This is a genomic window from Streptomyces resistomycificus (assembly GCF_001514265.1).
GTDB classification, from domain to species: Bacteria; Actinomycetota; Actinomycetes; order Streptomycetales; family Streptomycetaceae; genus Streptomyces; species Streptomyces resistomycificus.
The window spans coordinates 57,672-173,014 of sequence record NZ_KQ948998.1; the positions used below are offsets into that span (position 1 = coordinate 57,672).

The window sequence follows — 115,343 nt, forward strand, 5'->3', positions numbered from 1 at the left end:
CTAGGAGATTCTCACTGGGTTAACCATGCGGGCACTCAGCGAGATACTGGGCTGTGGCTCGGCGATGGGCCCCGAGCTGATGGACAGTGCCGGAGCGGTTCCGTGGCTCAGCACAGGAGTGCCCTCTCCCTTCTCACTGAGGATCTCCACGATCTTCGCCCACACCCCGTCCGCCAACCAGGTTCGCTGCCGGAACCGGACTTTCGCGGGGTCGCCGAAACGCTCCGGAAGATCACGCCACAGGATCCCTGTGCGCAGACGATGAAGCATTCCCGTGAGAGCAGCTCGTAGATCGAGCGGCGAACGGAAGTGGTGAGGCCGGTACCTGGTGCGGAGCAGCTCGTCGATACGGGCCCACAGACTGTGTGTGGGGTCGGGAGGAACAGGTGTCCCTGTGCGCTCGTGCCACTGGATGGTCAAGCACTTCGTCCCCTCGCGGTACCGAAACTCCGCGTCCGCGATGTCGACTCGCACGTTGAGGTGCTCGATCAGGCATCGCTGTTCCGACGGCAACAGAGCCTGGCTGTCCGGCACGGCTGCCCCTAGGACACCTGTGAGCCGGGCATCCCTGCGGCCTCGGGCCTCAAGCTCCGCCAGCCAGTCCCGCGCATGGGCGAGGACTCGTTCCAAAGCCCCCTTGTCAGCTTCAAGCTGCCGCAGCGCGGCTGCAACAAAACGACTGCGCTGGGCCGGGCACCGCAATCCGTCCAGTTCCTCCGCGCACTGCGCGACAAGCTGCTTCAGGGACCTCATCCGCTCGGCATGCAGGATCAGCCGCGTCTGCGTCTCGGAGGAGGCAGGCAGCATCGGCCGGGCATGGGGTGGCATGGATGCCAACAGAGCGTTGACGTGTCGTGCCGCCTGTTCCTCGACGTGATCAGCACGCAGAAAGACGCAACCGCAGGGAGCGTTTTCCTGCCATCCGGAACAGCGGTATGTCCGCACCCCGTCTTTGCTGCGGAGGCACCCGACGTAGGGCCGCTTGCACGGACCATAAATTCGCCCGGTGAGCGGATATTCCCCCAAGGGAATCCTGCGCGGCCGGGCCAGCTCTGCCAGCGCTCGCTGAAAGGCACCGATTCGGTCCGCGGTGAGGATCGGAGGCAGAGGGATCACCACGCTCTCGCCGTACAGGGGCCGTCCGGAGCCATCAAGCCTGGTGCGGTGGTCACCCCATTGCTGATCACAGCGGCGAAAGACGGCCTCTCCGAGAAACGCCGCGCTCTTCAGCCGCCGGTGGAGGTTCGCCCTGGCCCACCGCCTCCCACTGCGCGTGAGAATGCCCCGCCTGTTCAGTTCCTCGGCAAGGTCCGTGAGGGTCCGGCCACCTTCGATCACAAGGTCTGCCAGCAGCCTCACTACGGCCGCCTCAGTGGGATCGACCTCAAGAGTCGATCCAAAGGCGCCTTTCCCACTGATCCTGTAACCATAGGGGGCCGGACCGCCCGGCCAACCGCCGCCAAGTGCCTTGAGCTGCCGACCTGACTGAGTCCGGGTGACGATACGGCTGTAGTCCGCCTCTACTGCCTGTGCCAGCCGGTCGATCGTGAGCCACCTGTCGAGTCCCGGTTCCCCCAAGATCTGGTCGCAGCACTCAAGTACGCCCCCGGCATCCTCGATCTGCCAGAGGCAGCGCCAGATGGCTGCTTCGGTCCGCCCCAAACGGTCAAGGCTGGACACGACTACGACGTCGACCCGTCCTGCGGCGATTTCCGCGAGCAGCTCATTCAGTCCCGGCCTCGAAGTCGTCGAGCCTGATTCGCCGAGGTCTTCCCAGGATCCCGCGAGTCGCCATGTCGAACGCTTTTCCACGAACGTTCGTGTGGCATCGGCCTGAGCCGGAATTCCGTACCTTCTCTTCTGCTCCGCTGTCGAGACCCGCATGTACGCGGCGACGGCGAGCTTCGCGGAGCCCCTGCCCTTGTCTTCTGCGCACGGCGCAGTACCTTGCTGCATGTCAGTCCCTTCGAGACTGGCCAGACCCCAGGGTGTTGGCGCACCGCTGGGGTCACCCATGAACAGCAAGAACGTACGAAGTCCACGCCTGCTCCGTACGAATAAACCTCGCCTTTCACCCGTGTGAGCTACACGAGCGAAAGGCGAGGCGTTATCACAGCCGTGATGGAAAATGACCGATTCTCAGCTGATTTTGACTGGATTAACTACATCGGCGACGAGCACCAGCAAGGTAAAGCAGATGAAGATCCCCGCCACCACGTAGGCGACCGGCATCAGCTTCGCCACGTCGAACGGGCCGGGGTCGGGCCGCTTCAGCACCTTCGCCGTGTTGCGGCGCAGGGACTCCCACAGCGCGCCCGCGACATGGCCGCCGTCCAGGGGCAGCAGCGGGAGCATGTTGAAGAGGAAGAGCGAGAGGTTGAAGCCCGCCACCAGCATCAACGCCATGGCCAGCTGCTGGGTCGGCGGGATGTCGAGCGTGAAGATCTCACCGCCCACGCGGGCCGCGCCGACGACGCCCATCGGGGAGTCGGGTTCGCGCGGGCCGTCGCCGAAGGCCGCGTCCCACAGGGCGGGGACCTTGCCGGGGATGGCGGCGAGGGAGTCGACCGCATCGCCCACGCGGTCGCCCATCCAGGTCACCGAGTCGCCGAAGTCCTGCTTGACGATGCCGGTGGCGGCGCTGAAGCCGAGGAAGCCGGCCTTGACGTACTCGCCCTGGACGTAGGCGCCGCTGGAGTCCTTCTTCGCGACCAGGTTGGTGGCGATCTTCGCCTCCAGGGTCAGCTCCTGGCCCTTGCGGTCGACGACGATCGGCACCTCCTTGCCCGCGCTGACCCGGATCAGGTCGGAGAGCTTGTTCCAGTCGTCGGTCCGCACTCCGGCGAAGGCGACGATCTTGTCGCCGGCCTTCATCCCCGCGGCCGCGGCCGGGGAGGCGGGGTCGGACTTCTCACAGGTGTCGCGGTTCTCGCTCTGGGAGATCACGCACGGGGAGACCGAGGAGACGGTGGTGGTCTGCTGCGAGATGCCGAAGCCCATGAGGACGGTGAGGAACAGCGCCACCGCCAGGACCAGGTTCGCGAACGGGCCCGCGAACATCACGATGACCCGTTTCCAGGGCTTGCGGGTGTAGAAGAGGCGGTTCTCGTCGCCGGGGCGGAGTTCCTCGAAGGCGGCCGAGCGGGCGTCCTCGATCATGCCGCGCCAGGGTGAGGTGGAGCGGGCCTCCAGGCGGCCGTCCGGGCCGGGCGGGAACATGCCGATCATGCGGATGTAGCCGCCGAACGGGATGGCCTTGATGCCGTACTCGGTCTCGCCCTTCTTACGGGAGAAGATCGTCGGGCCGAAGCCCACCATGTACTGCGGCACGCGGATGCCGAAGAGCTTGGCGAAGGACAGGTGCCCCAGCTCGTGCCACGCGATCGAGACCAGCAGGCCCAGGGCGAAGAGCACTATGCCGAGGATGAACATCAGGGTCGTCATGCACGGGCCTCCGCCGTCTGTGCCGTCAGTTCCCGGGCCCGGGTCCGCGCCCAGGTCTCCGCTTCGAGGACGTCCGCGACGGTGAGTGAGGTTCCCGCGCGCGGGGTGCCGTGCTCCTGCACCACCCGCGTCACGGTCTCCATGATCCCGTTGAACGGCAGTGCGCCGGCCCGGAAGGCCTCCACGCACTCCTCGTTGGCGGCATTGAACACCGCCGGGGCCGTGCCCGCGAGCCGCCCCACGTGGCAGGCGAGGCCGACCGACGGGAAGGCGTCGTGGTCGAGCGGGAAGAACTCCCAGGTCGACGCCTTGCTCCAGTCGAAGGCGGGCGCCGCGTCGGGGACGCGTTCGGGCCAGCCCAGGCCGATGGCGATCGGCCCGCGCATGTCGGGGGGCGTCGCCTGCGCGATCGTGGATCCGTCCGTGAACTCAACCATCGAGTGGACATACGACTGCGGATGCACGACCACCTCAATGCGGTCGAAGGGAATGTCGTAGAGGAGGTGCGCCTCGATGACCTCCAGGCCCTTGTTGACGAGGGTCGCGGAGTTGATCGTGATGACCGGGCCCATGGCCCAGGTGGGGTGCGCGAGCGCGTCCTCGACGCTGACGTGCGCCAGCTCGGCCTTGGTGCGGCCGCGGAAGGGGCCGCCGGACGCGGTGACGACGAGCTTGCGTACGTCGGCCCGCTTGCCGGAGGCCAGCGCCTGGAACAGCGCGGCGTGCTCGGAGTCGACCGGGATGATCTGCCCGGGCTCGGCGAGCGCCTTGACCAGCGGGCCGCCCACGATGAGCGACTCCTTGTTGGCGAGCGCGAGGGTGCGGCCCGCCTCCAGGGCGGCGAGGGTCGGGGCGAGGCCGATGGAACCGGTGATGCCGTTGAGGACGGTGTGGCAGTCGGAGGCGGCGACCTGGGTGGCCGCGTCGGGGCCGGCCAGGATCTCCGGGAGCGGCTCCGTGGTGCCGTACTGGGCGGCGAGGGCTTCGCGCAGCGCCGGGACGGCGTCCTCGCGGGCGACCGCGACGGTTTTCGCCCGGAGGCGGTGCGCCTGCTCGGCGAGGAGGGCGACCCGTCCGCCGTTGGCGGAGAGGGCGGTGACCCGGAAGCGGTCGGGGTTGCGCAGGACGAGGTCGATGGCCTGGGTACCGATCGAGCCGGTGGAGCCGAGGATCACCACGTCCTTCGGTCCGTCGCCCGCGACCGGGTCGTAGACGAGGTGCGGGTCGGCCAGGGCGCGGGTCGCGGGCCCTGTCGTCCGCCCGGTGGGCGGGTCCTGCGCGAGCCGCGGAGCGGCTGACGTCTCCAGCAGGTGCGTGCTCTCGCTCCCGGCGGGCCGGGCCCTGACCGCACCGGAGGTGCTGGGGTCGGGACCCGGCGCGGCGAGAGTGCGTGCGTGGCGTCGCGGGGCGGACGGGACTGCCGACCCGTGCCCTGAGGGGACTGGACTGTCGCTCATCCCTCCATTGTGGCCGCATCAAGGTGGTGTGAGGACAGCGCGTCCCCCTCATGGGGGGCTCACAGGTCGGCGGACGCGCGGCCCGCCGACCTGTGGCGCCGTCAGCGGATCGGCCGGTGCAGGTTCTCCTTCTCGCTGGGGCCGGGGGTGGCGTCCGCGATCCACGGGCCGTCGCCCGACGGGTCGACGATGCCCTCCTCCAGCCATGCGTACGTGCCCGAGAGCACGCCCTTGACGACCTTGCGGTCGAGGTCGTCGGTGTTGTTCCAGAGCCGGCCGAAGAGTTCCTCGACGCGGATGCGGGACTGGCGGCAGAAGGTGTCGGCCAGTTGGTAGGCCTCGCGGCCGTGGTCCTCGGTGCCGCGCAGCAGCTCGGCGCGTACGCAGGCCGCGCTCATCGCGAACAGTTCGGCGCCGATGTCGACGATCCGGCCCAGGAAGCCCTGCTTGGTCTCCATCCGGCCCTGCCAGCGGGACATGGCGTAGAAGGTGGAGCGGGCCAGTTTGCGGGCGGTGCGTTCGACGTAGCGCAGGTGTCCCGAGAGGTCGACCTCGCGCTTGAACTCGCTGTAGGTGCCGGGGAGCTGGCCCGGGCCCGCGACCAGTTTCGGCAGCCACCTGGCGTAGAAGGCGCCGGCCTGGGCGCCCGCCTTCGCCTTGTCCGAGAGGGACTTCTCGGGGTCGATGAGATCGCCTGCGACCGAGAGGTGGGCGTCGACCGCCTCACGGGCGATCAGCAGGTGCATGATCTCGGTCGAGCCCTCGAAGATGCGGTTGATACGGAGGTCGCGCAGGACCTGTTCGGCGGGGACCGCGCGTTCGCCGCGGGCCTTGAGTGAGGCGGCCGTCTCGAAGCCGCGGCCGCCGCGGATCTGGACCAGCTCGTCGGCCATGAGCCAGGCCATCTCGGAGGCGTAGAGCTTGGCCAGCGCCCCCTCGATGCGGATGTCGTTGCGGTCCTCGTCGGCCATCTGGCTCGACAGGTCCAGGACGGCCTCCAGGGCGAAGGTGGTCGCCGCGATGAAGGAGATCTTCGATCCGACCGCCTCGTGGTGGGCGATCGGCTTGCCCCACTGCTCGCGGGCCGCCGACCACTCCCGGGCGATCTTCAGGCACCACTTGCCGGCGGCCACGCAGGAGGCGGGCAGGGACAGCCGCCCGGTGTTCAGGGTCGTGAGCGCGATCTTCAGGCCGGCGCCCTCGGGGCCGATGCGGTTGGCGGCGGGGACCCGGACCTGGTGGAAGCGGGTGACGCCGTTCTCGATGCCGCGCAGGCCCAGGAAGGCGTTGCGGTTCTCGACCGTGATGCCCGGCGAGTTGGTCTCCACGACGAAGGCGGTGATGCCGCCCTTGTGGCCCTCGCTCTTCGGCACCCGGGCCATCACGACCAGCAGGTCGGCCACGACGCCGTTGGTGGTCCACAGTTTCACCCCGTCGAGGACGTACTCGTCCCCGTCGGGCACCGCGCTGGTGGCCAGCCGGGCCGGGTCCGAGCCGACGTCCGGCTCGGTGAGCAGGAAGGCGCTGATGTCGGTGCGGGCGCAGCGCGGCAGGAAGGTCTCCTTCTGCTCCGCTGTGCCGAACAGCTTCAGGGGCTGCGGTACGCCGATCGACTGGTGCGCCGAGAGCAGCACCCCGATCGCCGGGCTGGCCGAGCCCGCCAGGGACAGCGCCTTGTTGTAGTACACCTGGGTGAGGCCGAGGCCTCCGTACTTGGTGTCGATCTTCATGCCGAAGGCGCCGAGCTCCTTGAGGCCGTCCACGACCTCGTCGGGGATCCTGGCCTCCCGCTCGATCAGGGCGCCGTCCACCTTCGTCTCGACGAAGTCGCGCAGTTTGGCGAGGAACTCCTCGCCGCGCTGGGCGTGCTCGTCGGAGGGGAGGGGGTGGGGGTGGATGAGGTCGAGCCGGAAGCGGCCGAGGAACAGCTCCTTGGCGAAGCTTGGCTTGCGCCAGTCCTGCTCCCGGGCTGCCTCCGCCACCTGACGTGCTTCACGCTCGGTGACGGTGGGTTGGGTGGGTGGTGCGGACATGAGGCTCACCTCGCCGCGAATCGGGATCTTGGGGCCGTTTGGTTACTGACGGGTGCTACCCGATCGTATGTACCCGATCCGGGCCGCACCCACCACCCCTCGTGCGGCCGTTCAGCCGATGCATGGCCTCCGCGCGGCCACGCGTGGTAGTCAGGAACCCTTCGCTCGGGCACCCGGCGCCAAGTCCTTGTCGAAGCGCTTCGACAACCTATGGACACCCACCCCCGGTGGAGCTACTGTCGAACCACCCTCACCCGCCCTAGTTCGCATCGCGCACTGTCGAAGCGCTTCACAAAGCTTGGAGAGCTGGATGGTCACCCTCGCCGAGGTCGCCCAGCACGCCGGAGTCTCGGCGAGCACGGTGAGCTATGTCCTCAGCGGCAAGCGGTCCATCTCCGGGGCCACCCGGCAGCGGGTGGAGCAGAGCATCCGCGAGCTGGGCTACCACCCGAACGCGGGTGCCCGCGCCCTGGCCAGCAGCAAGTCGAACATCATCGCGCTGATGATCCCGCTGCGCACCGACATGTACGTGCCGGTGATGATGGAGATCGCCATCGCGGTGGCCACCACGGCCCGCACCCACGGCTACGACGTGCTGCTGCTCACCGGCGAGGAGGGTCCCGACGCGGTGCGCCGGGTGACCGGCAGCGGACTCGCCGACGCGATGATCGTGATGGACGTCGAACTCGACGACGAACGGCTGCCGTTCCTGCGCGGCACCCACCAGCCGTCGGTCCTGATCGGACTGCCCGCCGACACCTCCGGGCTGACCTGCGTCGACCTCGACTTCAAGGCGACGGGCGCGCTGTGCGTCGAGCACCTGGCGACCCTCGGTCACCGCGACATCGCTGTCATCGGCGAGGCCCCGGCCGTCTACGAGCGTCACACCGGCTTCGCCGAGCGCACCCTCGACGGACTGCGCTCCCGCGCCCAGGAGTTGGGCGTCCGAACGCTGCACCGGCCGTGCGAGGGCGGGTACGACGCGATGGCCGTGACCCTCGCCCGCGTGCTCGACGAGCGACCGGGCACCACCGGGTTCGTCGTACAGAACGAGTCGGCGGTGGAGCCGCTGCTCGCCCTGCTGCGCCAGCAGGGGCGGGCCGTGCCCGAGGACGTGTCGGTGGTCGCGATCTGCCCCGACCAGGTCGCCGTCCAGGCCTCGGTGCGGCTGACGTCGGTCGCCATCCCCGCCCAGGAGATGGGCCGGCACGCCGTGGAGCGTCTGGTGGCCAAGCTCGACGGCCACGGAACCGACGAAGTCGTGCTGATCACGCCCGAGTTGACGGAACGGGCGAGCACCGGGCCCGCGCCGGCCGTCGCTTCCTGACCCGCCTCCCCTCCCCGCACGCCGCCCCCGTCAGGGCACCGCCATGTCTGCACTCCTTCAAGGAGCACCCGTGAACCAGCCTGCCGAAACCCAGCCACAGGTCAGCCTCGCGCAGTCGTCACCCACCGTCGGCACCTTCCGTGAGCGGGACGGCGCGCTGGAGTGGAGCGGCCGCCAGGAGACCGTCCGCATCGAGCCGTGGGGGCCGGACGCGGTCCGGGTCCGTGCCCGGCTGGGCGGGCCGGTCCTGGACGGGCTGCCGGGCGCGCTGCTGGACGAGCCGCCCGCCACCGAGTCCACCGTCAAGATCGAGGACGGGCGGGGTGTGCTGACCGTCGGCTCGCTGACCGTGCAGGTGGACGCCGAGGGCCTGATCCGCTTCCTGCGCACGGAGGACGGCACGGAGGTGCTGGCCGAGGACCGCGCCCACTTCTGGTGGCCGGGCCCGCGCCTCTACACCGCCGTCGGCAACGGCTACCACCGCCTGGAGCAGCGGTTCGCCGCCTACGACGACGAGAAGCTGTACGGCCTCGGTCAGCACCAGCACGGCCGGCTGGACCAGAAGGGCCTGGTCCTGGACCTGGTCCAGCGCAACGCCGAGGTGGGCATCCCGGTCCTCACCTCCAGCCGCGGCTACACCCTGCTGTGGAACAACCCGGCGATCGGCCGGGTGGAGCTGGCAGGCAACGGCACCCGCTGGGTGGCGGACTCGGCCCGGCAGCTCGACTACTGGATCACCGCGGCCGCTCCGGCCGACGCCCAGCGCCACTACAGCGCGGTCACCGGCCGGACGCCGATGCTGCCCGAGTGGGCGGCGGGCTTCTGGCAGTGCAAGCTGCGCTACCGCACCCAGGACGAACTCCTCGGCGTGGCACGGGAGTACAAGCGCCGCGGTCTGCCCGTCACCGCGATCGTGTGCGACTTCTTCCACTGGACGCACCTGGGGGACTGGAAGTTCGACCCGAAGGAGTGGCCCGACCCGGCTGCGATGGTGCGCGAGCTGGACGAGCTCGGCATCAAGCTGGTCGTGTCCGTGTGGCCGTCGGTGTCCCCGCTCTCCGAGAACCACCAGCTGATGGAGCAGCGCGGCCACTTCATCGGCACCCAGTACGGCCCGATGGCCCACGCCGACTGGCCGGACAAGGAGGTCGCCTCCACCGTCCAGGTCGCCTTCTACGACGCCACCAACCCCGAGGCCCGCGAGTTCGTCTGGTCGCGTGTGAAGAAGAACTACCTGGAGCCGTACGGCATCACGGCGTTCTGGCTGGACGCCTGCGAGCCGGAGCTGAAGCCCGGTTTCCAGGAGAACCTGCGCTACTGGACCGGCCCCGGCCTGGAGGTCGGCAACAGCTACCCGGCCGAGAACTCCCGGACCTTCTACGAAGGCCTGCGCGCGTCGGGCGAGGACGAGGTCATCACGCTCAACCGCTCGGCCTGGGCGGGCAGCCAGCGCTACGGCGCCGCCCTGTGGTCCGGTGACATCGGCACCGACTTCCCGACCCTGCGCCGGCAGATCGCGGCCGGCCTCAACACCTCCCTGTCCGGCATCCCGTGGTGGAACACCGACATCGGCGGCTTCCACGGCGGCGACCCGGACGACCCCGCGTACCGCGAGGTGATGGTCCGCTGGTTCCAGTTCGGCGCCCTCTCCCCGGTGATGCGCCTGCACGGCTTCCGCGACCCGGGCATGCCGCTGGGCCCGGACATGACCGGCGGCCCCAACGAGGTGTGGTCGTACGGCGAGGAGGCCGGCGCGATCCTGGAGCGGTACCTGCGGCTGCGCGAGCGGCTGAAGCCGTACGTGCTGAAGGTGATGCGCGAGGCCCACGAGGAGGGCCTGCCGGTCATGCGCCCGCTGTTCCTGGAGTTCCCCGAGGACCAGGCGGCCTGGTCGGTCGACGACGCCTACCTCTTCGGCGGGGACCTGCTGGTCGCCCCGGTGCTCACGGCGGGCGCCACGGCCCGTACGACGTACCTTCCGGCGGGCGCGGCCTGGACGGACGCGTGGACGGGTGAGACGTACGAGGGCGGCACGGCCGTGACGGTCGACGCCCCGCTGGACCGCATCCCGCTGTTCCTGCGGGACGGGGCGAGCCTTCCGATCGCCGAGTAGCGCCCCCCCCGGCCGGGGGGCGGTGGTCTCGTCAACTTCCTTGTTCTGCACACTTGTTGACGAAACCTCCGCCCCCGGCGAAAGGAACCCCGCCTCGTGTCCTCCACTCCCCTCCCGCTGACCCTGGCCAATCTGCTGTTGCGGCCCGCGCTTGGTTCCCGGCGCGACCCGGACCGGGTCTTCGACCGGATCGCCGCCAAGGCCGGGCAGGGGGACGGGGAGGAGTGGTTCGTCGACGGTTTCAGGCCGCTGCTGCGGGAGTGGGCGTCCGACGAGGGCCTGTCGCCGGTCGGCTGGCAGTCCGCGCGGGCCCACGTCCGCAGGCATCTCACCAACCGGGCCCGGATCCGGCGGCTGCTCGCCGAGCACCCGGCGATCGCGCGGGAGCCCGTCGAGAGGCCGGTGTTCGTGGTGGGTCTGCCGCGTACCGCCACCACGCTCACCCACAGCGTGCTGTCCCTCTCCGACGAACACCGCTGCCCCCGGCTGTGGGAGCTGCTCGCGCCCGGCCTCGCCCCCTCGCCCCGGGAGCGGCGGAAGGCGATCACGTCCGCGCGCCGGACGCTGGACGGCACCTATCTGCTCTCCCCGCGCTTCCGTGACATCCACCCCATGACCGCCGAGGGCCCCGAGGAGTGCACCTTCCTCCTGCCGCACGCCCTGGTGCCGCTGTCCCAGGCCCGGCTGCCGGAGTACCACGCCCGGCAGTTCGAGCGGGACTTCGTGCCTGACTACCGGCACCTCAAGGAGTGCTTCCAGGTGCTCCAGTACGGCCGCCCGCGCCGCCGCTGGATCCTGAAGTCCCCCATGCACACCGGGAACCTCGACGCCCTCCTCGAGGTGTTCCCGGACGCCACCCTCGTGTGGACCCACCGTGACCCGGTGACCGCCGTGGCCTCGTTCTGCAGCCTGGTCGAGTGCGGTATGGCCCTCTCGCGCCGCACGGTCGACCTGCACGCCCTGGGCGCCACCTGGCTCGACCTGCTGAGCCGCTCGGTGCGACGCGGGCTCGCGGCCCGGGCGGACGTTCCCCGCGAGGCACTGGTGGACGTGCCGTACTCCTGGCTCGGCTCCGACCCGGCCACCGGTGCCCCGAAGCTCTACGAGGCCGTCGGCGCCCGCTGGACCGACGCCGACGCCGCCCGGCTCCCAGAGGTCGCCACCCGGCTCAAGGGCAGCCGGCCGCACCGCTACGACCTGGCCCGCTACGGCCTGACCCGGGCCGGGGTCGAGTCGGCCTTCGCCGACTACAACACGCTGCGGGCCGAGGTCGACCGCGCCTGACGGCACGGCCGGCCCCGGCCCGGGCGAGGCCGTCAGCTGCTGCTGACGGTCAGGTTGTTGGTGGTGAAGTTCAGGCCGCCGGACGACGAGGTGACCTCGTAGCCGAACTGGACGTCACCGATGGTCTCGTTGCCCATCCAGCCCTTGGTGTCCTTGATCCACCTGAGGATCGGCAGGATGTTGACGGTGCCGGAGCTGGAGTCGGAGGTCCGCAGGAACGAGAAGACCTCGTTGGCTCCGTTGCTGCCCTTGTAGACGGTCCAGGTGTGGCCGCCGAGGGTCACGTTGCCCTGCGAGGTGCCGAGCGGGCCCACGGCCCCGTTGTAGTTGACCCAGAGCATGATCTCGTAGTCGTAGTCGGTGTCCCAGATGTCGTACGACGTGTTGTACGCGCCGGACGAGGGGACCGTGACGTTGTAGCTGCTGGTGAGCGAGCCGAGAGAGGTGATCGTCTTGTTGATCACCTTCTTGGAGTTGGGGTAGGACTTGATGCCGCCGGTGTTGGGGTGGTCGGCCCAGACACCCCAGTTGGTGCCGGAGTTGGCCCAGATGCACTGGCTGCCGGCGCCGGAGCCCCAGATGTTGTTGTAGAGGGTGTAGCCGTTGAGGCTGGTGTTGCCCCACTGGTCGCAGGAGTTCCAGACGGCGGCCTGGGCGGGGGCGGCGGCGAGACCGATGGTGGCGCCGAGTGCGAGGGCGGGGGCGAGCAGGGCCTTGCTGATCCTGCTCAGGGTGCGTGTTGCCATGGTGTCCCTTCCATGGGTGGGGGGAACTGCGGGGTTTCTCGTGGGGATCACCACGTCTCCAGGGTGAGGACGTGGTCTTCTCCGGCGACGAGGTCGAGCGGCTCGGCACCGGAGGAAGTCCTGAGTTCGACGCGGTGGCTACGGGTGGGGCGTATCACCGCGGTCGCGCTGTCCGGGCTCCAGGTGAGGTCGATCTCCGCGCCGAAGCGGGTGCGGACGCCAAGGAGCCGGCCGTGTGGGTAGGCGGTCGGGAGGGCCGGCAGCAGGACCAGGCGGTCCGGCGTCGACTGGACGAGCATCTCGATGAGCACGGCGGGCAGCGTGTGGGCGGCGTCCGCGTTGTAGACGTCACGGTGGGGGTAGTGCGCGCTCATCAGCGACGCGTGGAAGAAGTCGCCCTTGAGGACCTGGCCGAGAGCGTGCGCCACCCGGTCGCCGTCGCGCAGCCGGGCCGCGACGAGGGCGTGGTGGAGGTACCCGTGGGCGGAGTCGTTCTCCGCGCCGCGCAGTTCGAGGGCGCGGTACGCGGCCGCCGCGAGGTCCGGGGTGTCGTACGGGTTGATCTCGTCGAGCGGCCAGACGCCGTAGAGGTGACTGAGGTGACGGTGGTCGTAGGTGTCGTCGAGGCCGGGCCAGGCCCACTCGGCGAGGGCGCCGTCGGCGTTGATCCGGTGGGGCGGGAGCCGGTCGGCGAGGGCGCGCCGGTCCTCGGCCCGCTCCGGGTGGTAGTCGGCCGCGGTGCGCAGGGCGTGGCGGGCCGCCGAGAGGTCCATGGCCGCGTTGATCGCGCCCCAGCTCGCGTTCGCGGGGCGGTTCTCGGGCGAGTACGAGGGGACGACGGTGACGTGGCCGTTCGCGTCCGTACGGGTGAGGAAGTCCTCGTAGAACAGGGCGACCTGGGCGAGCGCGTGAGCGGTGCGGGGGTCGCGTTCGCCGCGGGTCTCGTCGTGGTCGACGAGCGGCTTGAGCAGCCAGTCGGCGCCCGCGGTCCACAGGTGCAGCGGGTACTCGCGGCTGAAGTGGTAGGTCAGTCCGGACTCGCCGTCGCTGTGCGGCGGGGCGACCACGCCCCGGGCGCCGAAGATCGCGCGGGCGTTGTCCGCCCAGTCGTCGAGCTGTCCGTGGATCAGCGCGGCGAGTGCCTCGGTGACCTCGGGGAGCGCCGCGGCCGCGGCGGACGCGGTCTGGAGGTTGAGGTTGGCGTCGTTGGTGAAGGCTCCCGCCCAGGCCGTGTTCCAGTCGCCGGTCCACAGGCCGGTGAGCCGGGGCGGGAGCATGCCGGCGGCGGACAGCAGGTGGTAGCGGCCCGCCGCGAAGAGGCGTTCCAGGCAGGCCGGGCTGTCGGGCCGGGTGAGCAGATCCGAGCCGGGCAGCGCGCGTTCGGCCGCGTCCGCCGCCAGGTCGAGCGTCACGCGCTCGTACGCCGTGCGGTGCTGTGCGATGTGCCGGTCCAGGAGGCGGGCGTAGGGATCCTCGCCGTCCGGGAGCAGGTCGCCCAGGGCGCGGGCCAGGGCGAGCGCGTCCGGCTCGTCGGCGTGCCGTATCACCCGCGTCAGCAGCAGGACGGACTCCGCGCCCGTGACCCGCAGACCCGGGGGCGTGAGCGTCGTCCGACCGCCGTCGACCACGACCAGCGTCACCCCGGTGTACGCGCGGTCGCTGCCGGGGTAGCGGGCGCGCAGGGTGAGCAGGGCGCCCTCGGGGGTGAGGACGCTGCCATGGCCCACGGCGAGGTCGTGGGGCGCGCCCGGGAGGCGGTGGTCGAGGCAGATGTGCAGGTCGGATGCCTCGACCTGCTGGACGACGACGTCGTCGGCACGGGAGACGAAGACCTGGCTGCGCCAGCCCTCGCACCGCGCCGCGACGACACCGGTGGTGAAGTCGACGGTACGGCGGTACCCGCGCGGCTCGTCCGGCGTCATCCGGCGCAGTCGTGTCTGGAAGGCGGGGTGGAAGGGCTGGACCCACTGGAGGTCGCGTCCGTCGGTGAAGGACTCGGCGGCGTCCGGCTGTCCGGCGAGCAACCGGTCCTGCAGGCGCGGCAGTTCGGCGGCGAGCTCGGGCGGGCGGGCCCGTTCGCCGCCGTTGGGGCGGACCAGGGTGTGGTGGTTCACGACGACCCGCTCGTCGTCCGGGTCGCCGAACACCATGGCGCCGTGACGGCCGTTGCCGCTCAGGAAGGCGTCCTCCCAGCGGGCGGCCGGCCGCGGCTCCCATGTGCCGTGGGCAGGACCGGTGGTCATGGCTGGAGCACCGCCACTCCGTAGCGGCCGAGGGTGAGCTCGTCCTGGACGGTCGCGCCGGTCAGCAGGTCCCGGCTGACGCCCGGCACCTCGACCGTCACCGCGTCGCGTCCGTGGTTGAGGACGAACAGCAGCTCGCCCCGGCGGACGGCCTCGACCCGGTCCGGCAGCCCTTCGAGGACCGGGCGCGCCCCGGCGCCGGCGGCGATCCGGGCGAGCAGGTCGCGCATCGCGTCCGGCTCGGGCAGCGTCGAGAGGTACCAGGCGCCGCCCTTGTGGAGCACGGCCGGCAGCCCGTCGAGCTCCCCTCCCTTGTACGCGGCCTCGACCTCGGCGCCCTCGTCCGGGTCGATCTCCTCCGACCACAGGGTGCCGCGGAACCCTCCGCACTCGACTTGCTCGCCCGCGTCCAGCGGCCACCACTCGTGCAGGACGCGGATGCCGAACAGGTCGCGCAGCCGAGCGTCCATGCCGCCGGCCCGTACCCGGTCGTCCTGGTCGGCGACGCCGGTCAGGAAGCCGGACACGAGGGTGCCGCCGCCGCGGACGTACCCGAGGAGGTTGTCGATCGCCGCGTCGGTGAGGGCGTACAGCTGGGGGACGACGACGAGTTTGTAGGCGCTCAGGTCGTGCTCGGGGTGGGCGAAGTCGGTGGTGTGGTGGGCCTCCCACAGGCCGCGGTGCCAGGCACGCAGGACGGCGGGGTAGTCGACCTCGTGGGAGAGCCGGCCGTCCTGGGCTCCGGCCCACCAGGCGTGCCAGTCGTGCAGGATCGCGATGTCGTTGGGCGTGTGGCTGCCGGTCACCTCGGGGCCGATCCGCGCGAGTTCGGCACCGAGCTGCCGCACCTCCTGGTACGTCCGGCCCTCCTCCCCCGCGTGGCTGACCATGCCGGAGTGGAACTTCTCGGCGCCCTGCCGGGACTGCCGCCACTGGAAGTAGCAGACGGCGTCGGCCCCGCGAGCCACGGCCTGGAGGGACCAGAGGCGGTTGAGGCCGCGCGGCTTGGGGTGGTTGACGCCCCGCCAGTTGACCGGGCCCGCCGCCTGTTCCATCAGCATCCAGGGACCGCGTGCCTGGGAGCGGGTCATGTCCTGGACCAGGGCGCCGTTCTGGGCGCCGAGGGGGTCGCGCGGGTCGGGATAGAGGTCGACCGAGACGACGTCCTCCTCCTCGGCCCAGCGCCACGCGTCCTGGCCGGCCCACAGCGGCATGAAGTTGGTGGTCACGGGGATGTGCGGGGTGGCCCGGCGGACGATGTCACGCTCGGCGGCGTAGCACTCCAGGAGCATGTCGGAGGTGAACCGTTTGAAGTCCAGTACCTGGCTCGGGTTCTTCAGGTAGTGGGGTTGGCGGGGGGTGTGGATCTCCGCCCACTCGCCGTAGCCCTGGCTCCAGAAGGCGGTGCCCCAGGCCTCGTTGAGGTCGTCGAGGGTGCCGTACCTGTCCTGGAGCCAGCCGCGGAAGCGGGCGGCGGCCTCGTCGCTCCAGTCGTAGGTGCAGTACTCGTTGTTGATGTGCCACATCGTGAGGGCCGGGTGGGCGCCGTAGCGGGCGGCGAGGTCCTCGGTGATGGCGGCGGCGTGACGGCGGTAGGTGGCGCTGGAGTGCGAGAAGTGCTGCCGGCCGCCCCACCACTCGGTGCGGCCGTCCTCGGTGACGGGCAGGGTGTCGGGGTGCAGGTGCCCCATCCAGGGCGGTGGGGAGGACGTGGGGGTGGCGAGGACGACACCGATGCCGTTCTCGTGCATCAGGTCCATCAGCCGGTCCAGCCAGCCGAAGTCCCGCTCCCCCGGGCGGGGTTCGAGCCTGGCCCAGGAGAAGACGCCGAGGGTGACGGAGTTGACACCGGCGGCCTTCATCAGCCGGACGTCCTCGGGCCAGGTCTCCTCGGGCCACTGCTCGGGGTTGTAGTCCCCGCCGTAGAGGATGCGGCCGTCGGTCGCGGCGCTCAGGTCGGGCATCAGACGGGCTCCCCGTACTGCACGCCACGGCCGTTGGTGGCGATGTAGACCCGGCCGTGGATGCGGGGGTCGCCGGTGATGGCCGCACCGATCCAGCCCCACTGGTGCTGGTCGTCGTTGATCCGCGTCCAGGTCTTCGCCTCGTCGTCGGAGCGGTACACGGCCGTGATGGCCTCGGTGGAGCCGACCATGAAGAGTGCCGGGTAGGAGGCGCCCTCGGCGGCCTTGCCGAAGCCGAGGGTGTACGAGGCCCGGCAGCTGCCGACCTTGGTGAAGGTCGCGCCGCCGTCGGTGGAGCGGTAGAGGCCGTTCCACTTCAGGCTGAGCCACAGGTCGCCGGAGCGGCCGGGGGCCGCTGCGAGCCGGAACTCGGTGTCGCCCGAGTTCAGGCCGGTGGCCCGGGCGGTGAAGGTCAGACCGCCGTCGGTGCTGGCGTGGAGAGTGCCGGTGGCGGTGTCGAAGGCGTAGAAGCGCTTCGGGTCGACCGGGTCCGCGACCGGGGCGGCGCCCTTCGGGCAGGAGGTGACCTCGGTCCAGGTGGCGCCGTTGTCCGCCGAGCGGTGGGCCGGGTACGTGGTGCCGTCCCAGTGCACGAAGGACCACAGCAGCACGCTGCCGTCGGCGTTGGTGGCGATCGGCCCCGGCGCGTCCTTGGCGATGGCGGGCTGCGCCTTGAAGGGCGCCCAGGTCTTACCGCCGTCGTTCGAGTAGGCGCCGTTGCCGTTCTCGCCCCACCCGGCCCGCACGACGTACGAGGGCTTGGCCGCGGCCAGCGAGAGTCCCGTCGACGAGCCGAACACCGGGTTGGACGCCATGCCGCGTGAGGGGGAGGCGGTGAGCCGCTCGTGGTACATCACGCCGATGTCGCCGGAGCCGCTGATCAGGTGTGCCTCGCCGGTCGGGGGCGAGAGCAGCTGGCGGGCGGACGCCTCCTCCAGGCCGCGGATCTGCGGGGCCCAGCGCCTCAGGTCGCGGGTGCCGTAGAGGGTCGCGCCGGTGCCGTAGACGACGTGCCGGGAGTCGTACGGGTCGACGGCGAGGGCCTGGATCCACCAGCCGAACTTGGGCTTGTCGGCGCCGAACGTGAGGAAGGGGGTCTCGGAGACGTCGAGGACCGCCTTGTCCTTCAGGGACTTCCAGGTGCGGCCGCCGTCGGTGGTCCGGTAGAGGGTGTCGACGAGCGACCAGCGGTTGTTGGTGGAGACGACGACGGTTCCGGGACGGCGGGCGTCGACGGCACACCCGCCGTAGCCGAAGGAGTCGGTGCCCCCGTCGTCGGTCGCCCCGCCGGGCTTCACGGGGGTGACCTCGGTCCACTTCCCGTCCGTCGTCCGCAGCTTGTGCACGCTGCCGTCGGACTGGCCGTTGGGGCCGGGCGCGTTGGCGTACGTCACGTACAGCTCGCGCGTGTGCCGGTCGTAGGCGGCCCGGACCGGGACCTTGGCGGCGGTGCCCCCGGGCTGCCCGGGGACGGCCTTCCAGGTGGCGCCGTCGGCGGTTGTGTAGAGGTTCGCGGAGGTGCCGTCGGAGTCGCCCCAGCCGGCGTAGACGCGGCGGCCCGCCGCGACGAGGAGGGTGATGCCCTGGCCGGTGGCGCTGGGCGTGGCCGGGAAGGTCACGGCCTGCCAGGTGGCGCCCCGGTCGGTCGACTTGAGCAGTCCGTCGTGCCGGGTGCCGAGCCACAGGGTGTCGCTGTCCCGCGGGTCGACGAGCAGCCGCTCCCCGCAGCCGCGCCCGTCCTCGTTGGCGCCGAGCTTCACGGTGAGGTCGGTGCGCTTCCAGGTGGCCCCGCGGTCCTCGGACCGCAGCACGGCTCCGTTGCCGGCCCAGGACTGCGCGTACGTGCCGAGGGAGAGGTACAGCCGGTTCGGATGGGCCGGGTCGACGGCCATGGCCTCCACACCGAGCAGGTTCCAGTCGTCCCAGCCGATGTGGTCGGTCAGCGGGACCCACCGGTCGGTCCGGTCGTCCCAGCGGTAGGCACCGCCGATGTCGGTACGGGCGTAGGCGAGGCCGCTGACCGAGGGGTGGAAGAGGACACCGGTGACGAATCCGGTGCCGCCCTGGACGGCGTTGCGCCAGCGGTAGGCGGGGGTGGCGGCGGCTTCGGCACCGTACGCACGTACCTGGCCTGCGGGAAGGGCGGTGAGCGCGGCGGCGGCCGCGGTCCCGGCGAGAACGGCACGTCTGCTCATACGGGACGCGTGCATGACACATACCTCGTTCTGCGAAAGGGGTTCTACGAAAGGGGGTGGGAGACCTGCTCAGGGGCGCGGGCTGTGTCGGCACACGGCTCCGCCACGTCGGCGGGAACAGCCGCGGCGAGGCCGCGGCCTCGAGGCCACGGAAGCCTTCCCGCCTTCTCGCCGCTCGGGCTTCAGCCCTTCACCGCGCCCGTCAGCATGCCCTTCTTGAAGTGCCGCTGGACGAAGGGAGAGGCCACCGCGACGGGGATCAGGGCGAGGACCATGACCGCCATCTGCAGCCCCAGCGCGGAGAGTTGACCGGTGCGTACCGCCTGCTGAAGGCCGGTCGGCGCCTCGGTGTTCTTCTGGACCAGCTGGATGAGCACGTTCTGCAGCGGCATCATCTGCTGGTCGGTGAGATAGATGGAGGCGTTGAACCAGGCGCTCCAGTACCCGACCGCGTAGAACAGGGAGATGACGGCCAGCACCGCCCGGGACAGCGGCATGATGATCGTCAGCAGGATGCGCAGGTCGCCGGCCCCGTCGATGCGTGCGGACTCGGTGAGCTCGGGTGAGATCCCCATGAAGAACGCCCGCAGGACGAGGATGTTGAAGACGCTGACCGCACTCGGCAGGATCAGCGACAGATACGTGTCGGTGAGCCCGAGCGACTGCACCAGCAGATACGTCGGAATGAGCCCGGCGCCGAAGAACATCGTCGCCATCATGGTCATCAGGAAGAACCGGTGCCCCAGACTGCCCGGCCGGGACAGCCCGTAGGCCGCCAGCACCGACACCGCCATGGAGAACAGCGTGCCGACGAGCGTGACCCCGACCGAGACCATGATCGCCCGGCTGACCTGACCGCCGCTGAGCAGCTCCGTGTAGTTGACGAAGGTGATGCCCTGGGGGATCACGACGAGACCGCCGACCCGGTCGATCACCGGCTTCGGGGAGAGGCTGGTGACGATCACGATCCACAGCGGGCCGATGACCCCCAGGCAGCACAGGAGCAGGAAACCGCCCTTCGCGGTGAGTCCGGCCTTGCTGGGCGGCTCCTCCCACACGGGGCGGGCGGGAGCCTTGAGACTGCGGACGAGCTGCGTGTTGAGGCTCACTTCTTGTACACCCCCTGCTCGCCGAGCAGGTGCGCGACCTTGTTCGCACCCAGGACGAGACAGACTCCGATGGCGCCCTTGACGAGGCCGACCGCGGCCGCGTAACTGAAGTCGCCGTTCTGGATACCCATGTTCCATACGTAGGTGTCGAGGACCTCACTGGCCCCCGCACCCACCGCGTAGCGCTGGAGCAGGAACTGCTCGAATCCGACGCTCAGCGCGTCGCCCACCCTGAGGACCAGCAGCAGCGCGATCACCGGGCGCAGCGCGGGCAGCGTCACGTGCCACATGCGCCGCCAGCGCCCCGCGCCGTCCATGGCGGCGGCCTCGTACAGGTCGGTGCTGACCGCGGCGAGCGCTGCGAGGAAGACGATGATCCCCCAGCCGGCGTCCTTCCAGACGGCCTGCGCGGTGACCAGGTACTTGAACAGGTCCGCGTTGGTCATCAGGTCGAAACCGCTCCACCCGTGGTCCTCGAGCGTCTGGGCGATGATGCCCGCGCCGCCGAAGATCTGCTGGAACACGGTGACCACGAGGACCCACGAGAAGAAGTGCGGCAGATACATGATCGCCTGCGCCACGGCCCGCACCCGGGGCCTGATCACGCTGTTGATGACCAGCGCGAGGGCGATGGGGACCGGGAAGAACAGCACCAGCTGGAGCCCGAACAGGAGGATGGTGTTCTTCGCCGCGTCCCAGAACAGGGGGTCGTCGACCATCCGTGAGAACTGCTCCACACCGACCCAGGGACTGTGGAAGATCGCCGTGACGCCGTTGCTGGAGACGTACGGGTCGTAGTCCTGGAAGGCGACGATGTTGCCGAGCAGCGGGACGTAGTTGAAGAGCAGGAGCAGCACGATGACGGGCATCGTCATCAGGATGAGTGCGCGGTCACGGCGCAGCCGGATCCGCCAGGGTACCTTGCTCGCCCTGCTCTCCCTGCGCGGCACCCGCTCCTTCGCCACAACGGTGGCGACCGCGGCCGTCGGTTCCTCGACGGCCGTGGGAGGACGCGTCCCGTCGGGCCTGCTCCCGGCCGTGAGAGACATCAGTTGCCGCTGCCGTTCTTGTCGATGAGTTCCTTGTACCAGTCACGCAGCTTGTCGCCGCCGGAGGACCTCCAGGTGGAGATGGCGGCCTGCACGTCGGACAGCTTCTTGTTGCCGCGTACGTAGTCGATCTCCAGCTGCTCGAACTGGCTGGAGAGGCTCGCGAAGCGGGACGGCTCGACGATGTTCATGCCGTAGGTGGACGTCTTCTTCATGAAGGCGCCCATCCGCTGCTGCCACTCGACCTGCTTGCGGGCGACCTCGGGGAAGTCGGGGTGGGCGTAGTAGGCGGCCGGCGCGGCCAGCATGACCCAGGCGTTGACCACCTCGGAGTTGCCCAGGTCGTTCTTGACGGGGACACCGTCCTTGACCGTGTAGTGGGTGCCCTCGACGCCGTAGTCGACGAGCATCCGCTCCTTGGTGCCGTAGGGCGCGGCCGCGAAGTCGGCGGCCGCCAGCGCGTTCTCGACCGTGGTCTTCGAGGCGCCCTTGCGGATCAGCGACCAGATGCCGGCGGGCTGAGCCGCGTACAGCGTCGGGTCGCCGCCGTCGGGACCGAAGATGTCCATGCCCTCGATCACGAAGTCCGGGTTGGACGCGGCCTGTTCGGAGGTCTTGCCGTACCAGGTGGACATGTCGTTGTTGTAGACGAGGATCTGGCCGGCGGTGAAGCGGTTGCCCGCGTCGCCCGAGCGCGCCTTGTCGTCTGGGTGGACCACGCCCGCGTCGAACAGCTTGCGCGTCCACTCCAGGGCTTCCAGGTACTCGGGCTGCTCGACGCGGTACGTCAGCTTGCCGTCGTCCCCGATGTCCCAGCCGATCGTCCCGGAGCCGCGGACACCGAAGATGCTCCACGCGGTCCAGTTCATGTCGCCGCAGGCCCACACCTTGGCCTTGGCGCTGGTGGCCTCCTTGGCCCAGCTGAGGAACTCCTCGGGCGACTTGGGGACCGAGTAGCCCTCCTTGTCGAAGATGTCCTTGCGGTAGTAGGGCACGATCCAGGACGCGGACGCGGCGGGCATCGGGATACCGCGCAGCGCGCCGCCGAAGATGCCCATGCGCCAGGCGTCGGAGGGGATGGCGGCCAGGTTCGGGTACTTCTTGACCTTGTCGCCCGCCAGGTAGGGGCCGAGGTCCATGAACTTCGCGGTGACGGCGTTGGCGATCTTGCCGACCAGTTCCCAGCCCGGCACGACCACCATGTCGGGTATGGAGCTGGAGGCGAGGACTGCGCCGAGCTTCTCGCCGTAGGTGTTGCCGTCCTGGTTCTGCCAGGTGATCTTGGTGCCCGCCGCGGCGTCCAGCGCCTTGTAGTAGGGGTTGCCGGGCTTCGGCGGGGAGCCCCAGAACGGGGACATGATCTTGAGGGGGGCGCCGGTGCCGAGCTTCTTCGGGACCGAGGTGGCAAGGGTCGCGAGGTCGACCTTGCCGGTGTATCCGGCCGCCGAACCGTTCTTCGACGGCAGGTCCGGCTTGGCGACCGCGCTGGCGACGAACGCCGGGAGCAGCTTGTCCGCGGCCTTGCCCGACGTGGTGCCCTCGCGTGACTTGGTGTCCGAGCCCCCACAGGCGGAGAGCAGCGGCATCCCGCCCGCGACCGCTGCGGTGGCGACCGCAGTGGAGGCAAGGAAGCTTCTCCGGCTAGGCCCGGAGGAGGCGGAAGCGGCGTTCGGCGTCATTGCGTCAACCCTTCATGGCGCACCAGGACACCCGGCGGTGGAGCCGTCGGCTGCGGTGTCTTGAGTGGAACTGGCTGAGCTGAAGCGGAGCTCCGACTGAATGCACCGGGTTTCCCGTAGTCGAAGCGCTTCGATGTTGCTGTGAGGTTAAGTGAACGCCCCAGGGTGCACAAGGGTCGTTCCCAAGATTCCTCCGAGCTGTGGGAAGGGACCATTCCTTATGCACCGCTTGAAGTGATGGCGCTGCTCTCTTGACACCCACCCCCGAGCCGAATGAGCATCGAAGCGCTTCGAAAGCGCTCCGCCGCTCCATCGCAAGGGGATCACCACGTGACCGCACAAACGCCGCCTACGACGCCTTTCCGCGATCCGCGCCTGCCGTTCGCGAAGCGCGTCGACGACCTGCTGGCGCGGCTGACCCTCGACGAGAAGGTCGGATTCCTGCACCAGTTCGCGCCCGCCGTCGAGCGCCTGGGCATCGCCGCCTTCCGCACCGGCCAGGAGGCCCTGCACGGCGTGGCCTGGATGGGCCCGGCCACCGTCTTCCCACAGGCGGTGGGCCTGGGCGCGACCTGGAACACGGATCTCGTACGACGGGTCGGCGACGCGGTGTCCAAGGAGGTCCGGGCGATGCGCGCCCGCGACGACCGCGTGGGCCTCAACATCTGGGCCCCGACCGTCAACCTCCTGCGCCACCCCCTGTGGGGCCGCAACGAGGAGGGCTACTCGGAGGACCCGAAGCTCACCTCGGCCATCGCCACCGCCTACACGCAGGGCCTGCGCGGCGACCACCCGACGTACTGGCGCACGGCGCCGGTCCTCAAGCACTGGCTGGCCCACAACAACGAGACCGACCGGGCCACCGCGTCGAGCTCGGTGCGCCCGCGCGTGCTGCACGAGTACGACCTGCGCGCCTTCCGCGAGACGGTCGAGGCGGGTGCGGTCGCCGGGGTGATGCCCGCGTACAACCTGGTCAACGGCCGTCCGAACCACGTCTCCCCCTATCTGCGCGAGCAGTTGCGTGCCTGGACCGACGAGGAGCTGCTGGTCTGCTCGGACGCGGGCGCGCCCAGCAACCTGGTCGACTCGGAGCACTACTTCGACACCCACGAGGAGGCCACCGCGGCCTCGCTGCTGGCCGGCGTCGACAGCTTCACCGACCACGGCACGGACAGCTCGCAGATCGTCGCCCGCGTCCAGGGGGCGCTGGAGCAGGGGCTGCTGACCGAGGCCGACATCGACACCGCGGTCCGCCGCCAGCTCTCGGTGCGCTTCCGGCTCGGCGAGTTCGACCCGCGCTACGACCCGTACGCGGACACCAGGGACTTCGACACCCCGGCGCACCGCGCGCTCGCGCAGGAGGCCGCCGAGCAGGCGGTGGTCCTGCTCAAGAACGACGGGGTGCTGCCCCTCGCGCCGGACACCCGGATCGCCGTGGTCGGCCTGCTCGCCGACGAGTGCAAGCGCGACTGGTACAGCGGCACGCTCATGCACCGCTCGACCCCGCTGGAGGGCCTGTACGAGCGGTTCGGCGCCGAGCGCGTCGAGTTCGCGGAGGGCGTCGACCGCGTCCTGCTGAAGACCTCCGCCGGTGCGTTCGTGCGCGTGCCCGAGGCCGAGGACGCCCCCGACGAGGTGCGCGGCGCCGAAGGTGCCCTCGACCCGGCCCTGCTCGCCGGCCGCACCGACCTGCCCGCGCTCACCACGGACGCCGCCGGCACCGAGCTCGCGCTCGTCGACTGGGGCGAGGGCGTGCTGACCCTGCGCGCACCCGACGGCCGCTACCTCTCGGTCGCCGAGGACGGGCGGGTGCGCGCCTCGGCCGACCAGCCCGGAGGCTGGGTCGTCCAGGAGACGTTCCGGCTGGAACCGCACGGGAAGGGCCACCTCCTCAGGCACGTCGGTACGGGTCGCCACGTCTCGGTCGCCGCCGACGGAGTAAAGGTTGCCGACGAGAATCCGGAAACGTTCGAGGTCATCGTCGTCGAAAGCGGCGAGGACGCAGTGACCCGGGTCACGTCGGAGGCCGACGTGGTTGTGGTGGTGGCGGGCAACGACCCGCACATCAACGGCCGCGAGACCGAGGACCGCACGACTTTGCGGCTGCCGGTCCAGCAGGAGCGGCTGCTGCGGGCCGCCCGCGCCGCCAACCCGGCCACCGTCCTGGTGCTGACCTCCGCCTACCCCTACGCGGTCGACACGGCCGACCTCCCGGCGGTGCTGTGGACGGCTCACGGCGGCCAGGCGGCGGGCACGGCCCTCGCCCGCGTCCTGGCCGGCGACGTCTCCCCCGCCGGCCGCCTTCCGCAGACCTGGTACGCGGACGACTCCGACCTGCCCGGCCTCCTCGACTACGACGTGATCGGCGGCCGCCAGACGTACCTCTACTTCGAGGGCACGCCCCTGTTCCCGTTCGGCCACGGCCTGTCGTACGCGTCGTTCGCGTACGGCGATCTGGCGTCCCGTGTCGAGGACAGGACCCTGCACGTCTCCTTCACGGTGACGAACACCGGTGACGTGACGGCCGACGAGGTGGCCCAGCTCTACGCCCGCGCCGTTGACCCGGTGATCCCGCGTCCGCGCCGCGAGCTGCTGGCACACCGGAGGGTGACGCTGGCGCCGGGCGAGGGGGCGGAGTTCGCGTTCGAACTGCCCTTGTCGGCCTTCGAGTTCTGGGACGTGGCACAGGGCCGGTGGCGGCTGGAGTCCGGCCCGTACGAGCTGTTGGCGGGCGCCTCCAGCGAGGACGTCCGCCTGCGTACGACCGTACTGCTGGACGGTGAGCCCGCGGCCCCGCGCCCCGTGCTCGAACGCGGCCTGGACGCGGCCGACTTCGACCACCACAGCGGTGTCGAGATCGTCGACCGTACGAAGACGTCGGGCGACGCGGTGACGGCGGCGGACGGCGAGTTCGGCGAACTGGTCTACCGGGACTGCGACTTCGGCGACGGCGTCACGGAGGTGACCGTCTCGGTGGCGGGCGAGGGCGTGGTCGAGCTGTCGCTCGACGGAGGCGCGGTGCTCGCCGCCCTGACGTCGGAGGCGTCCGAGTCCGGGCCCTACGGCTACTCCACGCTCGGCGCCGGGATCGTCGCCGAGGGCGTGCACGACGTGCATCTGAGGCTGCGCGGCCCGCTGCGGCTCGCGCGTGTCGGCTTCTCCGGTTGAGGGGCCGGGGAAGACCGGCGTGAAGAAGGGGCCCGGCACCGGAAGGCATCGGTGCCGGGCCCCTTCGGGGACGGCGTGAGCCGCATGACCGCAACTCTAGCTGAAAATGGTTCCCATTAGCTAGAGGGTGGCGTCGACTAGAGGGCGAGCCCCGTCAGCACCAGGACCCGCTCGTAGGTGTAGTCGTCCATCGCGTACCGCACACCCTCGCGGCCGACGCCGGACTGCTTGGCACCGCCGTAGGGCATCTGGTCGGCGCGGTAGGACGGCACGTCTCCGACGACGACACCGCCGACCTCCAGGGCGCGGTGGGCACGGAAGGCGACCTGCAGGTCGTGCGTGAACACGCCCGCCTGGAGGCCGTACTTGGAGTCGTTGACGGCTGCGAAGGCGGCCGCCTCCCCGTCCACCTTCTGCACGGTGAGGACGGGCCCGAAGACCTCCTCGCAGGAGATCGTCGTGTCGGCCGGTACGTCGGTCAGGACGGTCGGCGCGTAGGCGGCGCCGTCGCGCTTGCCGCCGGTCAGCAGCTGCGCCCCGGCCTCGACGGCCTCCTGCACCCACGCCTCGACGCGCTTGGCGGCGTCCTCGCTGACCAGCGGTCCGACGTCGGTCGCGTCGTCGGCCGGGTCACCGGTGACCTGGGCCTCGACGGCGGCGACCACCCGGGGCAGCAGCCGGTCGTAGACCGAGGCGTCCGCGATGACCCGCTGGACGGAGATGCAGGACTGGCCGCCCTGGTAGTTGGAGAAGGTGGCGATGCGGGTCGCGGCCCAGTCGAGGTCGGCGTCGGAGGCGTAGTCCCCGAGCACGACCGCGGCGCCGTTGCCCCCCAGCTCCAGGGTGCAGTGCTTGCGCGGCACCGAGTCCATGATCGCGTAGCCGACCTTCTCGGAGCCGGTGAAGGAGATGACCGGCAGGCGCTCGTCCTGGACGAGGGCGGGCATACGGTCGTTGGGCACCGGGAGGATGCTCCACGACCCGGCCGGGAGGTCCGTCTCGGCGAGCAGCTCGCCGATGACCAGCCCGGACAGGGGGGTGGCCGGGGCCGGCTTGAGGATGATCGGCGCGCCGGCCGCGATCGCCGGGGCGATCTTGTGGGCGCACAGGTTCAGCGGGAAGTTGAACGGCGCGATGCCGAGCACGACACCCTTCGGGAAGCGCCGGGTGAGAGCGAGACGGCCCTGGCCGCCGGCGTCCGTGTCCAGCCGCTGGGCCTCGCCGCCGTTGAAGCGGCGGGCCTCCTCGGCGGCGAACCGGAACACGGAGACGGCCCGGCCCACCTCGCCGCGGGCCCACTTGATCGGCTTGCCGTTCTCCGCGGAGATGAGCCGCGCGATCTCCTCGGTGCGCTCGGCGAGCCTGCGGCTGACGTGGTCGAGGGCGGCGGCGCGGAGGTGGGCGGGCGTGGCCGCGAAGTCCTCGCGGACGGCGTGCGCGGCCGCCACGGCCTCCTCGATCTGCGCGTCGCCGGGCACGGAGACCTTGGCGACGAGACGGTCGTCCCAGGGGGAGGTGACGTCGAAGGTGTCCTCGCCGGTGGCCTGGCGGCCGGCGAGCCAGAAGGCGTGGGTGGAAGTCATGTGTGGAGTCCCGGCCCTTCCGCGTTGGGGGTGGTGGTGATCTGCGATCTGCGGTGTCGGGGTCCACGGTAGGGCGGGGGCGGGTGGGGGGTGGTTGTCCGGTGCGTAGTGGTGGCGTGGCGGGGTGCGCCGGATTGGCAGGGTGCGGGGTGGTGCCGTGCGGGTGCGGGAGGTCGGCCGTGGTGCTGTGGCGGGCGGGGTGGTGGGGGCACCCCAGACCTCCGGGCCGGTGCCCACCCACCGCCCCTCTCGGTCCGCCGAATGACCAGCCACCGGGCCGCCCGCCCCTCGGCCGACCGAGACGGGTGGGCCGGCCGGGCGGGGCGGTGGTGGGGGCCCACACCTCCGAGCCTGTACCCACCCACCACCCGTCTCGGTCCGCCGAACGACCAGCCACCGGGCCGCCCGCCCCTCGGCCGACCGAGACGGGTGGGCCGGCCGGGCGGAACGGAGGGCTGGGGGCGGAGCCTCCGCCTCACGCCCGCGGCGAAGGCCTGCCCCTATTCAGCGGACGTCGCCTTGAGGGCCAGCCACAGTTCCATCCGCACGTCCGGGTCGTCCAGCGACCGCCCCAGGATCTCCTCGACGCGCCGCATCCGGTACCGCAGCGTGTGCCGGTGCACCCCGAGGTCCGCCGCCGCCGCGTCCCACTGCCCGTGCCGTGACAGCCACGCCCGGAGCGAGGCGACCAGATCCCCCCGGCCGGTCGCGTCGTGCTCGTACAGCGGCCGCAGCAACCCGTCCGCGAAGGCCTTGACCGCGTCGTCGGCGAGGAGGGGCACCACGGAGCCCGCGGCCAGCTGCTCGTGCTCGACGAACACCCGCCCCCGCCGCCGGGCCACCGACAGCGCCTGCTCGGCCTGCTTGTAGGCGGCCGCCGCGGCGATCGGCCCGACCGGCGCCGACAGCCCCATGATCAGCTCGTCCTCGTCAACCCCGGCCGCCTGCTCCCGTACTCCCGCCCGCGCGGCCTCCAGCGCCGCCGCGTACTCGCCGCACGCGGCCACCGCGGCTCCGCCGTCCGCGACCAGCACCACCAGCCGCCGCCCCTCGCCGCCCCCGTTCTCCGGCACGACCAGCACGGCCTCGCCGGATCGGGCCGCCGCCGACTCCACGACCTCGGTGAGCGCGCCCAGCGGATCGCCGTGGGCGTCGGCGGCGGCGAGCGTCGCGGCCGTCGACTTCGTGAGCGGCACGCGCGCGTGGCTGTCGCTCTGCACCCGCGCGGCCGACACGGAGGACGCCGACTCGGCGACGATCATCCGGAAGGGCGCGTCGAGCAGTCCGCCGTACAGATGCCCGGCGACCGCCCGCGCGTGGTCCGGTTCTCCGGCGAGCAGCATGCGCAGCACGGCCGCCCCGATCCGCTGCTCGGCGGCGTGCAGGGAGCGGGACCGCTCGGTGGTCAGGGTCAGCAGGGCGATCGCCGAGTGGACGGCGTACCGCTCGGCCGTGCCGAGGGCCGCGGCCGTCCCTACGGCCAGCGCCGCCCGCGGGCGGCGTCCCGTGCCCAGCGAGTGCAGCTCGACGCGGTCCTCGTGGTCGGGGCCGCCCACCACCGAGGAGGCCGGGGCAGGCCGTTCCCGCAACCGTTCGACGTCGGCCGTCAGCCGGGCGGCCCGGCGTCCGGCCCAGTCCGGCGCGGTGGCGACGACGGCACCCGAGGCGTCGTAGAGCGCCGCCCAGCCGTCGACCTGTGAGGCGAGCGCGCCCAGCAGCCCTTCCGGGCCGTCCGTCAGCGCCTGCTTGGTCAGTTCGCGCTGGGCGGCGAAGCCCGCGGTCACCGCCCGGTACTGGTCCGCGGCGATCGCCGCGGACACGGCCTTGCTGATGGCGAGGAAGGGCGTGCGGCGCGGCACCTCCAGCAGCGGCAGCCCTTCCTGCTCGGCCGCGTCGACGAGGGCTTGCGGGATCTCCTCGTAGTTGACCCCGACGGCGAAGCCGAGCCCCACGACCCCGGCGCCCACCAGCCGCTTCACATAGCGGCGCATCGCCTCGGGCTCCTCCGCGTCCAGCTTGAGCGCGGTGATCAGCAGCAGTTCCCCGCCCTCCATGTAGGGCACGGGATCGGCGAGCTCGCTGACGTGCGCCCAGCGCACGGGCACGTCCAGGCGGTCCTCGCCCGCCCGCACGGTCAGCTTCAGCGCGGAGTGGTGAACGAGCGAGGCGAGCGTCGGGGGCATGAGGCCTTCAGGTATGTGTGACCGTCGTGATCTTTATGATCTTTTGGCCGTTACGTATGAACGGCCCGTGACGATTCTGCCTCACCGTACGGTCCCCGGGTGACCTCAACCCCGCAGATCCACCAGCAGGGGCGGCGCGTGCTCGCCGTTCACGTTGGTCAGCGACAGCACGGCGTGCCCCGGCGGCACCCCGTGCGCCAGCTCGGACGCGGACCACCGCTCCCGCTCGACCTGCCGGACGGTCACCGCCCGGGCGGTCGGCGCCTTGCCGGTGATCACCCGGCGCACGGCGTGCAGCACCTTTCCGGCCGGTGTCTCGGCGATGATCTGCCGGTCGGTGACGTCCGTGGCGTCGATCCACTCCTTGCCCCAGACCTCGGCGAAGTCCTGCCCGTCCCAGGGGGTGAGTCCGGACAGCGCCATCCGGCAGCCGGTGGCCCCGAGCAGCGGCCCGCGCAGCGCCCTCGGCACGTCGTCCAGGGTGCGGAGCGTCAGCACCACACCCGCGTTGCCCGACCGCAGCCGCTGGATGCCCCGCACGGCCTGAGGGGTCACCACGCCGGTGGCGTCGTCGAGCACCAGGCAGGCGAACAGCGACCGGTCCTCGCGTACCGCCACGCTCGCCGTGAACTGGGCCAGCACCAACCGGGCCAGCATCCGCGAGGCGTCGGCGTGACCGCGCTGCGGCAGGTCGATGCGGACCCGCACCGGGTGGTCCAGCGCCTTCAGCGAGAAGGGCCGCGACTGTCCCGAGGTGTCGAAGAAGCCGGCGAAGGCGGGCCGGTCGAGCAGCGCGATCCGGTCGGCGAGCACCCCGCCGACGTCGCCGGGCGCTCCCATCTGCCGTTCCCGCGCGTCCAGTTCGCGCAGCAGCGACTCCTGCCCGGCGTCCTGGAGCCCCTTGCGCAGCACGGCCAGCGGCGCGGCCGAGCCGTCCAGGAGCTGCCGCAGCTCCGGCACGGAGGGGAAGCGCCCGTGGACCGCCCGGAACGGGCCGAGGAGCTGGGCGAGGACGGTGGTGGAGCGCCGGGTGTCGCCGCCCTGGTGGGGCTCGGCGAGGTCCCCGACGAGCGCCTCGGCGAGCACGGCCGCCGCCTCGTCCGGGTCGGCGGTCCCGCCGTACAGGTCGAGGTCGTACACGGAGTCGGGGTTGCCGATGCGTACGACGACGTCGTAGGTGTCGGCCGGACCGAGCCCGGCGCCCGCCGCACCGACGACCACCACGGCGGCTCGGCCCGCGAGCGCGTGCAGGCACAGCGACTCGGCGAGCGGGTTGACGACGGTGCCGGTCTTGCCGGACCCGGGCGGTCCGACGGCGAGGAGGGAGGTGCCGAGCAGGTCGGGTCCGACCCCGAGGCCGGTGCCGCGGTAGGCGTACGGGTTGCGGGCGTCGTCGGCGGTGGTGCCCAGGCGCACCTGGCCGGTGACCAGGTCGTGCCGGGCGAGCCGGGTCGGCAGGTCGCGTTCGCCTGAGGGGTGCAGACAGGCGGCGGCACCCTCGCCCAGCACCGCCCCGGTGAAGGTGGCGAGGCTGTGCCGGCCGCTGCGTACGCCCTGCCAGGCACGGGTGATCCGAGCGTGGTCGACGTCCCGCATCAGCCCGGCGCGGGCTTCGGCGGCGAGCCGTTCGGCGGCGTCGACGGCGCCGGCGGCGCGCAGCTGGGGCCACTCGGCGGGGTCCTGCTCGGGGGTGGCAGGCCGCTCGGTGACCGGCGCGGTCCGGCGCCAGGAGGGCGGGCCGAAGCGGCGCCAGATCTCACCCCAGCGGCCGATCCGGCCGACGGCGAGCATGATCGCGAGGGCGATCAGCGTGTAGTAGCCGTACCAGAGGACGGCGTTGCCGACGCGGTCGTTGCTGTGCCGCCAGGAGTCGGGGGTGAAGAGTTCGAGGGGCAGCACCCACCAGCCGCCGAGGTAGCCGTTCCACAGCAGCGACCAGACCAGCCAGCCGCAGAGGAAGGCGATCAACGCGCCGCTGAGCAGCTGCCGGGTGGGGATCTGCTCGGGCTCCTCGTCGGGCCGGGGCCGGTGCCCGAACCGCCAGACGCCCGGTGCCGCCTCCGGGCGGGGAGCCCGCAGCCACGCGAGGAAGGCCGAGCCGTCCGGCATCGGCGGCACGCCCGGCGCCGGGGCCGCGGAGGGCCGCGGCGGCATCGCCGGAACCTGAGGGGGTCCCGCCGGACGTGGCACAGGGTTCGCATGCGTACCCCGTGCGTCCCGCGTCCCGTCGCTGTCCATCGCCCTCGCCCCTTGACCAGCCGTTCCGTCCACCGTCAGCGAGTCAATCTAACGCCACCGCCTGGGGAGTTCACCGCTTACGCGGCCGGGTACGCGACACCTCGCCATGTCCACCGTGGACAACCGGTGTCGCCGACAACGCCCACATGGAGCATGCCCACCCCTCCGGGCCCGCCCTAACCTGCGAGAAAAGAAGACATGCGTCCGAAAACCCCCACCCGGAATCTCCGGTTCGCAAGATCACCAGGGAGCCCCTCATGACCGCACTTCCGCAGGAGCGCCGCGTCGTCACCGCCATTCCCGGCCCGAAGTCGCAGGAGCTGCAGGCCCGCCGTACCGCCGCGGTCGCGGCCGGCGTGGGCTCCGTCCTGCCCGTGTTCACCGCGCGCGCGGGTGGCGGGATCATCGAGGACGTCGACGGCAACCGCCTGATCGACTTCGGCTCCGGCATCGCGGTGACCTCCGTGGGCGCCTCCGCCGAGGCCGTCGTACGCCGGGCGTCCGCCCAGCTCGCCGACTTCACCCACACCTGTTTCATGGTCACGCCGTACGAGGGCTACGTGGAGGTCGCCGAGGCCCTCGCGGAGCTCACACCGGGTGACCACGCCAAGAAGTCGGCGCTGTTCAACAGTGGCGCGGAGGCCGTCGAGAACGCCGTCAAGATCGCCCGCGCCCACACCAAGCGCCAGGCGGTCGTCGTGTTCGACCACGGCTACCACGGCCGTACGAACCTCACGATGGCGCTGACCTCGAAGAACATGCCGTACAAGCACGGCTTCGGCCCGTTCGCGCCGGAGGTCTACCGTGTGCCGGTGGCCTACGGCTACCGCTGGCCGACCGGTCCCGAGAACGCGGGCCCGGAGGCCGCCGCGCAGGCCGTCGACCAGATCAGCAAGCAGGTCGGCGCGGACAACGTGGCCGCCATCATCATCGAGCCCCTGCTGGGCGAGGGCGGCTTCATCGAGCCGGCGAAGGGCTTCCTGCCCGCGATCCGCCAGTTCGCCGCCGACCACGGCATCGTGTTCGTCGCCGACGAGATCCAGTCCGGCTTCTGTCGCACCGGCCAGTGGTTCGCGTGCGAGGACGAGGGCATCGTCCCGGACCTGATCACCACCGCCAAGGGCATCGCGGGCGGCCTGCCGCTCGCCGCCGTCACGGGGCGCGCCGAGATCATGGACGCCGCGCACGCGGGCGGCCTGGGCGGCACCTACGGCGGCAACCCGGTCGCCTGCGCCGGCGCGCTCGGCTCCATCGAGACGATGAAGGAGCTCGACCTCAACGCCCGGGCGAAGAACATCGAGGCGATCATGAAGGCCCGCCTCGGCGCCATGGCCGAGAAGTTCGACATCGTCGGCGACGTCCGGGGCCGTGGCGCCATGATCGCCATCGAGCTGGTCAAGGACCGCGCCACCAAGGAGCCGAACCCGGAGGCCACCGCCGCCCTCGCCAAGGCCTGCCACCAGGAGGGCCTGCTGGTCCTGACCTGTGGCACCTACGGCAACGTGCTGCGCTTCCTGCCCCCGCTGGTCATCGGCGAGGACCTGCTCAACGAGGGGCTGGACATCATCGAGCAGGCCTTCACGCGCATCTGACGCCGCGGCGGAGAGCCCCGGCACCCCGGGAAACCCACTGGTCGGCGACCCGCTCGCACCACAGGAGTCCCACCCGTCACAGCCCCGGAATTCGCCGCGGATTCCGGGGCTGGGGCGGCCAGCGGCAGAGCGTGTGAAGAAGGTGTGCGAGGTGGATGTCAGGACTCGATTCCGCCTGTCTCAGACCCATTCCCTGTCGTAGGTTCTATTCCAGATGAGAGATACACCCCGCCCACAGGGGACTGTGGGCGACATCAGGCCGGGGCCTCCCCAGCTTCGACCTGGTCGTGCCTCCGCGCACACAAACGGGGCCTCCGGCTCCGGATCTCCTCACCGATCGGACAGTCGCCCGCCCCAAACCCCCCGGGGCGCGCGACCATCCGATCTGATCGGCCGCCCCGGAACCACCCCCCCTGTTCCGGGGCGGCCGACCTCCTTTCTCCTCCTAGGGCTTCCGGCCCTCCTCTTCGCGCTGATCACCTGGCAGGTCGTCGCCGACGGCCCCCTGGTGCGCCTCGACGAGCGCGTCAGCCGCGCCCTGGTCCACCCCGACCGGGCCTCCGAACTCCTCGCCGACCTGGGCGATGTCCAGGTGGCCGTCCCGGTGCTCGCCCTCGCGCTCGCCTTCGTGGCCTGGCGCTCCCGCCGTACTGGTACAGACCGCTGGTGGCTTCCGGCCGTCGCGGCGGCCCTTGTGATGGCTCTCGTACCGGCGCTGATCGTGCCCCTCAAGGAACTCACCGCCCGCCACGGCACCCCCGTGATGCCGCCCGGAACCGGCTACTACCCCTCCGGGCACACCGCCACGGCAGTCATCGCCTACGGCTGCGCGACCCTGCTGCTGCTTCCCCGGCTCCGCTCGGCGGCCGCCCGCCGCGTCCTCCTCGCCTGCTGCGCGGCCCTCGTGCTCGGCGTCTCCTTCGGCCTGGTCCGCCGCGGCTACCACTGGCCGCTGGACGTGGTGGCCAGTTGGTGTCTGGGGGCGGTGCTGCTCTCGTCCCTGTGGCTGTTCCTCGGGCGGGGGACGCCCGGCGACGAGCCGGAGTGACCGGTTGTTCCGCGTCGGCCGCACGGGCGGCCGACGAAGGCCGGAAGCCGCCGTTCTAGTCACCCACCTCCGTCGCCAGACCCGCCGCCGCCTCGTGCATCGCCAGTTCGAGCAGTGCCGGGTCGGTGAGGGTGCCCGAGCCGTCCGGGGAGACCAGCCAGCGGACCCCGCCGGTGGAGCGGCCCGGGTAGGGCACCACGATCCAGGTGCCGGCGCCCGCCGTGCGGATGCCCGTGCCGAGCCAGCGGGCCGCGGTGCCGGGCGGCACGAAGAAGCCCATCCGGGCGTCACCGAAGTCGACCAGCACCGGTCCGAGCCGGTCGAGGACGCGGGTGAGGACGTCGAGGGTGGGGTAGCCGAGCTCGCCCGGCAGGATCAGTACGTCCCAGGCCCTGCCGGCCGGCAGCAGCGTCACCCCGAGGGGACCGCGTTCCCATTCCCACCGGCAGGCCTCGGGATCCGGTGCCACGGACGCGAGCCACTCCACCGCCGTCTTCGCCCCAGTCATGAGGGGACCTCCCATTCTCTCGTGGACGCGAGTCGCGTCCACGAGGGAGAGGGAGGTCTCCCGGCGGCATTACGCGGGTTCCGGCTCCCCGTCGGAGTGAACCGGATCACATCTCAGCTGTCGAAGCCGAGACCGAGCCGGTCCATGGTCCGCAGCCACAGGTTGCGGCGCCCGCCGTGCGCGTCGGCGCGGGCCAGCGACCACTTCGTGAGGGCGATCCCGGTCCAGGCGAAGGGCTCCGGCGGGAACGGCAGCGGCTTCCTGCGGACCATCTCGAGCGAGGTGCGCTCCGTGGTCGCACCGGCGAGCAGGTCCAGCATCACCTCGGCACCGAACCGGGTGGCCCCGACCCCGAGTCCCGTGTAGCCCGCCGCGTACGCCGTCCGGCCGTTGTGCGCGGTGCCGTAGAACGCCGAGAAACGCGAGCACGTGTCGATCGCGCCGCCCCACGCGTGCGTGAAACCGACGCCCTCCAGCTGCGGGAAGCAGGTGAAGAAGTGCCCGGCGAGCTTGGCGTACGTCTCGGGGCGGTCGTCGTACTCGGCGCGCACCCGGCCGCCGTACGGGTAGATCGCGTCGTAGCCGCCCCAGAGGATCCGGTTGTCCGCGGACAGCCGGAAGTAGTGGAACTGGTTCGCGGAGTCCCCGAGGCCCTGCCGGTTCTTCCAGCCGATCGAGGCCAGCTGGTCGGCGCTCAGCGGCTCGGTCATCAGCGCGTAGTCGTAGACCGGCACGGTGTAGGCCCGGACCCGCTTGACCAGGTTCGGGAAGATGTTGGTGCCGAGCGCGACCTTGCGGGCGCGGACCGAGCCGTAGGGGGTGCGTACGGCCATGCCGGCGCCGTACGGCTTCAGGGTGAGGGCGGGGGTGTGCTCGTAGACGCGGACGCCGAGCCGTACGCAGGCCCGCTTCAGGTTCCAGGCGAGCTTGGCCGGGTTGAGCATGGCGACGCCCCGGCGGTCGTGGAGACCGGCCTGGAAGGTGGGTGAGGCGACCTGTTCCCGTACGGCTTCCGTGTCCAGGAACTCGACACCGTCGGCGAGCCCCTCGCGCTCCATCTCCTCGTACCAGTCGCGCAGTTCCCGCGCCTGGTACGGCTCGGTGGCCACGTCGATCTCGCCGGTGCGCTCGAAGTCGCAGTCGAGGTCGTGCCGGGCGATGGCCTTCTCGATCTCGTCGAGGTTGCGGGCGCCCAGCTCCTGCAGCTTGTGGATCTCCTTCGGCCAGCGGGCCAGCCCGTTGGGCAGGCCGTGGGTGAGGGAGGCGGCGCAGAAGCCGCCGTTGCGGCCGGAGGCGGCCCAGCCCACCTCGCGGCCTTCCAGCAGGACGACATCCCGCCGCGGTTCGCGCTCCTTGGCGATGAGCGCGGTCCACAGCCCGCTGTATCCACCGCCGACGACCAGCAGATCGCAGGTCTCGGCGCCGGTGAGCGCGGGTTCGGGGTGGGGCCTGCCGGGGTCGTCCAGCCAGTACGGGACCGGCCGGGCTTCGGAAAGTGCCTTTGTCCAACGGCTCATGGCGCTCGGGGCCATGATTTCAACTCCCTACGGGGTTTATCCGGTCACGCCTTCTGCTTCTTGCGGCGGTTCCCGATGACCATCGAGGTCAGGACGAACAGCACGGCGACCAGGAACATGGCCGTACCGATGACGTTGATCTGGACGGGCGTGCCGCGCTGTGCCGAGCCCCAGACGAACATGGGGAAGGTGACGGTCGAGCCCGCGGTGAAGTTGGTGATGATGAAGTCGTCGAAGGAGAGCGCGAAGGCGAGCAGCGCACCCGCGGCGATACCGGGTGCGGCGATCGGCAGGGTGACCCGGACGAAGGTCTGGAACGGGCCGGCGTAGAGGTCCTGCGCCGCCTGCTCCAGCCGCGGGTCCATCGACATCACGCGCGCCTTCACCGCCACGACGACGAAGCTCATGCAGAACATGATGTGGGCGATGAGAATCGTCCAGAAGCCCAGCTGGGCGCCCAGGTTGAGGAACAGGGTGAGCAGCGAGGCCGCCATCACGACCTCCGGCATCGCCATCGGCAGGAAGATCAGCGAGTTGACGGCACCCCGCGCGCGGAAGCGGTAGCGGACCAGCGCGAAGGCGATCGCCGTGCCGAGGGCGGTCGCGCCGAGCGTCGCCCAGACGGCGATCTGGAGACTGATCGACAGCGAGCCGCACAGGTCGGAGACCCCGCACGGGTCCTTCCAGGCGTCCGTGGAGAACTGCTGCCACTCGTAGTTGAAGCGTCCCTTCGGTTTGTTGAAGGAGAACACCGTGACGATGACGTTCGGCAGCAGGAGGTACCCGAGGGTCAGCAGTCCCGCGATGACGACGAAATGGCGCTTGAGCCAGTTGACGAAGGGCATTCAGACCAGATCCTCCGTGCCGGACTTACGGATGTAGACCGTGACCATCACGAGGATCGCGGCCATGAGGATGAAGGAGAGTGCCGCGGCCGTCGGGTAGTCGAGGATGCGCAGGAACTGCGACTGGATGACGTTGCCGACCATACGGGTGTCCGTGGAGCCGAGCAGGTCGGCGTTGACGTAGTCGCCGGCCGCCGGGATGAAGGTCAGCAGCGTGCCGGAGACCACGCCCGGCATCGACAGCGGGAAGGTGACCTTGCGGAAGACGGTGGACGGCTTGGCGTACAGGTCGCCCGCCGCCTCGTGGAGGCGTCCGTCGATGCGCTCCAGCGAGGAGTACAGCGGCAGGACCATGAAGGGCAGGAAGTTGTACGTCAGACCGCACACGACCGCCAGTGGCGTGGCCAGCACGCGGTCCCCCGACGTCCAGCCGAGCCAGCTCGTGACGTCCAGGACGTGCAGGGTGTTCAGGGCGCCGACGACCGGGCCGCCGTCCGCGAGGATCGTCTTCCAGGCGAGCGTACGGATCAGGAAGCTGGTGAAGAACGGCGCGATCACCAGGATCATGATCAGGTTCCGCCAGCGGCCCGCCCGGAAGGCGATGAGGTACGCCAGCGGGTAACCGAGCAGCAGACACAGCAGGGTCGCGGAGGCCGCGTAGGCGACCGAGCGCAGGAACTGCGGCCAGTACTCGCTCAGCGCGTCCCAGTAGGTGGCGAAGTGCCAGGTGACCTTGTAGCCCTCCTCCAGCGAGCCCGTCTGTACGGAGGTGGAGGCCTGGTAGATCATCGGCAGCGCGAAGAAGACCAGCAGCCAAAGGATGCCGGGCAGCAGCAGCCAGTACGGGACGAACCGGCCGCGCTTGCGCGGGGGCTTCTTCTCCGGGGCCGTCGGGGAGAGCGGGGGAGGCGCCTCGGTGAGCGTCGACATCAGGCCGCCGCCTCTTCCTGGATTCCCGCGGAGCCCGGCGTCCCGGCAAGCAGGGACTGGGCCGCGTCCAGGCCGAAGGTGTGGGCCGGGCTCCAGTGCAGGACCACGTCGGCGCCGGGCACCAGGCGGGTGTCGCGGTCGACGTTCTGGACGTAGACCTCGAACTCCGGGCAGACCGCGCTGTCGATGACGTACTGGGTGGAGACGCCGATGAAGCTGCCGCTGGCGATCTTGCCGGTGATGCGGTTGCGGCCCTCGGGGATCTCGCCCGCGTCGTCGGCGTGGGTGAGGGAGATCTTCTCGGGGCGGACGCCGACCAGCACCTTGCCGCCGGTCGTCGTCGGGGCGGAACAGCGCGCCTCGGGCAGCACGAGCTTGCCGCCGCCGGCCTTCAGGACGATGTCGTCGCCGGTCTTCGTGTCGACCTCGGCCTCGATGAGGTTCGAGGTGCCGAGGAAGTTGGCGACGAAGGTGGTGTGCGGGTTCTCGTACAGGTCGGTCGGCGAGCCGAGCTGTTCGACGCGGCCCGCGTTCATCACGGCGACCGTGTCGGCCATGGTCATGGCCTCCTCCTGGTCGTGGGTGACGTGGATGAAGGTGATACCGACCTCGGTCTGGATGCGCTTGAGCTCCAGCTGCATCTGGCGGCGCAGCTTGAGGTCGAGGGCGCCGAGGGGCTCGTCGAGGAGCAGCACCCGGGGGGTGTTGATCAGCGCGCGGGCCACGGCGACGCGCTGCTGCTGGCCGCCGGAGAGCTGGTGCGGCTTCTTGCGGGACTGTTCGCCCAGCTGCACGAGGTCGAGCATCTCCTCGACCTGCTTCTTCACCGACTTGATGCCGCGCCGGCGCAGGCCGAAGGCGACGTTCTCGAAGATGTCGAGGTGCGGGAAGAGGGCGTAGGACTGGAAGACCGTGTTCACCGGCCGCTTGTAGGGCGGCAGGCTGGTGACTTCCTGGTCGCCGAGGAAGACGCTGCCGGAGGAGGGTTCCTCCAGGCCCGCGATCATGCGGAGGGTGGTGGTCTTGCCGCAGCCGGAGGCGCCGAGCAGCGCGAAGAAGGAGCCGTGCGGCACGGTGAGGTCCAGCGGGTGTACGGCGGTGAAGGAGCCGTAGGTCTTGCTGATGCCCGAGAGGCGGACGTCGCCGCCGTGGTCGGTCTTGTTCGTCGTCACGGTGGTCACGCCCCAGTCAGCTTCGCGAACTTCTCTTCAAAGGCCGTCTCTTCCTTCGAGCTCAGTGAGCGGAAGGCGTGCGACTTCTCGGCCATGGCCTTGTCGGGGATGATCAGCGGGTTGTTCGCCGCATCCTCGTCGATCTTCTCCAGCTCGGGCTTCACTCCGTCGACGGGGCACACGTAGTTGATGTACGCGGCGAGCTCGGCGGCCGGCTTCGGCTCATAGTAGAAGTCGATGAGCCGTTCGGCGTTGGTCTTGTGCCGTGCCTTGTTGGGGATCAGCAGGTTGTCTGTCGACGTCATGTAGCCGCTGTCCGGGATGATGAAGTCGATGTCCGGGCTGTCCGCCTTCAGCTGGACGACGTCGCCGGCCCAGGCGATGCAGGCCGCGAAGTCCCCGCTGGTCAGGTCGGAGGTGTAGTCGTTGCCGGTGAAGCGGCGGATCTGGCCCCTGTCGACGGCCTTCTGGAGGCGCGCGATCGCCGCGTCGTAGTCGTCGGCGGTGAAGTTCGCCGGGTCCTTGCCCATGTCCAGCAGGGTCATGCCGATGCTGTCGCGCATCTCCGACAGGAAGCCGACGCGGCCCTTGAGTCGGGGGTTGTCGAGCAGGTCGGAGACCGACTTCACCTCCACGCCGCCCAGCGCCTTCTTGTTGTAGGCGATGACCGTGGAGATGCCCTGCCAGACGTAGGAGTAGGCGCGGCCGGGGTCCCAGTCGGGGTCGCGGAACTGCGCCGACAGGTTGGCGTAGGCGTGCGGCAGGTTGGAGGCGTCGAGTTTCTGCACCCATCCCAGGCGGATGAGGCGGCCGGCCAGCCAGTCGGTGAGGACGATCAGGTCGCGGCCGGTGTCCTGGCCGGCGGCGAGCTGCGGCTTGATCTTGCCGAAGAACTCGTTGTTGTCGTTGATGTCCTCGGTGTACTTGACCTTGACGCCGGTCCGCCGGGTGAACTGGTCCAGCGTCGGGTGGTTCTTGCCGCTGTCGTCGACGTCCATGTACTCGGTCCAGTTGGAGAAGTTCACGGACTTCTCCTTCTCCGAGTAGTCGTCCGCGGAGACGCCGCCCTGGGTCTTGCCGGCCGCGGGGATGCCACAGGCGCTCAGCGCACTCATTCCGCCGACCGCGAGCGCGCCGCCCGCGGAGGCGCGCAACAGGGACCGGCGGGTCATGGCGGCCCTGCCGTTCCTGAGGCTGCGCCGCATGGCGGCCACCTGGGCCGGGGACAGGCGGTCGGGCTCGTACTGCTCCATGCGCTTGGTGCCCTTTCGGGAGTGATCGGCCGCGGGTCGGGCGGCCTGCGTACGGCTATCGGTCCCCGAAGATCGTGCGGTGCCAGTCCTTGCGGGGCACCGCCGTGTTGTCGAACATGACGTGCTTGATCTGGGTGTACTCGTCGAAGGAGTACGTGGACATGTCCTTGCCGAAGCCAGATGCCTTGTATCCGCCGTGGGGCATCTCGCTGATGATCGGAATGTGGTCGTTGATCCACACGCACCCTGCCTTGATCTCGCGGGTGGCGCGGTTGGCCCGGTAGACGTCCCGGCTCCACGCGGAGGCGGCGAGCCCGTACGGGCTGTCGTTGGCCAGCCGGAGTCCCTCGTCGTCGGTGTCGAAGGGCAGTACGACCAGAACCGGGCCGAACAGTTCGGACTGGACGATCTCGCTGTCCTGGGCGGCGTCGACGACCAGAGTGGGGCGATAGTAAGCACCGTTCTCGAGATCCGCCTGCGGAGCCTCGCCTCCGGTCACCACGCGCGCGTAGCCGCGCGCCCGGTCGACGAAGCCGGCGACGCGGTCGCGCTGGGCGTGCGAGATCAGCGGGCCGAGGTCGGTGCCGGGTGCGAACGGGTCGCCGAGCCGGACGGTCTCCATGAGGGCGGCCGTCTGCTCGACGAAGGCCTCGTACAGGGGCCGCTGTACGTACGCGCGCGTGGCGGCCGTGCAGTCCTGCCCGGTGTTGATGAGCGCGCCCGCGACGGCGCCGTGGACGGCCGCTTCGAGGTCGGCGTCGTCGAAGACCACGAAGGGTGCCTTGCCGCCCAGCTCCAGGTGGAGCCGCTTGACGGTCGCGGTGGCGATCTCGGCGACCCGCTTGCCGACGGCGGTGGAGCCGGTGAACGACGTCATGGCGACGTCCGGGTGGCCGACGAGGTGCTCGCCGGCCTCCCTGCCGGTGCCGGTGACGATGTTGACGACCCCGTCGGGGATTCCGGCGTCGGTCGCGGCCTGGGCGAAGAGCAGCGAGGTGAGCGGGGTGAGCTCGGCCGGCTTCAGGACGATGGTGTTGCCCGCGGCGATCGCCGGGAGGATCTTCCAGGCGGCCATCTGGAGGGGGTAGTTCCAGGGCGCGACGGAGCCGACGACACCGATGGGTTCGCGGCGCACGTACGAGGTGTGGTCGCCGGAGTACTCGCCCGCGGACTGGCCCTGGAGGTGCCGGGCGGCGCCCGCGAAGAAGGCGGTGTTGTCGATGGTCCCGGGGACGTCGAACTCCCGGGTGAGCTTGATCGGCTTGCCGCACTGGAGGGACTCGGCGCGGGCGAAGTCCTCGGCGCGCTCGGCGATCACGGCGGCGAGGCGGTGCAGTGCGTCCGAGCGCTCGCCCGGGGTCGCCGACGACCATCCGGGGAAGGCCGCGCGGGCCGCGGCGACGGCCGCGTCCACGTCGGCGGCGCCCGCCAGCTCGTACGTGTACACCTCCTCGCCGGTCGAGGGGTCGACGACCGCGTGGGTACGGCCAGAGGAGCCCTTGGTCAGACGTCCCGCGATGAACTGCGCGCCGTCCGCGAAGCGGTCCTGTGCCGGAAATCGTTCCGGGGTGGCATTGCCCGGGTAGTGCATGTCGCTCTCGCTCTCCTCCGCCGTCGCCCCGCGTGTGTCGGAGACGGGTGGCGTAGCTCCAGCTCGATTTGAGTGACGATCCTGGCAGAGCAGGTGGCGTCCAACAAGTGATTCCGTTGTTGCCTTTTGGTTACGCGACGGAATCTGTCGACCAGGTGTCGAGTCGCAGCGGAAAAGGGGGGACGGAGTGTCAGTGGTGCCTGCCAGACTCGCGTGCATGGAAGGGATCACGGGGAAGATCGACTCTCGGGAAGCGCTGGTCAGGGAGATCCGGACGGGCGCGAAAATCAAGTATCTGCACTTCTGGGGCCACCGGCCGCGACCGGACGGTCGTGTCGGGGCGAGCTGTCTGAGCCAGTGGTGGCCGTCACCGTTCGTGGTGGACGGGGTGACCTACGCGACCGCCGAGCACTGGATGATGGCGGGCAAGGCGCGGCTTTTCGAAGACGCGGAGGCGGGGCGGCGCGTGCTGGCGGCGGAGCATCCGGCCGAGGCGAAGAAGGCCGGGCGGCTGGTGCGCGGCTTCGACGAGGCGGTCTGGGAGCGCGAGCGCTTCGGGATCGTCGTCGAGGGCAGCGTGCACAAGTTCGCCTCGGACCCCAGGCTGCGGGGGTTCCTGCTGAGCACGGGCGAGCGGGTACTGGTGGAAGCCAGCCCCGTGGACCGCGTCTGGGGCATCGGCCTCACCGCGGACGACGAGGCGGCCCAACACCCCGAGCGGTGGCGGGGAGCGAACCTGCTGGGGTTCGCGCTGATGGAGGCGCGGGGGCGGCTGCGGGGGTAGGGGTGGGCGACCGGCCCCGCCCCCGCGCCTCCTCGATCAGGGGAACGCCACCAGCAGGACGATGAACGCGATGGACAGGCCGAGGCCCACACTGCCGCAGATGAGGCCGGCCAGGGCCTGGCCGGGGTTCGTGGCCTCGCCACGGCCGGCCTTCTTGCGGGCGAGCACGCCGAAGACGACGGACAGGATCCCGGCGACGAGGGCCAACGGCCACAGGCAGAAGCCGACGGCCGCGATGATGCCGAGCACCAGGGAGGCCGTGCCCATGCCGTTGCTGGGTGCCGGCGTCATGCCGGGCCAGCCGTAGTAGGCACCGGCGCCATGGGACTGCGGGCCGTGGGCGCCGTAGACGGGCGGGGCGGGGTAGCCGTAGCCGCCCGGGTAGCCGTACGCGGCGGGGCCGGGGCCGTCGGGGGCGATGGGCGGCGGGGGAACCTGCTCGTGCCCGTAGGGCGCGGCCGCACCCGGGGCGGGCGGCGGGTAGGCGTCCACCGGACCGGAACCCACCGGTGCCGTGGGGTTCGGCGGGGCGAAGGGGTTGTCGGAGACGTTGGCCTGGGCCGGGGTCGTCGGCCCGGCGAAGGGGGAGGACCAGGGCCGGGAGGCGTCGGGGCCTGCGACGGGCGGCGTGCCCGCGACCGGCGCCCCGGACCCGCCGGGCGGAATGCCCGTGCCCCCCGGCGGCGTCCCCACACCCGGCATCGACGTCACCGTCTGCTGGTCGTGCACGGACGAGGAGGGGGTGGAGGTCGGTGGTTGCGTGAGCGGGGTCAGGGGCCCCGTGTCGGCGACCGTGGCGCCGGGGCCGGCGGAGGCCGCCTGTGGGGGTGTCGGCCAGGTCTGCGTCATGCCCCGGGCCTGGCCTGGCGCCGTGTCGGCCGGCGCGGCCCACGGATCGTGGGGAGCGTCGGCGGGTTCGCCGGTCCCACCCGTCGGCGTCGCCCGGTGCGCGGCGTCGTCGCCCCGCGCCTCCGGCTTCTGCGCGTCGTCGGACATGCGCGGCCCCCCTCCGTTGAACGTGCCGTCATGCTAAGGCCCGACCCCCTCCGCCGTGACCCCGGCCTACGATGATCCCGAGTCACCGATCAGCCGATCACCCGCGTCCCGCCGTACCCACCGGCACGGGGCGCCGTTCCGGGGAGGAACCTTGACCGACCACCTCATAGACGCCCGTGCCCCGCGCGACCTGCACGCCTTCATCGCGTCGCTGCCCAAGGCCGAACTGCACGTGCACCACGTAGGCTCCGCCTCCCCGCGGATCGTGTCGGAGCTGGCCGCCCGTCACCCGGACTCCCAGGTGCCCACCGACCCCGAGGCCCTGGTCGACTTCTTCACGTTCACGGACTTCGCCCACTTCATCCAGGTGTACCTGTCCGTCGTCGACCTGATCCGCACCCCGGAGGACGTCCGGCTCCTGACCTACGAGGTGGCCCGGGACCTGGCGCGGCAGCAGGTGCGCTACGCCGAGCTGACCATCACGCCGTTCTCCTCGACCCGGCGCGGCATCGACGAGGGTGCCTTCATGGACGCGATCGAGGACGCCCGCAAGGCCGCCGAGGCCGACTTCGGAACCCTGCTGCGCTGGTGCTTCGACATTCCGGGCGAGGCCGGACTGGAGTCCGCCGAGGAGACGGTGCGGATGGCCACCGACGACCGGCTGCGCCCTGAGGGGCTGGTGTCCTTCGGCCTCGGCGGGCCCGAGATCGGCGTGCCCCGGCCGCAGTTCAAGCCGTACTTCGACCGGGCGATCGCCGCCGGCCTGCACTCCGTGCCGCACGCCGGCGAGACCACCGGCCCGCAGACGGTGTGGGACGCGCTGACCCACCTGCGCGCCGAACGCATCGGGCACGGCACGAGTTCCGCCCAGGACGAGAAGCTGCTCGCCCATCTCGCCGAGCACCGGATCGCGTTGGAGGTGTGCCCGACCTCCAACATCGCCACCCGCGCCGTCCGCACCCTCGACGAGCACCCCATCAAGGAGTTCGTGAAGGCCGGCGTCCTGGTCACGATCAACTCCGACGATCCACCGATGTTCGGCACCGACCTCGACAACGAGTACGCGGTCGCCGCCCGCCTCCTCGACCTCGACGAGCGGGGCGTGGCCGAACTGGCCAAGAACGCGGTGGAGGCGTCGTTCCTCGACGCGGCCGGCAAGACCCGTGTCAAGGACGAGATCGAGACCTACACCACCGCGTGGCTCGCGCCCTGATCCCAGCACAATGGGGGGCATGCAGAAGCTGACCGCCGTGGCCCACCGCGGCGACCCCTACCGCGTCCGTGAGAACACGCTCGACTCGCTGCGTGCCGCGCTGCGGCTGGGCGCGGACGCGGTCGAGATCGACGTACGGCTCACCCGGGACGGCGTGCCCGTGCTGCTGCACGACGAGACCCTGAAACGGCTGTGGGGGCACGACCGCCCGCTGCGGTCGCTCTCGGCGGACGAGGTGCGCGGGCTCACGGACGGCGACGTGCCGACGCTGGCCGAGGCGCTGGCGGCGACCGAGGGCAGCCGGGTGATGCTCGACCTGCCGGGCACCTCCGAGGTGCGGGCGGCGCGCCGGGTCGTGGACGTCGTGCGCGCGTGCGGGGCCGAGGAGCGCGCGTACTACTGCGCGGACGCCACGGCCATGCTCGCCGTGCGCGCCGCCGACCCGGCCGCCGAGATCGCGCTGACCTGGACGACCCTCGCCCCGCCGCGCCCCGCCCTGCTGGCCGCGGTACGCCCCCGCTGGCTCAACTACCGCTTCGGCCTGGTCGACCGCGCCCTCGCCGAACGCGTCCACACCGACGGCTGTCTTCTCTCCGTGTGGACCCCCGACACCCGCCGCTCGATGCGCCGCCTCGTCGACCTGGGCGTGGACTCGATCACCACCAACCGCGTCGACCTCCTGTGCGCCCTGCGCGACACCTGCTGAGGCGCGGAAGCGCTACACCCGCGAGTCCCGGGGGACGGTCGCGGGATCGGCCGGGGTCTCACGGGTGACGTACTGCGGCACGGGGGTGTCGTCCTGGCCGGTGTCGCGGACCAGGCCGTAGCGCTTCGCGCCCTCGGGGGGACCGCTCGTCACGTCCTTGGTCACGGCGTCCCAGGTGGTCGGGAAGACGGTCACGCCGTAGTCGGCGCCGCGTTCGTTCTGGTTGAGGGTCACGGTGCCGTCGACGTAGAAGTACTCGTTCTGCCACATCTGCTGGGTGCCGTCCGGCAGGACGGTGTAGCCGGTGGCCGTGCTGCCCATGCCGGTGGCGGAGCTGTCGGTGGGGCTGACGGGGTCGTCCATGCGGCGGCCGCCGCCCGAGGCGACGTGGAAGATCCTTCCCTCCAGGCCGGTCCAGGCCGGCATGACCAGTTGGCCGGGGCGTGACTGCGGTGATATCTGCCAGCGCACCAGGACGTAGCCCTTGCCGCTGAGCGTCACCTTCTCGCCGCGGTGCTGCATGACCGCCTTGGCGCCCCAGGTGCTGGTGATCCCGGTCTCGGGCCGGTGCGGGAGGGCGGCGGGCCGGGTGTCGGGGTCCGGTGCCCGGTCGACGGCGTCGACGACCGTGCCGTACAGGTCGGCCTTCGTCGTCCTCGTCGGGGACGGTGGGGGTGAGGGGGTCGGGGAGGCCGATGACGGGGGCAGCGGGGCGGAACTCGCGGTGGGGGCGGTGCTGGTGACGGCGGCGCGCGGCGGCGGGGCCGGGTCAGGGGTCTGGGTGGCGACGTAGGCGCCGCCCGCGACGATGGTCGCGCCCGCCGTCATGGCGACGGCCGGTTTGGTGAGGGCGCCCAGCACCTTGGCGGACCAGCCGACGGAGGCGCCCGCGGCGGTGGCGGCGGCCGCCGTCTTGCCGCCGAAGGCCAGCGAGAGGGTGAGGCCGACCGGGATCGGGACCAGCGCGATCCCGACGAGCAGCCGCTCCGCCGGTACGACCGACTCGCGGGTGTCGCCGCAGTAACCGCAGCCCCGCAGGTGCCGGGCCAGCCGCTTGCGCCAGACGGAGTCGGGGCGGCCGTTCCAGCGGGCGGTCAGTTCGCGCAGGTCCGGGCAGGCGCCGTCGAGGGCGCGCACGATGCCGCGCGAGGTCTCCAGGCGTTCCTTCATCCGCTGGACGCGCACGGCGGCGTGCTGTCGGCTGATGCCGACGGCTTCGGCGAGTTCACGCCGGGTGAGCTCGCCGGCGACCTCCAGCCACCACAGGGACAGCAGTTGGCGGTCCTCGTCGTCGAGCCAGCGTGCCGCCTCCGCGACCTCACGCCGCTGCCCTTCCAACTGAAGTCTGAGAACGGTCAGTTCGGCGAAGTCGGCGGCGTCCCCGGACACCGACTCGTCCAGCGGGTCGGGAGTCCTGCGGCGGGCCCGGTCACGGATCTGCCGCATGGCGATGGCCACCAGCCAGGACCGGAAGCTGTCCGGGTCGCGCAGGGAGCCGAGGTGGTCGACGGCCCGCAGCATCGTCTCCTGGACGACGTCGTCGACGTCGGCGTGACCGTTCAGGGCCCGGCCGACGATGTTGTACACCAGGGGCAGCCAGCCCGCGACGAGCTCGTCCAGCGCCCGCCGGTCGCCGGCCTGCGCGGCGGCGATGGTGGAGCGCCAGTGCTGGGTGTCCACGGGGCCCTTTCGGTGGCTGGGGTGACGGCTGAGGTCAGAGGTCTTCTGCACGCACCCTCTCAGGCAGGCCGGGGCTGTCGTATGTCCGGGATCACAGTGCGGAGACGGTGTGAAGGGCGCGGGGATAACAGTTTTTTCGCCGCCCCTAGGGGCGCTTCCTGACAACCCCCTTGACCGGCGCGGCAGTTACTCCGGGTCCGGCCAGGGTCCGGCACCCTCCTGTCCGACGATCCGGGGGCGGCCGTTCGGCAGAAAGCTGATCACGACCACATACGTCGACCTCTGGAGCAGACGCATGCGCGCCCGCCGCCGTACGACCGTCCTCGCCGCCTGCCTCACCCTCGCCCTGGGCGCCGCCCCGCTGGCGGCCCCCGCCTTCGCCGCGTCCGGGCCGGCCTCCTCCCCCGCCTCCGCGTCCGGCACGACGGCCGGCCGTCCGGACGCGGGCGCCCTGACCGCGGCGCTCGAGAACCTCCCCGACCCGAACGCGACGTTCGCCCTCGTCCGGGTCGGCGGAACGGACGGCACCTGGCGGGGCGCCGCGGGTGTGCACGATCTGGAGAGCGGCCGTGCGGCGGACGCGGGCGCCCGGTTCCGGGCCGGTTCGGCGACGAAGGTGGTGACGGCGGCCCTGGTGCTGCAACTCGCCGCGGATCACCGGCTCGACCTGAACGCGCCCCTCCAGCGCTACCTCCCCGGGCTGCTGACCCGCGACTTCGAGCCGGTCACGGTACGGCAGCTGCGGAACCACACCAGCGGCATCCAGCCGGGCGACGGACTCGGGAGCACCTTCGAGGAGGTGTACGCCCACCGCTTCGACACGCTGTCACCCCGGCAGGTGGTCGCCTCGGCGGTGGCCAAGGGCCCCGAGTTCCGGCCGGGCCGCGAGCAGCACTACCTGAACATCAACTACACGATCCTGGGGCTGCTGGTCGAGAAGGTCACCGGACACTCGTACGCCGCCGAGGCCACCCGGCGCGTGCTGCGCCCCGCCGGGATGCGGGACACGTACTTCCCCGGCACCGAGCCGTCGATCGCCGGCCCGCACAACCGCGGCTACCAGGCGGTGAAGGCGGCCGACGGCACGACGTCGTTCCTTGACGTGACGGACTGGAACCAGGCGGACCGGTTCGCGGCCGGCGACATGATCTCCACGACCGCCGACCTGGAGCGCCTGGTGAACCGTCTGTTCCGCGGCGACCTGGTCCCCCGGCCGCAGCTGAGGGAGATGTTCACGGTCCCCTCGCGCATCAAGGGCGCCACGATGAGCGCGGGCCTGGAGCGCTTCGAGTTCGAGGGCCGCGTGTACTGGCTCAAGACGGGGGGCCGCTACGGCTACGGCTCGCTGATCGCCGCGACCCGCGACCTGTCCCGCACCCTGGTCGTCTCGGTCGGCGCCACGGACGCGAAGGGCGAGGCCATGAACCCGGTGACCGAGCGGATAGCCCGGGCGGCCCTCAAGTAGCGAGCACCGGGCGGGCGTTCACGGTCAGTTGCTCCAGGCGCTTGATCTTCTTCCGTACGACGTACAGCGGGATCACCCCGAAGACCCCGAACGCCATGTCGATGACGCTCCACCAGAAGGGGATGCCCCGGATCGGCCCGCAGATCAGCGCGAGCGGGACGATCCCGGCGCAGGCGATCATCCCGAACTCGACGACCCAGATGTTGCGGACCGGGTCGCGGTAGGGGCCGTAGAAGGCGACCGCGATGACGAGGTGCGCGAAGGCGAGCCAGTCGGTGCCGTAGAGCACGAAGGGGTACTCGGCGTCGACGACGTCGAGTCCCTGCCGGACCCGTTCGATCCACTCCATGAGGGCGGGCAGGTGTTGCGGCACGGACAGCGCCCTCAGCAGGTCCTCGGTCCAGCGTAGTTCGTGGACCAGCGGGAAGGCCGTGGCGCCGCTGAGCACCAGGCAGACGATGAAGAGGACCAACCACGCGCGGATGCCCTTGAGCAGGGCGGCTCTGTCGCTCATGGCAGCAGCGTACGCCCCGTGTTGAACATGTTCAAAAAGTGCTCTACCGGCTGCCCCGCGCGGTCTCCGCCCCGCCGGGCACCGTGGACGCGGACGGCGACGGCACGAGGGAGTGCGTGGTCGGGACCGCCGTCGGCTCGTGGGTGGGAGCGGTGGAAGCGGCAGTCGAGTCGGGGCTCGTCGTGGCGGGAGCGGGGCCCCGCGTCCCCTCGCTCGGGCCGGGGCCGACCGGTGCGGGGGGCGCCGACGGAGTGGGCGGCGGCGAAGGGCTGCCGCTCCCGGTCGGCGGGGCCATCGGGACGGCCGGGGGCGCGGGTGACTCGTGCACCGTCAGCCGCAGCGGCAGCGCCACGAGGGCGGCGACGGCGCACGCCGCGCCCACCCCGGCCGCGGCGCGCGCCAGTCGGCGGCGGGCCGCGCGACGGCGGATCGCCTCGTACCGGCCGGCGGGTGGGCCGAGGTAGTCGGAGGCGGGCCGCAGGATGACGGCCAGCGGGTCGTCGGGCTCGAACTCCGGACCCTCGTCAGAGTGTGTGATCAAGGCTTCTCCCCAGATGGGCGCGGAGCAGTTCACGGGCCGCGTGGAGATCGGCCTTGACGGTCCCTTCCTTTCGTCCGGTCAGCGCGGACACCTCCCGGATCGGCATGTCAGCGTAGTAGTGCAGGAGGATCGGGACGCGCAGTCGCTCCGGCAGCGACTGCACGAGCAACCGCACCGAGGGGTCGGCCTGTTCGTTTCGCGGACGTACGGCGGCTTCGGTGGTGGCGCGGTGCACGGCCCGGCGTTCCCGCTCGAGCCGACGCCAGTGGTCCCGGACCAGGTTGGCCGCGGTGACGTAGAGGAAACCCCGGGGCTCGGTGACGGACGTCCAGCGGCCCCAGAGCCGCGTGAAGGCCTCGGAGGCGATCTCGTGGGCCGTCTCGTCGTCGTCGACCAGCCGACGGCACCAGCCGGCGAGGCGCGGGTAGAGGGCGGCGAACAGCTCGGACGCTGCCTTCTCGCGGGACCGTTTCAACGTTCTGTGTGCTCTCCATGGTCGTGACGGTGTGCGGGGCGGGTGCGGGACGGGGCCCCATGGGGGGGTACGGGTCAGGGACTCGCCGCGCTCGACCCGCCCGTTCCGTCCGTCCCGCCTGTTCCGTCCGTCCCGCCTGTTCCGTCCGTCCCGCTCATCGTGGCGAAGACGATCACGTTGTCCGGGTAGCCGTCACCGGTCAGGCGGCCACCGCACGTGATGAGCCGCAACTCCGGCCGGTTCACGTCCCCGTAGACCTCGTCCGCCGGGAAGTCCGCCTTGGCGACCGTCCGTACGGAGTCCACGGTGAACACCGCTGTCCGGCCGTTCTCCAGGCGCGCCTCGATCCGGTCGCCTCGGCGCAGCCGCGCGAGCCGGCGGAAGACGCCGTCGCCGTGGGTGCCGACCGTGACGTGTCCGAGGATCACCGACGGGCCGACCTGGCCCGGTGTCGGTGAGTGCCGGTACCAGCCCGCCCGGTCGTGCGCGGTCAGCGGAGGCACCTCGACGCTGCCGTCCGCCGCCAGCCCCAGCCGCATCACCGGCGTGTCGACCCCGATGGCCGGGACGAGCAACCGGACGGGAGCCGAACGCCCCGGAGCCTGCCCCGCGTTGGGGGAGGACCGGGCGGAGGGCGACCCGTCGGGCGCGGACGACGTGCCGCCCGCGGCCGGGCCGGCCGACGGTCCGCCGCAGCCCACGAGCAGCGAGGCCGTCGTCGCGGTGACGAAGGCGCGCCTGGAGAGCGAGGTCATGCCCCGGTCGCCCGCCGACGCCTTACGACGAAGTAGGCGGCGCCCCCCACGGCGCACGCCGCCGCGGCACCCCCGCCGACCAGCGCGCCCGAGCCGCCGGAGCCCGCCGACTCCTCGGCGACACCGGTGTCCGGCGCTCCGCTCGGCACCACGGACACCTGGCCCGGGGAGGGCGCCAGCGTCGGCTCCGCACTCGGCGCGCGGGTCGGCTCGGCGCTCGGCGCGCGGGTCGGCTCGGCGCTCGGCGGAAGGCTGGCGGACGGCTCCGACGTCGGCTCTGCGGAGGCGGAGGGGTGACGGGTGGGGGCCGGGCTCGCGTTCCCCCCGTCGGCGAACGCGGGCACCGCGCCCGCCAGTACGGCGGTGCACGCAAGTGCCAGGGCGCTCAGGGCAGTTCGGCGCATGAATCGCTCTCTCTCGTCGGTCCGCCCGGCCGGTGGTCCGGGGGGGCGGGTTTCGGATCGACGGGAGAGACGAGGCAGCGGTGGGGCAGGTTGTAAAGAGATGGCAAAGTCATCCGGCCGCCGCGGACGCCCGGCGCGCGGCCCGGCCTCGCGGACAGTCCCCGGAACCTGCCTACAGCCCGACGATCGCGTTCCACCGCTTCGCGAACCCCACCCGTTCCTCCGGGCCGATGTCCCGCGCGACGGCGAGGCGCTCGCGCATCCTCGCGTCCGGGAAGATCAGGGGGTTTTCCGCGAGGGAGGCCGTCTCCTCGTCCTTGGCCGAGGCGAGGACGTCCCGGGCCGCCGGCACCGGGCAGACGTAGTTGACCCAGGCGGCGAGCTCCGCGGCGACCTCGGGGTCGTAGTAGTAGTCGACGAGGCGCCCGGCGTTGGCCCGGTGCAGGGCACGGTTGGGGATCATCAGGGAGTCCGACCAGAGCTCCGCGCCCTCCTCGGGGACGACGAAGCGGATGTCGGGATTGTCCGCCTGGAGCTGGATCACGTCACCGGAGTACGCCTGGCAGGCCAGGACGTCGCCGCTGACGAGGTCCTTGGTGTAGTCGTTGCCGGTGAAGCGGCGGATCCGGCCCATCGCCACGTGCTTCTCCACCTGGTCGCAGACCCTGTCGAAGTCGTCGGCGGTCCACCGCGTGATGTCGACGCCGTTGCCCTGCATGAGCAGCGCGAAGGACTCGTCGAGGCCGGACAGCAGGGTCACGCGGCCCTTCAGGTCGCTCGCCCACAGGTCGCTGACCCGGCGTATCTCCCGGCCGAGCCTGCGGCGGTCGTACGCGATGCCGGTGATCCCGGACTGCCACGGCACGGTGAATCTGCGGCCGGGATCGAAGGCGGGCGAACGCAGCAACGGGTCCAGGTACTTGGTGACGTTCGGCCGGCGCGCGCGGTCCATCTCCTGGACCCAGCCCAGGCGCACGAACCGCGCGCACATCCAGTCACTGACGACGACCAGGTCGCGGCCGGTCTGCTGACGGTTCATCAGCGCGGGACTGATCTTGCCGAAGAACTCGTCGTTGTCGTTGATCTCCTCGGTGTACTCGACGGAGATCCCCGTCCGCTTCTCGAAGGCCACCAGCGTCGGCCGCCCGGTCGTCCCGTCGTCGGCCGTGTCGATGTACAGAGGCCAGTTGGCCCAGGTCAGCCGCTTGTCGACGGCGGAACGGTCGGGGACGGCCCGGTCTTCGGGCGACACGTACGCGGCCGGTACGCCGCAGCCGGCGAGACCGCCGAGCACGGCGGTGCCACCGAGTGCGCGCAGCAGGGAGCGTCGGGCGAGCGGGGGCGTCTTCGGTGGGAGGGCCATCAGGGCAGCATGCCGCCGCTGCCGGTGGCCGGACAATCGACGCCGCGTCGAGCGCGGACGCCTACGGCCGACACGTTGTCGATCAACGGCCCTTCAACGGACGAAGTCACAGGGGCCGGCGGACGAAGCCGGCGGCGCTGACGGCGCCTTCGCCGCGCGACAGCGGCCCCGGACGGTGACTCGTACCGTCCGGGGCCGCGAGGTGTCGCAGCGCGTCACGCGTCCAGGGACGTCATCACGTGCTTGACCCGCGTGTAGTCGTCGAAGCCGTAGCTCGAGAGGTCCTTGCCGTAGCCGGACTTCTTGAAGCCGCCGTGCGGCATCTCGGCGACCAGCGGGATGTGGGTGTTGATCCACACACAGCCGAAGTCGAGCTTCTTGGACATCCGCATCGCACGGCCGTGGTCCTTGGTCCACACGGAGGAGGCGAGGGCGTACTCGACGCCGTTGGCCCACTCCACGGCCTGGTCCTCGTCGGAGAAGGACTGGACGGTGATGACCGGCCCGAAGACCTCCTTCTGGATGATCTCGTCGTCCTGCTTGAGGCCGGAGACGACGGTCGGCGCGAAGAAGTAGCCCTTCTCACCGACCTGGTGACCACCGGTCTCGACCTTGGCGTGCGCGGGCAGCCGCTCGATGAAGCCGGAGACCTGCTTGAGCTGGTTGGGGTTGTTGAGCGGGCCGAACAGCACGTCCTCGTCGTCCGGCTGCCCGGTCTTGGTCTCGGCGGCGGCCTTCGCGAGGGCGGCGACGAACTCGTCGTGGATCGCCTCCTGGACGAGCACGCGGGTGGCGGCCGTACAGTCCTGCCCCGCGTTGAAGAAGCCCGCGACGGAGATGTCCTCGACCGCCTTGGGGATGTCGGTGTCGTCGAAGACGACGACCGGCGCCTTGCCGCCCAGCTCCAGGTGGACCCGCTTGAGGTCCTTGGACGCGGACTCGGCGACCGACATGCCCGCGCGCACCGAACCCGTGATGGAGGCCATCGCCGGGGTCGGGTGCTCGACCATCAGACGGCCGGTGTCACGGTCGCCGGTGATGACGTTGAAGACGCCCTTGGGCAGGATCGAGCCGATGATGTCGGCGATCAGGACCGTCGACGCCGGGGTCGTGTCCGACGGCTTCAGCACGACCGTGTTGCCCGCCGCGAGCGCCGGGGCGAACTTCCACACGGCCATCATCATCGGGTAGTTCCAGGGCGCGACCTGCGCGCAGACGCCGACCGGCTCGCGGCGGACGATCGAGGTCAGCCCCTCCATGTACTCGCCGGCCGAGCGGCCCTCCAGCATCCGGGCCGCACCCGCGAAGAAGCGGATCTGGTCGACCATCGGCGGGATCTCCTCGGAGCGGGTCAGCCCGATCGGCTTGCCCGTGTTCTCCACCTCGGCCGCGATCAGTTCCTCGGCCCGCTCCTCGAACGCGTCCGCGATCTTCAGGAGGGCCTTCTGACGCTCGGCGGGGGTCGTGTCGCGCCAGGCCGGGAAGGCAGCGGCGGCCGCGGCCATCGCGGCGTCCACGTCCGCCTGTCCGGACAGCGGCGCGGTCGCGTACGCCTCGCCCGTCACGGGGTTGACCACCTCGGTGGTCCGTCCGTCGGCGGCGTCGCGGAACCCACCGTCGATGTAGTTGCGCAGACGACGCAGCTCGGTGCTCACTGCCGGCCTCCTGTCAGTTTCTGACTGTTGGGGTGTCCATGTACTGAGACACCCACCCTAATCCGCCCGCCCGCGTTTTCAACACCCCTGATCGCGCCAACGCTGCGAAATCCGCAGGTCTCCGTCTCGTAAACAACGAATTTCATCGCTGCGACCTTGCGGAACTGTCGAGACGTCGTGCACAGTGAGCTGGTGGCCAGTCGAAGCGCAGACCCCAGGGACTCACGGGAGATCCGCGAGTCCAGGAACGGCAGCAGCCCGCACCTGGATGCCGTCTCCCTCGGCATCATCGAACAGCTCCAGGAGGACGGCCGCCGGCCGTACGCCGCCATCGGCAAGGCCGTCGGCCTCTCCGAGGCGGCCGTGCGCCAGCGCGTCCAGAAGCTGCTCGACCAGGGCGTGATGCAGATCGTCGCCGTCACGGACCCGCTCACCGTGGGCTTCCGCCGACAGGCGATGGTCGGCATTCACGTGGAAGGTGACGTGGAGTCCGTCGCCGACGCCCTGACCTCCATGTCCGAATGCGAGTACGTGGTGATGACCGCAGGCTCCTTCGACCTGATGGTGGAGATCGTCTGCGAGGACGACGACCACCTCCTGGAAGTCATCAACAAACGCATCCGGCTCATCCCCGGAGTGCGCTCCACCGAGAGCTTCGTCTACCTCAAGCTCAAGAAGCAGACCTACATGTGGGGAACCCGATAGCCGTGAGCACCAAGGACCTCAGCCAGACCGCGTACGACCACCTGTGGATGCACTTCACCCGCATGTCCTCGTACGAGAACTCCCCCGTGCCGACGATCGTCCGGGGTGAGGGCACCTACATCTACGACGACAAGGGCAGGCGCTACCTCGACGGTCTCGCGGGTCTGTTCGTGGTCCAGGCCGGACACGGCCGCACGGAACTCGCCGAGACCGCCTTCAAGCAGGCGCAGGAACTGGCGTTCTTCCCGGTGTGGTCCTACGCCCACCCGAAGGCCGTAGAGCTGGCGGAGCGCCTCGCGCACCACGCGCCCGGCGACCTGAACAAGGTCTTCTTCACCACCGGCGGCGGCGAGGCCGTCGAGACCGCCTGGAAGCTCGCCAAGCAGTACTTCAAGCTGACCGGCAAGCCCACCAAGTACAAGGTCATCTCCCGCGCGGTCGCCTACCACGGCACCCCGCAGGGCGCCCTGTCCATCACGGGCCTGCCGGCCCTGAAGGCCCCCTTCGAGCCGCTGGTCCCGGGCGCCCACAAGGTCCCGAACACCAACATCTACCGCGCCCCGATCCACGGTGACGACCCCGAGGCCTACGGCCGCTGGGCCGCCGACCAGATCGAGCAGCAGATCCTCTTCGAGGGCCCGGACACCGTCGCCGCGGTCTTCCTGGAGCCGGTCCAGAACGCGGGCGGCTGCTTCCCGCCCCCGCCCGGCTACTTCCAGCGGGTCCGCGAGATCTGCGACCAGTACGACGTGCTGCTGGTCTCCGACGAGGTCATCTGCGCCTTCGGCCGCCTGGGCACGATGTTCGCCTGCGACAAGTTCGACTACGTCCCGGACATGATCACCTGCGCCAAGGGCATGACCTCGGGCTACTCCCCCATCGGCGCGTGCGTCATCTCCGACCGCCTGGCCGAGCCGTTCTACAAGGGCGACAACACCTTCCTGCACGGCTACACCTTCGGCGGCCACCCCGTGTCGGCCGCGGTCGGCCTCGCCAACCTCGACCTGTTCGAGCGCGAGAACCTCAACCAGCACGTACTCGACAACGAGGGCGCGTTCCGCTCCACCCTGGAGAAGCTGCACGACCTGCCGATCGTCGGCGACGTCCGCGGCAACGGCTTCTTCTACGGCATCGAGCTGGTGAAGGACAAGAACACCAAGGAGTCCTTCAACGACGAGGAGACCGAGCGCGTCCTGTACGGCTTCCTCTCCAAGGCCCTCTTCGACAACGGCCTGTACTGCCGTGCCGACGACCGCGGCGACCCGGTCGTCCAGCTCGCCCCGCCGCTGATCTCCGACCAGGGGACCTTCGACGAGATCGAGCAGATCCTGCGTGCGACGCTCACGGAGGCGTGGACCAAGCTGTAGCCTCCGGCGGTCCCCGGCCGGGGTGCACCCTATCGAGTGAGAAGGGTGCACCCCGGCCGCGTGCTGTCCGGCGTCCTCGCCCCCGGTCCTTAGCGTGCCTGGTAACCGATCGGCTCTGCTTTCGTTCCCCCGCACGGGGGATGGCAAGGCACAACGGATCAGAACGAGGTGTACGCGCATGGAGGCCCCGCCCGACAACGACGTGCTCTGGGCACGCGCCCTGCACTTCACGCACCGCGACGGCTCCCCCGGGCTGACCGGCGTCTCGCTCGGCGTGCGCGAGGGCGAGATCCTCGCCGTCAGCGGCCCGCGCGGCAGCGGCAAGTCCACCCTGCTGCGGTGTCTGTCCGGCCTGGTCCCCGCGCAGCGCGGCGAGGTCTGGTTCAACAGCGTGCCCGTGCACACCATGGGCCCGATGACCCGCGAGCGCCTGCGCCGCGACCGCTTCGGCTGGATCGACCCGGCCCCGGCCCTCGTCCCCGAGCTGAACGTCTGGGAGAACGCGGCCCTGCCCCTGATGCTGCGCGGCGCCAGTCGCCGCCGTGCCAGGACGGCCGCCCTGGAGTGGCTGGAGCGCCTCGACATCGGCGACGGCACCCGCAAGCGCCCGCACGAACTGCGCCAGGCCGAACGCCAGCGTGTCTGCATCGCCCGGGCCCTGGCCCCCTCCCCCACCGTCCTGTTCGCCGACGAGCCCACGGCCCCGCTGCACCGCGCCGACCGCGCCCAGGTCCTGCGCACCCTCACCACGGCGGCCCGCTCGCACGGCATCACGGTCGTCCTGGCCACCCACGACGCGGAGACCGCGGCCCTCGCCGACCGCACGGTGTCGCTGCTGGACGGGCGGCGCGTGAAGACCGTGCACCTGCCCCCGCTCGGTGAGACGGAAGGCCGGGCCACGTGCTCGCTCTCCGTCTGACCCGCGGCGCCCACCCGGCCGTCCAGCTCCGCCGTCTCCTGGTGGCCGCCGCCTCGGCCGGTACGGGCTTCCTCCTCCTGTGCACCCTCGGCCACGCCATGAGCCACCCGGACGCCCCGGGCGCCTCGGCGCTCCGCCTGGCCTGGTGTGCCACGCCCCTGGCCGCCACGGTCCACTTCGCGGTCGCGGTGGCCCGCACCGACCCGGCCACCAAGCCCCGCCCGGGCCTCTCGGCGATCGGGCTGGGCCCGGCCCGGCTGATGGCGGTCTCGGCCACCACGACGGCCCTGTCCAGCACGCTCGGCTCGATGCTCGCGCTGCTGTTCTTCCTCCACCTGCGAGGCGACCTGACCGGGATGCCGTTCGACGGAGCGGCGGCGGAGTTCCTGGCGGCCGACGCGCCCCTGCCGCTGCCCGCGGCCCTGACGCTGCTGGCGCTCACCCCGGCGATCGCGTCGGCGGCGGTCGGGCTGGCCCTGCGGCCCCGGGACGACCGGCCCGCGTCGGCCCGTACCGGTATCCGCTCCTTCGGCCGCTTCGGCGCGTACGGCAAGGCCGCGGAGCGGGAGACGTTCGGGGCGTACGGCAGGTTCGGCGCGCGTCTGCGGGGCCAGGACGAGGCCACCGACCGCAAAGCCGGCTCCCCGGCAGCGGAACCGGCAGCGCCCGCCCCGGTACCGGCACCGGCCGGCGCCGACCGGGACGCCCTGGACCCCGACACCCTCCCCGCACCCCCGCGCGAGGCCCCCGGAGGCCTTCCCTGGGGTATCGCCGTACTCGCCGCGGGACTCGCCGTGGAGGCCTACGCCAGCCGCTCCGGCTCCGCCGACACGGCGCCCCTCCCCGGCGGCCTCGGCGGAGCCCCCTCCGTCCTGCTCGGCTGGATCCTCACCGCCACCGGTCTCGCCCTCGCCGGCCCCGGCCTCACCCACCTGTGCGGCCGTCTCCTGCAGACCGCCCGCCCCGGTGCCCTGCGGCTGCTCGCCGGCCGCGTCCTGATGACGGAGGCCGCCCGCATCGGCCGCCCCCTCGGCATCGTCTGCGCGGTCGCGTCGGGCGCGTACGCGATGGCCGCGCTGTACGACGCCGACGACCCCTCCTTCGGCCCGCTGACCGCCCTCGGCCTGCTCCTGGTGACCGGCTGCACGGTGGCGACGCTGTGCACGGCCGCCGTCGAGGCCCGGCAGGACCGCGCGGACACCACTGCCGCGCTGCTGCGGCTCGGCGCCCCCGCCACGGTGCTGCGCAGTGCCGCCGCCCTGCGCGCCGGGGCGCTGCTGGCCCTGTTCGGCCCGCTGACGCTGGTCGTCGCCGAGCTGGCGGCGCTTCCGCTGGCCGCCTGAGTTTTTCGTACGAGAAATTCTCCCGGGCGGCGATGAGTTCCGCGCGAGGCGCCGGTCTACCCCCACGAACATCACGACCCGATGGGAGAGACCCGGCATGTACCAGCAGATGATCTTCGTGAACCTGGCCGTGAACGACCTCGACGCCTCGAAGAAGTTCTTCACCGAGCTCGGCTACACGATCAACGCGCAGTTCAGCGACGAGAACACCGCCTCGGTCGTGATCAGTGACGCCATCGTCGCGATGGTGCACACCAAGGAGCGTTACGCCGAGTTCACGAAGAAGGAGATCGTGGACTCGAAGAAGACCAGCGAAGTGCTGATCGCCCTAAGCGCCGAGAGCCGCGAGAAGGTCGACGAGCTCGTCGAGAAGGCCTTCGCGGCGGGCGGCTCCCCGGCGGGCGAGACCCAGGACCACGGTTTCATGTACGGCCGTTCCTTCGACGACCCGGACGGCCACACCTGGGAGGTCGTGTGGATGGACCCGTCGGCCGTCGAGGGCTGAACGGCTGTGCCTAGCATGGGCGGGTGCAGACGATGCCCGCCCATGCGGCCCACCACGACGACCGTGAGATCGAGAGCCTCGAGGAGTTCGACGCGACCGTCTCGGCCCGCGCGACTCTCGCCGGATTCCGGATCCAGGCCGTCGACCTGACGGACCGCACACGGGAGTTGCTCGGCACGGACACGGCGGGCGCCGTGTTCCTCGGCTGCCCCATGCGAGGCGACGCGGCCGCCAAGGTCCGCGCCGACGGGGCGATGGTCCTCCCGCCCGTCCCTGACCTGCCCTTCGACCCCTACCGCGGTGTCCTCTACGCACCGGACGAGTTGTTCGCCGGGCTCGCCGAGGGCTACGAGGGCACACCCGACGCCCTCGCCTACGCCTGGTTCCAGCGGACCAGGGCCGACGGCGACATCTTCGCCTCCATGCTGCGCTCGGTCCACGACGACGCCGTCTCGGACGCGCTCGACGAACTCCTGTCCGGCGCCCGGGTGGTGGGCGTGATGGGCGGCCACGCGATGGCACGCGGCTCGGAGGCGTACGCCGGTGCCGCGCGGCTCGGCAGGGAGCTGGCCCGCGCCGGCCTCACGGTCGCCACCGGCGGCGGCCCGGGCGCGATGGAGGCCGCGAACCTCGGCGCCTACGCCGCCCCGTACGACGACGAGATGCTGACCGAGTCGCTCGGACTCCTCGCAAAGGCACCGAAGTTCACGCCCTCGATCACCGAGTGGGCGACGGCCGCCTTCGAGGTGCGGGCCCGCTGGCCCAAGGGCGGCACCTCCGTCGGCGTCCCCACCTGGTTCTACGGCCACGAGCCGCCGAACGCCTTCGCCTCGCACATCGCCAAGTACTTCGCCAACGCCACCCGCGAGGACGGCCTGTTGGCCCGCTCCACCGCGGGCGTGGTCTTCCTGCCGGGCGCCGCCGGCACCGTGCAGGAGATCTTCGACAACGCGACGCCGAACTACTACGAGTCGCGCGGCGAACCCACGCCGATGGTCCTCGTGGACCGCGCGCACTGGACGGAGCGGCTGCCCACGTGGCCGTTGCTCCAGGCGCTCGCGCGGGAGCGTCGGATGGAGGCCCGAATCGCCCTGGTTGACCGGATCGAGGAGGCTCCGGCCGCCTTGAAACGTCTCGCTGGTTAATAAGACGGCAAAGCCGACCGCTGTAACCTGCATATGCGTTGACACTTCTTATGCAGCGCTTATAGACCTGTGAGACTCCTGGGGATGTTGGTGTCCCATCAACATCCCGCCAACCCCCCGCAGTTGCGCAACTCGTAAAGGACAAACGTGTCCATTAACCGCCGTCTTGCCGCACGCTCCGTGCGCATCCTCGGTGTCGCCACCGCCTCTGCCGCGCTCGCGCTCAGCGCTTCCGGCACCGCGCTCGCCTGCAACATCAACGAGTTCTCCGCCGAAGCCAAGTGCGACGGCTCCAAGGGCGTCATCACCGTCACCGACGTGGACCCCGCCGGCGTCAAGGCCATAGTCACCGTGTTCCTCGAGAACAACGGCGCCGACGTCAAGAAGGTCGGCGAACAGGAGGTCAGGGGTTCCCGCGAAGGCACCACCATCACCTTCGAAGAGGACTGGAAGCCGAACGCCGAGTACCGGATCCACGTCAAGGCCACCCCGTACGTGGACGAGGACATCAAGCCCAACCTGACCACGCCGTCCACGGCCTGCAAGACCGAGGACACCCCCACGCCCACGCCCACCCCGACGCCGTCGGACTCCGCGACCCCGCCGGCCGAGGAGACGGACACCCCGACCCCGACTCCGACGCCCTCGGACGACTCCAGCACCGCCCCGGCGGACACCACGGGCGGGAGCGCTCCGTCGCCCGCGGCCGGTGAGTCCAACCTCGCCGAGACCGGTGCGAACTCCAACACCGGTGTCATCGCCGGTATCGCGGTCGCCCTGGTCGCGATCGGTGGCGGCGCCGTGTTCTTCGGCCTGCGCCGCCGTGGGGCGAGCAGCAGCCGCTGACGCCTGACGCACGCCGCCGTGGCCCGTCCCCGCAACCTGGGGGCGGGCCACCGCCGTGTCACCCGAAGGTCGCCCGCTCCAGCCAGAACTCCAGCAGGGCCCGCTCCCCCAGCACCTCCACGTCCGCGCTGTCCAGCGGCAGGCGGCGGTAGAAGGCGAGCAGGACCGCGGTCAGCGGCCCCCGGAGGGCGACGGTCGCCTTCTCGTGCCCGCGACGCCACTCGAGGACGCCCTCGGTGAGCTCGACGATCCACTCGGCGTTCAGAGCGGGATCGGTGTCGGTGGCGTGCAGATGGATGCTGCGGCCCGGCCCGCGCAGCTCGTTCGCCACGTCGTGCGGCTGGGTCCGCTGCACGAACTCCACGATCTGCAGCCACTCGTCGATCGCGTCGGCGGCCACCTCCGGAGCGACCTCGTAGGGCAGCCCGGCGGCGAGCGCGGCGTCGGCACGGTGGATCGTGATCTCGTGCGTCACACGACGCGCCCAGAAACCGGCGTCGAAGATCCCGGCCCAGGACCAGACCTTGGCGTCGGGGCCGGCCTCCCGCAGCGTGGCGACGATCATCTCGCCGGTCTCCGCGAGCCAGGCGTCCAGCGCGGCGGCGTCACCCCGCACCCGCGGCCCGCCGCCCGACGGCACCTGATCCTCGGGAATCTCCTCCTCGGCCCGCGTCCGCACCAGCAGCTCCACCCAGCGCAGGGCGCCACCGATATGCCGTACGAGCTGTTCGAGCGACCAGTTGGGACAGGTCGGCACGCTCGCGGACAGGTCCGCCCCCGAGGTCACCACGGTCCTCAACAGCGCTACCTGGTGGGCGATTTCGTCACAGTAGCGATCATGGGTGAGCAGCGTCATGCCGCCGACCCTACGCGCCCGCCGATCAGCCGAGCACGACGATTTCGGCCGCGTCGAACTCCACCCCGACCACGCCCCCGACCTCCGGCGCCTCCCGCAGCGCACACGCCGCCTCCAGCCGGGGCGCCTCCTCCTCCGGCTGGAGTTGTACGGCGACATGGGTCCCCCGGAACGTCCGGGCCGCCACCGTGCACCGCAGCCCCTCGTCCGCGTCGACGATCCGCACCCCCGCGGGCCGCACCAGCAAGGAGCGCACGCCCTGCGCGGCCCCCTCCGCGACCGGGAGCTTGCCCCACGGCGTGACGGCGGCCTCCCCGGCCACCGTGCCCTCGACCACGTTCTCGAAGCCGAGGAAGCGGGCCACGAACTCGTCGGCGGGCCGCTGCCACACCTCCAGCGGCGTGCCGGACTGGGCGATCCGCCCGTCGCGCATCACCACCACCCGGTCGGCGAGCGCGAAGGCCTCGCCCTGGTCGTGGGTCACGGCGAGCACGGTCGTACCCAACCGGCCGAACAGCTCCCGCAGTTCGACGACCAGCCGCTCCCGCAGCGAGCGGTCGAGCTGGCCGAGCGGCTCGTCCAGCATCAGCAGCCGCGGCCGGGGCGCCAGGGCCCGGGCCAGCGCCACCCGCTGCTGCTCGCCCCCGGAGAGCGAGGCGACGGCCCGGCGCCCGGCGCCGGGAAGCCCGACCAGGTCGAGCAACTCCCCCACCCGCCGGGCCTGTTCGTCCTTGGACGCCCCGTGCATCCGCAGCCCGAAGGCGACGTTGCCGGCCACGTCCCGCTGCGGGAACAGCTGATGGTCCTGGAACATCAGCCCCACACCACGCCGGTGCGCGGGCACGCCGGCCTGGTCGCGTCCGTCGAGCAGGACCCGTCCGCCGTCCAGGGGCTGGAGGCCGGCCACCGCCCGCAGCAGCGTCGACTTGCCACTGCCGCTGGGCCCGAGCACACACACGATCTCGTGCTCGGCGACACCGAGGCCCACTGCGTCCAGCACGGCCCGGCCACCGAACCGTACGGTCGCTTCGTCAAGGCTCAGCAGCATCTAGAACTCCCCGGTCCGGTCGGTCCGCAGCCGCTCGAGCACCAGCAGCGCCACCGCGCACACAAGCATCAGGATCGTCGAAAGGGCCATCGCCTGGCCGTAGTTGAGCTCTCCGGCCCGGCCGAGCAGCCGCGCCACGGCGACCGGCAGGGTCGGGTTGTCGGGCCGCGCGATGAACACCGTCGCCCCGAACTCGCCGAGCGACACCGCGAAGGCGAACCCGGCCGCGATCAGCAGGGCCCGCCGCACCATCGGCAGGTCCACCTCACGCCAGACCCGGCACGGTGATGCCCCGAGCACCGACGCCGCCTCCCGCAGCCGCTGGTCCACGGCCCGCAGCACCGGCAGCATGGTCCGGACGACGAAAGGCACCCCGACCAGCGCCTGGGCCAGCGGCACCAGGATCCAGGTGCTTCTCAGGTCCAGCGGCGGCTCGTCCAGGGCGATCAGGAACCCGAAGCCGACCGTCACCGCGGACACCCCGAGCGGCAGCATCAACAGCGCGTCGAAGCCCCGTACGAACCGGCCCGCGTCCCGTCGGGTCAGCGCTGCCGCGGCCAGTCCGCCGATCAGCACGGCGATCAGGGTGGCGACGACCGCGTACTGGAGCGAATTGCCGATCGCCTCGATCGGGGCCACCAGGAAGACCCCACCGTCATCACTGGTCAGCGCACGGTAGTAGCCGAAGTCTGGCGCGTCCAGGGACCGCTGCACCAGCACGGCCAGCGGCAACAGCAGGAGTACGGCGATGACGGCAAGGACACCTGCCAGCAGCGCCCACTGCCCCGTCCCGCGGGGCCGCCGCGCGGTCACGGACGCGTCCACCAGGCGCAGGGTGCTCTCCCGCCGCCGTACCGTCCCGGCGTGCACGGCGAGGATCGCGCCCACCGCCAGGAACTGGACGACGGTCAGGACCGCGGCCGTGGACAGGTCGAAGATCTCGGACGTCTGCCGGTAGATCTCCACTTCCAGGGTCGAGAAGGTCGGACCGCCGAGGATCTGCACCACACCGAAGGAGGTGAAGGTGAAGAGGAAGACCATGAGCGCGGCGGCGGCCACGGCAGGCGCCAGGGCGGGGAGGGTGACCTGCCGCCAGGCTTTCAGAGGCGACGCCCCCAGCATCCGCGCGGCCTCCTCCTGCCGCGGGTCGAGCTGGGACCAGAGCCCGCCCACCGTCCGTACGACGACGGCGTAGTTGAAGAAGACGTGCGCGAGCAGGATGGCCCACACGGTGGTGTCGAGCCGTACGCCCCACAGCTCGTCGAGGAGTCCGCCGCGGCCGACGAGCGCGAGGAACGCGGTGCCGACGACGACGGTCGGCAGCACGAAGGGGACGGTCACCACGGCCCGCAGGACCTGCTTGCCGGGGAAGTCGAGACGGGCGAAGACATAGGCACCCGGCAGCGCGATCAGCAGGGTCAGCGCCGTGGAGGCTAGGGCCTGCCAGGTGGTGAACCACAGCACGTGCCGGATGTCGGGCTCCGCGAGCACGTCCGTGAGGCGCCCGAAATGCCAGACCCCGTCGACCTTCAGTCCGCGCGCGACGATCGCGGCGACGGGGTAGGCGAAGAAGAGCCCGAAGAACGCGACGGGCGCGGCGACGAGGCCGAGCCGCACCGCCGCGCTCCGCGCGCGTCCCTTACGCGGGACCGCTTCGGCTACTTCAGTACGAGCGAGGTCCACGACTTGACCCAGTCGTCACGGTTTTCGGCGATCTTCGCCGGGTCCATGGTCTCGGGGTTCTCGGCCTGGGGGCCGTACTTCGTGAACTCCGGCGGCACCTGGGCGCCCTCCCGCACCGGGTAGACGAACATGTTGAGCGGCATGTCCTCCTGGAACTCCCTGGTGAGCAGGAAGTCGAGGAGCGCCTTGCCGCCCTCGGCGTTCTTCGCGTTGCTCAGCAGGCCCGCGTACTCGACCTGGCGGAAGCAGGTGCCCGTCGCGACACCCGTCGGCGCGGTCGTCGGCTTCGGGTCGGCGTAGATCACCTCGGCGGGCGGCGAGGAGGCGTAGGAGACGACGAGCGGGCGGTCGGCCTTGGCCTGCTTGCCGCCGGCCGAACCGGAGAACTCCTCGTTGTAGGCCTGTTCCCAGCCGTCGACGACCTTCACGCCGTTGGCCTTGAGCTTCTTCCAGTAGTCCTGCCAGCCGTCGTCGCCGTACTTCGCGGCGGTTCCCAGGACGAATCCGAGCCCCGGCGAGGACGTGGAGGCGTTCTCGGTGACGAGGAGGTTCTTGTACCGGGGCTTGATCAGGTCGTCGAACGAGTCGGGCGGGGTCAGCTTGTGCTTGCTGAAGTACGCCTTGTCGTAGTTGACGCAGATGTCGCCGGTGTCGATCGGTGTGACCCGGTGCTTGTCCTGGTCGACGCGGTACTCGGGCAGGACCAGGTCGGAGCCCTTCGCCTCGTACGACTGGAACAGTCCGTTGTCGAGCGCCCGCGACAGCAGGGTGTTGTCGACGCCGAAGAAGACGTCGCCCTGCGGGTTGTCCTTGGTCAGGATCGCCTTGTTGACGGCCTGCCCGGCGTCGCCGTCCTTGAGGACCCTGACCTTGTAACCGGACTGCTTCTCGAAGTCGGCGAGGACGCTCTTGGAGACGGCCCACGAGTCGTGGCTGACGAGGGTCACGGTCTTCGAGTCGCCGCCGCTCCCGCCCTCGTCGGACGACCCGCACGCGGAGAGCGCGACGAGGCCGAGTCCCACGGCCGCGACCGTGGCCTTCTTGGTGATGCTCACTGAAATCCTCCTGGGGTGACCAGGAAGAGACGCGGCCCCGCCCGGGGCCTCGGACACACTCCGAAGGTTCCCGGGCAGGGCGCAACAGCTCGAGTAGTGACCGAACTTCCTACCCAGAATGACCTGGGCGAGGTTCAGAGGGTCTGCGGCCGGTGCCGCACTCTCAGCGCTGTGGCGCTCCCCTGTCGGAATATGAAGATGTCGTCGTTCGAACAACGCGTACGAACGTCACACTACCGCTCGGTGGCGGCCAGCTGACCACAGGCCCCGTCGATCTCCTGCCCACGGGTGTCCCGGATGGTGACCGGTACTCCATGGGCGGCGATGGCCTCCACGAACGCCTTCTCGTCCTCGGGACGGGAGGCGGTCCACTTCGACCCGGGCGTCGGGTTCAGCGGGATGAGGTTGACGTGCACGGGCTTGCCCTTCAGCAGCCGGCCGAGCCGGTCACCGCGCCACGCCTGGTCGTTGATGTCCCGGATCAGCGCGTACTCGATGGACAGCCGACGCCCGGACCGCTCGACGTACTCGAATCCGGCGTCGAGGACCTCGCGCACCTTCCACCGCGTGTTCACGGGGACCAGGGTGTCGCGCAGCTCGTCGTCGGGGGCGTGCAGCGAGATGGCGAGGCGGCACTTGAAGCCCTCGTCGGCGAAGCGGTGGATCGCCGGGACGAGACCGACCGTCGAGACGGTGATCCCGCGCTGCGAGAGCCCGAGACCGTCGGGGGCCGGGTCGGTGAGGGCACGGATGGCGCCGACGACCCGCTTGTAGTTGGCGAGGGGCTCGCCCATCCCCATGAAGACGATGTTGGAGAGCCGGGCCGGTCCACCGGGAACCTCCCCGTCCCGCAGCGCCCGCATCCCGTCCACGATCTGATGGACGATCTCGGCGGTGGACAGGTTACGGTCCAGCCCCGCCTGCCCGGTCGCGCAGAACGGGCAGTTCATCCCGCACCCCGCCTGCGAGCTGATGCACATGGTCACCCGGTCCGGGTAGCGCATCAGCACGGACTCGACGAGCGTGCCGTCGAACATCCTCCACAGCGTCTTGCGCGTGGTGCCCTCGTCGGTCGACAGATGCCGCACGACCGTCATCAGCTCCGGAAGCAGTGCTTCCTGCAGCTTGGGCCGCGCGGCGGCCGGGATGTCCGTCCACTCCTGCGGGTCGTGCGCGTACCGCGCGAAGTAGTGCTGCGAGAGCTGTTTGGCACGAAACGGCTTCTCCCCGATCGCAGCCACCGCTTCCTTGCGCTCGGCGGGCGTGAGATCGGCGAGATGCCGCGGCGGCTTCTTGGCTCCGCGCGGGGCGACGAAAATGAGTTCTCCGGGCTTAGGCATGGCTGTACCAGTGTCGCAGATCCATCGGAGTGACCCGGGCCCCCGCGATCCGGCCCTCCGGCCGCCCTCGTCGCCCGCTCAGAACATCCCGCCGACCACCGCGGCGACCCGCGCCCCGTAGGTCTTCCAGCGGTGGGACGTCCGGCAGTACAGCCGGGGCCTGCGTCGCCCCGCCTGGTCGATGAGTGTGTCGCACCAACGGCACGGCAGGTCGCCGTGGTATCCGCCGTCGTCCCCCAGCCGCGCTCTCGCCATGGGCGGAACCCTAGTGACGCGCGCGTGCGGCGGTCCAGACATCCCGGTGCCGCGGTCCAGACATCCCGGTGCCGCGGCTGGGCGGCCGTCGCACGGAACGCGCGGGGCCCCCGCCGAAGCGGGGGCCCCGAGAAGACGTGCGGGTGGGGCGGTCAGCCCGAACCCACGAAGAGCACCAGCAGCAGCCACACCACGGGAGCCGTCGGCAGGAGCGAGTCCAGGCGGTCCATGATGCCCCCGTGCCCGGGAAGCAGCGTGCCCATGTCCTTGATGCCCAGGTCCCGCTTGATCATCGACTCGCCGAGGTCGCCCAGCGTGGCGCTGGCCGCGACCGCGAGGCCCAGCAGGAGTCCCTGCCACCAGGTGCCGTCGTCGATCACGAACTCCATGAGCAGCGCGCCCGCCGCCATGGCGAAGCTGACCGCGCCGAGCAGGCCCTCGCGGGTCTTGCCGGGGCTGATCCGCGGCGCGAGCTTGTGCTTGCCGAAGCGCCAGCCGACCGCGTACGCCCCGGTGTCGCTGACGACCGTCAGGAGCAGGAAGATCAGCACCCGGCGGGGACCGTCGTCGGCCGTGAGCATCATGGCGACGAACGTGGCGAGGAACGGGACGTAGAAGGCCGCGAAGACGCCCGCGGTGACGTCCTTGAGGTAGCCCTCCGGCGGTTGCGTCATCCGCCAGACCAGGACGGCCAGCGCGGTGAGCGCCATCGCGACCCACGCGCCCTCGGCGCCCCGGACGTACCCCGAGACGACCATGGCCGCGCCGCCGATCGCCAGCGGGACGAGGGGCGCCTTGATGCCCTTGCGCTCCTCCAGCCGCTTGGTCAGCTCCCACAGGCCCACCACGACGGCGACCGCTATCACGCCGACGAACGCGGCCTTGACGACGAACAGGGAGGCGACGATCACCACACCGAGTCCGACGCCGACCCCTATGGCCGCGCTCAGGTCCCGGCCCGCGCTCTTCTTCTGCGGCGCGGGCGCCGGCTGCGAGAAGTCGGGCATGGGCTCCGGATTCTGCGACGCCGTCCCGTAGGACGACGCCTGCGGCATGTCGTGAGGGCCGTAGGACAGGGCCTGCGGCGGGTCGTACGGCCGCGTCTGCGGCGTCTCGTCGCGGAACAAGGGGCCGCTCAGCCGAGCGGCCCCCCGGTCGTCATCCTGGTCTCCGCCACGTGCAGGGACGTCGGGCACGATGGGCATGGGGCGAGTCTGCTGCGCGTCATGCGCATCGTACGCGGGACCCGCCGGGGCAGCCCCCTGGACAGGCCCCTGGTCGATGGGCCCCCAGTACCCGGCGGGCGGCCGGGTGTGTGGCGGAGAGCCCCAGGAAGAGTCGTTCATCAGACCTCGAGCAGCTCCGATTCCTTGTGCTTGAGGAGCTCGTCCACCTGGGCGACGTACTTGGCGGTGGTGTCGTCGAGTTCCTTCTCGGCACGACGGCCCTCGTCCTCGCCGACCTCGCCGTCCTTGATCAGCTTGTCGATGGCGTCCTTGGCCTTGCGGCGCACGGAGCGGATGGACACCTTGGCGTCCTCGCCCTTGCTCTTGGCGACCTTGATGTAGTCGCGGCGGCGCTCCTCGGTGAGCTCGGGGAACACCACCCGGATGATGTTGCCGTCGTTGCTCGGGTTGACGCCCAGGTCGGAGTCGCGGATCGCCTGCTCGATGTTGCGCAGCGCGCTCTTGTCGAACGGCGTCACGACCGCCATGCGCGGCTCCGGCACGGAGAACGAAGCCAGCTGGTTGATCGGCGTCGGCGCGCCGTAGTAGTCGGCCACGATCTTGTTGAACATCGCCGGGTGCGCACGGCCGGTGCGGATCGCGGCGAAGTCCTCCTTGGCGACCACGACGGCCTTCTCCATCTTCTCCTCGGCCTCGAGGAGGGTCTCTTCGATCACCACTTGCTCCTGCGTGTCTTGAGTAGGCCCGGCTGCGGTACCTCGGTGAGGGCGTCGGCCGGCTGCGTCGCGTCTTCTTCCTGCACGGTTCCCGACCGGCAGGACATTGTCCATCCCCCGGTCAGGGTGATCAGCCCTGGCTGACTTGGTCACCCACAAGCGTGCCGATCTTCTCACCCTTGACAGCGCGGGCGATATTGCCCTCCGCCAGGAGCTCGAACACCAGGATCGGCAGCTTGTTGTCGCGGCACAGTGTGACGGCGGTGGCGTCGGCGACCTTCAGGTCACGCGTGATGACCTCGCCGTAGCCGAGGGCGTCGAACTTGACCGCGTCCGGGTTGGTCTTCGGGTCGGAGTCGTAGACCCCGTCCACGCCGTTCTTGCCCATCAGCAGCGCCTCGGCGTCGATCTCGAGGGCGCGCTGGGCGGCGGTGGTGTCGGTGGAGAAGTACGGCATGCCCATACCGGCGCCGAAGATGACCACGCGGCCCTTCTCCAGATGGCGCACGGCACGCAGCGGGATGTAGGGCTCGGCGACCTGGCCCATGGTGATGGCGGTCTGCACCCGGCTGTCGATGCCCTCCTTCTCCAGGAAGTCCTGGAGGGCGAGGCAGTTCATGACGGTGCCGAGCATGCCCATGTAGTCGGAGCGGGCCCGGTCCATGCCGCGCTGCTGGAGCTCGGCACCGCGGAAGAAGTTGCCGCCGCCGATCACGACCGCGATCTCCGCGCCGTCCCGCACGACCGCCGCGATCTCGCGGGCGATCTTGTGCACCACGTCGGGGTCGACGCCCAGGCCCCCGCCACCGGCGAACGCCTCTCCGGACAGCTTCAGCAGAAACCGCCCGCGTACTTTGCCGTCGTCGCTCTTCTGGGCCTTGGTGGTCATGGAGATCCCGCCTCTTTCACGTGGTGCACATGCGAAGAAGGCCATTGCCGGTGGGGTGTCGTTCGCATCCCATGCGCGGCAATGGCCTCCTCGTCAGATCTGCTGCGTCCCTCACGCACGCGTGCGTGAGGGCGTACGCGGACGACTACTACGACCCTATCGGGGTCGGGCGCCGATCGCGGTACGGACTCAGATGCCGACCTTGATGCGCGAGAAGCGCTTCAGGGTGACACCGGCCTCGTCCAGAACCTTCTGGACGGACTTCTTGTTGTCGAGCGCGTACGGCTGACCGAGCAGCGTGGCGTCCTTGAAGAAGCCGTTGAGGCGACCCTCGACGATCTTCGGCAGGGCGGCCTCGGGCTTGCCCTCGGCGCGGGTGGTCTCCTCGGCGACGCGGCGCTCGGACTCGACGACCTCGGCCGGCACGTCCTCCTTGGAGAGGTACTTCGGCGCGAAGGCGGCGATGTGCTGGGCGACACCCTTGGCGACGTCGGCGTTCGGCTTGTCGAGCTCGACGAGGACACCGATCTGCGGGGGCAGGTCGGGCATCGTGCGGTGCATGTACGCCGTCACGAAGCCGTCCGCGTACTGCGCGAAGCGGTCCAGGACGATCTTCTCGCCGAGGTTGGCGTTGGCCTCGTCCACGAACGCCTGGACGGTCTTGCCGGGCTCGATCTCGGAGGCGAGCAGCGCCTCGAGGTCGGCCGGGGAGGTTTTGGCGACGTGCTCGGCGATCGTGTTGGCGACGGCCTGGAACTTGTCACCCTTGGCGACGAAGTCCGTCTCGCACTTCAGCTCGACGATGACACCGGAGGAGTTGTCGTCGGCGATGAGGGAGACCACGGCGCCGTTCTCGGCGGAGCGGCCCTCGCGCTTGGCGACGCCCTTCTGGCCCTTGATGCGCAGCGCCTCGACGGCCTTCTCGACGTTGCCCTCGGCCTCGTCCAGCGCCTTCTTGCAGTCCATCATGCCGGCGCCGGTGAGCTCGCGGAGCTTCTTGACGTCAGCGGCGGTGTAGTTCGCCATGATTTCTGGAATCTCTCTCGAAGTCTGAAGATCTACGGGTGCCGGACGGCGGGGGCTTCGTGGGCCCCCGCCGTCCAGAACCCGAAGGTGGTGAGGGGTCAGGCCTGCTCGGCGTCCGCGGCGGGGGCCTCGGCGGGAGCCTCGGCAGCCTCGGCCGGAGCCTCAGCGGCGGGGGCCTCGGCCGGAGCCTCAGCAGCAGCCTCGGCCGGAGCCTCGGCGGCGGGGGCCTCGGCGGCGGCGGGGGCCTCGGCCTCGTCGGCCTTCTTCTCGCCCTCGAGCAGGTCGCGCTCCCACGCGGCCAGCGGCTCGCCCGCGGCCTTGTCGCCCTTGCCCTCGGTGGCGACACCGGAGCGGGAGATGAGGCCCTCGGCGACCGCGTCCGCGATCACACGGGTGAGCAGCGTGACGGAGCGGATCGCGTCGTCGTTGCCCGGGATCTTGTAGTCGACCTCGTCGGGGTCGCAGTTGGTGTCGAGGATGGCGACGACCGGGATGTTGAGCTTCCGGGCCTCACCGACCGCGATGTGCTCCTTCTTGGTGTCCACGATCCAGACGGCGCTGGGGACCTTGGACATCTCGCGGATACCACCGAGGGTCTTCTCCAGCTTGGCCTTCTCGCGCGAGAGCACGAGAAGCTCCTTCTTGGTGAGACCGGACGCGGCGACGTCCTCGAAGTCGATCTGCTCGAGCTCCTTGAGGCGCTGCAGACGCTTGTAGACGGTCGAGAAGTTGGTGAGCATGCCGCCCAGCCAGCGCTGGTTGACGAAGGGCATGCCGACGCGGGTGGCCTGCTCGGCGATGGCCTCCTGCGCCTGCTTCTTCGTGCCGACGAACATGACCGTGCCGCCGTGGGCGACGGTCTCCTTGACGAACTCGTAGGCGCGGTCGATGTACGACAGCGACTGGAGCAGGTCGATGATGTAGATGCCGTTGCGCTCGGTGAAGATGAAGCGCTTCATCTTCGGGTTCCAGCGACGGGTCTGGTGACCGAAGTGGACGCCGCTTTCCAGCAGCTCCCGCATCGTGACGACGGCCATGGCCGTTCTCCTTGGTTTTCTCGGTTGTGCCGCGGGTACCGGCTGGTTCCCGCGCCTGACGCCCGCGATGCGCCTTGCCGCTAGGGACCGAGAGGCGCTGACACCGGCCGGGTGAGGGCCTGATGTCGGGGCGTGCGAAGTCGACCCGGTGACCCGGATCGCCAGAAGAAGTGTACGGGACCCGCGGGGCACCGGGTGACGCCGCTGTCCACAACCGGGGCCCGGTCCACAGGCACGGGCCGTGACCGGGGCGGATGCGGGACGGTTCCGGCATGCGAGCGATGCGATGTGCGGGTGCGGGTGCGCGGGCCGGGTTGTCGTCACTACTGACGGCGCTACTGCTGACCTGCGCGATTCCGCCGGACACCGGGCCGGTTCCGTTCGGGCCGACGGCCACGGACACCTCCGTTCCACCCGTCGGCCGCACCTGGCCCGTCGGCTCCCGCCCCGCGGTCCTGCGCGGCTGGGAACCCCCGGCGACCACGTACGGCCGCGGGCACCGGGGCGTCGATCTAGCGGCCGCTCCCGGCACACCTGTACGAGCGGTCACCGCCGGCCGGGTGTCCTTCGCGGGCCGGGTGGCGGGCAAGGGTGTCGTCTCGGTGGAACTGCCGGGCACGGGCGACCCACCCCTGCGGACGACCTACGAGCCGGTCCGGGCAGCGGTGGAGAAGGGGGCGGAAGTGGCGGCCGGCGAGGTCGTGGGCACGGTGGAACCGACCGGCTCGCACTGCGCCAGCCCTTGCGTGCACTGGGGCCTGCGGAGAGGCGAGACCTATCTCGACCCCCTGTCGCTGCTGCCACCGTGGCTGCTGCGACGGGGCCCGTCGCGACTGCTCCCGGTGATCGGCGTACCCGTGCCGCCGTGATCGCCCGCTCCCGGTGATCGGCGTACCCGTGCCGCCGTGATCGCCCGCTCCCGGTGATCGGCGTACCCGTGCCGCCGTGGCCGCCCGCTCCGCTCACGGGCCGGTCGAGCCGCTGGACGGGCGCAGGTGGGCACGGCCGGCACCTTGACGCCGTCATGCCGTGCGAGCCACGCGGCACACACAGTCCAGGTGGGCGCTGCCGACACCTGGGCGCCGTCACGCCGTGCGACGCACCCGTCCACCGCCCAGGTCGGCACGGCCGGCGCCCAAGGGGCCCACGCGGCCCACACCGCCTGCCGGCGTCAGCCGCGCACACCCCGCAGAGCCATCCCCACGGCCGCCTCCGTGATCACCGAGGGCTCCTCCGCCGCTCCCAGCTCGATCCGCCGCACCGCCGCGTCCACGACGCCCTGCAGCAGCATCGCCGCCATCCGGGGCTGCTCGTGGCCCATCTCCCCCAGGGCCTCGACGATCATCGCCACGAGCCCTCCGTGCGCGGCCCGGATCTTCTCCCGGGCTCCCGCGTCCAGCTCGCTCGCCGAGATCGCCACCACGGCCCGGTGCCGCCGGTCCCCGACCAGCGCGAGCTGCTGCCGCACATACGCCTCGACCTTGGCCTCCGGCGTGTCCGCCGCGGCCATCGCCGCCGAGACCTCCGCCGCCCAGACGGGGAAGTCGACCTCGCACAGCTCCTCGACCACGGAGGCCCGTGACCGGAAGTACTCGTACACGGACGACCGCGCGAGACCCGTCCGCTCGGCCAGGGCCGGGAAGGTCAGCGCCTCCGTCCCGCCCTCGGACAACAGGGAACGAGCCGCGTCCAGCAGGGCGGCTCGCTGCATCGACCGGTGCTCGGCCACGGAGGCCGCTCGAATCCTTGGCACGTCAACCACTCTACGGACGGACCAGCGCCGACGGGAGTGCTCCCACGCACCCACCCCCTCAGCGGCCGAAACTCGCCAGCTTCGCCCGCAGCTGGAGCACCGACTTGGTGTGGATCTGACTCACCCGGCTCTCGGTGACCCCCAGCACGTTCCCGATCTCGGCGAGCGTGAGCCCCTCGTAGTAGTACAGCGTGACCACGGTCTTCTCCCGCTCGGGCAACGTGTTGATCGCCCGCGCCAGGAACCGCCGCAGCTCCCGGTCCTCGGCCACCTCCACCGGATTGTCCGCGGCGGTGTCCTCCAGCGTGTCCATGAGGCTCAGCCGGTCGCCCTCCCCGCCGACGTGCAGCAGCTCCTCCAGCGCGACCACGTTCGCCAGCGACAACTGACTGAACACCGCGTGGAGTTCGTCGACCGCGATGCCCATCTCGGCGGCCACCTCCCCCTCGCTCGGCGTCCGTCTGAGGCGGGCCTCCAGCGTGGCGTACGCCCGCTCGACGTTGCGCGCCTTCTGCCGCACGGACCGCGGGATCCAGTCCAGCGCCCGCAGCTCGTCGATCATCGCGCCCCGAATGCGGGTGATCGCGTACGTCTCGAACTTGATCTCGCGGTCGACGTCGAACTTCTCGATCGCGTCGATGAGCCCGAAGACCCCCGAGGACACGAAGTCCGCCTGCTCCACGTTGGGCGGCAGACCGACACTCACCCGACCCGCCACGTACTTGACGAGCGGTGAGTAGTGCAGGATCAGCTGCTCGCGCAGCCGCTCGTCCCCCGTCGCCTTGTACGACCGCCACAGCTCGTCGAGCGTGGAGGGAGCGGGCGGCCTCACGCTGCCACCGTCGCGGGCGGCTGGGGGGATCGCCGCCCGGTCGGACCCGGAGGTGTGCTGGGGCATTCGTTGCCTTGTGCCGTTCTGCCGTAAGTGGCGGTACCTGGGCGAGCTGTCTGTCTGATGTCGAGATTGCCTGTCTGCGTCGAATCCACGTGAGCGTAGCGTGACTGGACCGTCGCGGTGCGCGAACGGCGTGCCTCGAAGTATGCACAGATACGTTCCGCCGGACGCCCCGCCGCGTCCCGACAGTCGCTCTAAGTGATCATCGAATGGCGTCAACTGCCAGATTTTCCAAGGACTTCAAGGGTTCCCCCGGACGGCCGAACACGCACGGTCAACACTCTCAACGGTCACCACCCACGGAGATCATTGCCTGGCGTGTCAACTTCCAGCCGTCGCCGTGTCGTTCGACGTAACCAAGTGATCGGAGTTCGTACAGCCTGGCGACCGCGTCGTCCGGGATCGTCAGCGCGCCGCGGGCGATCTCGTCCGCGGTCGCCGCGCCGCGCCCCGGCAGCGCGGCCAGGACCCGCCGGGCACCCGGGTCGAGGAGATCACGCGGCAGCACCACCCCGCGCCGGTCCGGTGCCAGCTCCCCCATGTCGCCGACGAGTTCGACGACTTCCGCCGCGTCCGTGACCAGCACCGCCTCGCCGCGCAGCAACTCGTGCACGCCGCCGGAGAGAGCGCTGGTGACCGGCCCGGGGACCCCCATGGTGTGCCGTCCGAGGCGCTGTGCCGCGCGCGCCGTGACCAAGGAACCGCTGCGATGTGCGGCCTCGACGACCACGGTCCCTCGGGTGAGCGCGGCGATCACCCGGTTCCGCAGGACGAATCTGCTCGGCGTCGGGTGTTCGCCGGGTGGCAACTCTCCGATCACCAGCCCCTGTTCCGCGATCCTGGTGATCAACTGGGTGTGTCCGCGCGGGTAGGGCCGGTCGACGCCGCAGGCGAGCACGGCGACGGTCGCCCCACCAGCGCCGAGGGCACCACGGTGCGCGGCGCCGTCGACCCCGTAGGCACCGCCGGACACCACGACCCAGCCCCGTTCCGCGAGGCCGGCGGCGAGGGTTGCCGCCATGTGGGCGCCGTACTCGGTGCAGGCGCGGGCTCCGACGACGGCGACCGACCTGAGCGCCCACATCCGCAGGCTGGGCCGGCCGCGCACCCACAGCCCCAGGGGCCGCGCGTCCGCCAGGTCGTCGAGCTGTCCGGGCCACTCGCCGTCGCCCGGGCACAGGAACCGCACGCCGGCGTCCCGGGCGGCGGCGAGGTCCCGCTCCGGCTCGGCACCCGCCGCCCTTCCGGCCAGTCCCGCCCACCGCTTCTCGCTCACCCCGGGAAAGGGCACCCCACCGCCCCGCAGCCGCCGGACCACCTCCCCCACCCCGAACTCCCGGACCCACCGCCCGGCGACCTCGTCGCCTGGTTCGATGACCCGCGTGAGAAAGACCCGGCCGACCAGCTCGCGCTCCGGGTCGTCGCCGAGGCTCACGCCGGCGCCCCGATGGCCATGGGGACGCCCCGGGGCACTCCGGTGCGCAGTTGCAGGGCCAGGGCGACGTCCGTGGCGTCGGGGCGGTCGTGCCCCGCGAGGTCCGCGACCGTCCAGGCCACGCGCAGGACGCGGTCGATCCCGCGGGCGGTCAGCACGCCCCGCTCCAGGTTGCGCTCGGCGTCGTCCATGGCTCCGCGTACGGCGTGCCAGCGGCTGCGCAGTTCGCGGCCCGGAACCTCGCTGTTCGTGCGCCACGGGGTTTCGGCCAGTCGGGCCACCGCCCGTTCCCGCGCCGCCCGGACCCGGTCGGCGACCGCGACCGTGGACTCGCCCCGGGCGCCACGCTCGGTCAGCTGGGCGCGGGTGACCCGGTCCACCTCGACACGGAGGTCGACCCGGTCGAGCAGCGGGCCGGAGAGCCTGGCCTGGTAGCGCCGGATCGCGGAGGGCGGGCACTCGCACAGGTCGCCCGTCTGGGAGAAGCGGCCGCACGGGCAGGGGTTGGCCGCCAGCACCATCAGGAACTTCGCCGGGAAGCGCACCACGCCCGCACTCCGTGCGATCACGACGTGGCCCGCCTCCAGGGGCTGCCGGAGAGCGTCCAGGGCCCGACTGCTGAATTCGGGTGTTTCATCCAGAAAGAGAACACCTCGGTGCGAGAGCGAGACCGCTCCCGGCCGGGCGATGCCGCCACCACCGCCCACCAGCGCCTGCATCGTCGCCGAGTGGTGCGGAGCGCAGTAGGGAGCGACGTCGATCAGGGGCCTGCCCGGGGGCAGCAGGCCGGCCACCGAGTGCACCGCCGTGACCTCCAGCGAGTCCTCCCGGCTCAGCCGCGGCAGGATGGCGGGCAGTCGCTCCGCGAGCATTGTCTTCCCGGCGCCGGGCGGCCCCTCCAGGAACAGGTGATGCCCGCCCGCAGCGGCGACCTCCACGGCCGTGCGCGCCGAGCGCTGGCCCACGACGTCGGCGAGGTCGTGGTCCGGCTGGGCGGCCCCCAGGCTGTGCATGCCCGTGGCGGCGCCGGTGCCGGGCACCCGCAGGCCGGCCAGAAGGGGGTCGGGGCGACCCGTGTCGAGCGGCTCCTCCTCGGGCACGGGCTCGTCCGCGAGGACGGCGATGAGCTGCCGCAGGCTGCGTACCCCGAGCACGGACACGCCGGGTACCAGGGACGCCTCGGCGGCGGCGCACTCCGGCACCACCACCTGCTCGTAGCCGGCGTCGGCCGCGGCCAGGACAGCGGGGAGGATGCCCCGCACCGGCCGCACCCGCCCGTCGAGCCCCAGTTCCCCGATCATCACGATGTCGGCGAGCACCCGGGGGTCGATCCGCTCGGAGGCGCCGAGCACGGCGCACGCGACGGCGAGGTCGAATCCCGAACCCGCCTTCGGCACCGACGCCGGACTGAGCCCCACCGTCAGTTTCTTCTGCGGCCACTCGGCTCCCGAGTTCACCACCGCGGCCCGCACCCGGTCCCGGCTCTCCGTCAGGCTCTTGTCCGGCAGCCCCACCAGCGTGAACGCCGCCACCCCGGGTTCCAGGTCGGCCTGGACCTCGACCACCACGCCTTCGACGCCCACGAGCGCCACCGAGCACGTACGTGCGAACCCCATCAGGCCACCCCCCGCACATGCTCGACCACGGCGGCCCCGCGCCGGGGCAGGACCACGCCGACCAGGTCGATGCGGACGCCTCCCGGCGGTGCTCCTCCGTGTTCCTGCACCCAGCGTTCCGCCAGGCCTCGCAGGCGGTCCGCCTTGGTGGGCGTGATCGCCGCCATCGGATGCTGGAAGGGCCCGGCCCTTCGGGTCTTCACCTCGCAGACCACCAGGACGTCGCCGTCCCGGGCCACGATGTCGATCTCGCCGGTGCGTCCGCAGCGCCAGTTGCGCTGCACCACCGTCATCCCGGCCGCGGCCAGTCGCCGTGCGGCCAGGTCCTCGCCGTACTTGCCGAGTCCGCCTCGTGCGTTCATGTCGGCACCACCTCCGGCGCCAACCGTCACGTATCCGCTCCACCCGAGTTGATCTTGGTGGACTACTCAGCGGTTGTGGAAAACCCCGTCACCTGGGCGGGTGAATCTCGGCCCGACACCGGCCGGGCCGCGATCCGGCCTCACCCGCTCGGCAGCTCCAGATCGCTCTTGTTCAGCTCCTCGATGTTCACGTCCTTGAACGTGAGTACCCGCACCTGCTTGACGAACCGGGCCGGCCGGTACATGTCCCACACCCAGGCATCCGCCATGGACACCTCGAAGAACACCTCGCCCTGAACCGAGTGCACCTGCATCTCGTAGTCATTGGTGAGGTAGAAGCGCCGCTCGGTCTCGATCACGTATTTGAACAGACCGACGACGTCGCGGTACTCCCGGTAGAGCTTGAGCTCCATCTCGGTCTCGTACTTCTCGAGGTCCTCGGCGCTCATGGCATGTTCCCCTTCAGCCGTGCGATCCCACCATTGTGCGCCAGCCCCGCGAGCCCCTAGACGATTTCGGTGTCCAAGGTCACGGGCCCGGCCGGGGGACCTTCGTCGAGCAGCCTGCGCAGCAGCTCGGCGAGTCTGGTCGGATACACCGTCTCATGTGCCTGGGTCAGTTCCTGACACGTCCACCAGCGCGCTCCGGCGACACTGCGCCGCTCCAACTCGGTCAGCCCCATCGCCTCGGGCACCGTCTCGGACGTGTGGGCCGTCCGGGCCAGGTAGTACCACTCGTCCTGGTCCCAGCGTCGGCCCGCGAACGGGAACGAGCACGTCCGCCGCCACAGGACCGGGCCGAGCTCGACCTCGGTGATGCCGGTCTCCTCGGCGAGTTCCCTGAGCGCGGCCTCTTCACGAGTCTCGTCGCCCTCCAGGCCGCCGCCGGGCGTGAACCACCAGTCGTCGGCCGGATCGTCCGGCTCGTGGCCGTGCAGGAGCAGGATGCGGTCGTCGGGATCGAGCAGTACGACCCGGGCCACCTTGCGCAGACCGCCCTCGTACGAGTCCCCTGCCGCGTCCGTGGCCTCAGCGGGCACCGGCGGGCTCCGTCCGCGTCCGGGACCGGCCCCGGCCGCCGAGCAGCTTGGCCACCGGGCCGTAGGCGCCGCCACCGAGGACCAGCACGGCCCCCACGACGATCATCGCGATGACCGTACGCAGCGGACCCGGGGAGGACAGGGCACCGAGCGGCTCGAAGCCCGTCGGCCGCGCCAGCATGCCGTCCATGGGCCACACGACGGCGTCCACCCGGGCCGTCACGGCGCTGCGCGCCACCGTTCCGCCGGCCGCGTCGGTGAGGTGGGCGGTGGAGTCCAGGGATCCCTGGCGCTCGTCACCCAGCAGGAACAGCCGTCCCTCGGGCACGTCCACGGTCGGGAAGCCGGTGATCTCGGCGGGGCCCGCCAGGTACGGTTCGTCGATCTGCTTGCCGTTGACGGTGAGCTTGCCCTTCGTGCAGCAGGCGACCGTGTCCCCGCCGATGGCGACCACCCGCTTGACGACGGGCGCGTTCGCCCATTCCGTGTCGTTGAAGACGACGACGTCGCCCCGGCGGACCTCGTCACCGTCGACCCGCTGGGCCAGAACCCGGTCGCCGGCGGCGATCGTCGGCGTCATCGAGCCGGTGGGCACGGTGTACGGGAGGTAGACCACCGCTCCCCAGCCGAATCCGCCGAGGAACAGCACGAGGCCCAGCGCGACGGCCAGCCCGGACAGCCTGTGTCCGGTCCGGCTGCCCACCGGGCCCGTGTCGGTGCCGCCGCTGCGCGGGGCCGTACGCGTCGTGCTCTCGCCACCCATGGGTCCGCACCCTACCCGGCGGTACCTGAGCCGGTCAGCCCTTCGCCCCCGGCCGAGGCCACAAGCTGTACGAGGGTTTTGTCGAGCCTTGACCTCAGCGCGTCGCGGCGGCGGCGATCTTCCGACGGCGCCACAGCGCCACCGGCAGGACGCCGACGAGAGCGAGCGCGTTCGGCGCGACCGTCAGTGCGGTGGCCGCGGACGCCTTGGCGTCCAGACCCTTCTGGTCGAAGGTGTCCGGGACCGGCAGCGTGCCCCAGCGGTTGATCGGCCAGGCCTTCACGATGGCGCGGCCCACGACCTCGTCGACGGGGACCATGCCGTGGTTCTTGTCCGACTGGTTGTAGCGCGAGTCCCGCGAGTTCTGCCGGTGGTCGCCCATGACCCAGATCGAGCCCTTGGGGACCTTCACCGTGAACTGGCCGCCCTGGTCGTCCTGGCTGCACGGGGTGTTGCCGGGGTACACGTACGACGCCTCGTCCAGCGCCTTGCCGTTGACCTTCAACGGGCCGGTGCCCGAGCACGAGACGGTGTCACCGCCGACGCCGATGACCCGCTTGATCAGGTCCTTCTCCTCGGCGGACGGCATCAGACCGATCCAGCTGAGAAAGGTCTGCAGCGCGTTCGGGTCCGTGGTCGGCTCGCCCGCGAGCCAGCTGTCGGGGTCGTGGAAGACGACGACCTCGCCACGCTCGGGCTCGGAACCGAACCACGGGGTGAGCTTGTCCACCAGGACCCGGTCACCCTGCTGGAGGGTGTTCTGCATCGAGTCGGAGGGGATCGAGAACGCCTGCACCAGGAAGGTCTTGATCAGCAGCGCGAGCACGAGCGCGATACCGATCAGGATCGGCAGTTCCTTCCAGAAGGAACGCGGCTTCTTCGGCTTGGGCGCCGAGTCGCCCGGCCCCTGGTCGTCCATCCTGGTCCGTTCGTCGGTCACCGTGCCGTCATCGGCCGCCCCGGAGTCACTCCCGGAGGTCACGGCGCTGTCCGCGGCCGGGACGGCTGACTCCGCGGGGCGCCCGCGGTGCTCCTCGCCGTCGTGTCCGGACCGTGCGCCAACCGCCACATCCCCCACGCCAACTCCTCACTCTGTGCCGCCGCCTGCCCCGGATACGGTGCAGGCCCACCACTCCCATAACGAGCGGGAGTTCCGCAGGGCTCGGGAGGTGGATCGATCCGTTCGGATCGTCGGAAGCAACCCTAAGCGACGGCTGGGAGGCCGCGGTCGACCCGGACGTCGAGTCGGACACGGAAGCGTAAGTATTCGGCTCCTCCAACGTGGTCCAGTGACCGAAGGGCCAGGCGATGACCATGGCCCGTCCCACCACGGAGTCCTCGGAGACCGTGCCGCCGTAGTCGGTGTCCTGGTGCGCGCGGGAGTCCGCCGAGTTGGCACGGTGGTCGCCCATCACCCACAGCCGCCCCTGCGGGACGGTGATGTCGAACGCGGTCGTGGACGGGGCGTTGCCGGGGTAGAGGTAGTCCTCCTCGGTCAGGGGAACGCCGTTGACGGTGACCTTGCCTTGCGCGTCGCAGCACTTGACGCGGTCGCCGCCGACCCCGACGACCCGCTTGATCAGGTCCTTCTCGTTGTCGGACGGCAGCAGGCCGATGAAGGTGAGCCCCTCCTTGACCTGCTTGACGACGATGGGGTCGTCCTTCTTCGTGGTGGTCTGCTCGTCCTGGAGCCAGCCGCCGGGGTCCTTGAAGACGACCACGTCCCCGCGCTCGGGCTTGGAACCGAACCACGGGGTGAACTTGTCGACCAGGACCCGGTCGCCGATCTGGATCGTCTGCTCCATGGAGCCGGACGGGATGACGAACGCCTGTACGAGGAAGGTCTTCAGGACGAGAGCTATCAGGACGGCGACTCCGACGAGGAGAGGTATCTCCTTGACGGCGCCCCGCCTGCGGCGCCGCTTGACCTTGCGCTGGAGCTTGCGCCGTTCGGCCCGCGAGCGGCCGCCGGCCGAACCGGAGGCGGCACGCCGGGATCCCGTGGGCAGCAGGTTGTCGGCCGCGCTGCTCGCCGTACCGCGAGGTTTGCCGCGGTTACCCATGGGCGCCCTCCGCGGCGGGCACGCGCGCGTAGGCGTCGGGACGGTGCAGGCGGGTGAAGTGGTCGGCGGGCCACAGGATCCAGTCGGCCCGTCCCACGACGTGGTCGAGGGGGATCATGCCGCCGCCGGGTGAGCCCAGATGGTCACGGGAGTCGCTGGATTCGCTGCGGTGGTCACCGAGAACGAACAGGGTGCCCGCGGGTACCTCGACGTCGAAGGAGACCCCGGACGGGCTGTCACCGGGATACAGGAAAGTCGACTCGTCGACCGACCGGCCGTTCACCTCGATCCTCCCCTCCTTGTCGCAGCAGACCACGTGGTCTCCCCCTACCCCGACAACGCGCTTGACGTAATCCCCTTCCCCGAAATACCCGGTTCCGTCGAAGACGACGACATCGCCGCGCCGCGGCTCGGCACCGAAACGGTACGCCAACTTATTTACGAGAACGCGGTCCCCGATCCTCAATCCGCTTTCCATGGATCCGCTGGGAATCTGGAAGGGCTTCAGCACGAAGGTGCTGAGCAGCAGCGGGAACAGCAGGCAGACCAGCAGGGTCAGAGTGATCCGCCCGCCGGGGACCCATTCGGCGATCCGGGCCCCCCACGCGAAACGCGACCGGTCCTCCGGTCCCCCTGTGTCCGAGATCTCCTCGGTATCAGAAGGGCGGGAGGAGCGGTCGCGCTCCGTCGGCTGTGCTTCGGTGTCCATCGGGGCCAGATGTTATCCGGCCCCGCTGTGGGACCCCGCGCGCGATCAGTTGTCGCGCTTCTCCTTGATCTTCGCGGCCTTACCGCGCAGCTCGCGCAGGTAGTAGAGCTTGGCGCGACGCACGTCACCGCGGGTGACGAGCTCGATCTTCTCGACGATCGGGGTGTGCACCGGGAAGGTGCGCTCGACGCCGACGGAGAAGGAGACCTTGCGGACCGTGAAGGTCTCGCGGACACCGGCGCCCTGGCGACGGATGACTACGCCCTTGAACTGCTGCACACGGGAGCGGTTGCCCTCGATGACGCGGACGTGGACGTTGACGGTGTCACCCGGGCGGAAGGCCGGGACGTCGCTGCGCAGCGACGCGGAGTCGACGGAGTCGAGCAGGTGAGACATTTCGTCTGCTTTCCTCGCTGATGCCACAGGTCATCAACGGAAACTAGGTTCTGGATGAGAGTCGTGCCGGTCGGGGCGGGCGTCGTGTCCCCCTGTGGCAGGGGCGCACGCCGGACCACGCACAGCAGCGGCCTATTCTTCCACGCCCTGAGGCCTGCGCCAAAATCGTCCGTACGGCTCACCCGCCGGATCGGGCGCCCAGCCCAGGATGGAGAGCATCTCGCGGTCCTTCTTGTCGAAGACCTTGGGCTCGCAACGCTCAATGAGATCCGGCCGGTTGGCCGCGGTTCGCTTCAGGGCCTCGTCTCGCCGCCAACGGGCGATCTTGCCGTGGTGGCCGCTGAGCAGCACGTCCGGGATGCCGCGCTCCCGCCACTGCGGCGGCTTGGTGTAGACGGGGCCCTCCAGGAGGTTGGCCATGGCCCCCGGCGCGAAGGAGTCGTCCTGGTGCGACTCGGCGTTGCCCAGCACGCCGGGCAGCAGCCGCGCCACGGCCTCCGTGACGACGAGTACGGCCGCCTCTCCGCCGGCGAGGACGTAGTCGCCGATGGAGACCTCGTAGACCGGCATCCGGGTCGCGTACTCGTCGATGACGCGGCGGTCGATGCCCTCGTAGCGGGCGGGTGTGAAGACCAGCCAGGGGCGCTCGGAGAGCTCGACGGCGAGTTCCTGGTTGAAGGGGCGGCCGCTGGGGGTGGGGACGACGAGGGCGGGCTGGTGGGCCCCGGTCTCGTAGCCGTCCGCCAGCACGGCGTCCAGCGCCTCTCCCCAGGGGTCGGTCTTCATGACCATGCCGGGGCCGCCCCCGTACGGGGTGTCGTCGACCGTGTTGTGGCGGTCGTACGTCCAGGACCGCAGATCGTGCACGTGCACGTTCAGCTGTCCACGCGCGCGTGCCTTGCCGACCAGGGAGACGTTCAGGGGGTCGAGGTACTCGGGGAAGATCGTGACGACGTCGAGGCGCATTACGACTCTTCCCGTGAGGACGCGATCTCGGCCCTGTCGTCGATCAGCCCGGGCGGCGGGTCGATGACGGCCTTCTGCTCCTCGAGGTCGATCTCGGTGACGATCTCCTCGACGAAGGGGATGAGGACCTCGCTGCCGTCGGGGCGCTCGACGACGAACAGGTCCTGGGAGGGCAGGTGCGAGATCTCGGTGATGCGGCCGACCTCGACGCCGTCCTTCGTCACCACGTCCAGGTCCATCAGCTGGTGGTCGTAGTACTCGTCCTCGTCCTCGGGCAGCGCCTCCGGGTCGATCTCGGCGATCAGGAGGATGTTGCGCAGGGCCTCTGCGGCGTTGCGGTCCCGGACGCCCTCGAAGCGCAGGAGCAGCCGGCCGCTGTGCACCCGGCCGGTCTCGATGGTGAGCGGGCCCGCCGTGGCGGGGTCGGTCGCCAGTACGGCGCCGGGTGCGAGCCGCAGTTCCGGCTCGTCTGTACGGACCTCGACGGTGACCTCGCCCTTGATGCCGTGGGCGCGGCCGATCCGTCCGACTACGAGCTGCACTGTTCGAAGTTCTCCTGTCGTAACGACCCGAAACGACTACGGGCCGGGGACGGCCAGTGGCCCTCCCCGGCCCGAGCCGGTGCTGCGTTCGGCGTCAGCGCACGTGGTCGACGTCGACGAGGTCGACGCGGACACCGCGGCCGCCGATGGCGCCCACGACGGTGCGCAGGGCGCGTGCGGTGCGGCCGTTGCGGCCGATCACCTTGCCGAGGTCGTCGGGGTGGACCCGGACCTCGAGCACTCGCCCGCGACGCAGGTTGCGCGAGGCGACCTGCACATCGTCAGGGTTGTCGACGATGCCCTTCACGAGGTGCTCGAGAGCCTCCTCGAGCATGCTCAGGCCTCGGTCGACGCGGACTCGGCCGGGGCCTCGTCCTTCTTCTCAGCCTTCTTCTTCTGGGTGATGGCCTCACCCTTGCCCTCGTCGTCGCCACCGAGAGCCTCGAACGACGGACGCGTGGCCTTCTCGGCCGGCTGCAGCAGCGGAGCCGGGGCGGGCTCGCCCTTGAACTTCTGCCAGTCGCCGGTCTTCTTCAGGATGGCGAGGACGGGCTCGGTCGGCTGCGCGCCGACGGAGAGCCAGTACGCCACGCGGTCGGCGTCGACCTCCATGCGGGACGGGTTCTGCACCGGGTGGTACAGGCCGATCTCCTCGATCGCACGGCCGTCACGGCGGGTGCGGGAGTCGGCGACGACGATGCGGTAGTGAGGCGAACGGATCTTGCCCAGACGCTTCAGCTTGATCTTGACTGCCACTGGAGTGGGTTCTCCTGGTTTTGACGTGATTGGGCACGGCGAGAGAGCCGCGTGGGGTTGCGGTACCCGAGTGCCCGATGGACGCGTCAGCCGGAGGAGAGAGGGGTCCTATGCGACTGTCGAGTACAGCTAGCCATTGTGCCACACCCCGCGCGTCGCTTCGGACCGGGGCCGCGCTGCAGCATGCCGGAGACACACCCGGCGCGGGGGGCCGCCCGACCGCGCGGTCCCGCGTCGCGGGGTGCCACGCGGCGGGCTGCCGCCGTCACGGCTGCGGCGGCCCTCCCGCGCGGGCACTTCTCCTGCCGTCCGGCACCCACGAGATACCGGTCAGGGCAGTCAGCTCGCCGCCGCTCCCACGACCTCCGGGATCCGGAACGGCTTTCCGCATCCGCCGCACACGATCGGCGCCTGGGCCAGCACCGACGGCACGACCCGGACGTTGCGGCCGCAGTCGCAGACGGCCTTGACGCGGACACCGCCACCGGAGGAGCCGTGGCGGGCGGCCGGGCCCCGGAAGGTGCGGGACGTGTCGGCGGCGGTGGCCACCGAGTGGGCCTTGAGGGCGCGCTGAAGGCGCTCGATGGTCGGGCGGTAGCGACGCTTCGCCTCGGGGGTGAGCGTGACCAGCGAGAAACCGCTGCTGGGGTGCGGCTCCTCGGGATGGTCCAGGCCCATCTCCTCGGCGATCGCCAGGAATCTGCGGTTGTGGTAGCGGCCGGCACGGGACGTGTCGCGGATGCCGCGCGCGGCGGCGATGCCATGGACTGCCTCGTGAAGCAGTCGCTCGAAGGAGAGCTCGTGACCGCACGCGGACGACGACTCCCCGATCAGGGACTCTGGCGCGGCAAGATCGGGCAGCTCGGGGTGGTACCGCTGAATGTCGGCCCACGCCTCTGCCAGCTCTGCGGCGAGAACAGGTGGTGTCTGTGTCGTGCTCACGTAATGACAACGAGCCAGGGTGCCGCTGTGTTCCGATTCCGGGGCATCCCAAATAATTTGCACGTACCCGTCAGTTGCCGCTGATGCGTCCTGACGAGGGCGGGTGCGCTGATCTGCGGATAAGCCTCGCAGCTCGTCACAAGCCGGTGCGTAGCCTGACGTACGACCCGGCGCGTAGAAGGTGTCCGCGCGCCGGGGTGGCTGTAGTCCGCAGGTGCGCAAGAGGCGTTTCGGTCGCACTTCCGCCGGAGGGGCGCTACCTAGTAAGCGCGCGCGACGATCGCGACGTTACCCGGTGCGTCCTCGTCCTCGGGCACCGACCCGTCCTCGGCGACCAGACACCGTACGGTCACCGCGTGGTCGGCCAGCCTGGCCTCGCCTTCCGCACCGAGGGTCGCCCACGGGACGCGGGCCCACCCGCCGGCGACCGCGGCCTCGACGGCCTCCTCGATCGTCGACACCTCACAGGTGCGGGACTCACGTCGCTCGCGGGCCTGCTCCAGCAGCAGCGCCTGGTCCTCCTCGAGGAACGCGGGGAGCCGGCCGACGAGGGAGTCGAGGGACACCGGTTCCTTGTTCCCGGGGATGCGGCGGACCAGCGTCGCGGTGCCGTTCTCCAGGTCACGGGGCCCGATCTCGATCCGTACCGGTACACCCTTGAGTTCCCAGTCGACGGCGCGGCGGCCGAAGGGGGTGTCCACCCGGTCGTCGACCTGGACGCGCACCCCCGCCGCCTTCAGCCGGTCGTCGAGCTCGCGGACCTTGGCCAGAACCGCCTCGTCGCCCTTCACGGCGAGGACGACGGCCTGGATCTGCGCCAGGCGAGGCGGCACCCGCAGGCCGTGGTCGTCGCCGTGCGTCATCACCAGGGCGCCGATCATGCGCGTGGTCGAGCCCCAGGAGGTCTGCCAGACGAGTTCCCGGGTGCCGTCCTTGGACAGGTACGAGGTGTTGAAGGCCTTGGCGAAGTTCTGGCCCAGCTCGTGGCTGGTGGCCATCTGGAGGGCCTTGCCGTCGCCCATCATGCCTTCCAGCGTGAGGGTGTTGACGGCTCCGGCGAACCGCTCCCTGACGGTCTTGCGGCCGGGGACGACGTCCATCGCGAGGACGTTCACCATGAAGTCCTCGTAGACCTCGCGGTGGATGTGCGCGGCGAAGTCGCGCGCGTCCTCCTGGGTGGCGTGCGCGGTGTGGCCCTCCTGCCACAGGAACTCGGTGGTACGGAGGAAGAGCCGGGGGCGCAGTTCCCAACGGACCACGTTCGCCCACTGGTTGATCAGGAGGGGCAGGTCGCGGTAGCTCTGCACCCACTTCGCGAAATAGTCGTTGACGATCATCTCGGAGGTGGGGCGGACGACCGCGGGTTCCTCCAGCTCCTTGCCGCCGCCGTGGGTGACCACCGCGAGCTCGGGCGCGAACCCCTCGACGTGGTCGGCCTCGCGGGTGAGGTACGACTGCGGGATCAGCAGCGGGAAGTACGCGTTCTGGGTGCCGGTCTCCTTGATGCGGGCGTCCATCTCGGCCTGCATCCGCTCCCACAGCCCGTACCCGTACGGTCGGATGACCATGGTGCCGCGCACCGGACCGTTGTCAGCCAGCTCGGCCTTGTTGATCAGATCCTGGTACCAGCGCGGGAAGTCGTCCGCACGGGGCGTGAGAACCGGTGCCTTTGCCATGGCGCGATGGTACGAGCCCGGATTACCGGAATGTGAATTCTCGCCACTCGCACAGCCAACCCACAAGCCGGGCCCGCCAACCCCTGGACGCGCGGTCGAGTGCGGAGTTATCTGGCATACGGGGGGAGTGCGAGCGCACGTCACGGGGGCTACGGAATCGGGCACAGGGGCAACTCTCGGCGGATTGGGGCGCTTACCTATGACACCTACGCTCGTGCGGCAGCACCTGTCTCATACGGGAGAAGGACCCCGTGTGGACCTCGGTGCACGCGCGCGTGACTGGTCCGAGATCCAGGAGCGGATGCTGGTGCCGCTCTACGAGGCCGTCTACGAGCGACTGGAAGTGGGCCCCGCGGCGCGGCTGTTGGGCCTCGGCTGCGGCTCCGGGCTCGCCCTGCTGATGGCGGCCTCCAGAGGGGCCGCGGTGACCGGTGTCGACGACTCCCGGGAACGGCTGGCCCTCGCGCGGGAGCGGCTGCTGCCGGAGGCGTGGAGCACGCGTGGGCGCGCCGGCGCCCGGCTGGTCGACGGCGCGCTCGGGGAGGTGGCCGACGCTGGGGCGCCCGCGTACACGGTGGTGACCGCCCTCGAGCCCATCGGGTGTCTCGCGGGCGACTCGGAAGGGCTCGGGGAACTGCTCGCCGCGGCGGTGCCGCTCGCCGCGCGAGGGGCACCGGTGGTGCTGGCAGGCTGGGGACCGCCGGAACGGTGCGCCACGTCGGCGGTGCTGCGGGTGGCCACCAAGCTGGCGGATCCACTGCGCAACACGGGCAGTTGGCGCCCCGCTCTCCGGGACGACCTGGAGGAGGTCGCCCAGCGGGCCGGCCTCCGGACCGACGGTTCCGGCCGGGTCGCCTGCCCGTTCGGGTACGCGGGCGTGGACAGTGCGGTACGCGGACTGCTGTCGACCGGGCTCTTCGACGCGGCGATCTCCGCGACGGACCAGGCCCAGGTCGACAAGGAGGTGGCGGAGGCCCTGCATCCGTACCAGCGCCAGGACGGCACGGTGTGGATGCCGAACGTGTTCCGGTACCTGATCGCGCGGGTTCCCTAGAGCGCGGCCCCCGGCGGGCCCGGCCGTGCGGGGAAGGGGTGCCCGGAACGCACGGGGGCGCCCCCTCCAGGAAGGAGCGCCCTCGGTGAGGTACGGGAAAGGCCGGATCAGCCCATGAACTTCTTGAACTCGTCGGGCAGTTCGAAGTCCTGAGGCTGCTGCTGACCAGGCACGCCGAAGGCGTTGCCGCCCTGGGCGGCGGCCGCGCGGCGGGCGGCCTCCTCCTGCTCCTGCTGCTTGCGCTTCATCGGGTTGCCGGAGCGCTGCTTGCCCTTGGCCTTCTTGGGCTGCTTCTTGGCGCGGCCGGGACCGCCACCCATGCCCGGCATCCCCGGCATCCCGGGCATGCCGCCGCCCTGAGCCATCCGGGACATCATCTTGCGGGCCTCGAAGAACCGCTCGACCAGGTTCTTCACGGCGCTGACCTCGACGCCGGAGCCCTTGGCGATACGGGCGCGGCGCGAGCCGTTGATGATCGTCGGCTCCTGGCGCTCGGCCGGGGTCATCGACTTGATGATCGCGGCCGTGCGGTCGACGTCCCGCTCGTCCAGGTTGTTGATCTGGTCCTTGATCTGGCCCATGCCGGGGAGCATGCCGAGCAGCTTGGAGATGGAGCCCATCTTGCGGACCTGCTCCATCTGCGCCAGGAAGTCGTCGAGCGTGAAGTCCTGGCCCTTCTTGGAGGCCAGCTTCTCGGCCATCTTCTGGGCTTCGGCCTGGTCGAACGTCTTCTCCGCCTGCTCGATCAGGGTGAGCAGGTCACCCATGTCGAGGATGCGGGAGGCCATCCGGTCCGGGTGGAACGCGTCGAACTCGTCGAGCTTCTCGCCGTTCGACGCGAACATGATCGGCTTGCCGGTGACCGAGGCGATCGAGAGGGCCGCACCGCCGCGGGCGTCGCCGTCGAGCTTGGAGAGCACCACGCCGTCGAAGCCGACACCGTCGCGGAAGGCCTCGGCGGTGTTGACCGCGTCCTGACCGATCATCGCGTCGACGACGAAGAGGATCTCGTCCGGCGACACGGCGTCGCGGATGTCCGCGGCCTGCCGCATGAGCTCGGCGTCGATACCGAGGCGGCCGGCGGTGTCCACGATCACGATGTCGTGGACCTTGGACTTCGCGTGCTCGATGGAGTCCTTGGCGACCTTGACCGGGTCACCCACGCCGTTGCCCGGCTCGGGCGCGTAGACCGAGACACCGGCCCGCTCGGCTACCACGCTGAGCTGGTTGACGGCGTTCGGGCGCTGGAGGTCGGCGGCGACCAGGAGCGGCGAGTGGCCCTGCTCCTTCAGCCACCGGCCGAGCTTGCCCGCGAGGGTGGTCTTACCGGCACCCTGCAGACCCGCCAGCATGATCACGGTGGGCGGCTGCTTGGCGAAGCGCAGGCGACGCGTCTCACCGCCCAGGATGGTGACGAGCTCGTCGTTGACGATCTTCAGGACCTGCTGGGCGGGGTTCAGCGCCTTGGAGACCTCGGCGCCGAGGGCACGCTCCTTGACGTTCTTGATGAACGTCCGCACGACGGGCAGCGCCACGTCCGCTTCGAGGAGCGCGATGCGGATCTCGCGCGCGGTGGCGTCGATGTCCGCCTCGGAGAGCCGTCCCTTGCCGCGCAGGTTCTTGAAAGTCGCTGAGAGGCGATCGGAGAGAGTATCGAACACGGCGCTCGCGGTCCTCGGGGTCGTCGGTGGCTGGCTTCGGAATCGCCCTCCAGGGTATCCCGGCGCGACGAGAGCGGGTCACTGCCGGTCAGCCCCGCAGGGTCTCCTCCAGTTTCCGCGCCACGGAGGCGGCCTCTTCGCTGGGCAGGGGCGCGCCCTCGGGGTCGGTCACGTAGAAGGCGTCGACCGCGTTGGCGCCCAGGGTGCTGACGTGTGCGCTGCGCACCCGCACACGGGCGTCGTCCAGTGCGCGCCCGATGCGGTGCAGCAGTCCGGGCACGTCCTGGGCACGGACCTCGATGACCGTGGCCAGCCGGGACGCGGTCGGGTGGACGCTGACCCGGGGCGGCGGCGCCACGACTCCCCGGCGGCGCGGATAGGCCGCGTCCCGCTCGGCGAGGCGGCCGGCGATGTCCAGGGACCCGTCCAGGGCCCGTACGAGATCGGCGCGCAGCCGGGCGGCCTGGGGCAGGGAGCCGTACTGGGCGGCGACCCGCCAGTTCAGCAGCAGCACCGAGCCCTCGACGCCGTCGGGCAGGTCCAGGGTGCGCAGTTCGGCCGTGCGGACGGTGAGGCGGTGCACGGCGAGGACGCCGGCCACCGCGGGCAGCACGCCCGACTGGTCCGGTACGGCGATGACCAGTTCCACACCGAGGGGTTCCGGGTCGCCGGCCGGCTGCTCCTCGGTCGGCGGCTCGGTCTGCGCGCGCAGGGAGAGCACCGGGCCGCCGGTGGCGACCGCCTCGATCGCGAGCCGCTCCTGCTCGGCGGTGGGCGCGGCGGACTCGGGCTCGTCCTCCAGGTCCCCGGCCAGCACCGCGGAGACCCGCTTGACCAGGTCGGCGACGAGCGAGCCACGCCAGGACGACCAGGCCGCCGGCCCGGTGGCCAGCGCGTCCGCCTCGGTCAGGGCGTGCAGCAGCTCCAGCGTGCCCTGCGAGCCGACCGCGTCGGCGACCGAGCGCACGGTGGCCGGGTCCTCCAGGTCGCGCCGGGTCGCGGTGTCGACGAGCAGCAGGTGATGGCGTACGAGGGTGGCGAGCACCGTCACGTCCGCCCGGTCGAAGCCGATCCGGGCGGCCACGTCCTTGGCGATGATCTCGCCGGCCACCGAGTGGTCGCCGGGCCAGCCCTTGCCGATGTCGTGCAGCAACGCGGCGACCAGGAGGAGGTCGGGGCGATGGACGCGACGGGTGAACTCGGAGGCGCGGACCGCGGTCTCGATGAGGTGCCGGTCGACGGTCCAGATGTGCACGGCGTTGCGCTGCGGCCGGCAGCGCACCCGCTCCCAGTCGGGCAGCAGGCGGGTGATCAGCCCCTCCGCCTCCAGTGCCTCCCACACGTCGATGGTGGGCTGACCGGAACCGAGCAGGGTCACGAGCTGTTCGCGCGCCTCGGCGGGCCAGGGCGTGGGCAGGGGGCGCGCGACGGCCGCCATGCGCCGCACGGCGTGCAGGGAGAGCGGGAGTCCGGCCTGCGCGGCGGCGGCCGCGGCGCGCAGCGGCAGCACGGGGTCGCGTTCGGGGCGCGCGGCACGGGCGAGCACCACCTCGCCGTCCTGCTCCACGACGCCCTCGGCCAGCGGGGATCGTTCGGCGACCGGCTTGCCGCCGCCGAGCATGGCACGCAGCCGCGGCCGCACGGCGCGAGCCCTGAGCACGCGGCCCACTTCCCGCCAGGTCACGTCACTGGCGTACGAGATGACCCGCGCCGCCTCGTACACCTGCCGCAGCAGCGTGTCGGCGTCGAGCAGGCCGAGCTCGGCCGCGACCTGGTCCTGCTCCTGGAGCGCGAGCCGGTCGGTCGCCCGGCCGGTCGTCAGGTGCAGGGCGTCACGGACGTCCAGGAGGCGGCGCCGGGCGTCGTCGAGGCCCTCACGCGGGGCGTCGGCGAGCCAGGAGGCGGCGACGGCCCGCAGGGCGGTGGCGTCGCGGAGGCCGCCGCGGGCCTCCTTGAGGTCGGGTTCCAGGAGGTACTGCAGCTCGCCCTGGCGTTCGGCACGCTCGGCGCACAGCTCCTGGAGTTCGGGCAGGCGTTTGGGTGCCTGGTTGCGCCAGTCGGCGAGGACGGTGGTCCGCAGACCGGCGGTGAGGCCCAGGTCGCCGGCGAGGTGGCGGGCGTCCAGGAGGCCCAGTTGCACCTTCAGGTCCTCGGCGGCGGTCTTGCGGGCCTCGGCCGGCGTGCGCACGGAGTGGTCCAGGGCGAGGCCGAGGTCCCAGACCGGGTACCAGATGCGGTCGGCCAGGGCGGCGACCGCGCCCGAGTCGCTGCCGTCGTGCAGCAGGAGCAGGTCCAGGTCGCTGCGCGGGGACAGCTCACCGCGGCCGTAGCCGCCGACGGCGATCAGGGAGACCCCGCGCAGGCCCTCGCCGCCCGCGTTGAAGAGGCCGGCCAGCCAGCCGTCCGTCAGTTCGGACAGGGCCGCACGGCGCGGCGGCCCGGACTGCGCCCCCTCCGAGAGGAGGCGCAGCCGGGCCGCCGCATAGCCGCTGGGTCCCGAGTCCTCTGCATCCTTGCGCACGTCCGTGCTCGTCACCCAGCAGCTCCTGTTCTGTTCTTCGGTCAGAGCGCGTCCGGGCCGCGCTCGCCGGTGCGGACCCGTACGGCGGTCTCGACCGGGAGGGACCAGACCTTGCCGTCACCGATCTTGCCGGTGCGGGCCGCCTTCACGATGACGTCGATCAGCTGTTCGGCGTCGTCGTCCTCGGCCAGCACCTCGATGCGGATCTTGGGGACCAGGTCCACGGTGTACTCGGCACCACGGTAGACCTCGGTGTGGCCCCGCTGACGACCGTAGCCGCTCGCCTCGGTGACCGTCAGTCCGTGGACCCCGAAGGCCTGGAGGGCCTCCTTGATCTCGTCGAGCCGGTGGGGCTTGACGACGGCGGTGATGAGCTTCATGCGTCCACCTTCTTAGCGGTGTCGGCCACCGGGGCCGGGACGGCGGTCGTGCGGGCGGCACCACCACCGGCACCACTGAAGTCGTATGCGGTCTCGGCGTGCTCGGCCTGGTCGATGCCGGCGACCTCGTCGTCCTCGGGGACCCGCATGCCGAGGGTCTTGTCGATGAGGAGGGCGAGGATCGCGGAGGCGATCAGGGAGTAGGCCAGGACGCCACCGACACCGGCGAGCTGCTTCCACAGCTGGTCGAACTTGTGGTCGCCGTAGAAGACGCCCGCCGCGTCGGACTGGCCCTTACCGCTGGCGAAGAAGCCGATCAGGATGGAGCCGGCGATACCGCCGACGAGGTGGACACCCACGACGTCGAGCGAGTCGTCGTAGCCGAACTTGTACTTCAGGCCGACGGCCATGGCGCACAGGACACCGGCGATCGCGCCGACGGCGATCGCGCCGATCGGGGTGACGGCACCACCGGACGGGGTGATGGCGACCAGACCGGCGACCGCGCCGGAGGCGGCACCCAGCGTGGTGAACGCGCCGTGGCGGATCTTCTCGTAGACGAGCCAGGCCAGCATCGCGGCGGCGGTGGCGACCTGGGTGTTGACGAACATCAGCGTGCCGACGCCGTCGTCGTTGCCGAGCCACGAGCCGGCGTTGAAGCCGAACCAGCCGAACCACAGCAGACCTGCGCCGAGCATGACCAGCGGGAGGCTGTGCGGGCGCATCGGGTCCTTCTTGAAGCCGACGCGCTTGCCGATGACGAGGATGACACCGAGCGCCGCGGCACCGGCGTTGATGTGGACCGCCGTACCACCGGCGAAGTCGATCACGCCCATGTCGAAGGCCCAGCCGCCCTCACCCCAGACCCAGTGGGCGACGGGGAAGTACACGATCGTGGCCCACAGGGCGATGAACAGCGCCCACGCCGAGAACTTCACGCGGTCCGCGAGGGCACCGCTGATCAGGGCGGGCGTGATGATCGCGAACATCAGCTGGAAGACCATGAAGGCGAGCAGCGGGATGTTGTAGGAGCCCCACAGTTCGCCCTTGTCGATCCCGCTGAGACCGATCCAGTCGGAGTTCCAGCCGATGAGGTGTCCGGAGTCCGTGCCGAAGGCGAGGGAGAAGCCGTACAACACCCACAGGATGGTGACGATCCCCAGGCTGATGAAGCTCATCATCAGCATGTTCAGGGTGCTCTTGACGCGGACCATGCCTCCGTAGAAGAAGGCCAGTCCCGGCGTCATGAGCATCACCAGGGCGGAACAGATGAGCATGAAACCTGTGTTGGCTGCGGAGAGCTCTGTCTCCGCGGCAAGCGTGATGGCTGGAGCCATCGGCGTCTCCTCGTCATTGGTACGGCCCCGTGCGGGCGAAGCCTGAGCGGATTGAGGGGTGGGCCGGTTATGCGCCATGAGATTGGCGCAGCGCGGTTTCGGTGGAAGCCCCTCGTTGTTTCGCCGCCGTGACGAAGGCGCCCTGCGTGTTACGCCTCGATGAACTGGCTGATATTGGTCGCGTTGATCGTTATCGTGGCGCAACCTTCGGTGAAGGAATGGAACCGGCCGCGGTCGGCCTTCCGATGACCTGGCATGGGGGAGCCGAGTCGGGCAGTTCGGGAAGGCCGGCCACGGCCGGGGTTGTGGGGGCCGCGCGCGGTGTCAGACCGCCTCGGCGGTCTCGGGCAGCTCGATGGCGAGCTGCTCGGTGAGGCTTACGACCTCGGCGAGATCACCGAAATCGCGTACGGCCGTGTCGACCGTCTTTCGGATACGGGTGTTCACCCGCTCGGAGCGCACCTTCTTGGCGATCTGCATGGCGTGCGCGGCCTGCACGGTGCTCTGCTCGGGCTCACGCTGGAGCAGGTGCACGGTGGCCATCCCGATCAGGTTCAGTGCGTACGACCGCTGGTGCTCGCCGTCGTCGGCGAAGAGCTCGACGGCCTTGCGCATGAGGGGCTCGGCCAGGGAGGCGTAGGTGGGGCTGCGACCGGCGACGTAGGCGAGGTCGCGATAGGAGTGGGAGTTCTCGCCGTACAGCTCGGCCTCCGAGAAGAAGCGGATCCAGTCGGGGTCCGGCTCGTCCCACTCGTCGGTGTCGGCGAAGGTGTCCTCGGCCATCCGGACCGCCCTTTTGCACTTGCCGGGCTGCCCCATGTTGGCGTAGGCGCGGGCCTCCATCGCATACAGCATGGACTGGGTGCGCGGGCTCGCGCAGTCCCGGCTGCCGTACTGCGCGAGGTGGATCAGTTCCAGGGCGTCCTCGGGCCGCCCCAGGTGGATCATCTGACGGCTCATGCTGGACAGCACGTACGAGCCGAGCGGCTTGTCGCCCGCCTCCTTGGCCGCGTGCAGGGCGAGCACGAAGTACTTCTGCGCGGTGGGCTGCAGCCCCACGTCGTACGACATCCAGCCCGCGAGCTCGGCCAGTTCGGCGGCGACCTTGAACAGCTTCCTGGTGGTGGCCTCGGGCTGGGGCTCCTGGAGGAGGTCGGTCACCTCGTGCAGCTGACCGACGACCGCCTTGCGGCGCAGGCCGCCGCCGCACTGGGCGTCCCACTGGCGGAACATCACCGTCGTCGACTCCAGCAGGTCCAGCTCCGGCCTGGACAGCCGGCCGCGGCGGGCCGAGGACGAGGACGGCTCGGGGTCGTGGTGCGCGGACGAGGGCGAGGGCACCAGCCAGCGCTGCATCGGCTCGATGAGGGACGGACCCGCGGACAGGGCCAGCGAGCTCCCGAGGAAGCCGCGCCGCGCCAGCATCAGGTCGCTGCGCGAGAACTCGCTGAGCAGGGCCACCGTCTGCGGACCCGTCCAGGGCAGGTCGACGCCGGTCGCGGAGGGTGACTGGCGGGTGGCGCGCAATCCGAGGTCCTCGACGGAGACGACACATCCGAACCGCTCGGAGAACAGCTCCGACAGGATCCGCGGGATCGGCTCGCGGGGGTTCTCGCCGTCCAGCCAGCGGCGTACCCGTGAGGTGTCGGTGGAGATGTGGTTGGCGCCCAACTGACGGGCGCGGCGGTTGACTTGACGGGCCAGCTCGCCCTTGGACCAGCCGCTGCGAACGAACCACGAGGTGAGCAGCTCGTTGGGGCGCTTGTCCGCGTTCATCGCGTTCGTCCCACCACTGCCGTTGCCGCTCACTGGAACGCCCCCATTCCTGAGACCACTTGTCACCGAGTGCGCCAAGCCTTATCAGAATGCCGGTAAATACGGCCGTCCGTCCGGTGATTGCCACCCTTCGAACGGGAACCCGGGTTGCCTCCGGCATACCCACAAGTGCATGTGCCCCCAGGGCTTGTGCACTCAAAGTAATCCTACGATCACGCGTCCAGCCATGGCGATCCCCGAAACGCCACCATTCGCCACCCCTTCGAATGAACTCCCGGTCGTCGCCGCACGATTCACTTGACAGAGGACGGTCGAGAGTGGGCGGAGCGGTGCACTCAGGGGCGCACGCCGCCGAGCACACCACCCGGGTCACCTCCGGGCGCCGCCATGACCCGGAAGTGGTGGTGGAATCGGCAACGGAGAGTCACAGTTCGCGTTCGTCACGTAACCACCGGCACGCCGGACACGTTGGAGGGGGCATGGGGTTCACGATCGGCGGCATTCGGGAGATCCGCTCCGGCTCGCGTCGGCGCGGCCGCTCTTCGGAGTGCACGGCCGTCGCCGAGTTCACCGGACTGTGGGGCTGGGACGCCGTACCGGGGGCGCGTGCCGCGGCCGGTTCCTGTTCGTGCGGGCGCGCCGACTGCGCCGCACCCGGTGCCCATCCCCTCGACTTCGCGCCGCACGTTCCGGCCGGGGCGACCCTCGACGACGTCGCCAAGACCTGGGGCGAGTTCCCCGGCGCCTCGGTGATGCTGCCCGTCGGCCAGGCGTTCGACGTCATCGAGGTGGCCGAGCCCGCCGGGCGCCGCGCCCTGGTCCGCCTGGAGCGCATGGGCCTCCCCCTCGGCCCGGTGACCGCCACCCCCGAGGGCCGCGCCCACTTCTTCGTCGCCCCCGGCACCGCCGCCGAGCTCCCCGACCTCCTCTACCGCATGGGCTGGGACGACCCCACCTCCCTCGACCTGCACGGCCTGGGCCCCGGCACGCACATCACCGCCCCGCCTTCCGACCGGGGCGGTCTGGGCCCGGTGCGCTGGCTGCGCCCGCCCGCGCTGGACACGGCCACGAAGCCGCCGGCGGCCCGACTACTGCTGGGGACGCTGGCCTACGTGGCGCACCGCTCGCGGGCTTAGGGCCTGTCGTTCGGATCACGCCGCACACAGCGAAGCGCCCGTCCCCAACTGCACCTTGGGGGCGGGCGCTTCTTCGACCACCGACGAATTCTCGTGGGTCACTCGCCGATAAGGGCATCCACGAACGCTTCCGGCTCGAACGGCGCCAGGTCGTCGGCGCCCTCTCCCAGACCGATCAGCTTGACCGGCACGCCCAGCTCGCGCTGGACCGCGATCACGATGCCGCCCTTGGCCGTGCCGTCCAGCTTGGTCAGGACGATGCCGGTGATGTCGACGACCTCGGCGAAGACCCGGGCCTGCACCAGGCCGTTCTGGCCCGTCGTGGCGTCGAGGACGAGCAGCACCTCGTCGAGCGGCGCGTGCTTCTCGACGACCCGCTTGACCTTGCCGAGCTCGTCCATGAGGCCGGTCTTGGTGTGCAGGCGCCCCGCGGTGTCGATGAGCACGACGTCCGTGCCCATCTCCTTGCCCTCCTTGACCGCGTCGAAGGCCACGGAGGCGGGGTCGCCGCCCTCGGGGCCGCGCACGGTGTGGGCGCCGACCCGATCGCCCCAGGTCTGCAGCTGGTCGGCGGCGGCGGCCCGGAAGGTGTCGGCGGCACCGAGCACCACACTGCGGCCGTCGGCCACCAGGACGCGGGCGAGCTTGCCGGTGGTGGTGGTCTTGCCGGTGCCGTTGACGCCCACGACCATCACGATGCCGGGCTTGCTGGTCTCGGGTTCGGTCTTGACCGTGCGGTCGAGGTCGGTGCCGACCAGCTTGAGCAGCTCCTCGCGCAGCAGGGCGCGCAGCTCGTCCGGCGTGCGGGTGCCGAGCACCTTCACCCGCTCACGCAGGCCGTCGACCAGCTCCTGCGTGGGCAGCACGCCGACGTCGGCGGTGAGCAGCGTGTCCTCGATCTCCTCCCAGGTGTCCTCGTCGAGGTGCTCGCGCGACAGCAGCGTGAGCAGCCCCTTGCCGAGGGCGTTCTGGGAGCGGGAGAGGCGGGCGCGCAGGCGGACCAGGCGCCCCTCGGTCGGCTCGGGGACCTCGATCTCGGGGACGAGTGAGGGGGGCTCCTCCACGACGACGGGAGCCGAGCCGTCCGGGAGGTCCACCTCCTCTATCGTCCGGCGCGTTTCGTCGCGCGGCGTCTCGGCCTCGTCGCCGACGTGCGGCTCGGCCGGCGGGGCGGTGATGTCGGGCGCTGCGGGGGGCGGCGGGGGCAGCGACTTCTTGCGCCGGCTGCCGACGATGAGCCCGCCGAGCGCACCGAGCACGACCACGGCGATGACTACAGCAAGGATGACAATTTCCATAACCCGTCCAGTATCCATCCCTCCCCCGCCGGGGAGGCCGAACCGCGAGGAGCATGCCGTGCAGCTTGCCTCTGACGCGGACATGGCATTCGAACAGTCACTCTAGAGGGAAGCTGTCGTCATTCCGCGGCCCTGGTTGTCTGACGCACCGTCAGCTACCGTCCTCCCTCCCACCCACCGCGCGAAGGGGGACGTTCCCATGCCCGTCACGGTCGTACGTTTCAACCTGGTCGAGCCCGGCGCCACCCCCGCCTCGCTCAGCGCCCGCTACCGGGCGGCCGTGGAGATGGCCGCGTACGCGGACGGCCACGGGATCACCACCGTGCAGACCGAGGAGCACCACGGCGTCGCCGACAACTGGCTGCCCTCGCCGTTCGCCTTCGCGGGCGCGGTGTTCGGGGCCACCAGCCGGATCGCGGTCACGGTCTCGGCGGTCATCGGCCCGCTGCACGACCCGCTGCGGCTGGCCGAGGACATCGCCGTGCTGGACCTGCTGAGCGGCGGGCGGCTGGTGACGGTCGCGGGGATCGGCTACCGGCCCGAGGAGTACGCGCAGTTCGACGTGGAGTGGAAGCGGCGCGGGAGGCTCCAGGACGAGCTTCTGGAAACCCTGCTCAACGCCTGGACCGGCGAGGCGTTCGCGTACCGGGGCCGGACGGTACGGGTCACCCCGCGCCCGTACACCGACCCGCACCCCCTGCTCCTGGTCGGCGGTTCCTCGAAGGCCGCCGCCCGCCGGGCCGCCCGGCTCGGCCTGCCGTTCTTCCCCAGCGCGTATCTGCCGGAGCTGGAGGCGTACTACAAGGAGCGGCTCGTCGAGTACGGCACGGAGGGCTGGACCATGATGCCCGCCGCCGAGACGCCCCTGCTGCACATCGCCGAGGACCCGGACGAGGTGTGGGCGGCACATGGGAAGCACTTCCTGCACGAGGCCCGGACGTACGCCTCCTGGCAGTCCGGCGACATCCGCTCGGCGGTGAGGTCGGCGGCCACCACGGTGGACGAGCTGCGCGCGGAGGGCGTGTACCGGGTCCTGACCCCGGAGGACTGCGTGGGACTGGGCCTCGACAGCCTCGTGCTGCATCCGCTGGCGGGCGGGATGCCGGTCGAGGAGGGATGGCGCAGCCTGCGGCTGTTCGCGCGGCGGGTGGTGCCGGAGCTGACGTGAGACCGCCGCCCCCGGCTCGGCGGTGGCCGAGCCGGGGGCGGCGGACGGTACGAGGAGAGGGGCAGCGGGGACTTGGCCCTTCTCCTCGAGCTCGGGAGCCTCGGTGGGAGGCTCAGCCCATCTCCTCCAGCGTCTTGCCCTTCGTCTCCTTGACGTACTTCAGGACGAACGGGATGGAGAGCGCGGCGAACGCCGTGTAGATCACGTAGGTCAGGGAGAGGTTCCACTCGGCCAGCGACGGGAAGCTCGCGGTGATGGCCCAGTTGGCGATCCACTGCGCGGCCGCGGCCACGCCCAGGGCGGCGGCCCGGAGCTTGTTCGGGAACATCTCGCCGAGGAAGACCCAGACGACCACACCCCAGGACAGGGCGAAGAAGAGGACGAACACGTGGGCGGCGATCAGGGCGATCCAGCCCTGGGTGGCCGGCAGCTTGCCGTCGACCAGGTCGAAGGAGAACGCCCAGGCCTCCAGCGCCAGGCCGATCACCATGCCGACGGAACCGATGAGGGCCAGCGGCTTACGGCCGACGCGGTCGACGAAGATCATGGCGATCACGGTGCCGACGATGTTGATGATCGACGTCGTGAAGGAGTAGAAGAACGAGTCCGTCGGGTCGACGCCGACCGACTGCCACAGGGTCGAGGAGTAGTAGAACGCGACGTTGATGCCGACGAACTGCTGGAAGACCGAGAGGCCGATACCGATCCAGACGATCGGCTTGAAGAAGAAGCTGCCGCCGAGCAGATCCCTGAAGGACGACTTGTGCTCGCTCTTCATGGCGTGCTCGATCTCGGCGACGCGGGCGTCCAGGTCGATCTTGTCGCCCTCGACCTCGGTGAGGATCTCGCGGGCCCGCTCGTGCTTGCCGACGGAGATCAGAAAGCGCGGGGACTCGGGAATGGCGAAGGACAGCAGACCGTAGAGGACGGCCGGGATCACCATGACGCCGAGCATGACCTGCCAGGCCTCGAGGCCCATCAGCTCGCCGCGCTGGTCGCCGCCGGCGGCGTTCAGCAGACCCCAGTTGACCAGCTGGGAGATCGCGATGCCGATGACGATCGCGGCCTGCTGGAAGGAGCCGAGCCGACCGCGGTAGGCCGGTGGGGCGACCTCGGCGATGTAGGCGGGGCCGATCACGGAGGCCATGCCGATGGCGAAGCCACCGATGACGCGCCAGAAGGCCAGGTCGTACAGCGAGAACGGCAGCGCGGAGCCGATGGCACTGACCGTGAACAGCACGGCCGAGATCTGCATGCACCGGATACGGCCGATACGGTCGGCTATGCGACCCGCGGTCGCGGCGCCGATGGCGCAGCCGATCAGAGCGATGGCGATGACCTGGGCCAGCGCCGCGGAGCCGATGTCGTAGCGGTCCCTGATGGCCTCGACGGCACCGTTGATGACGGAGCTGTCGTAGCCGAAGAGGAACCCGCCCATCGCGGCCGCCGCCGCGATGAAGATGACATGTCCGAGATGATCGGGATGAGCCGATGCGGCTCCTGACTGTGGTGCCTGCGCTGTGCTGGTCACGTGTACTCCTCGGGCCACCGGCAACGCTGCCGGTGTGGGGGGAAACCCTTCCAGTGGCACACAGCTCGATGCCGCCCACCACCTGAAGGTAAAAGCAACGTTGCAGAGACTATGCCTTCAAGTTTCGAAGTCAATAGGTCGTCTGCTGTGAACTTCGAGATGCGGGTGTCCCGCTTGGGTTCAAGAAGTGAAGCAATTAGGGAGCGGCGACAGAGGCGCAGGTGGCGATAGGTGTAGACCGCACGGGTCTAGCGCAGCCGCTGGGAGATGACCTTCGACACACCGTCGCCCTGCATGGAGACGCCGTACAACGCGTCGGCGACCTCCATCGTGCGCTTCTGGTGCGTGATCACGATCAGCTGGGAGGCCTCCTGCAGCTCCTGCATGATCCGGATCAGCCGCTGGAGGTTGGTGTCGTCGAGCGCCGCCTCGACCTCGTCCATGACGTAGAACGGACTGGGCCGCGCCTTGAAGATCGACACCAGCAGCGCCACGGCGGTCAGGGAACGTTCGCCGCCCGACAACAACGACAGCCGCTTGACCTTCTTGCCCGGTGGACGGGCCTCGACGTCCACGCCCGTGGTGAGCATGTTGTCGGGGTCGGTCAGGATCAGCCGGCCGTCGCCGCCCGGGAACAGCCTGCTGAACACGCCCTCGAACTCGCGGGCCGTGTCCCGGTAGGCCTCGGTGAAGACCTGCTCGACGCGCTCGTCGACCTCCTTGACCACCTGAAGCAGGTCGGCACGGGTCTTGCGCAGGTCCTCGAGCTGCTCACTGAGGAACTTGTGGCGCTCCTCCAGCGCCGCGAACTCCTCCAGGGCGAGCGGATTGACCTTCCCGAGCTGCTGGTACGCCCGCTCGGCCGACTTCAGCCGCTTCTCCTGCTCGGCCCGGTGGAACTGCCTCGGCTGGTTGCGCGGGTGCTCCGGATCCTCCGGCAGCTCCTCGCCCTCGGCGGGGGGCGAGGGCGGCACCAACTGATGCGGGCCGTACTCGGCCACGAGCCCCGCCGGTTCCACACCGAGTTCCTCCAGCGCCCTGGTCTCCAGCTGCTCGATGCGCAGCCGCTTCTCGGCGCCGAGTACCTCACCCCGGTGGACTGAATCCGTCAACTTGTCGAGCTCCGCCTTGAGATCGCGCCCCGCGTTGCGGGCGGCGGCCAGCTCCTGCTCACGGCGGGCCTTGGCGGCCTCGGCGGCGGTGCGCTCCTCGTCGGCCCTCGTGAGGGAGACCTCGACGTGCGCGAGCAGCTGCCGCGCACCCAGGGCAACGGCTTCGGCGACGGCCGCCTCGTGCCGCAGGCGGGCCCGCCGCTGCTCGGCACGCGCGCGTGCCTCGCGTTCCGCGCGTGCGGCCCGGTCGAGCGAGTCGGCCCGTCCGGACAGGCCCTTGACCCGCTCCTCGTGCGTACGGACCTGGAGGCGGGCCTCCATCTCGGTCTGCCGGGCGTTGGCCCCGTCGGCGGCGAGCCGGTCGCGTACCGAGGTGTCGGGCTCCTCCTCGACCGGCATCTCCTCGGCGACGGCGAGCCGCTCGGCGAGTTCCTCCACGTCCTGAAGGGCCTTCTCCAGCGCCTCCTGAGCCCGCGCGGCGGCGGCGACGGACCGTTCGGCCTCACCGGCTGCCCCGCGCGCCTGTCCGGACAGCCGCCCCAACTGCTGCGCCACGGCCGACTTCTCCCGGTCGGCGGCCCGGCGCCGCTCCCCCAGTTCCTCGACCCGGGCCGCGCAGTCCTTGCGCCGCTCGCCGGCCGCGTGCTGCGCCTCGGACAGCTCCTCGCACCGTACGGCCAGCTCCTCGAGCTCTGCGGCGGCCTCGTCCACCGAGGCCTGCACCTCGATCAGACTGGGCGCGCCGGCGGACCCGCCGTGCGCGAAGTGCGCGCCCAGCAGGTCGCCGTCGGCGGTGACCGCGGTGAGGTCGGGCCGGCCGTAGACGAGGTCCTCGGCGTCCTCGAGGGTGCTGACGACGACGATCCCGCGCAGCAGTCGGCGTACGGCGGGCATGAGGTCCGAGGGGCCGCGGACGAGGTCGGCGGCGAACGTCGGACCATCCGCCGCGTGGTCCCGGACACCGGCCCCGCCGGCGTCCGGGACGGCTGCCGATGACGCCGGTCCGCCGCTTCCCGACCGGGCGGCGGCCGCTCCCGTGTCCTCCGGGGCGCCCGCCAGCAGCAGCGCCGCCCGGCCGGCGTCCTGCTTGCGCAGCAGGCGGATCGCGTCGGCGGCCGCGGCCGGGGTGGTGACCGCGAGGGCGTCCGCGGCGGCACCGAAGGCGGCGGCCAGGGCGACCTCGTGGCCCGGCGTGACCCGCAGCAGTTCGGCGGCCGGGCCGAGGAGACCGGTGAGGCGGTCCTGCGCGCCGAGCAGCGCGCCGGTGCCGTCCTTGCGGCGCAGTCCGAGGGCCAGGGTCTCGTGGCGGGCCTGGGTCGCGGCCCGCCTGCGCTCCGCCGCCGTGACCGCCTCGCGAGCGGCGCTCGCCGCGGCCTCCGCCTCGGACAGCTGCCGCTTCGCCGTGTCGTGCTGGTCGGCGAGTTCCGCGTCGTCGGCGTCGAGGCCGTCGACCTCGGCCTTCAGTGCCTCGTACTCCTCCTGCGCCCCCACCGCCCGCTCCTGGGCCTCGTCCCTCGCGGCGGCCAGCCGGTCGATCTCGGCCTGGGCGGAGGCGGCGCGCGAACGGGCCGCGTTGACCTGGCCGTTCAGCCTGGCCAGCCCTTCGCGGCGGTCGGCGATCGCGCGGGCCACGTCCTTCAGGCGCCGTTCCTCGTGGGCCAGTTCGCGCTCCAGCTCGGCGCGGTGCGCGACGGTGTCCTCCAGGGCGTGCTCGGCCGCTTCCAGGGCCGCTTCGAGCTCGGCCTCCTGCTCACGGATCCGGGCGGCCTCGCGCTCCATGTCCTCGGGGTCACGGCCGCGCCGCTCCTCGGGCGGCGCGGAGGTCGCGCTCTTCACGCGGGCGTCGGCCAGCGAGACGGTGCCGCGCACCCGCTCGGCCAGCTGGGAGAGCTCGTACCAGGTCTGCTGCGCCCGCTGGAGGCGTGGCGTGAGCCGGCGTACCTCGTCCTCCAGGTGCCCCTCACGCTGCAGGGCCTTCCTGAGCTCCAGCTCGGCGGCTTCCTTGCGCTCCTTCAGCGCGGCCTCGTCGGCGACCTCCAACTGCAGCGCCTGCCGCAGCCGTACGAGATCGTCGGCGAGGAGCCGCAGCCGGGCGTCGCGCAGGTCGGCCTGGATGACGGCGGCCCGTCTCGCGACGGCGGCCTGACGGCCCAGGGGCTTGAGCTGGCGCCGCAGCTCGTCGGTCAGGTCCTGCACGCGCGCCAGGTTGGCCTGCATCGCGTCCAGCTTGCGCAGCGCCTTCTCCTTGCGCTTGCGGTGCTTGAGGACGCCCGCGGCCTCCTCGATGAAGGCGCGCCGGCCCATGGGGTCGGCGTGCAGGACGGAGTCGAGCTGGCCCTGGCCGACGATGACGTGCATCTCGCGGCCGATGCCGGAGTCGGAGAGGAGTTCCTGGATGTCGAGGAGGCGGCAGGTGTCGCCGTTGATCTGGTACTCGCTGCCGCCGTTGCGGAACATGATCCGCGTGATGGTGACCTCGGCGTACTCGATGGGCAGCGCGCCGTCGGAGTTGTCGATGGTCAGGGACACCTCGGCGCGGCCCAGCGGGGGGCGGCCGGTGGTGCCGGCGAAGATGACGTCCTCCATCTTGCCGCCGCGCAGCGACTTGGCGCCCTGCTCCCCCATGACCCAGCTGAGCGCGTCCACCACATTGGACTTGCCCGAGCCGTTCGGCCCCACGACGCACGTGATGCCCGGTTCGAACCGGAGCGTGGTCGCCGAGGCGAACGACTTGAACCCGCGGAGGGTCAGGGCCTTGAGGTGCACGGCGCTGGACTCTACCTTCCGGGGGTGTCTCACTCCATGAACCCACGGTTTCACCCATGAACGTGCAGGGCACACCAGACGTTAAAGAGAGTGGAAGGGCGCAGACGCACGGGGGAAAGAAAGAAGGGACGCCGAAGCGTCCCTTGCAGACTCTGACAACTTAGCGGTTGATTCAGGCCGCCCAACCACTGCGTGAGCTGTCGTGTAGCGATGCAGTGATCAGGTGAGCGCAGGCTCCGCCTGGTGTGCGTCGATGCTCTCCAGGATCCTGTCGTGAGAAGCGGCAGCCGCGAGCGCGTCGTTCTCGGCCTGGATCCGTACGAGCTCGGATTCCAGGTCCTGGACGCGCTGCTGAAGCCGTCGCATCTCGGCGAGGAGTCGAGGGTCGGAGCCGCCGACGTAACCGAGAAGCGCCTTTGCCATGATGGATGGTCCTCCACACTGAGTGACCGACCGAAGCGGTGTGGGTCGTGAGGGATTCGCACCCGCGGTGCTTGACACTTTTGAGTTCGTGCTGCCGTTCTTCCATGCCAAACAGCTAAGGTGCGCGGGGTGCTTTCAGCGTCTCACCAAAAAGTTTGACGGTCAACACGATCACGCCCCGTATTGGCGGGCAACCCACTGCCGCGCGGCCGGAAAACGGCGACGCTGCGACTCCTGCGGGACCCCCGGGGCGTGACGATCATCCTTACGTGCGGAGCCTGCCACGGCAAGGGGTTCTTGGCAACCACCAGGCTCTTTCTGCTTCCGGCAGGTGCCAGTGGCATGTCCCTCCGCTTCCGCCTGGGCCGATTTACAGAATCGGGTCAGCGGATGGCAAAGCCGTCGTAGCCGCCGCGAGGTGTGTCCCAGATCTCGGTGACGCCGTCCACGCGTCCGGGCGTGTCGTCACCCTGGAGCCAGTCGAGCAGTCCCTGGCACCCCGTGCGCGGCCCTTCGGCGACCACCTGGACCCGTCCGTCGCCCAGATTGAGAGCAAAACCACTCAGGCCGCCGATCTCCAGGGCCTTGGCCCGCGTGAACCAGCGGAAACCCACACCCTGGACGCGTCCACGCACCCAGGCGACCAGTCGCACATCCTCGCTCATAAGTGCAACCTAACGGGCCAATGTCTCTCGGGACACTTCCTCCCCTGGCGCCATGCGGTACCGTCCTCCACCAATGAATCTCATACGAAACTCACTCGATCGTGTGAGTTTTGTGAGCTTGGTTGGCCGGGGGGACGCGTCGACCGCCAGGACTAGGAAGGCAAGGACATGGGACGCCACCGACGCTCCGCCGCCGGCCGCGCCGCCACGGGCCGCGCCATGGTGGGCACAGCCCCCTACCTGAACACGGAAACGCACGAGGACGCCTACGCGGAGGGTCACGAAGACGCCTACGCGAGGAGTGACGCCTACCTCTTCGCGTCCGAGGAGGACTACGCCCTGTACCGGGGCGAGGGCTTCACGCCCGACGCCGGCGGCCGGCGCGGTGGATCCCACCGCCGTCGCCGCAGGAGTGTCGTGACGCCGGTGAAGACCGGCCTGCTCGGCGTCTCCGCCGCGGTCGCCCTCGGCACGGTCGCGGTCGCCACCGGCGCCGTGCCCGGCCTGGAGAACTACAAGCTCGGCGGGGGCAACAGCAACGGCGGCGACAGCGTGCAGGCCGCGAACTCGCCGACCAACAGTCCGACCGAGCAGGGCGGCACCTCCGGCAGCGCCGAGAGCCGCGACGAGGGCACCTCGACCAGCCGGGACGCCGAGCGCTCCACCTCGCCCTCGCCCTCCCCCTCGACGTCGTCGGCCACGCCGACCGAGACGCCGTCGAAGAAAGAGCGGGCCACGCCCAGCAAGAAGCCGGAGCCGGCCCCTTCGCGTAAGGCCACGAAGGCGCCGAAGGAGAACAGCGCTCCGGTGACGGTGTCCGCGGAGACCACCGCCGCGGCCGAGGTGCTGAAGCTGGTCAACGAGGAGCGGGCCAAGGTGGGCTGCAGCGCGGTCGCCGCCAACAGCTCGCTGGCCGACCTGGCCGAGGCCTTCAGCGAGGACATGGCCGCGCGCGGGTTCTTCGACCACACCGATCCGGACGGGCTGAGCCCGTGGGACCGGGCCGCGAAGGCCGGCATAACCGACCTCGGCGGCGAGAACATAGCCCGGGGACAGGCCGACGCGGCCGCGGTGATGGAGGCCTGGATGAACAGCCCGGGCCACAAGGCCAACATCCTGAACTGCGACTTCAAGACTCTGGGAGTCGGCGTTCACCTCGGGTCCGGCGGCCCCTGGTGGACGCAGGACTTCGGGTACTGAGACCGGCCGACGCAGGGCGATGCGGCGGGCTCGTACGCGAGCCCGCCGCATCGCCCTGCCCGCTGCCGACGGTCCCGAGACGCGCGGCACCCCGGCACCCTGGACACTAACTTCTGGTTAGCGCACCCTTCTGGTGAGCGCTGCGTTCGCGTACGCTGGAGCGATGAGCACCATGCACGAGCACGCAGAGGAGAAAGACCTCCCCTTCGACGTGTTCGCCAGGGCCTGCCCCTCCCGCGTCACCCTGGAGCACGTCACCGGCCGCTGGGGCGCCCTCACCCTCGGCGCCCTGCACGAGGGCTCGCTCCGGTTCAACGAGCTGCGCCGCCGGGTGGACGGCGTGAGCGAGAAGATGCTCTCCCAGACCCTCCAGGCCCTGGAGCGCGACGGCCTCGTGCACCGCGAGGCCCAGCCCACCAACCCGCCCCGGGTGGACTACGAGCTGACCCCGATCGGCCGCGAGGTCGCCACCCGGCTGATCAGCCTCATCCAGTTCGTGGAGGGACGGATGGGCGACGTCCTCGCCGCCCGGGAGCGCTACGACACGACGCGCGGCGCCCGCTGACACCTCGGGCAGAAGTAGCTGGACCGGTTCATCCAGGGCCGGCGCCGCATCGGCGTACCGCAGCGCTTGCAGGGCAGACCCTCGCGTCCGTACGCGTCGAGCGAGCGGTCGAAGTATCCGGACTCCCCGTTGACGTTGACGTAGAGGCTGTCGAAGCTGGTGCCGCCCACATCGAGGGCCGCGTTCATCACGTCCCGGACGTGGCCCAGGAGTTCGGCGGTGCGCGGGCGCGTGAAGCCTGCCGTCGGTCGCTCGTAGTGGATGCGGGCCCGCCACAGGGCCTCGTCGGCGTAGATGTTGCCGACGCCGCTGATCAGCGACTGGTCCAGCAGGGCCCGTTTGACGGTGCTGCGCTTGCGGCGCAGGGCCTGGTGGAAGACCTCGTCGTCGAACAGCGGGTCCAGGGGGTCGCGGGCGATGTGCCCGATGACGTCGGGCAGGCCGTCGGGGGTGGTGTCGTGCAGCGACAGACCGCCGAAGGTGCGCTGGTCGACGAAGCGGAGTTCGGTGTCCACCTCGTCCGCGAACCGCACCCGGATCCTTAGGTGCTTCTCGTCGGGCGCCTCGTGCGGCTGGACCAGGAGCTGTCCGCTCATGCCGAGGTGCGCCAGGACCGCCTGCCCGGTGTCCTCCTGCGGCAGCCACAGGTACTTGCCGCGGCGGCTGGGGACGCCGACGCGATGACCCTTGAGTCGGTGCGTGAAGTCGTCGGCTCCGGCGAGGTGACGACGGACCGCGCGCGGGTGCAGCACCTCGACCTCCGCGACCGTCCGGTGGGCGACCCACCGTTCGAGTCCGCGCCGTACGACCTCGACCTCGGGCAACTCGGGCATGGAACTCCCCTGTCACAGACCGGTGGATGAGTCGAGCGCCCGCCCCCGTGGCGGGGGACGGGCGCTCGGTATGCGCTTGTTCGGTCAGGCGGAGACGGACGACGGACCTTCGCCGTCCTGGGCGGCCAGTTCGGCCGCCTCCTTGGCGCGCTGGTCCGCGGCGGCCCTGATGGACCTCCATGCGGACTCCGCGGCCTGCTGCTCCGCCTCCTTCTTGCTGCGGCCGGTGCCGGTGCCGTACGAGACGCCTCCGACGCGGGCGGCAGCAGTGAAGGTCTTCTCGTGGTCGGGGCCGGTCTCCGTGACCAGGTACTCGGGCACGCCGAGTCCTTCGGTCGCGGTGAGCTCCTGGAGACTGGTCTTCCAGTCCAGGCCGGCTCCGAGGTTCGAGGACTTCTCGATCAGCGGGTCGAACAGGCGGTGCACCAGCTCCGCCGCCGAGTCCAGACCCTGGTCGAGATAGACCGCGCCGATCACCGCTTCCAGGGTGTCGGCAAGGATGGACGCCTTGTCCCGGCCGCCCGTGCCCTCTTCACCGCGGCCGAGCCGGATGAAGGAACCCAGGTCGAGCCCACGGCCGACCTCCGCCAGCGCACGAGAGTTGACCACCGCGGCCCGCAACTTGGCCAGCTGGCCTTCGGGCAGGTCGGGGTGGGTTCGGTACAGCGTGTCCGTGACCACGAGGCCGAGCACGGAGTCCCCGAGGAACTCCAGGCGTTCGTTGGTCGGCAGACCGCCGTTCTCGTACGCGTACGAACGGTGGGTCAGCGCACGCACCAGAAGGGCGGACTCGAGCTTGTACCCGAGCCGCCCTTCCAACAGCGTGTGGGACGAGGCCGTGTTGTCCGCCGGGCTACTCCCGCTCGCGCGGGGAGCGTTCTTCTTAGGCGTGGACACAGTGCCTCTCACCAGCCGCTCAGACCTCGAGAACCTGGCGCTTGTTGTAGGTGCCGCAAGACGGGCACGCGATGTGCTGCAGCTTGGGCTCGTGGCAGCGCTCGCACGCAACCAGGGTGGGGACCGCAGCCTTCCACTGCGACCGGCGGTGGCGCGTGTTGCTGCGCGACATCTTCCGCTTCGGAACAGCCACGGCTACTTCTCCTGCTTCTCGTCGACGCCCGCTTCGGCGCCGCTCATCTCGTCCTTCTCGCCGTCTCCGAGTGAACCGGCGAGTCCCTGCAGTGCCGCCCAACGAATGTCGACGGCGTCATGGTGGTGGTCCGGGTCGTCCGTGAGCCGCGCTCCGCACTCGGAGCACAGGCCCAGGCAGTCGTCCTGGCACACCGGCTGCATCGGCAGTGCGAGCACCACCGCATCACGCAGCACGGGTTCGAGGTCGAACAAGCCGTCCTCGATGAAGAGCCTGTCCTCGTCTTCCTCGGCGTCGTCGGCCGGCTCCGCCTTGGGGCGGCCCCGGTCGTCGGCGTCAGGGTACGAGAACATCTCCTGGAAGTCCGCTTCGAGCGCCAGCTCGAGCGGCTCCAGACACCTTACGCACTCCCCCTCGGCCTGTGCACGGGCGGTGCCTGTGACGAGCACACCTTCCATGACGGACTCGAGCCGGAGTTCGAGCTTCACCGGGGCGCCTTCCGGCACTCCGATGACCTGCTGGATCCCGAGATCCTTGGGGGCGTCGATCTCGCGGGTCAGGCGCTGCAGCGCGCCAGGACGCCGCCCCAGCTCGTGTGTGTCGAACACGAGAGGGTTGCGGTGGTCGAGGCGGGCGTTCAGAGCCATTCCTGCTTTCGATCTTTCCGAGCTCAGGGACGCTGCCCTTCGGTGTTCCCGGGCAGCGCTGATCGCGGACGTTCACGCGACCGAAGAGCCAGGATACTGGACCTTTCGCTCATGGCCCAATCCGGTGTGCTCTCCCCGCCGCCGCCCCTGGGCGAGGAGGCTGATCAGCCGTTTCCGCGTCCCTGTTCATAGGCCCGCAACTGCTCCGCGCTGATCATGCCGGTGTCGAAGAGGCTGGTCTCGTCGAGGGCTGGCATCTGCTGCTGCTCGGCGTAGCCCTGCTGGGCCTGGTGCGGGTCGTAGGCCGCCTGCTGACCTTCGTAGCCCTGGCCCTGGTAGGCGTAGGGATCGGCCTGCTGGTAGCCGTACTGGTCCTGCTGGCCGCCGTACTGCTGCTGGTAGCCGCCGTAGGGATCGGCCTGCTGCTGGTAGCCGTAGGCGGGCTGCGGCTCGTACTGCTGCGGTACGGGCTGCTCCGCGGGCGCGGACCGGGCGGCCGGGGTGTCCGCCTGCGCGAGGGCGGCGAGGTCGTCCAGGTAGTCGGCGTCGCTGGAGTGCCGGACGGTGCTGAGGTCGTCGGCGAGGGCGCCGAGGTCGTCGCTGGCGATCCGGCCGTGCAACTTCTGCCGGCCGCGGCCGACGGCCTCCAGGGTCTTGGCCAGGACCGCCTCGAAGGCGCCGAGCTTGACGTCGACGTACTCGTCGGCGCTGCGGCGCAGGGTCTCCGGGTCGTGGCTGCGCTCGGGAGCGTCCTCGTCCTCGTAGCCCTGTTCGTCGACGCCGGGTCCGGTGCCGAGGAGCTTCTCGCGGCCGCGGCCCACCGAGCCGAGGGTCTTGGTGAGGACTACCTCGAAGTTGGCGAGCTTGGAGTCGACGTAGTCGTCGGCCTCCGCGCGGACGTCCTCGGCCTCCTTGCGGGCCTCGGTGAGGATGCGGTCGGCCTCGGCCTGGGAGCGGCGGGCGACCTCCGTGTCGGAGATCAGGGAGCCACGCTCGGCGTGCGCCTGCCCGATGATCCGCTCGGCCTCCTGGCGGGCCTGCTCGACCATCTGCTCGCGGTCGCCGATCAGCTCCTGGGCCTGCGCGAGGGAGCCGGGCAGGGCCTGGCGCACCTCTTCGAGCATCGAGAGCAGGTCGGCGCGGTTGACCACGCACGAGGCCGACATGGGCATCGACCGGGCACCGGAGACCGCGGCCACGATCTCGTCGAGCTTCTTCTGCACGTCCACCTGTGCTCGCCACTCTCTACAGCTGTGTTGGAGACGGACGGGACGACTGTACGGCCATGGGGTGGCCGACCGACACCGGGTGACGGCCCGTCAGGTTCTCAGTCCTGCTTCAGGCGCTCGGACAGGGCCTCGAAGACCACCGGCGGCACCAGGTGGGACACGTCTCCGCCCCAGGTCGCGACCTCCTTGACCAGGGAGGACGACAGGAAGCTGTAGGTCGGGTTGGTCGGGACGAAGAGCGTCTCGACACCGGAGAGGCCGATGTTCATCTGGGCCATCTGCAGCTCGTAGTCGAAGTCGCTCACCGCGCGCAGGCCCTTGACGATGGCCGGGATCTCGCGCTGCTTGCAGAAGTCGACGAGGAGGCCGTGGAAGGCCTCGACTCGGACGTTCTCGTACTCGGCGGTGACCTGGTGGATCAGGTCGATCCGCTCGTCGACCTCGAACAGTCCCCGCTTGGACTTGTTGATCATGACCGCGACATAGACCTCGTCGTACAGACGGGAGGCGCGGGAAATGATGTCTAGGTGTCCGTTGGTGATCGGGTCGAACGACCCGGGACAGACGGCGCGGCGCACTTGAGATCCCTCGCTCTCCGGTCCGGTCATCGTGCGTCTTCGCACGTAGAGGCGGCGCGACCGTACCAAAACGTTCCCTCGCCGTAACGACGGGCCCTGATCGCGTCAAAACCGTCCGGCCACGCGAATACGCCACCTCTGGTGCTGCGCTCCACGGTGACGAGGGCATCGGGCGCGAGCCAGCCCCCCGAGCGGAGTGTGAGCAGGATCTCCCGAAGATCGTCGTCCGTGACGGCGTACGGCGGGTCCAGGAAGACGAGGTCGTACGGCTGGGCCGGCGGCGTCTGGATGACCTGCCGGGCCTTGCCCGCGATGACCTCGGCGCCGGGGAGGCCGAGGTTCCTCACGTTCTCCCGGACGGTTCGGGCCGCTCGCGCGTCGGCCTCGACGAGCAGGGTGTGACCTGCGCCGCGGGAGAGGGCCTCCAGGCCCACGGCACCGGAGCCGGCGTACAGGTCGAGGACGCGTTCGCCCTCCAGGGGGCCGCCGAGCAGGGACTGCCAGGTGGAGAAGAGGCCTTCGCGTGCGCGGTCGGAGGTGGGGCGGGTGCCGGTCCCCGGCGGGACGGCCAGGCGGCGTCCGCCGGCTGCGCCGGCGATCACGCGGGTCATTTGTGGTCCTTGGCTGTGGGCGTCTTTGGGTCCAGTGTGGCCGGTCGCGCGGTTGTCCGCGCCCCTGGGTCGGTCTGCTTCACCCCTTTTCCAGGTACTGCTCCCTTTCCTCGTCCAAGAGGGCGTCCAGGGCCGTCCGCAGTCCGGGGAGTCCCGTCAGTTCCGGGTCGGCCTCGACCACGGCCGCCGCCTCCTGACGGGCCTCAGCGATGATCTCCTCGTCCTCGATGACCGCGAGCATCCGCAGGCTGGTGCGGGCGCCGGACTGGGCCTGGCCGAGGACATCGCCCTCGCGCCGCTGCTCGAGGTCGATGCGGGAGAGTTCGAAGCCGTCGAGGGTGGCGGCGACGGCGTTGAGCCGCTGGCGGGCCGCGCTGGCCTCGGGCATCTCGGTGACCAGGAGGCACAGGCCGGCCGCCGAGCCACGGCCGACCCGGCCCCGCAGCTGGTGGAGCTGCGAGACGCCGAAACGGTCGGCGTCCATGATCACCATCGCGGTGGCGTTGGGCACGTTGACGCCGACCTCGATGACGGTGGTGGCGACCAGGACCTGGGTCTCGCCGGCGGCGAAGCGCCGCATGACCGCGTCCTTGTCGTCGGGGTGCATACGGCCGTGCAGGACCTCGACCCGCAGGTCCCCGAGCGGGCCCTTGGCCAGCTGGTCCGCGACGTCCAGGACGGCGAGGGGTGGGCGCTTCTCCGCCTCGTCCTCGGGGGACTTCTTCCTGCCGGCCTTCTTCGGGTCGTCCTCCTCGTCACCGATGCGGGGGCAGACGACGTACGCCTGATGGCCGTTCTCCACCTCCTCCCGCACCCGCTCCCAGGCCCGGGACAGGAAGTGGGGCTTGTCGGCGGCCGGTACGACATGGCTGGCGATCGGCGAGCGGCCGGCCGGGAGCTGGTCGAGGACGGAGGTCTCCAGGTCTCCGAAGACGGTCATCGCGACCGTGCGGGGAATGGGCGTGGCGGTCATGACGAGCAGGTGCGGGGGCTGCTTGCCCTTGCCGCGCAAGGCGTCGCGCTGCTCGACTCCGAAGCGGTGCTGCTCGTCGACGACGACCAGACCGAGGTCGTGGAACTGGACCTTGTCCTCGATCAGCGCGTG

100 protein-coding genes (1 of these 100 only partly in view) are annotated in these 115,343 nt (G+C 70.9%); 23 read left to right on the forward strand and 77 right to left on the reverse strand.

The window, feature by feature from the left end; genetic code table 11:
- The 4 genes from AQJ84_RS29275 to AQJ84_RS29290 form a co-directional block, all read right to left on the reverse strand.
- On the reverse strand, positions 1–1,956 hold the full coding sequence (locus tag AQJ84_RS29275) for a recombinase family protein (RefSeq protein ID WP_159042800.1): 1,956 nt from the start codon (positions 1,954–1,956) through the stop codon (positions 1–3).
- A 183-nt stretch (positions 1,957–2,139) separates the two neighbouring features.
- The gene (locus tag AQJ84_RS29280; protein ID WP_107082877.1) at positions 2,140–3,432 is read right to left on the reverse strand and encodes a M50 family metallopeptidase; all 1,293 of its coding nucleotides are present in this window, start codon (positions 3,430–3,432) and stop codon (positions 2,140–2,142) included.
- Between the two features lie 8 nt (positions 3,433–3,440).
- On the reverse strand, positions 3,441–4,901 hold the full coding sequence (gene dxr / locus AQJ84_RS29285; RefSeq protein WP_225877275.1) for a 1-deoxy-D-xylulose-5-phosphate reductoisomerase: 1,461 nt from the start codon (positions 4,899–4,901) through the stop codon (positions 3,441–3,443).
- 101 nt (positions 4,902–5,002) lie between these two features.
- Positions 5,003–6,934 (reverse strand): acyl-CoA dehydrogenase family protein, encoded by a 1,932-nt coding sequence (locus AQJ84_RS29290; RefSeq protein WP_053193581.1) that lies wholly within the window; start codon positions 6,932–6,934, stop codon positions 5,003–5,005.
- 310 nt (positions 6,935–7,244) lie between these two features.
- On the opposite strand from AQJ84_RS29290, the gene AQJ84_RS29295 reads away from it, so the two are divergent.
- From AQJ84_RS29295 to AQJ84_RS29305, 3 genes are all read left to right on the forward strand, one after another.
- Positions 7,245–8,261 (forward strand): LacI family DNA-binding transcriptional regulator, encoded by a 1,017-nt coding sequence (locus AQJ84_RS29295; protein ID WP_030041082.1) that lies wholly within the window; start codon positions 7,245–7,247, stop codon positions 8,259–8,261.
- Positions 8,262–8,331: 70 nt separating this feature from the next.
- Complete coding sequence (locus AQJ84_RS29300; RefSeq protein WP_053193585.1) at positions 8,332–10,374, forward strand: glycoside hydrolase family 31 protein; 2,043 nt, start codon at positions 8,332–8,334, stop codon at positions 10,372–10,374.
- A gap of 96 nt (positions 10,375–10,470) precedes the next feature.
- Positions 10,471–11,658 carry a sulfotransferase family protein gene (locus AQJ84_RS29305; protein ID WP_053193589.1) on the forward strand — a complete coding sequence of 396 codons (1,188 nt, stop codon included), beginning with the start codon at positions 10,471–10,473 and terminating at the stop codon, positions 11,656–11,658.
- Positions 11,659–11,690: 32 nt separating this feature from the next.
- Here the strand turns inward: AQJ84_RS29305 and AQJ84_RS29310 are convergent, their stop codons facing one another.
- The 7 genes from AQJ84_RS29310 to AQJ84_RS29340 form a co-directional block, all read right to left on the reverse strand.
- The gene (locus tag AQJ84_RS29310) at positions 11,691–12,404 is read right to left on the reverse strand and encodes a glycoside hydrolase family 12 protein (protein ID WP_030041079.1); all 714 of its coding nucleotides are present in this window, start codon (positions 12,402–12,404) and stop codon (positions 11,691–11,693) included.
- A 47-nt stretch (positions 12,405–12,451) separates the two neighbouring features.
- Complete coding sequence (locus AQJ84_RS29315) at positions 12,452–14,647, reverse strand: glycosyl hydrolase family 95 catalytic domain-containing protein (RefSeq protein WP_053193592.1); 2,196 nt, start codon at positions 14,645–14,647, stop codon at positions 12,452–12,454.
- Positions 14,644–16,611 carry a beta-galactosidase gene (locus AQJ84_RS29320; protein WP_053193597.1) on the reverse strand — a complete coding sequence of 656 codons (1,968 nt, stop codon included), beginning with the start codon at positions 16,609–16,611 and terminating at the stop codon, positions 14,644–14,646. Before AQJ84_RS29320 ends, AQJ84_RS29315 begins: the two co-directional genes overlap by 4 nt.
- Positions 16,611–18,821, reverse strand: coding sequence for a WD40/YVTN/BNR-like repeat-containing protein (locus tag AQJ84_RS29325; protein ID WP_053193599.1), 2,211 nt, complete (start codon positions 18,819–18,821; stop codon positions 16,611–16,613). Before AQJ84_RS29325 ends, AQJ84_RS29320 begins: the two co-directional genes overlap by 1 nt.
- A gap of 167 nt (positions 18,822–18,988) precedes the next feature.
- Entirely contained in the window at positions 18,989–19,915 is a 927-nt protein-coding gene (locus tag AQJ84_RS29330; RefSeq protein ID WP_030041074.1) for a carbohydrate ABC transporter permease, read from the reverse strand.
- Positions 19,912–20,964, reverse strand: coding sequence for an ABC transporter permease (locus AQJ84_RS29335; protein ID WP_030041073.1), 1,053 nt, complete (start codon positions 20,962–20,964; stop codon positions 19,912–19,914). Before AQJ84_RS29335 ends, AQJ84_RS29330 begins: the two co-directional genes overlap by 4 nt.
- Positions 20,964–22,643 carry an extracellular solute-binding protein gene (locus AQJ84_RS29340; RefSeq protein WP_030041072.1) on the reverse strand — a complete coding sequence of 560 codons (1,680 nt, stop codon included), beginning with the start codon at positions 22,641–22,643 and terminating at the stop codon, positions 20,964–20,966. Before AQJ84_RS29340 ends, AQJ84_RS29335 begins: the two co-directional genes overlap by 1 nt.
- Before the next feature lie 330 nt (positions 22,644–22,973).
- On the opposite strand from AQJ84_RS29340, the gene AQJ84_RS29345 reads away from it, so the two are divergent.
- Positions 22,974–25,811 (forward strand): glycoside hydrolase family 3 C-terminal domain-containing protein, encoded by a 2,838-nt coding sequence (locus AQJ84_RS29345; protein ID WP_053193602.1) that lies wholly within the window; start codon positions 22,974–22,976, stop codon positions 25,809–25,811.
- A gap of 137 nt (positions 25,812–25,948) precedes the next feature.
- Here AQJ84_RS29345 and AQJ84_RS29350 read toward each other — a convergent pair whose 3' ends face one another.
- The 3 genes from AQJ84_RS29350 to AQJ84_RS29360 form a co-directional block, all read right to left on the reverse strand.
- The gene (locus tag AQJ84_RS29350; RefSeq protein WP_053193605.1) at positions 25,949–27,394 is read right to left on the reverse strand and encodes an aldehyde dehydrogenase family protein; all 1,446 of its coding nucleotides are present in this window, start codon (positions 27,392–27,394) and stop codon (positions 25,949–25,951) included.
- Between the two features lie 500 nt (positions 27,395–27,894).
- Positions 27,895–29,577, reverse strand: coding sequence for a PucR family transcriptional regulator (locus tag AQJ84_RS29355; RefSeq protein ID WP_053191499.1), 1,683 nt, complete (start codon positions 29,575–29,577; stop codon positions 27,895–27,897).
- Between the two features lie 105 nt (positions 29,578–29,682).
- Positions 29,683–31,815: a hypothetical protein gene (locus AQJ84_RS29360; RefSeq protein WP_053191502.1), complete on the reverse strand. Its 2,133-nt coding sequence runs from the start codon at positions 31,813–31,815 to the stop codon at positions 29,683–29,685.
- A gap of 257 nt (positions 31,816–32,072) precedes the next feature.
- Here AQJ84_RS29360 and gabT point away from each other — a divergent pair, with 257 nt between their 5' ends.
- Both gabT and AQJ84_RS29370 read left to right on the forward strand, forming a co-directional pair.
- A complete protein-coding gene (gene gabT, locus AQJ84_RS29365) occupies positions 32,073–33,407 on the forward strand; it encodes a 4-aminobutyrate--2-oxoglutarate transaminase (protein WP_053191504.1) in 1,335 nt (444 codons plus the stop codon).
- Positions 33,408–33,651: 244 nt separating this feature from the next.
- Positions 33,652–34,455, forward strand: coding sequence for a phosphatase PAP2 family protein (locus tag AQJ84_RS29370; protein WP_225889182.1), 804 nt, complete (start codon positions 33,652–33,654; stop codon positions 34,453–34,455).
- 55 nt (positions 34,456–34,510) lie between these two features.
- On the opposite strand, the gene AQJ84_RS29375 is transcribed toward AQJ84_RS29370, so the two are convergent.
- The 7 genes from AQJ84_RS29375 to AQJ84_RS29405 all read right to left on the reverse strand — a co-directional run bounded on the left by AQJ84_RS29375 (position 34,511) and on the right by AQJ84_RS29405 (position 42,271).
- A complete protein-coding gene (locus AQJ84_RS29375; protein WP_030041062.1) occupies positions 34,511–34,963 on the reverse strand; it encodes a hypothetical protein in 453 nt (150 codons plus the stop codon).
- A gap of 113 nt (positions 34,964–35,076) precedes the next feature.
- Positions 35,077–36,495 carry an NAD(P)/FAD-dependent oxidoreductase gene (locus tag AQJ84_RS29380; RefSeq protein WP_030041061.1) on the reverse strand — a complete coding sequence of 473 codons (1,419 nt, stop codon included), beginning with the start codon at positions 36,493–36,495 and terminating at the stop codon, positions 35,077–35,079.
- Between the two features lie 29 nt (positions 36,496–36,524).
- A complete protein-coding gene (locus tag AQJ84_RS29385) occupies positions 36,525–37,325 on the reverse strand; it encodes an ABC transporter permease (RefSeq protein WP_030041060.1) in 801 nt (266 codons plus the stop codon).
- A complete protein-coding gene (locus tag AQJ84_RS29390; protein ID WP_030041059.1) occupies positions 37,326–38,255 on the reverse strand; it encodes an ABC transporter permease in 930 nt (309 codons plus the stop codon).
- The gene (locus AQJ84_RS29395) at positions 38,255–39,436 is read right to left on the reverse strand and encodes an ABC transporter ATP-binding protein (protein WP_030041058.1); all 1,182 of its coding nucleotides are present in this window, start codon (positions 39,434–39,436) and stop codon (positions 38,255–38,257) included. The genes AQJ84_RS29390 and AQJ84_RS29395 overlap by 1 nt, the downstream gene beginning before the upstream one ends.
- Positions 39,433–40,680, reverse strand: coding sequence for an ABC transporter substrate-binding protein (locus AQJ84_RS29400; protein ID WP_053191506.1), 1,248 nt, complete (start codon positions 40,678–40,680; stop codon positions 39,433–39,435). The genes AQJ84_RS29395 and AQJ84_RS29400 overlap by 4 nt, the downstream gene beginning before the upstream one ends.
- A 55-nt stretch (positions 40,681–40,735) precedes the next feature.
- Positions 40,736–42,271 (reverse strand): gamma-aminobutyraldehyde dehydrogenase, encoded by a 1,536-nt coding sequence (locus AQJ84_RS29405; RefSeq protein ID WP_030041056.1) that lies wholly within the window; start codon positions 42,269–42,271, stop codon positions 40,736–40,738.
- A 217-nt stretch (positions 42,272–42,488) separates the two neighbouring features.
- Between AQJ84_RS29405 and AQJ84_RS29410 the strand changes: the two genes are divergently transcribed.
- A complete protein-coding gene (locus AQJ84_RS29410; RefSeq protein ID WP_030041055.1) occupies positions 42,489–43,055 on the forward strand; it encodes an NADAR family protein in 567 nt (188 codons plus the stop codon).
- Positions 43,056–43,091: 36 nt separating this feature from the next.
- On the opposite strand, the gene AQJ84_RS29415 is transcribed toward AQJ84_RS29410, so the two are convergent.
- Positions 43,092–44,051, reverse strand: a complete 960-nt coding sequence (locus tag AQJ84_RS29415; RefSeq protein ID WP_225889184.1) for a DUF4190 domain-containing protein — start codon at positions 44,049–44,051, stop codon at positions 43,092–43,094.
- A 151-nt stretch (positions 44,052–44,202) separates the two neighbouring features.
- Here AQJ84_RS29415 and AQJ84_RS29420 point away from each other — a divergent pair, with 151 nt between their 5' ends.
- A complete protein-coding gene (locus AQJ84_RS29420; RefSeq protein ID WP_030041052.1) occupies positions 44,203–45,264 on the forward strand; it encodes an adenosine deaminase in 1,062 nt (353 codons plus the stop codon).
- A 19-nt stretch (positions 45,265–45,283) separates the two neighbouring features.
- Positions 45,284–45,970: a glycerophosphodiester phosphodiesterase gene (locus tag AQJ84_RS29425; protein WP_107082718.1), complete on the forward strand. Its 687-nt coding sequence runs from the start codon at positions 45,284–45,286 to the stop codon at positions 45,968–45,970.
- 12 nt (positions 45,971–45,982) lie between these two features.
- Here the strand turns inward: AQJ84_RS29425 and AQJ84_RS29430 are convergent, their stop codons facing one another.
- Complete coding sequence (locus tag AQJ84_RS29430) at positions 45,983–47,650, reverse strand: RNA polymerase sigma factor (protein WP_053191509.1); 1,668 nt, start codon at positions 47,648–47,650, stop codon at positions 45,983–45,985.
- 295 nt (positions 47,651–47,945) lie between these two features.
- On the opposite strand from AQJ84_RS29430, the gene AQJ84_RS29435 reads away from it, so the two are divergent.
- Entirely contained in the window at positions 47,946–49,115 is a 1,170-nt protein-coding gene (locus AQJ84_RS29435; protein WP_053191511.1) for a serine hydrolase domain-containing protein, read from the forward strand.
- Here AQJ84_RS29435 and AQJ84_RS29440 read toward each other — a convergent pair.
- The 7 genes from AQJ84_RS29440 to AQJ84_RS29465 form a co-directional block, all read right to left on the reverse strand.
- Entirely contained in the window at positions 49,108–49,629 is a 522-nt protein-coding gene (locus AQJ84_RS29440; RefSeq protein ID WP_030041046.1) for a hypothetical protein, read from the reverse strand. The two genes, AQJ84_RS29435 and AQJ84_RS29440, sit on opposite strands and share 8 nt — an antisense overlap.
- 43 nt (positions 49,630–49,672) lie before the next feature.
- The gene (locus AQJ84_RS29445) at positions 49,673–50,170 is read right to left on the reverse strand and encodes a hypothetical protein (protein WP_053191513.1); all 498 of its coding nucleotides are present in this window, start codon (positions 50,168–50,170) and stop codon (positions 49,673–49,675) included.
- A complete protein-coding gene (locus AQJ84_RS29450; protein ID WP_030041043.1) occupies positions 50,154–50,645 on the reverse strand; it encodes an RNA polymerase sigma factor in 492 nt (163 codons plus the stop codon). Before AQJ84_RS29450 ends, AQJ84_RS29445 begins: the two co-directional genes overlap by 17 nt.
- A gap of 74 nt (positions 50,646–50,719) precedes the next feature.
- Positions 50,720–51,400, reverse strand: a complete 681-nt coding sequence (locus AQJ84_RS29455; protein WP_051869992.1) for a class F sortase — start codon at positions 51,398–51,400, stop codon at positions 50,720–50,722.
- Entirely contained in the window at positions 51,397–51,804 is a 408-nt protein-coding gene (locus tag AQJ84_RS41475) for a Tat pathway signal sequence domain protein (RefSeq protein WP_078631962.1), read from the reverse strand. Before AQJ84_RS41475 ends, AQJ84_RS29455 begins: the two co-directional genes overlap by 4 nt.
- Positions 51,805–51,976: 172 nt before the next feature.
- Entirely contained in the window at positions 51,977–53,167 is a 1,191-nt protein-coding gene (locus AQJ84_RS29460; RefSeq protein ID WP_030041041.1) for a polyamine ABC transporter substrate-binding protein, read from the reverse strand.
- Between the two features lie 215 nt (positions 53,168–53,382).
- A complete protein-coding gene (locus tag AQJ84_RS29465; RefSeq protein WP_030041040.1) occupies positions 53,383–54,822 on the reverse strand; it encodes a gamma-aminobutyraldehyde dehydrogenase in 1,440 nt (479 codons plus the stop codon).
- A gap of 177 nt (positions 54,823–54,999) precedes the next feature.
- Here AQJ84_RS29465 and AQJ84_RS29470 point away from each other — a divergent pair, with 177 nt between their 5' ends.
- The 7 genes from AQJ84_RS29470 to AQJ84_RS29500 all read left to right on the forward strand — a co-directional run bounded on the left by AQJ84_RS29470 (position 55,000) and on the right by AQJ84_RS29500 (position 61,652).
- Positions 55,000–55,527, forward strand: a complete 528-nt coding sequence (locus tag AQJ84_RS29470; protein WP_030041039.1) for an Lrp/AsnC family transcriptional regulator — start codon at positions 55,000–55,002, stop codon at positions 55,525–55,527.
- A 2-nt stretch (positions 55,528–55,529) separates the two neighbouring features.
- Complete coding sequence (locus AQJ84_RS29475; protein ID WP_030041038.1) at positions 55,530–56,894, forward strand: aspartate aminotransferase family protein; 1,365 nt, start codon at positions 55,530–55,532, stop codon at positions 56,892–56,894.
- A gap of 178 nt (positions 56,895–57,072) precedes the next feature.
- The gene (locus AQJ84_RS29480) at positions 57,073–57,813 is read left to right on the forward strand and encodes an ABC transporter ATP-binding protein (protein ID WP_030041037.1); all 741 of its coding nucleotides are present in this window, start codon (positions 57,073–57,075) and stop codon (positions 57,811–57,813) included.
- Positions 57,795–59,156 (forward strand): hypothetical protein, encoded by a 1,362-nt coding sequence (locus tag AQJ84_RS29485; RefSeq protein ID WP_030041036.1) that lies wholly within the window; start codon positions 57,795–57,797, stop codon positions 59,154–59,156. Before AQJ84_RS29480 ends, AQJ84_RS29485 begins: the two co-directional genes overlap by 19 nt.
- A gap of 97 nt (positions 59,157–59,253) precedes the next feature.
- Positions 59,254–59,661 (forward strand): VOC family protein, encoded by a 408-nt coding sequence (locus AQJ84_RS29490; protein ID WP_030041035.1) that lies wholly within the window; start codon positions 59,254–59,256, stop codon positions 59,659–59,661.
- Between the two features lie 23 nt (positions 59,662–59,684).
- Complete coding sequence (locus AQJ84_RS29495) at positions 59,685–60,806, forward strand: LOG family protein (protein ID WP_030041034.1); 1,122 nt, start codon at positions 59,685–59,687, stop codon at positions 60,804–60,806.
- A 147-nt stretch (positions 60,807–60,953) separates the two neighbouring features.
- The gene (locus AQJ84_RS29500) at positions 60,954–61,652 is read left to right on the forward strand and encodes an LAETG motif-containing sortase-dependent surface protein (RefSeq protein ID WP_030041033.1); all 699 of its coding nucleotides are present in this window, start codon (positions 60,954–60,956) and stop codon (positions 61,650–61,652) included.
- Between the two features lie 58 nt (positions 61,653–61,710).
- On the opposite strand, the gene AQJ84_RS29505 is transcribed toward AQJ84_RS29500, so the two are convergent.
- The 11 genes from AQJ84_RS29505 to rpsB form a co-directional block, all read right to left on the reverse strand.
- Positions 61,711–62,508: a maleylpyruvate isomerase family mycothiol-dependent enzyme gene (locus AQJ84_RS29505; protein ID WP_030041032.1), complete on the reverse strand. Its 798-nt coding sequence runs from the start codon at positions 62,506–62,508 to the stop codon at positions 61,711–61,713.
- Between the two features lie 25 nt (positions 62,509–62,533).
- A complete protein-coding gene (locus tag AQJ84_RS29510) occupies positions 62,534–63,556 on the reverse strand; it encodes an ABC transporter ATP-binding protein (protein ID WP_053191515.1) in 1,023 nt (340 codons plus the stop codon).
- Positions 63,557–65,239 carry an ABC transporter permease gene (locus tag AQJ84_RS29515; protein WP_079022671.1) on the reverse strand — a complete coding sequence of 561 codons (1,683 nt, stop codon included), beginning with the start codon at positions 65,237–65,239 and terminating at the stop codon, positions 63,557–63,559.
- On the reverse strand, positions 65,215–66,294 hold the full coding sequence (locus tag AQJ84_RS29520) for a thiamine ABC transporter substrate-binding protein (protein ID WP_030041031.1): 1,080 nt from the start codon (positions 66,292–66,294) through the stop codon (positions 65,215–65,217). The genes AQJ84_RS29515 and AQJ84_RS29520 overlap by 25 nt, the downstream gene beginning before the upstream one ends.
- Positions 66,295–66,527: 233 nt before the next feature.
- Positions 66,528–67,634: a 23S rRNA (adenine(2503)-C(2))-methyltransferase RlmN gene (gene rlmN / locus AQJ84_RS29525; RefSeq protein ID WP_030041030.1), complete on the reverse strand. Its 1,107-nt coding sequence runs from the start codon at positions 67,632–67,634 to the stop codon at positions 66,528–66,530.
- A 78-nt stretch (positions 67,635–67,712) separates the two neighbouring features.
- Positions 67,713–67,889 carry a hypothetical protein gene (locus tag AQJ84_RS43220; protein WP_157874958.1) on the reverse strand — a complete coding sequence of 59 codons (177 nt, stop codon included), beginning with the start codon at positions 67,887–67,889 and terminating at the stop codon, positions 67,713–67,715.
- A gap of 152 nt (positions 67,890–68,041) precedes the next feature.
- Entirely contained in the window at positions 68,042–69,235 is a 1,194-nt protein-coding gene (locus tag AQJ84_RS29530; protein WP_078631960.1) for a phosphatidate cytidylyltransferase, read from the reverse strand.
- Positions 69,235–69,792 (reverse strand): ribosome recycling factor, encoded by a 558-nt coding sequence (frr, locus tag AQJ84_RS29535; protein ID WP_030041028.1) that lies wholly within the window; start codon positions 69,790–69,792, stop codon positions 69,235–69,237. The genes AQJ84_RS29530 and frr overlap by 1 nt, the downstream gene beginning before the upstream one ends.
- Positions 69,793–69,922: 130 nt before the next feature.
- Entirely contained in the window at positions 69,923–70,681 is a 759-nt protein-coding gene (gene pyrH / locus AQJ84_RS29540; RefSeq protein ID WP_030041027.1) for a UMP kinase, read from the reverse strand.
- A gap of 189 nt (positions 70,682–70,870) precedes the next feature.
- On the reverse strand, positions 70,871–71,707 hold the full coding sequence (gene tsf, locus AQJ84_RS29545; RefSeq protein WP_030041139.1) for a translation elongation factor Ts: 837 nt from the start codon (positions 71,705–71,707) through the stop codon (positions 70,871–70,873).
- 98 nt (positions 71,708–71,805) lie between these two features.
- Positions 71,806–72,744 carry a 30S ribosomal protein S2 gene (rpsB, locus tag AQJ84_RS29550; RefSeq protein ID WP_053191518.1) on the reverse strand — a complete coding sequence of 313 codons (939 nt, stop codon included), beginning with the start codon at positions 72,742–72,744 and terminating at the stop codon, positions 71,806–71,808.
- A 272-nt stretch (positions 72,745–73,016) separates the two neighbouring features.
- Here rpsB and AQJ84_RS29555 point away from each other — a divergent pair, with 272 nt between their 5' ends.
- Positions 73,017–73,613, forward strand: a complete 597-nt coding sequence (locus AQJ84_RS29555; protein ID WP_079022672.1) for a murein hydrolase activator EnvC family protein — start codon at positions 73,017–73,019, stop codon at positions 73,611–73,613.
- A gap of 302 nt (positions 73,614–73,915) precedes the next feature.
- On the opposite strand, the gene AQJ84_RS29560 is transcribed toward AQJ84_RS29555, so the two are convergent.
- The 18 genes from AQJ84_RS29560 to proS all read right to left on the reverse strand — a co-directional run bounded on the left by AQJ84_RS29560 (position 73,916) and on the right by proS (position 88,657).
- Positions 73,916–74,473, reverse strand: coding sequence for a TetR/AcrR family transcriptional regulator (locus tag AQJ84_RS29560; RefSeq protein ID WP_030041026.1), 558 nt, complete (start codon positions 74,471–74,473; stop codon positions 73,916–73,918).
- Between the two features lie 82 nt (positions 74,474–74,555).
- Positions 74,556–75,395 (reverse strand): RNA polymerase sigma factor WhiG, encoded by an 840-nt coding sequence (gene whiG / locus AQJ84_RS29565; RefSeq protein WP_030041025.1) that lies wholly within the window; start codon positions 75,393–75,395, stop codon positions 74,556–74,558.
- Positions 75,396–75,675: 280 nt separating this feature from the next.
- Positions 75,676–76,827, reverse strand: a complete 1,152-nt coding sequence (gene dprA, locus AQJ84_RS29570; protein WP_030041024.1) for a DNA-processing protein DprA — start codon at positions 76,825–76,827, stop codon at positions 75,676–75,678.
- Positions 76,824–78,443, reverse strand: a complete 1,620-nt coding sequence (locus AQJ84_RS29575) for a YifB family Mg chelatase-like AAA ATPase (RefSeq protein WP_030041023.1) — start codon at positions 78,441–78,443, stop codon at positions 76,824–76,826. Before AQJ84_RS29575 ends, dprA begins: the two co-directional genes overlap by 4 nt.
- Positions 78,443–78,835 (reverse strand): YraN family protein, encoded by a 393-nt coding sequence (locus tag AQJ84_RS29580; RefSeq protein ID WP_078631958.1) that lies wholly within the window; start codon positions 78,833–78,835, stop codon positions 78,443–78,445. The genes AQJ84_RS29575 and AQJ84_RS29580 overlap by 1 nt, the downstream gene beginning before the upstream one ends.
- 110 nt (positions 78,836–78,945) lie before the next feature.
- Positions 78,946–79,254 (reverse strand): DUF2469 domain-containing protein, encoded by a 309-nt coding sequence (locus AQJ84_RS29585; RefSeq protein WP_003993268.1) that lies wholly within the window; start codon positions 79,252–79,254, stop codon positions 78,946–78,948.
- Between the two features lie 56 nt (positions 79,255–79,310).
- Entirely contained in the window at positions 79,311–79,844 is a 534-nt protein-coding gene (locus tag AQJ84_RS29590) for an NUDIX hydrolase (protein ID WP_030041021.1), read from the reverse strand.
- Positions 79,834–80,607, reverse strand: coding sequence for a signal peptidase I (gene lepB / locus AQJ84_RS29595; protein ID WP_030041020.1), 774 nt, complete (start codon positions 80,605–80,607; stop codon positions 79,834–79,836). The genes AQJ84_RS29590 and lepB (AQJ84_RS29595) overlap by 11 nt, the downstream gene beginning before the upstream one ends.
- A 94-nt stretch (positions 80,608–80,701) precedes the next feature.
- On the reverse strand, positions 80,702–81,685 hold the full coding sequence (gene lepB, locus AQJ84_RS29600; RefSeq protein WP_037803044.1) for a signal peptidase I: 984 nt from the start codon (positions 81,683–81,685) through the stop codon (positions 80,702–80,704).
- Entirely contained in the window at positions 81,573–82,670 is a 1,098-nt protein-coding gene (gene lepB, locus AQJ84_RS29605; RefSeq protein WP_030041018.1) for a signal peptidase I, read from the reverse strand. The genes lepB (AQJ84_RS29600) and lepB (AQJ84_RS29605) overlap by 113 nt, the downstream gene beginning before the upstream one ends.
- Positions 82,663–83,379 (reverse strand): signal peptidase I, encoded by a 717-nt coding sequence (gene lepB / locus AQJ84_RS29610; RefSeq protein ID WP_030041017.1) that lies wholly within the window; start codon positions 83,377–83,379, stop codon positions 82,663–82,665. Before lepB (AQJ84_RS29610) ends, lepB (AQJ84_RS29605) begins: the two co-directional genes overlap by 8 nt.
- Before the next feature lie 45 nt (positions 83,380–83,424).
- Positions 83,425–83,775, reverse strand: coding sequence for a 50S ribosomal protein L19 (rplS, locus tag AQJ84_RS29615; RefSeq protein WP_030041016.1), 351 nt, complete (start codon positions 83,773–83,775; stop codon positions 83,425–83,427).
- Positions 83,776–83,907: 132 nt separating this feature from the next.
- Complete coding sequence (gene trmD / locus AQJ84_RS29620; RefSeq protein WP_030041015.1) at positions 83,908–84,741, reverse strand: tRNA (guanosine(37)-N1)-methyltransferase TrmD; 834 nt, start codon at positions 84,739–84,741, stop codon at positions 83,908–83,910.
- On the reverse strand, positions 84,741–85,283 hold the full coding sequence (rimM, locus tag AQJ84_RS29625) for a ribosome maturation factor RimM (protein WP_053191520.1): 543 nt from the start codon (positions 85,281–85,283) through the stop codon (positions 84,741–84,743). The genes trmD and rimM overlap by 1 nt, the downstream gene beginning before the upstream one ends.
- Before the next feature lie 94 nt (positions 85,284–85,377).
- Positions 85,378–85,617, reverse strand: a complete 240-nt coding sequence (locus tag AQJ84_RS29630; protein ID WP_003973401.1) for an RNA-binding protein — start codon at positions 85,615–85,617, stop codon at positions 85,378–85,380.
- A gap of 2 nt (positions 85,618–85,619) precedes the next feature.
- Complete coding sequence (gene rpsP, locus AQJ84_RS29635) at positions 85,620–86,039, reverse strand: 30S ribosomal protein S16 (protein ID WP_030041014.1); 420 nt, start codon at positions 86,037–86,039, stop codon at positions 85,620–85,622.
- Between the two features lie 339 nt (positions 86,040–86,378).
- Positions 86,379–86,981, reverse strand: coding sequence for a hypothetical protein (locus AQJ84_RS29640; RefSeq protein ID WP_053191522.1), 603 nt, complete (start codon positions 86,979–86,981; stop codon positions 86,379–86,381).
- A gap of 260 nt (positions 86,982–87,241) precedes the next feature.
- A complete protein-coding gene (gene proS / locus AQJ84_RS29645; protein WP_030041012.1) occupies positions 87,242–88,657 on the reverse strand; it encodes a proline--tRNA ligase in 1,416 nt (471 codons plus the stop codon).
- A gap of 199 nt (positions 88,658–88,856) precedes the next feature.
- Between proS and AQJ84_RS29650 the strand changes: the two genes are divergently transcribed.
- Positions 88,857–89,711, forward strand: a complete 855-nt coding sequence (locus AQJ84_RS29650) for a methyltransferase domain-containing protein (RefSeq protein ID WP_051869991.1) — start codon at positions 88,857–88,859, stop codon at positions 89,709–89,711.
- 107 nt (positions 89,712–89,818) lie between these two features.
- Here the strand turns inward: AQJ84_RS29650 and ffh are convergent, their stop codons facing one another.
- The 5 genes from ffh to nsdA all read right to left on the reverse strand — a co-directional run bounded on the left by ffh (position 89,819) and on the right by nsdA (position 97,419).
- The gene (ffh, locus tag AQJ84_RS29655; RefSeq protein WP_030041010.1) at positions 89,819–91,372 is read right to left on the reverse strand and encodes a signal recognition particle protein; all 1,554 of its coding nucleotides are present in this window, start codon (positions 91,370–91,372) and stop codon (positions 89,819–89,821) included.
- An 88-nt stretch (positions 91,373–91,460) separates the two neighbouring features.
- The gene (locus tag AQJ84_RS29660; RefSeq protein WP_030041009.1) at positions 91,461–93,908 is read right to left on the reverse strand and encodes a [protein-PII] uridylyltransferase; all 2,448 of its coding nucleotides are present in this window, start codon (positions 93,906–93,908) and stop codon (positions 91,461–91,463) included.
- A gap of 26 nt (positions 93,909–93,934) precedes the next feature.
- Positions 93,935–94,273 (reverse strand): P-II family nitrogen regulator, encoded by a 339-nt coding sequence (locus AQJ84_RS29665; protein ID WP_003997576.1) that lies wholly within the window; start codon positions 94,271–94,273, stop codon positions 93,935–93,937.
- Positions 94,270–95,610: an ammonium transporter gene (locus AQJ84_RS29670; protein WP_030041008.1), complete on the reverse strand. Its 1,341-nt coding sequence runs from the start codon at positions 95,608–95,610 to the stop codon at positions 94,270–94,272. Before AQJ84_RS29670 ends, AQJ84_RS29665 begins: the two co-directional genes overlap by 4 nt.
- 324 nt (positions 95,611–95,934) lie before the next feature.
- Positions 95,935–97,419 (reverse strand): transcriptional repressor NsdA, encoded by a 1,485-nt coding sequence (gene nsdA, locus AQJ84_RS29675; RefSeq protein ID WP_053191524.1) that lies wholly within the window; start codon positions 97,417–97,419, stop codon positions 95,935–95,937.
- Between the two features lie 446 nt (positions 97,420–97,865).
- On the opposite strand from nsdA, the gene AQJ84_RS29680 reads away from it, so the two are divergent.
- Positions 97,866–98,522 (forward strand): bifunctional DNA primase/polymerase, encoded by a 657-nt coding sequence (locus tag AQJ84_RS29680; protein WP_030041007.1) that lies wholly within the window; start codon positions 97,866–97,868, stop codon positions 98,520–98,522.
- Positions 98,523–98,620: 98 nt separating this feature from the next.
- Here the strand turns inward: AQJ84_RS29680 and ftsY are convergent, their stop codons facing one another.
- The gene (gene ftsY, locus AQJ84_RS29685; protein WP_030041006.1) at positions 98,621–99,820 is read right to left on the reverse strand and encodes a signal recognition particle-docking protein FtsY; all 1,200 of its coding nucleotides are present in this window, start codon (positions 99,818–99,820) and stop codon (positions 98,621–98,623) included.
- Between the two features lie 199 nt (positions 99,821–100,019).
- On the opposite strand from ftsY, the gene AQJ84_RS29690 reads away from it, so the two are divergent.
- Positions 100,020–100,988 (forward strand): LLM class flavin-dependent oxidoreductase, encoded by a 969-nt coding sequence (locus AQJ84_RS29690; protein WP_030041005.1) that lies wholly within the window; start codon positions 100,020–100,022, stop codon positions 100,986–100,988.
- A 112-nt stretch (positions 100,989–101,100) separates the two neighbouring features.
- On the opposite strand, the gene AQJ84_RS29695 is transcribed toward AQJ84_RS29690, so the two are convergent.
- The 4 genes from AQJ84_RS29695 to AQJ84_RS29710 form a co-directional block, all read right to left on the reverse strand.
- Positions 101,101–102,519 (reverse strand): sugar porter family MFS transporter, encoded by a 1,419-nt coding sequence (locus AQJ84_RS29695; protein WP_030041004.1) that lies wholly within the window; start codon positions 102,517–102,519, stop codon positions 101,101–101,103.
- A gap of 248 nt (positions 102,520–102,767) precedes the next feature.
- On the reverse strand, positions 102,768–106,397 hold the full coding sequence (smc, locus tag AQJ84_RS29700; RefSeq protein WP_053191526.1) for a chromosome segregation protein SMC: 3,630 nt from the start codon (positions 106,395–106,397) through the stop codon (positions 102,768–102,770).
- A gap of 219 nt (positions 106,398–106,616) precedes the next feature.
- A complete protein-coding gene (locus tag AQJ84_RS29705; protein WP_030041001.1) occupies positions 106,617–106,820 on the reverse strand; it encodes a hypothetical protein in 204 nt (67 codons plus the stop codon).
- A gap of 383 nt (positions 106,821–107,203) precedes the next feature.
- Positions 107,204–107,485, reverse strand: coding sequence for an acylphosphatase (locus AQJ84_RS29710; protein WP_030041000.1), 282 nt, complete (start codon positions 107,483–107,485; stop codon positions 107,204–107,206).
- 168 nt (positions 107,486–107,653) lie between these two features.
- Between AQJ84_RS29710 and AQJ84_RS29715 the strand changes: the two genes are divergently transcribed.
- Both AQJ84_RS29715 and AQJ84_RS29720 read left to right on the forward strand, forming a co-directional pair.
- Positions 107,654–108,685 (forward strand): CAP domain-containing protein, encoded by a 1,032-nt coding sequence (locus AQJ84_RS29715; RefSeq protein ID WP_030040999.1) that lies wholly within the window; start codon positions 107,654–107,656, stop codon positions 108,683–108,685.
- 163 nt (positions 108,686–108,848) lie between these two features.
- On the forward strand, positions 108,849–109,250 hold the full coding sequence (locus tag AQJ84_RS29720; RefSeq protein WP_030040998.1) for a winged helix-turn-helix transcriptional regulator: 402 nt from the start codon (positions 108,849–108,851) through the stop codon (positions 109,248–109,250).
- Here AQJ84_RS29720 and mutM read toward each other — a convergent pair.
- The 8 genes from mutM to recG all read right to left on the reverse strand — a co-directional run.
- The gene (gene mutM, locus AQJ84_RS29725) at positions 109,223–110,083 is read right to left on the reverse strand and encodes a bifunctional DNA-formamidopyrimidine glycosylase/DNA-(apurinic or apyrimidinic site) lyase (RefSeq protein ID WP_030040997.1); all 861 of its coding nucleotides are present in this window, start codon (positions 110,081–110,083) and stop codon (positions 109,223–109,225) included. The genes AQJ84_RS29720 and mutM overlap by 28 nt on opposite strands.
- A gap of 84 nt (positions 110,084–110,167) precedes the next feature.
- The gene (gene rnc, locus AQJ84_RS29730) at positions 110,168–110,980 is read right to left on the reverse strand and encodes a ribonuclease III (protein WP_037803041.1); all 813 of its coding nucleotides are present in this window, start codon (positions 110,978–110,980) and stop codon (positions 110,168–110,170) included.
- Between the two features lie 19 nt (positions 110,981–110,999).
- On the reverse strand, positions 111,000–111,173 hold the full coding sequence (gene rpmF / locus AQJ84_RS29735) for a 50S ribosomal protein L32 (protein ID WP_007493396.1): 174 nt from the start codon (positions 111,171–111,173) through the stop codon (positions 111,000–111,002).
- A gap of 2 nt (positions 111,174–111,175) precedes the next feature.
- Positions 111,176–111,820: a YceD family protein gene (locus AQJ84_RS29740; protein ID WP_030040995.1), complete on the reverse strand. Its 645-nt coding sequence runs from the start codon at positions 111,818–111,820 to the stop codon at positions 111,176–111,178.
- Between the two features lie 164 nt (positions 111,821–111,984).
- Entirely contained in the window at positions 111,985–113,049 is a 1,065-nt protein-coding gene (locus AQJ84_RS29745) for an ATP synthase F0 subunit B (RefSeq protein ID WP_053191528.1), read from the reverse strand.
- Positions 113,050–113,147: 98 nt separating this feature from the next.
- Entirely contained in the window at positions 113,148–113,627 is a 480-nt protein-coding gene (gene coaD, locus AQJ84_RS29750) for a pantetheine-phosphate adenylyltransferase (protein ID WP_030040993.1), read from the reverse strand.
- A gap of 26 nt (positions 113,628–113,653) precedes the next feature.
- Positions 113,654–114,238, reverse strand: coding sequence for a 16S rRNA (guanine(966)-N(2))-methyltransferase RsmD (gene rsmD / locus AQJ84_RS29755; protein WP_030040992.1), 585 nt, complete (start codon positions 114,236–114,238; stop codon positions 113,654–113,656).
- Between the two features lie 79 nt (positions 114,239–114,317).
- Positions 114,318–115,343, reverse strand: partial view of an ATP-dependent DNA helicase RecG gene (recG, locus tag AQJ84_RS29760; protein WP_030040991.1) — the 3' portion only. 1,194 nt of this gene lie beyond the right edge of the window; 1,026 of the gene's 2,220 nt are visible here — the last part of the coding sequence; its start codon lies off the right edge, out of view — the gene reads right to left on this strand; it ends in the stop codon at positions 114,318–114,320.

Bases quoted from the DNA above. Each gene is read 5' to 3' on its own strand.
- AQJ84_RS29275 (WP_159042800.1), bottom strand. From the start codon at position 1,956: ATGCAGCAAGGTACTGCGCCGTGCGCAGAAGACAAGGGCAGGGGCTCC.
- AQJ84_RS29280 (WP_107082877.1), bottom strand. From the start codon at position 3,432: ATGTTCATCCTCGGCATAGTGCTCTTCGCCCTGGGCCTGCTGGTCTCG.
- dxr (WP_225877275.1), bottom strand. From the start codon at position 4,901: ATGAGCGACAGTCCAGTCCCCTCAGGGCACGGGTCGGCAGTCCCGTCC.
- AQJ84_RS29290 (WP_053193581.1), bottom strand. From the start codon at position 6,934: ATGTCCGCACCACCCACCCAACCCACCGTCACCGAGCGTGAAGCACGT.
- AQJ84_RS29295 (WP_030041082.1), top strand. From the start codon at position 7,245: ATGGTCACCCTCGCCGAGGTCGCCCAGCACGCCGGAGTCTCGGCGAGC.
- AQJ84_RS29310 (WP_030041079.1), bottom strand. From the start codon at position 12,404: ATGGCAACACGCACCCTGAGCAGGATCAGCAAGGCCCTGCTCGCCCCC.
- AQJ84_RS29315 (WP_053193592.1), bottom strand. From the start codon at position 14,647: ATGACCACCGGTCCTGCCCACGGCACATGGGAGCCGCGGCCGGCCGCC.
- AQJ84_RS29320 (WP_053193597.1), bottom strand. From the start codon at position 16,611: ATGCCCGACCTGAGCGCCGCGACCGACGGCCGCATCCTCTACGGCGGG.
- AQJ84_RS29325 (WP_053193599.1), bottom strand. From the start codon at position 18,821: ATGCACGCGTCCCGTATGAGCAGACGTGCCGTTCTCGCCGGGACCGCG.
- AQJ84_RS29335 (WP_030041073.1), bottom strand. From the start codon at position 20,964: ATGTCTCTCACGGCCGGGAGCAGGCCCGACGGGACGCGTCCTCCCACG.
- AQJ84_RS29340 (WP_030041072.1), bottom strand. From the start codon at position 22,643: ATGACGCCGAACGCCGCTTCCGCCTCCTCCGGGCCTAGCCGGAGAAGC.
- AQJ84_RS29350 (WP_053193605.1), bottom strand. From the start codon at position 27,394: ATGACTTCCACCCACGCCTTCTGGCTCGCCGGCCGCCAGGCCACCGGC.
- AQJ84_RS29355 (WP_053191499.1), bottom strand. From the start codon at position 29,577: ATGCCCCCGACGCTCGCCTCGCTCGTTCACCACTCCGCGCTGAAGCTG.
- AQJ84_RS29360 (WP_053191502.1), bottom strand. From the start codon at position 31,815: ATGGACAGCGACGGGACGCGGGACGCACGGGGTACGCATGCGAACCCT.
- gabT (WP_053191504.1), top strand. From the start codon at position 32,073: ATGACCGCACTTCCGCAGGAGCGCCGCGTCGTCACCGCCATTCCCGGC.
- AQJ84_RS29375 (WP_030041062.1), bottom strand. From the start codon at position 34,963: ATGACTGGGGCGAAGACGGCGGTGGAGTGGCTCGCGTCCGTGGCACCG.
- AQJ84_RS29380 (WP_030041061.1), bottom strand. From the start codon at position 36,495: ATGGCCCCGAGCGCCATGAGCCGTTGGACAAAGGCACTTTCCGAAGCC.
- AQJ84_RS29385 (WP_030041060.1), bottom strand. From the start codon at position 37,325: ATGCCCTTCGTCAACTGGCTCAAGCGCCATTTCGTCGTCATCGCGGGA.
- AQJ84_RS29390 (WP_030041059.1), bottom strand. From the start codon at position 38,255: ATGTCGACGCTCACCGAGGCGCCTCCCCCGCTCTCCCCGACGGCCCCG.
- AQJ84_RS29400 (WP_053191506.1), bottom strand. From the start codon at position 40,680: ATGGAGCAGTACGAGCCCGACCGCCTGTCCCCGGCCCAGGTGGCCGCC.
- AQJ84_RS29405 (WP_030041056.1), bottom strand. From the start codon at position 42,271: ATGCACTACCCGGGCAATGCCACCCCGGAACGATTTCCGGCACAGGAC.
- AQJ84_RS29410 (WP_030041055.1), top strand. From the start codon at position 42,489: ATGGAAGGGATCACGGGGAAGATCGACTCTCGGGAAGCGCTGGTCAGG.
- AQJ84_RS29415 (WP_225889184.1), bottom strand. From the start codon at position 44,051: ATGTCCGACGACGCGCAGAAGCCGGAGGCGCGGGGCGACGACGCCGCG.
- AQJ84_RS29425 (WP_107082718.1), top strand. From the start codon at position 45,284: ATGCAGAAGCTGACCGCCGTGGCCCACCGCGGCGACCCCTACCGCGTC.
- AQJ84_RS29435 (WP_053191511.1), top strand. From the start codon at position 47,946: ATGCGCGCCCGCCGCCGTACGACCGTCCTCGCCGCCTGCCTCACCCTC.
- AQJ84_RS29440 (WP_030041046.1), bottom strand. From the start codon at position 49,629: ATGAGCGACAGAGCCGCCCTGCTCAAGGGCATCCGCGCGTGGTTGGTC.
- AQJ84_RS29455 (WP_051869992.1), bottom strand. From the start codon at position 51,400: ATGACCTCGCTCTCCAGGCGCGCCTTCGTCACCGCGACGACGGCCTCG.
- AQJ84_RS41475 (WP_078631962.1), bottom strand. From the start codon at position 51,804: ATGCGCCGAACTGCCCTGAGCGCCCTGGCACTTGCGTGCACCGCCGTA.
- AQJ84_RS29460 (WP_030041041.1), bottom strand. From the start codon at position 53,167: ATGGCCCTCCCACCGAAGACGCCCCCGCTCGCCCGACGCTCCCTGCTG.
- AQJ84_RS29480 (WP_030041037.1), top strand. From the start codon at position 57,073: ATGGAGGCCCCGCCCGACAACGACGTGCTCTGGGCACGCGCCCTGCAC.
- AQJ84_RS29490 (WP_030041035.1), top strand. From the start codon at position 59,254: ATGTACCAGCAGATGATCTTCGTGAACCTGGCCGTGAACGACCTCGAC.
- AQJ84_RS29505 (WP_030041032.1), bottom strand. From the start codon at position 62,508: ATGACGCTGCTCACCCATGATCGCTACTGTGACGAAATCGCCCACCAG.
- AQJ84_RS29510 (WP_053191515.1), bottom strand. From the start codon at position 63,556: ATGCTGCTGAGCCTTGACGAAGCGACCGTACGGTTCGGTGGCCGGGCC.
- rlmN (WP_030041030.1), bottom strand. From the start codon at position 67,634: ATGCCTAAGCCCGGAGAACTCATTTTCGTCGCCCCGCGCGGAGCCAAG.
- AQJ84_RS43220 (WP_157874958.1), bottom strand. From the start codon at position 67,889: ATGGCGAGAGCGCGGCTGGGGGACGACGGCGGATACCACGGCGACCTG.
- AQJ84_RS29530 (WP_078631960.1), bottom strand. From the start codon at position 69,235: ATGAACGACTCTTCCTGGGGCTCTCCGCCACACACCCGGCCGCCCGCC.
- pyrH (WP_030041027.1), bottom strand. From the start codon at position 70,681: ATGACCACCAAGGCCCAGAAGAGCGACGACGGCAAAGTACGCGGGCGG.
- tsf (WP_030041139.1), bottom strand. From the start codon at position 71,707: ATGGCGAACTACACCGCCGCTGACGTCAAGAAGCTCCGCGAGCTCACC.
- rpsB (WP_053191518.1), bottom strand. From the start codon at position 72,744: ATGGCCGTCGTCACGATGCGGGAGCTGCTGGAAAGCGGCGTCCACTTC.
- AQJ84_RS29555 (WP_079022672.1), top strand. From the start codon at position 73,017: ATGCGAGCGATGCGATGTGCGGGTGCGGGTGCGCGGGCCGGGTTGTCG.
- whiG (WP_030041025.1), bottom strand. From the start codon at position 75,395: ATGCCCCAGCACACCTCCGGGTCCGACCGGGCGGCGATCCCCCCAGCC.
- AQJ84_RS29575 (WP_030041023.1), bottom strand. From the start codon at position 78,443: ATGGGGTTCGCACGTACGTGCTCGGTGGCGCTCGTGGGCGTCGAAGGC.
- AQJ84_RS29585 (WP_003993268.1), bottom strand. From the start codon at position 79,254: ATGAGCGCCGAGGACCTCGAGAAGTACGAGACCGAGATGGAGCTCAAG.
- lepB (WP_030041020.1), bottom strand. From the start codon at position 80,607: ATGGGTGGCGAGAGCACGACGCGTACGGCCCCGCGCAGCGGCGGCACC.
- lepB (WP_030041018.1), bottom strand. From the start codon at position 82,670: ATGGGTAACCGCGGCAAACCTCGCGGTACGGCGAGCAGCGCGGCCGAC.
- lepB (WP_030041017.1), bottom strand. From the start codon at position 83,379: ATGGACACCGAAGCACAGCCGACGGAGCGCGACCGCTCCTCCCGCCCT.
- rplS (WP_030041016.1), bottom strand. From the start codon at position 83,775: ATGTCTCACCTGCTCGACTCCGTCGACTCCGCGTCGCTGCGCAGCGAC.
- trmD (WP_030041015.1), bottom strand. From the start codon at position 84,741: ATGCGCCTCGACGTCGTCACGATCTTCCCCGAGTACCTCGACCCCCTG.
- AQJ84_RS29630 (WP_003973401.1), bottom strand. From the start codon at position 85,617: ATGCTCGAGGAGGCTCTCGAGCACCTCGTGAAGGGCATCGTCGACAAC.
- proS (WP_030041012.1), bottom strand. From the start codon at position 88,657: ATGGCAAAGGCACCGGTTCTCACGCCCCGTGCGGACGACTTCCCGCGC.
- AQJ84_RS29650 (WP_051869991.1), top strand. From the start codon at position 88,857: ATGACACCTACGCTCGTGCGGCAGCACCTGTCTCATACGGGAGAAGGA.
- AQJ84_RS29665 (WP_003997576.1), bottom strand. From the start codon at position 94,273: ATGAAGCTCATCACCGCCGTCGTCAAGCCCCACCGGCTCGACGAGATC.
- AQJ84_RS29670 (WP_030041008.1), bottom strand. From the start codon at position 95,610: ATGGCTCCAGCCATCACGCTTGCCGCGGAGACAGAGCTCTCCGCAGCC.
- AQJ84_RS29680 (WP_030041007.1), top strand. From the start codon at position 97,866: ATGGGGTTCACGATCGGCGGCATTCGGGAGATCCGCTCCGGCTCGCGT.
- ftsY (WP_030041006.1), bottom strand. From the start codon at position 99,820: ATGGAAATTGTCATCCTTGCTGTAGTCATCGCCGTGGTCGTGCTCGGT.
- AQJ84_RS29690 (WP_030041005.1), top strand. From the start codon at position 100,020: ATGCCCGTCACGGTCGTACGTTTCAACCTGGTCGAGCCCGGCGCCACC.
- AQJ84_RS29705 (WP_030041001.1), bottom strand. From the start codon at position 106,820: ATGGCAAAGGCGCTTCTCGGTTACGTCGGCGGCTCCGACCCTCGACTC.
- AQJ84_RS29710 (WP_030041000.1), bottom strand. From the start codon at position 107,485: ATGAGCGAGGATGTGCGACTGGTCGCCTGGGTGCGTGGACGCGTCCAG.
- AQJ84_RS29715 (WP_030040999.1), top strand. From the start codon at position 107,654: ATGGGACGCCACCGACGCTCCGCCGCCGGCCGCGCCGCCACGGGCCGC.
- AQJ84_RS29720 (WP_030040998.1), top strand. From the start codon at position 108,849: ATGAGCACCATGCACGAGCACGCAGAGGAGAAAGACCTCCCCTTCGAC.
- mutM (WP_030040997.1), bottom strand. From the start codon at position 110,083: ATGCCCGAGTTGCCCGAGGTCGAGGTCGTACGGCGCGGACTCGAACGG.
- AQJ84_RS29740 (WP_030040995.1), bottom strand. From the start codon at position 111,820: ATGGCTCTGAACGCCCGCCTCGACCACCGCAACCCTCTCGTGTTCGAC.
- rsmD (WP_030040992.1), bottom strand. From the start codon at position 114,238: ATGACCCGCGTGATCGCCGGCGCAGCCGGCGGACGCCGCCTGGCCGTC.